Genomic DNA, 115,343 nt, shown 5'->3' on the forward strand with positions numbered 1-115,343 from the left:
CAGCCGCGACCTGCTCGAGCTGGTCGACGTGCTCGTGCTGAACGAGACCGAGCTTGGCCTGCTCGCCGACGTGGCGTTGTCCGACAGCGATGACGTTGCGCGGATCCTCGATGCGGCGCGGCGGCTTCAAGCGAGCCCGGATCAGACCATCTGCGTCACGCTCGGCAAGCGCGGCGTTGTCGCGCTCGCGGGCCGCGAGGAGCTGATCGTGCCGGGCCGCGTGGTGCAGGCGGTCGACACCACGGGTGCCGGCGATTGCTTCGTCGGCGCGCTGGCCGCGCGGCTCGCCGACGGCGCGCCTCTGCGCGACGCGCTCGCCTTTGCCAACGCCGCCGCCTCGATCTCCGTGCAACGCATGGGCGCCGGCCCCTCGATGCCGACGGCGGAAGAAGTTTCCGCCGTCATCGGAAGCTGATCACGCCAGCGCGCTCTTCAGATCGAAAGTATCGTCAGCGGCCTTCTCGGGCGCGAGCGAGCGGTCCATGCCGAGCAGGCGGCGGCCGAACATGTGATCGCCGGCGCGGTTGATGGACTCGATACCGAGCAGCTTGTCGCCCTTGTAGCAGAAGGCCGAGAACGCCTTCTTCGTGGGATCGCCGCGCAGCACGACGCGGTCGTAGCCCGTCGTCAGCCCGGCAATCTGCAGCTTGTCGTCGCCCTGATCGCTCCAGAACCAGGGCTGGCCGTCATAGACCTTCCTGTCGCCGGTCAGCCGCGCCGCCACGCAGCGGGCATGGTCGGTGGCGTTCTGCACTGACTCCAGCCGCAAAGAGCCCCCGAAGCGCGGGCTCGCAAACAGCGCACAATCGCCGACGGCTGAGATGTTCGGATCGGACGTCAAGAGATATTCGTCGACGATGATACCGGAGGCGACCGGCAGCCCTGCCTCGGCCGCAAGCTCGACATTCGGCAGCACGCCGACGCCGACCACGACGAGATCCGCCGGCAGATGCCGGCCATCGCTCAAGGAGACACCGGTGACCTTGCCGCCCTCCGCCTCGATGCTGGTTGCCTGCACACCGAGATGAATGCGGATGCCCGCCTCGCGATGGCGCTCCTGGAAATACTCAGAGACCTCCGCCGTCACCGCCCGCGCCATCACGCGGGGCGCGAGCTCGAGCACGTCGACCTCGAGCCCCTTGATCCTTGCCGTGGCGGCGAATTCGAGGCCGATGAAGCCGGCGCCGATTACGACGACCCATGTCTTCGACGGCATGATCGCTCGCAACGCCTCGCTCTCATCGAGGATGCGCAGGTATTTGACGTCGGGCAGGTTGGCGTTGGGCAGATCGAGCAGCCGGTTGCGCGCACCCGTCGCCAGCACGAGATGGCCGTAGTCGAGCGTGTCGCCGGAGGCGAGATGAACCTTGCGCCCGGCCCGATCGATCGACGTCGCACGGCCCGCGATCAGCTCGATCTTCTGGTCGGTATAGAATTTCTCCGGCCGGAACATCAGGCTTTCAGGGCCAGCCGAGCCCTTGATATAGGCCTTGGACAAAGGCGGCCGCTGATAGGGCAGATGCGCCTCGTCATTGATAAGGCAGACGCGGCCTGCAAAGCCGGACTGACGCAGCGAGGCGGCCACCTGATAGCCACCATGGCCCGCGCCGACGATGATCACCGAACCGTCCGTCATCGGAACAGCCCAACTTTCTGGACACGAGCGTTACCCATGTCGTCTCCTCTCTCTCACTGATTTTGGCTTGCTGGCCTTGTCGGTCGAGGAGCCGGCGCTCGTGTCCGTCCCTAATCGATGGCACCACCATTTGACCCTATCGTTCCCGGTAAGGCAAGAGCATCCGGCGGTAGGGATTGTCTCCCCTCGCCTTCTGCGATTTAGTTGCGACAAAGACCTCCTGCCGGGGATTTTGCCATGTCCGCATCCGCCGCCTCCCCCTCCGACGCCGCCGCCCTGCTGAGCATCGACGGTCCCGTCGCCACCATCACGCTCAACCGCCCCGCCGCGTTCAATTCGATCAACCTCGCGATCGCGCAGAGGCTCGAACAGCTTGCCGCTGAGATCGAGACCTCCGACGCGATCCGGGTCGTCGTCATCGAAGGCGAAGGCCGCGCCTTTTGCGCCGGCGGCGATTTGCAGACCATCGGTGCCGCAGCCGAAGCCAACACGGTGACGCCGGTCGTGGGCGAACTCCTTAAGCATTATCATGCCTTCATCGAGACACTCAGGCGCATGCCAAAACTCTCGCTGTCGAGTGTGCACGGCTCGGCCGCCGGCGCCGGCATGGGACTCGCCTTCGTCACCGACCTCTGCATCGCCGCGGAAGATGCCAAGTTCACGCCGGCCTATGCCAAGATCGGTGTGTCGCCCGACGGCGGCAGCACGGTCGGCATTGTCGGAACCGTCGGCACACGACGTGCCCTGCAGATCTTCCTCGCCGAGGACAGCTTTACCGCGCAGCAGGCTCATGAGTGGGGCCTCGTCGCCAAGGTCGTTCCGGCGGCTGAGCTCAAGGCCGCCACGCGGCAGCTCGCAGAGCGCCTCGCGCAAAATCCGCCTGCCGCGATCGCGGGAACAAAGTCGCTGGTCTACCAGGCCGCGACGACGCCGGTGAGGCAGCAACTCGATGCCGAAGAGCACAAGATCATCATGGCGATGCACACGGAGGATTTCCGCGTCGCCGTGAAGAAATTCACCAGCAAGTCGAAATGAACGTGCTCACGCCGCCACGCTCGTTCTACGGTCTTCGTCATGGCGCGACCGACTGGAATCGCGAGGGACGTTTCCAGGGACGGACCGACAATCCGCTGAACGCGGATGGCATCACGCAGGCCCATGCAGCGGGAGATCTGCTACGCGGCTCCGCCATCAGCCGCATCGTGACCAGCCCTCTGGTGCGCGCGGCGAGAACGGCCGAGATCATTGCAGCCACGATCTCGGTACCTCTGGCGACCGACCATGGCATCATCGAGTGCGATTTCGGCAGCTTCGAGGGACTATCCGTCCGCGCCGCCATGGAGAAGCACGGCGTCAAATCGGCAGAAGGCCTCATCTCCATTCTGCCGGCCGATGGCGAAGCCTGGGACGTCGTCACCAAACGGTCGCTGGCCTGCGTGTCTGGGTGGCTGGAACGGCATCCCGACGACCACATCCTGTTCGTCTGCCATGATGCAGTGATGCAGGCGCTTGCGCGGTCGCTGTGCGGCAGCTTTTTCCAGAACCGCCACGGCGCGCCCTTTTGCTACCTGCCCTCACAGCAGGGATGGCGCGTCGAGGAATTTCGCTACTGAGGGCAGATATAGCCCGTGCCCGCCGGCGACTTGAAGCAGCCGACCGACTCGGGAAGCACGTGCCGTGGCAGCCACAAAACCACGCTCGGAAAATAGATCGCAAAGGCGATTGTGGCGAAGAACACGACATAGATCGGCAATGCGGCGCGCAGCGCCCTGGCAAAGCTGATGCCGACGAATTTCGAGGCCATCAGCAGCACGAGGCCATAGGGCGGCGTGATCAGGCCGAAAGCGAGTGTTGCGATCAGCACCACGCCCATATGCACGCCGTTGATGTCGCCGGCTTCCGTCAGCGCGTTCACCAATGGCATGAAGATAATGATGGTCGGCACCGGCTCGATGAAGTCGCCGACCACGGTGAACAGCAGCACCATCAAGAGCATGATCAGGTGCGGATCGTTGCCGGCGATCGAGGTGATCCATTCCGCGATGTAGTTCGCACCGCGCAAATAAGCCAGCATCCAGCCGAACGCGTTGGCGGCGCCGATCGTGATCAGCGGCAGCGAGAAGATCAGCCCGGCGAGGCAGAAGTCGTACGGAATCTTCCTTAAGTGGCCGCGGTTCAGTGCGGGGATCACGACAAGGATGATCCAGGCCACGGCAACCACGCCGGCTTCCGTCGGCGTGAACCAGCCGGTCAAGATGCCGCCAAGCAGGATCACCGGGATCATCAGCGGCAAGGCCGCATCGCCTGCGGCAAACACCACCTGCCGCAGCGGCGCGCGCGGCTTGCGCAGGCCGGACGGGCCGAAGAAATAACAATAGATCATCAGGCCGAAGCCGATCATCAGGCCCGGCACGACACCGGCCATGAACAGGCCCGCGATCGAGACGTTGCCGACCGCGCCATAGACCACCGCGGTGATGCTCGGCGGCACCAGCGCCGCGATGGTCGAGGCCGATGCAATGATCGCGGCGATGAACGCGGGCTCGTAGCCCTCCCGCTTCATCGGGCCGCCGAGCGCGCGGCTCATCACGGCAACGTCGGCCGTCGTCGAGCCCGACATTTCCGAGAAGAACATGCTGAAGACGACGACGACCTGCGACAGCCCGCCCCTGATATGCCCGACCAGCGACACCGAGAGGTTCGCGATTCTTACCACCACATTCGCCGAGCTCATGAGCTCGCCGACCAGCAGGAAGAACGGGATTGCGAGCAGCGCCTCGGAATCCACGCCGTCAAAGATCTTCTGGATGATGGCGGCGAGCGAGACGTCGGACAGGATCGCGCCGATGAAGACACCGGCCATCAGCGAGAACGGCACGGGCACGCCGAGATAGCCGAAGAACAGGAAGCAAGACGACATCAACACCAGGACGACCGGTGCGCTCACGGCTGCACCCTCGTCTCGCGGACTGCGGGAGGCGCGGCATCCTCGTCCTGCGGTTCGGGATGATCAAAACCGTTGCGCAGGCCGTTGACGAGCTGCTCGATCGTGAAAAGGCCGATCAGGACGCCTGACACCGGAATGATGGCATAGAGCGAGGCAATCGGCGTGCCCGACGGCAGGCGAAAGCTGCCGAAGCCGCGAAGATAGTTGAGATAGCCGTACCAGATCAGGCAGGCGGCAACGCCGAGCACGACGATACGGATGACGACCTCGACGATCAGCCGCGGCGTGCCGTGCATCGCCTCCGAGATCGCGGTGAGATAGAGATGATCGTTGCGCCGGGTCGCGGCCGCCGTTCCGATGAAGATCGCGTAGATGAACAGCGTCGAGGTGACCTCCTGGAGCCACAGCCAGGGATGACCGATGGTACGGGTGACGATGTCGGCGGTCACCGACAGCGAGAAGCCGAAGCAAAGCACGCCGCAAAGCATCATCAGCGCCAACTCGAGCCAGTCGAGCGAGCGCCACTTCAGGTGACGCTGCCGCGTCAGGACGAGCTTGTCGGCAATGGGCATCAACGACTCCGTCGTCCCGGCGAAGGCCGGGACCCATAACCCCAGCTGCGCGTTGTTGAAAGAAGCAGACTGCCACCGTGCCACAAGCTCCGCCGCGGAGTATGGGTCCCGGCCTTCGCCGGGACGACTCGTGGAGGCAGTGGCATCTGCGGCCTAATTGATCGACCGGATCAGGTTCTTGATCTTCTCGGCGTGCGGGCCGAGATCCTTGGCGAGCTTGTCGAGATAGGGATCAGCAATCGTGATGAAGCCGGACTTGTCAACGTCGGTCACAACCTTGACGCCGATCGATTTCAGCTTGACTTGCGATTGATGCTCAAGCTCGATCGCCTTGGCCGGCTGGGTCTTGTTGACCTCGTCGGCGGCGGCCTGGACCCAACCCTGCTGCTCGGGAGTGAGGCTGTTCCAAAGCTTGTCACTGACCCAGACCAAACTGTTGTTGGCCTCATGCTCGGTCATCGAGAGCACCGGCGCCACCTCGTAGTGCTTGTTGGCGAGATAGACGTTGACGCCGTTCTCGGCGACATCGACCACGCCGGTTTGCAGAGAGGTGTAGACGCTACCGAACGGCATATGCACGATCTGCGCGCCATAGGCCGGAAACATGGTGTCCTCGGTTGGCGTCGCCTGTACCCGCACCTTCAGGCCCTTCATGTCGTCGACCTTTTTGATCTCCCGCTTGGAATACATGTTGCGCAAACCAAGAGTCGCGAGCGCAATGACGTGGGCGCCCTGAACCGTATCCGAAATCATCGCCTTGACGGCCGCTGCGACAGCGGGGTCCGCCATCGCCTTGATGAGATGGTCCTCCGAGCGGAACAAGTAGTGCATCGACATCACGCCGGCCTGCGGCGAGAGCGTCGCGGCATTTGCGGATGAGGAGATACAGAATTCGACGTCGCCTGCCTTGACAAGTTGCAAGACTTGCGGCTCCTGCCCGAGCTGCGCACCGGGATACTGTTCGATGAGCATCGTGCCCTTGCTCAGCGCCTTCAGCTTCTCGCTGAAGATGTCACCGAGGATTCCATACCCCGTGGTCTTGGGCTGGTCGTAGGCGAAGCGATAATGCTTCACCTCCTGTGCCGATGCGCCCGTGACGAACAGGATCGCGGCCGTTGCCGCCAGCCCAAGCATGGATCGTGCAATCATCGTCTCCCCCTGTTTTATGGTTCGCCGCTTTTGCGGCTGAACAGTTTTGCGGGTGGTCGCTCACCCCTTCTCAGTCTTTTGCCCGGTCTTTGGTCCAGTCCTCTGCATGAAATCGAAGTCGCAGCCCTCGTCGGCCTGCAAGATGGTCTCGTTGAACAGCCAGGCATAGCCACGCCTGGCCTCGTCCGACGTCGCCGGGAGCTTCAAGACGGTGCGCCGGCGCGCCAGCTCCGCATCGTCAACCAGAAGCTCGATGCTGCGCTTGGCAACATCCAGCCGGATCATGTCGCCGTTCTTCACCAGCGCAAGCGGTCCGCCGACCGCGGATTCCGGCGTGATGTGCAGCACGATGGTGCCGAACGCCGTGCCGCTCATGCGCGCGTCCGAGATGCGCACCATGTCCTTGGTGCCACCACGCGCCAGCTTCTTCGGGATCGGCAAGTAACCTGCCTCGGGCATGCCCGGCGCGCCCTTCGGCCCCGCATTGCGCAGCACCAGCACGTCATCGGCAGTGACGTCGAGATCGGGATCGTCGACCCGCAAGGTCATATCCTCGACGGATTCGAATACCACCGCACGCCCGGTGTGCTGCAATAGCTTGGGGCTTGCAGCGGATTGCTTGATGACGGCACCGCGCGGCGCGAGATTGCCGTGCAGGACGGCAAGACCGCCTTCCGGCTTGATCGGATTGTCGCGCGGACGGATGGCGTCCTGTCCGGGCACGTCTTCCGCATTGGCAACGACGTCTCGGAGGGTCTGTCCAGAAATCGTCTTGGCGTCGAGATCGATGAGATCGCCAAGCTGCGCCAGGAGTTTCGGCACGCCGCCGGCGTGATGGAAATGCTCCATATAATGCTCGCCAGACGGTTTCAGGTCGACCAGCACCGGCACTTCGCGGCCGAGCTTGTCGAAGGCATCGAGATCCAGCCGGTGTGGCGAACGATGCGCCATCGCCGTCAGATGGATCAGGCCGTTGGTCGAGCCGCCGATCGCTTGCAGCACGACCTGCGCATTTTTGAAAGACGCCGGCGTCAGCAATTCGCTCGGCTTCGGCCCCTTGGTCTTGGCCATCTCGGCGGCGACCTTGCCGCTCGCTTCAGCCAGACGGAAACGCTCGGCATGCGGTGCCGGGATCGTCGCGCTCATCGGCAACGAAAGGCCGAGCGCCTCGATCATGCAGGCCATGGTCGAGGCCGTGCCCATCACCATGCAGGTGCCGACCGATGGTGCGAGCCGGCCGTTGACCGCCTCGATCTCGGCATCGTCGATATCGCCCGCGCGATATTTCGCCCAAAGCCGCCGACAATCGGTGCAGGCCCCCAGCACCTCGCCCTTGTGATGGCCGACCACCATCGGCCCCACGGGGATGACCACGGTCGGCAGGTCGGCGCTGATCGCGGCCATCACCTGCGCGGGCAGCGTCTTGTCGCAGCCGCCGATCACGATCACCGCATCCATTGGCTGGGCGCGGATCATCTCCTCGGTGTCCATTGCCATCAGGTTGCGCAGGTACATCGAGGTCGGATGCGCAAAACTCTCGGCGATCGAGATGGTCGGGAACACGAACGGCATCGCGCCCGACAGCATCACGCCACGCTTCGCGGCCTCGATAATCTGCGGCACGTTGCCGTGGCAGGGATTGTAATCACTGTAGGTGTTGGTGATGCCGACGATCGGGCGCTCGAGCGCATCGTCGGAATAGCCCATCGCCTTGATGAAGGCCTTGCGCAGGAACAGCGAGAAGCCGGCATCGCCATAGCTCGTCAGCCCTTTGCGCAAGCCACTCGTCATGATGCTACTCCCTTCCGCAACTGCCATTGTCGTACAGGCTGCCTCCTGATTGTCAATAACAGAGGTCGCATTTCGACTTTTTTCCGATCATTGCAGCGCCACAGCGGGCAGATTATTGACAATCCGTCCCCTCCTGCTCCACAAGGCGAGCGAACCACTGGGCCCGGCCTCGGGAGGCCAACGGATGACGGAGACGGCAAGCGAGAGCCCGGCGGCACTTCGGCGCGAGGACCCGGACGACGTGGTCGCGCGGCTCGAGGAGGACATCATCTTCGGCCGCTTCGCGCCGGCGGCGCGCCTGACCGAGGACGCGCTGATGTCGCGCTACGGCACCTCGCGGCACTTCGTTCGGCAGGCTCTCGTCGAGGCCGAGCGGCGCGGCATCGTCCGGCGCGAGAAGAACATCGGCGCCACCGTGCGCTTCTATTCGGCCGAGGAGGTCCGGCAGATCTACGAGGTCCGGGAGATGCTGACGCGGCAAGCCGCGCTGATGATCCCCCTGCCCGCGCCGCAAGGCCTGATCGACGAACTCACCGAGTTGCAGCGGCACTATTGCGCCAAGGCCGAGATGCAGGACCTGCGCGGCATCCACGAGGCCAACGACGCCTTCCATGTCGCGCTGTTCTCCGCCTGCGGCAATCCCTATTTGGTGCGCTCGCTCCAGGACTACATGAACCTGACGCTGCCGATGCGCGCGAAGAATCTCGCCGACCGCGAGGGACTGGCACTATCCCGGCGCCAACACGAATTGATGATCGAGCTTCTGAAGGGCCGCGATAGCTGGGCACTGGCGCAGCTCTGCGTCGATCACATGCAGTTCAGCAAGTCGGATTATCTGAAGCGGATTGCGGGCGAAGCGCCCGCGCGTTAGCGCTTGCTCCAGTCGATGATCCGGCTCGGATCAGCATCGAACTCGACGCTGCAGAACGCGCCGCCCTGGTAGTAGTCGCCGACCGGATCGGGCTTGAGCTTGGCCTGCTCCGCCATCGCGTGCTGCACATGGTCCTCTGCGCGGCCGGTCGGGCGGTAGCCGAACTCGTAGGCGCGACTGTTGTCCCACCAGGCGCGCTCGTTGAGCGAGGCACCGTAGAAGATCTCGAAATGGATGTCGGGGTGCTCCAGGCCAATGCGGCAGAGCTGGACGAGATCCTCAGGCTTCAGCCAGATCGCGAGCCGGCGCTGATCGAGCGGCTTCTCGCCGAAATTGCCGATGCGGAGGCAGGTGACCTTCAGCCCGTGCTTGTCGGCATAGAGCGCACCGACGGCTTCGCCGAACACCTTGCTGACGCCATAGCGGCCGTCCGGGCGCGGGGTGACGTCGGCGCCGATCTTGTGGTGACGCGGATAGAAACCGACGGCGTGGTTCGAGGACGCGAAGACCACGCGCTTGACGCCCTTCTTGCGCGCCGCCTCGAACAGATTGTAGCCGCCGATGATGTTGGCCTGGAGAATGTCGTCCCAGGATCCCTCGACCGAATAGCCGCCGAAATGCAGGATGCCGTCGACGCCCTCGCAGATCGCCTCGCATTGCGCGAGATCGGACAGGTCGGCCGCCTTGAATTTCTCGTTAGGCCCGAGATCGGCGGGCGGCTTGATGTCAGAGAGCAGGAGATCCGGATAGATCGGCGGCAGCAATTTGCGCATCGCGCTGCCGATTCCGCCCGAAGCTCCCGTCATCAAAATACGCGGCATTTCTTCCCTCGCAGGTAGCGACCGGTTTGCGGTCGTTGGGCTCTAATGATAGCAGACCTGACCAGAGGGGACGCAACAACGAGAACTGCACATGTCCGATGCATCGTCACATTCCCAAGGATCGTCCCAAGGCTGGTCCCAAGGCTGGCGGCCGGCGACCTATTACCCTGATCCGGCGATAAGTGCACTAGACCCAAGGTTTGAGAAATACTGGCTGAAGCTCTCGGCTGTGGAACGCCTCACCACCGGCCTGCGCTGGGCCGAGGGTCCGGTGTGGTTCGGAGATGGACGGTATCTGTTGTGCAGCGATATCCCCAACCAGCGCATCATCAAATGGGACGAGGAAACCGGGGCGGTTTCCGTTTTCCGAAAGCCCTCCAACTTCGCCAACGGCAACACGAGGGATCGCCAGGGCCGGCTGATCACCTGCGAGCATGGCGGCCGCCGGGTGGTGCGCACCGAATATGACGGCGCGATCACGGTGCTGATGGATTCGTTTGGCGGCAAGCGGCTGAACTCGCCGAACGACGTCGTCGTGAAGTCCGACGGCTCGATCTGGTTCACCGATCCCGTGTTCGGTCTGCTCGGCAATTATGAGGGCTACAAGGCGGAATCCGAGATCGATCCGAACGTCTACCGGCTCGATCCCGTGAGCCGCAAGGCGACGATCGTGGCCGAGGGCGTGCTCGGCCCGAACGGGCTGTGTTTCTCGCCGGACGAGAAGATCCTCTACGTCGTGGAATCGCGCGGGCAGCCGAACCGCAAGATCCTCGCCTATGACGTCTCGCCGGACGGCACGACGATCTCCAACAAGCGCGTCTTCATCGATGCTGGACCAGGGACGCCGGACGGCATGCGCTGCGACATCGACGGCAATCTCTGGTGCGGCTGGGGCATGGGCGATCCCGAGCTCGACGGCGTCGTGGTGTTCGCGCCCGACGGCGTCATGATCGGCCGCATCGCGCTGCCCGAGCGCTGCGCCAACCTCTGCTTCGGAGGCGTCATGCGCAACCGCCTGTTCATGGCGGCGAGCCAGTCGATTTACGCACTGTACGTGAACACGCAGGGTGCACTCGGGGGATAGACGAAACCGCCTGCACTACATCGCCCTGCAAAGGAGTGGGCCAACGATTGAAGTCATGTCAAATCGGCGGCGCCTGGCCCGACCCGCTGTTCATAGGAATACCACCGATCGACGTGCCCTGGATCGGGCAAGTCAGCACAACGCCTGCCCCGATCGCGAGGAGTGCGGAGAATAAGGACTACCAGAATCCGGCCAATCAGAATCGCGATGGCGGCCACAATAGATGGAACGATGATCGCACGGAACCCGCTCATCCGGAAAATGAAGCCAGGCTGACCTTTCGTGTTGAGGGGAACTTCCTTCGCAATTCAGCGTCAGATGGAGCTTTGTCAGAATTCGACTGGGGTTCGATTCCCATGTTGTGAGTGGACAGTTGGAAGATTTCGCCGGACATTCCGTCGATCGGGAGGAACCCGCCGGCTAATTTCCAACGCCAAACCATCAGCCCGAAATTTCCCAAGAGAAATTTCCCAAGACAAGGCAGTTGCGAGATCGTGCGACGGCGTCGTCCACCCGCAGATCAGGAGCTACCCCAGCAAAGCAACATTGCAACAATCAATGCGGAGAGAACGCCATGGCCGCCAATCTCACGTCCGTTGTGATGCAATTCCTGACTCCCGAAGTTCTGGCGCAAATCGCTTCATTTCTTGGAATCGATCGAACCACAGCCCAGAAGGCAACAGCCGGAGCTGTCCCGTCACTGCTAGCCGGGCTGGCAGACCTTGTCGGTACTCCCGCTGGAAGCAATCAATTATCAAAGCTGCTGTCCCAACAGCAAGCCGGCTCTCCTGCAGATATTTTGCGCGGCGCGAGTCCTGAGCGACTGGCTGAGACCGGGACGGGCATGCTGTCCGGATTGTTCGGCGCCGGAACAATGGGGACCATGGCCCAGGCTATCGGAAAGTTTGCCGGCGTGGGCGACGGCGGCGGATCGTCGCTGCTCGGCATCCTCGGCCCGATCGTGCTGGGCGCGCTGGGGCAGCACCAGCGCGAGACTGGTCTCGATGCAAACGGTTTGGCATCGCTGCTGCGCTCGCAGAAGGACCAGATTTCCGCGGCCATCCCGGCAGGTCTTGCCAGTCAGCTCAGCGCTGCGGGTCTGATCGACCAGGCGGGTACCGGAGTACGCAGCGGGATGGCCGCTGCCTCCGCCGCGGGAAGTCGAATCGCGAGCGCAAGCGAACGTGCGAGTTCCGCTTACGCAACAGCCACCAAGACCACTCAATGGCCGTATTGGCTCGCCGCCCTGGTCGTCCTGGGTGGTCTTGCATGGTACGCATTCGACCGTCCTGGCCAGCAGACGGTCGCTGAGCAGACCGCTCCCGCGCGGCCCGCCACCACCGTGGGCATGGCACCTACGAACTTGACTGTCGACGGTGTGAACCTGGCCAGCCAGGTCAACACGACGATCGACTCCTTGAAGTCAGCGCTTCCGAGCATCACCGATGCCACCGGGGCGCAGGCGGCTCTACCAAAAATCAACGCGGCAATATCGCAGCTCGACGACGTCGGCACACGCGCGGCAAAGCTCACGCCCGAAGGACGAACTGCGCTCGCCAAACTGATCGCCGCCGCGATGCCGGCCATCAACCAGATGTGCGACAAGGTCATGGCGGCTCCCGGCGTCGGGCCGATCGCGAAACCGGCGATCGACGATCTCAGGGCAAAGCTCGATTCGCTGGCCCGAGTTTGAAATTTCTGAGTGCGGCGACCCAGGACTGTCGCCGTACTCAGATCGGTTTTCACACGGCGGATTGTGCCAGGGAGTGGATCTATGGCTGACAAAGCAAGTTTTACGAAGGACGAATGGGCCTTGCTCTTGAGAAGTCCAATGAATGCAGGGATCGCCATCACAGCGGCTGAACCGAGCGGCTTGTGGGGCCTGCTCAAGGAGTCGTTTGCGAGTGGCGCAGCGCTGAGCCAGGCGGCCACAGACCCCAGCGCCAACGCATTGGTCAAGGCAGTGGTTGCCGATTTCACGACCGGCGACGGCCGAAGCGTGGCTCGCGATGGATTGAAAGCCGAACTCGCGAACAGCAAGCCCGCGGAGGTCAAGACCAAAGCCATCGACTCGCTGCGGCAAGTCTCGACCATCCTCGCAGCCAAGGCGCCCGGTGATGCCGCGGCGTTCAAGGATTGGCTCCGCCAGATCAGCCAGAAAACGGCCGAGGCTGCATCTGAGGGTGGAGGCCTGTTTGGCGGCGGCGTCCTGGTCAGTGACGCCGAGAAGGCAACGCTTGGCGAAATCTCGGCCGCGCTCGGCGCCTGATCGGGGCCGACACCGAAGCTTGCCTGCCTGCTGATGCGAAACGCCGGAGCGGTCACCCGCTCCGACGCTGCAACTGTGATGTGAAGTGCTTAGGCGGCGTTGAAGCCGGCGACTGCCTTCACTTCGAGGAAGTCCTCAAGACCGTACTTGCCCCACTCGCGGCCGTTGCCTGACTGCTTGTAGCCGCCGAACGGCGCCGAGCGATCGTTGGGCACGCCCTGGAGGTTGACGTTGCCGGCGCGGATCTGGCGAGCAACGCGCTTGGCGCTCTCCACCGTATCGGCCGAGACGTAGCCCGCCAGGCCATAGGGCGTGTCGTTGGCGATCTGCACGGCGTCGGCTTCGTCCTTGGCGCCGATGATGGTGAGCACGGGTCCGAAAATCTCCTCCTTCGCGATCGTCATATCGCTGGTGACGTCGGCGAAGATGGTCGGACGAACGTAGAAGCCCTTGTTGACGCCCTCGGGCAGGCCCGGGCCGCCGGCGACAAGCGTTGCGCCCTCGTCGATGCCCTTCTTGATCAGCGCCTGGATCTTGTCCCACTGGCCGCGGTTGACGACGGGACCAATGGTGGTGCCTTCGCCGCGCGGATCACCCGCCTTGGTCTTGTCGGCGACCGCCTTCGCGATCGCGGCCACTTCCTTCATCTTGGACAGCGGCACGATCATGCGCGAGGGCGCGTTGCAGGACTGGCCGGAGTTGTTGAACATGTGCATCACGCCGCCGGTCACCGCCTTCGTGAGGTCGGCGCCTTCGAGGATCACGTTCGGCGACTTGCCGCCGAGCTCCTGGCTGACGCGCTTCACGGTGGGAGCTGCGCGCTTGGCCACATCGATGCCGGCGCGGGTCGAGCCGGTGAACGAGATCATGTCGATGTCCGGATGCTCGCTCATGGCGGCGCCGACCTCGGGGCCGAGACCGTTGACGAGATTGAACACACCCTTCGGCACGCCGGCTTCATGGAGGATTTCCGCGAAGATCAGCGCCGAGGTCGGCGTGAACTCCGACGGCTTCAGGATCATGGTGCAGCCGGCGGCGAGCGCGGGCGCCACCTTGCAGGCGATCTGGTTGAGCGGCCAGTTCCAGGGCGTGATCATGCCGACCACGCCGACCGGCTCACGCAGCACCATGGCGGTGCCGACCGGCTCCTCGAAATGATAGTTCTTGAGCACGTCGAGCGTGGTCATGAGGTGGCCGAGGCCGGCGCCGGCCTGGAGCTTCTCCGCCATCGGCAGCGGCGCGCCCATCTCGTCGGAAACCGCGGCGCCGATCTCCTTGAGACGGCCCTTGTAGATCTCGATGACCCTGGAGAGCAGCGCGACGCGCTCCTCGCGGCTGGTCTGGGAATAGGTGACAAAGGCGCGCTTGGCGGCGGCGACGGCCTTGTCAACATCGGCCTTCGAGCCGAGCGCAACCTCGTACATCGCCTCTTCAGTCGCAGGATTGACGACCGGAGTGGACTTCTTGACGGCCGGATCGACCCAGGCACCGTCGATGTAGAATTGCATACGATTGACCATTGTGGACCTCTTCTTGGGGAGCATTGGAGGGGGCGTTTCGGCGGCTATCCTTGCACGAAAGCCGGGGGAGTTGAACCCGCCCCCATGCTTGACCTGCGATGCGGCGGACGCGGTGGAATATGATCGCGTGCCGGGGAACTGGCAAGCACCCCCACGTCATTCCGGGGCGGCTCAAAGAGCCGAACCCGGAATCTCGAGATTCCGGGTTCGATGCTTCGCATCGCCGTGGCATGACGTCCCTAGTTACTCCGGAATGTCGACCTTGGTCGGTCGGTTACTTCCATCACACCGCCATCTTCCGATGCAGCACCGGCGCGCCGGTGGTGAGGCTTTCGGCCGCATCGATGATGGCGTTGGCGTCCAGGCCGTGGTGGCGATAGAGGTCGGCGATGGTGCCGGTCTGGCCGAATTGCTCGACGCCGAGCGCCTCGACGCGGTGGCCGCGGACACTGCCGAGCCAGCCAAGCGTTGCCGGATGGCCGTCGATCACGGTCACGAGACCGCAATCGCGCGGCAGCGGCGCAAGCAGCTTTTCGATATGGCTCAAATGCTGCACGCCGCGGCGATCTCGCCGCAATTTCCGCGCGGCGGTCCAGCCTGCATGAAGGCGGTCGGCCGAGGTGATCGCGAGCAGGCCGACGTCGCGGCGGCTCTCGCCGATGAAGCCGGTTGCCTCGATCGCCTCCGGCGCCACCGCGCCGGTATAGGCGATCACGACTTCGGCATTGGGGCCCGGCTTGCGCAGCCAATAGGCGCCGTCGGTGATGCCCTGCTCAAGCTCCGGAGTCATGATCCGCTGCGCCTGTTCGATGGTGCGCGTCGACAGGCGCAAGTAGACCGAGCCACCCTCGCCTGCTTGGCGCTGCATGTGGTCAAAACCCCAGCCCATGATCACCGCAAGTTCGTCAACGAAGGCCGGCTCGAACGATGCGAGCCCGTCCTGGGCCATGCCGATCAAAGGCGTTGCGATCGACTGATGCGCCCCACCTTCGGGTGCGAGCGTGATGCCGGAGGGCGTCGCCGCCACCATGAAGCGGGCATCCTGATAGCAGGCGTAGTTCAGCGCATCGAGGCCGCGTTCGATGAAGGGATCGTAGAGCGTGCCGACCGGCAGCAGCCGCGCGCCATTGATGTGATGCGAGAGTCCCAGCGCCGACATCATGATAAACAGGTTCATCTCGGCGATGCCGAGCTCGAGATGTTGACCCTTGGGCGATGCATCCCAGTTGAAGGTGGATGGAATTTTCTCGCTGCGGAATAAATCCGCCTTCTCGGCGCGGGCAAACAGGCCGCGCCGGTTCACCCAGGGACCGAGATTGGTCGAGACGGTGACGTCGGGCGACGTCGTGACGATGCGCTTTGCAAGCTCGCTGTCGCTGCGCGCGATCTCGTTCAGCACAAGCCCAAAACCCTGCTGGGTCGACATCTGCGCCGACGGCTTGAAGGTGAGCTGCGAGGGCACCTCGACGACGGGCGCGGTCAGCCGGCGGCCGTCCTGATTGAAGGGCACGCGCGCGAGGAAGGCTTCGAGCCCGGCGGTATCCTGCGCCATGCCTTCGAACTTGTCCCACTCGTGGCCGGTGCGGATGTTCTGGCTCTCGCGAAACTTCTCCATCTGCGCGACCGTCATCAGGCCGGCATGGTTGTCCTTGTGGCCCTGGAACGGCAGGCCGACGCCCTTGATGGTGTAGGCGATGAAGCAAACCGGGCGATCGTGATCGATCTTTTCAAACGCCTCCAGCATGCTCGCCATGTCGTGGCCGCCAAGGTTCGACATCAGCGCCAGCAACTCGTCATCGCTGCGCCGGTCGATCAGCTTGGTGATCGGCCCCTGGTCGCCGATCTCGTCATGCAGATGCTTGCGGAAGGCCGCGCCGCCCTGGAAGCACAGCGCCGCATAGAGCGCGTTCGGGCAGTTGTCGATCCATGCTTTAAGCGCTTCGCCGCCCGGCTCGGCAAAAGCCTCGCGCATCAGCCGGCCGTATTTCACGATCACCACGTCCCAGCCGAAATTGCGGAACATGGTCTCGAATTTTTCCCAGAGCCCCTCGCGCACGACGGCGTCGAGCGACTGCCTGTTGTAATCGACCACCCACCAGGTGTTGCGCAGGCCGTGCTTCCACCCCTCGGCCAACGCCTCGAAAATATTCCCCTCGTCCATCTCGGCGTCGCCGACGAGTGCGATCATTCGCCCTTCGCGGCGATCCTTCATCCAGCCATGCGACTTGACGTAGTCCTGCACCAGCGAAGAGAACAGCGTCTGCGCGACGCCGAGGCCGACGGAGCCGGTCGAGAAATCGACGTCGTCGATATCCTTGGTACGCGAGGGATAGGATTGCGCGCCCTTGAAGCCGCGGAAATTCTCCAGCTTCTCGCGGGTCTGGCGGCCGAACAGATACTGGATGGCGTGGAACACCGGGCTCGCATGCGGCTTCACCGCGACGCGATCCTCAGGTCTGAGCACGTGGAAATACAGCGCCGACATGATGGTCGCGAGTGAGGCGGACGAGGCCTGATGGCCGCCGACCTTCAAGCCATCCGCATTGGCGCGGATGTGATTGGCATGATGGATCGTCCAGGACGACAGCCACAGCACCTTGGTTGCGAGCGCGGACAATGTGTCGAGGCGGGCGGAATCGACGGGCATGGCAATGCTCCGGTAAATGATGGCCTATGATACGCCTGCGGGAGCCGGCAAAATTCTCAATTTTTCGCGCCACGCCTGTGAATATTGGGATACTTTACCAATAGATAGCCACTCCACACAGGTTCTATCCCAATGCCCGAGCTCGACGCCATCGACCGAAAGATCCTCGCCCTGCTCCAGACCGACAGCCGGCTGACCATGCAGGAGCTCGCCGACAAGGTCGGGCTGTCGGTCTCGCCCTGCCACCGCCGGGTCAAGCTTCTGGAGGAGCGCGGCGTCATCACGCGCTACATCGCGACCGTGGACCAGAAGGCGCTGGGGCTGCATGTCAGCGTCTTCATCTCGATCAAGCTGGCTCGGCAGAAGGAGGAGGATCTCAACCGCTTCGCACGAGCGATCTCGAAATGGGACGAGGTTTTGGAGTGCTATCTGATGACCGGCAACCGCGACTATCTCTTGCGCGTCGTCGCCGCCGACCTCTCGTCTTATGAAGCATTTCTGAAGAACAAGCTCACGCGCCTCGACGGCATCGCCTCGATCGAGTCGAGCTTTGCTCTAAGCCAGGTGAAATATTCGATCGCGCTGCCGGTGTAGGTGGGGTCACCGCGCTCAGCGCTGCAACTGCGTCAGCGTCGCGAGCATCTCTGCCCGGCCTGGCGAATCCCGATAGGCATCGACCAGTGCAATCGCCTCCTTCAGTTCAGCGTCCGCGGCACAGCCGTGCCCTGCCAGCCAAATCAAGGCCGGCAACGGCGCACTGCCGCCGAGACGCTCGAGCAATTCGGAGTAAAGACGCTTATCGTTCGGGTCAGGCCGGTACACCTGGGTAAACTGGCGGTGCAAATCGCTCAGCGCCGTCGTGCATAATGGCGCCGTCGCCTCGAGATCAAGCTCGCCGAGATACCGGACTAGCCTCCATCGTACGTCCTCGTCGTATTTGCTCGACAGGATTTCAACGGCCTCGTCGGTGCGCCGGTCGAGCTTGCGCGCGCCGGCAAGCGCTTGGTCCCGCAGAGCGTTGTCGTCGGTAAATCTCAGCCAGGCCTTGAGATGCGATCTTGGACCCAGCATCGAGAAACGCGCGGGCCGCTCGCGTAACGTCTGGCCCAACAGGTTGGGATCGCGCAACTTCGCCAGCCGGTAAAGCTCGTAGTTTGGGTCGCGATATCCCTTCGCCATGGTTTCCCAGGCCACGGCCTCCGCGTCGCACGAACATTCATAGCCTACCAGCCAGGTCATCGCATCAATCGCGTCCGACACCGACCGGGCGATATCCGAAGACGGTCTGCTATCGGCGGTCTTGAGCACCAGCGGCGCAACGCGCCTGCGCAGCAGGCTGCGCGCCTTGTCGCAAAGGGCCGGCGTCGGATCGAGATCGAAAGAGCTGAGATCACCGATCGGAAAGTCGCCGCGGTCGAGCATCGTTTCCGCCTGCGCCTGCCGCTGATCGAGGCTTCGGATGCTGTGGACCACCTCCGACCGCTTGTAGCCGTCGGGCGTATAGAGAAACGGCGTCCAGTCCCAGATCGGCGCATTGGCCGGCACCCGCGCGAGATCCGCGTTGAATTTGGCGAGCCGCACGGCCGCCTCCTTCTCCACCGTATTGCGCATCCGCGACAACGGCTCCATCAGCAAGCACACTGCCAGGATCGCGACGGGAAGCGCGCCGACGATGCGCGATATCCCGGACCGTCCTAGCAGGACCAGAAAACACCAGGTCACGGCAAGGGGTGGCACGACGACAAGAATGACGATTGGCCAGAGAAATGGCGACCGATCAGCGTGCCAGAGCAGATCCATTGCCGCCATCGCGACAAAGCCGGATACGGGTACGATCACGAGGGCCAAAACTTTCGTCAAGCGCGGGGCGTTGCCCTTCAGGCTCGCAATCGCAGTCATGATCGTCAGCAAGGACCAGAGCGCAACGACATGGATGGCGGCCAAGCCCCGACCGATCGGATCGCTGTGCAGATCCGCGACGCCGCCCAATACCAGGAGCCAGATCAGGCCGCTGACAAAGCCAAGCGCAATGCTGGCGGACACTTCGCCCCTTAACAGTTCGGTAGCCCGCATTGTTGCTCCACTCCGAGCCATTGGTCGCAGCTACCGTCGTGCAGGTTCGGTGCTCGTCGGGGCTTTGTGCTATCGCCACGGCTCCACGATGATCTTGGTATGCGTCTCGGGATTGGCGAGGTCGGCGAAGGCTTTCGCCACGCCGTCGATGCCTACCGTCGCCGTCACCATTGCCGCCGCGTCCACCTCCCCCTCCGCGATCAGGCGCAGCGAATAGGCGAACTCCTCCGGCGTGTAGCCGAGCACGTACTGGACGTTGAGCTCCTTCATGATGCCGAGCATCGGCTCGCTCTTGTCGCTCTCCATGCAGACGCCGACCACGACGATGCGGGCGTCGCGCGGGGCGCCCTCGAACACCTGCTGGAGCAGTCCGGGCACGCCGACGCATTCGAAGATGAGGGCAGGCTTCAGCGCCGGCAGCATGGCCTGAAGGGGCGGCCGCGCTGCTTTCTCAGCATCCGACATCTGGGCATGCTCGGCCCAGGTGGCATAGGGTTGCGACACCCGGGGATCGACGACGATGTCGGCGCCGAGTTTTGCCGCAAGCGCGCGCCGCGCCGGCGAATAATCCGCGGCGACGATCGGGTGCAGGCCCTTGATTTTCAGCGCCGCAATGACCGCAAGCCCAACCGGGCCGCAGCCAATCACCAGCGGCACCTCGCCGCCGCGCACGTTTGCTTTGGCGACGGCATGGACGCCAACCGCGAGCGGCTCGGTGAGAGCGGCGTGCTCCGCGGCGAGGCCGTTCGGCACTTCGAGCAGCAGCGGTTCGCTCAGCAGCATCGCTTCGGCATAGCCGCCGATATTGTCGTTGGAATAGCCGATGCCCTGGATGCCCGCCGGCGTCAGCAGCGCCGGCAGCGAGCAGACGCGCGTACCGGACTTCAGCTTGCGCTCGGTGCCCGGACCGTAATCGACGATCTCGCAGCAGAACTCATGGCCGAACACGACGTCGCGCGACAGGTCCATCGGCGCACGCCCGGCCTTCTTGGCCATCTCAACCATGCGATGGGCGTGCTGGCGCGCGTGCAGATCGGAACCGCAGATGCCGCAGGCGAGCGTCTTCACCAGTACCTGGCCAGGGCCCGGCTTCGGCTCCGGCATCTTGTCGACGACAATCTCACCGTTCCTGAAAATCGCAGCCCGCATCCGGCTCCTCCCATTCTTGTTGGAGCCGTTGATAGCACAGAGCCAGCCCTGAGATATGGCGTCAGGCGTTCGGCGAACGCTCTTCCAGCACCAAAAGCTGGGCGCGGCGGACACGTTCACGATGGGCGATATAGAGGCCACTCGCGACGATGAACGCGGCGCCCGTGATGGTCCAGACGTCGGGCAGCTCACCGAAGATGAAGAAGCCCAAAATGCTGACCCACAGCAATTGCGTGTAGGAGAACGGCGCCAGCACCGAGGCATCGCCATAACGATAGGCGAGCACGATGATCCACTGCCCCACCGTGGAAGCAATGCCGATGAAGATGCCGAGCCCGATGGCAGTCCAGCTCGGCGTGACCCAGACGAACGGCACCATCGCGGTGAGGATGGCAACGCCGGTCAGCGCGGAATAGGCCATCGTGGTGAGGACGGCTTCCCGCCCGCTGATCATGCGCGTCAGGATCAGCGCAGCAGCCCAGCAGAACGCGGAGACGATCGGGAAGAACGCCGCAACGTGAAACGCGTTCGAGCCCGGCCGCAGGATGATCGTAACGCCGACGAGGCCCAGCGCGGTTGCGAGCCAGCGGCGCAGGCCGACCTTCTCGCTCAGGAAGATAATCGACAGCGCGGTGACGAACAGCGGCGAGACGAAGCCGGTGGCGGAGGCCTCCGCGATGGGGAGAAAGCGCAAGCCGGTGATGAAGAACAGCGAGGAGCCGAGCAGTGCGGCGCCGCGCATCAACTGAAGGCCGAGCCGCTCGGTACGCATCGCATAGAGCGGCGAGGCCGGCAGCATCACCGGCGTGAACATCAGCGCAAAGGTCAGGAATCGGATCCAGGTGATCTCGATCGACGGCAGGCTCGTCGAAAGGTATTTCGCGGTGACGTCGGAGCAGCCGAGGAACACTGTCGACAACAGGACCAGCGCAATGCCTTTGAAGGGATGGTCGACACGCGCAGGTGCGCGGCGTGCGGCCTGCTTCTTCGCTGGCATAGGCACGGAAATACTGTCGAGCCTTGCGGCTGCGGCGGGCGGCGGTGTCACGGCTGGAACTCGGGAAAATGCGAATCGTAAGAGCCTATAAAAACGACAATTGCGACGCGTTCACAACGCCCGAAAACAGGAAGCCGATATGCGCTGATGGGCACGCATGTGAACGCTCCGTTAATAAAATGCGCTTTTTTTTGCACTACAGCATCGGCAGGCTGCGCGGCTTGCTCCCGCGCGGAAACGCCGCGTCCAGCGCGGCGATGTCATCCCTGGTCAACACGAGATCGCCGCTTGCCGCGTTTTCGCCAGCATGCTCGGCGGACGACGCCTTCGGGATCGCGAACACCGTAGTTGCACGGGCGAGGAAGCTGAGCGCAACCTGACGCGGCGTCGCGCCGTGCGCCTCTGCGATGCGCGCGAGCACCGCGCCGCCCTTGCTCGTCGCTGCCGGAAAATCGTCATGGCCGAACGGCGAATAGGCCACCACCGCGACACCGAGCCGCTCGCACCACGGGATCACTGCATGCTCGATCGCGCGCTCCTTGAGATGGTACAGCACCTGATTGCAGGCAATCTTGCCTTCGCCGGCGACGTCGAGGATGTCGTCGAGGTCGTCGGCATCGAAGTTGGAGACGCCCCAGGATTTAATCTTGCCGGCCTTCACCAGCTCCTCGAACGCGGCAACGGTGTCCTCCAGGGCATAGGAGCCGCGCCAGTGCAGCAAATAGCAGTCGAGCCGGTCCGTCTTCAGCCGCTTGAGCGAGCGCTCGCAGGCGGTGATGGTGCCGCGGCGCGAAGCATTGCTCGGCAGCACCTTTGAGACCAGGAACACCTCGTCGCGTCGGCTGGCAATCGCATCCGCAATGACGAGCTCCGCATCGCCATACATCTCGGCGGTGTCGATATGCGTCATCCCGAGATCAAGCCCGCGCTGAAGCGCCGCAATCGCGCGCTTGCGGTCGCCGTGGTCGAGATACCAGGTGCCCTGCCCGATCACGGAAACATTGGCGCCGGTGCGGCCGAAGGGCTTTTTGTTCATGTTTGCTCCGATGTCTATTCTCCCTCTCCCGCACGCGGGGAGAGGCGAACGGGCGCCGCTCGCATTCGTCACATAACAATTATCGAGCGCTAAGAGTTCACTTATATCCGCGACCAGCACGCTGCCAGTGGCCGCAGCGCGCTTCGACGACACTGACCCGGGTATGGGTCCAGCCCTTCATCGGGACGACGCGGGGAGAAATCGCTTATCACGTCTCCACAAAGCCCGTCATTGCGAGCGCAGCGAAGCAATCCAGACTTTCGCCGCGGAGGGATTCTGGATTGCTTCGCTACGCTCGCAATGACGTTGGGACTACGAACTCTTCAACGGCCTTCACCGGTCGCGTAGCACCCGCAGAGCGTTCAGGATCACGACGACGTCGATCACCTCCTGCAAGATCGCGCCCTCGACCGGCGTCAGGTAGCCGAAGGCGGCGGCGATCATGCCGAGCGTCGACAGGCCGATGCCGGCAATGACGCTTTGAAGCGCGATGAAGCGTGCGCGGCGCGCGATCTCGATCGCGGGCACGATGCGGTCGAGCGTGTCGACCAGCAGCACGGCGTCGGCTGCTTCCGCCGACGCGGCAGCACCCGTCGCACCCATGGCGACGCCGACATCGGCAGCCGCAAGCGCGGGGGCGTCGTTAACACCGTCGCCCACCATCGTCACTGGACCCGCCTTGCGCTCGGAGAGCACCACCATGACCTTCTGGTCCGGCGTCAGCTCGGCGCGAACCGCATCGAGGCCGAGACCGGCCGTGACGGCCTCGGCCACGTCGCGGCGGTCGCCAGTCGCGAGCACGATGCGCTCGATGCCAAGGCGCCGCACCTTGGCAAGCAGCCCTTCGATGCCGGCCCGCAACTCGTCGGCGAGCACGATCCGGCCGGCAAGCCGGCCGTCAAGCGCGAGCCAAACGGCGACGGCGCCCGGCGCGGTCAGCGCGGGCTCAGTCGCGCCCTGGCTCGGATCGGGCAGTTGCGATCGCACATAGCGGCGACCGCCGACGGCGACGAAGCGCCCCTGCACGCGTCCCTTGACGCCTTCGCCGGGCGTCTCCGCGACATCGGCCGGAATCGACAGGGCAAGCTTGCGGCGTCGCGCCTCGGCGACCAGCGCCTGCGCGATGACATGCCTGGAGGCCTGATCGAGCGATGCGGCGATCCGGAGCACGTCGTCCTCGCCAAATCCTTCCGCGGCGTGGACCGCAACCACCCTAGCCCTGCCGTCGGTGAGCGTGCCGGTCTTGTCGACCACGAGCGAACAAATGCGCGCCATGGTCTCTAGCGCCTTGCCGCCCTTGATCAGGATACCGTGATGCGCCGCGCGCGACAGGCCGGCGACGATGGCAACCGGCACAGCGAGAATCAGCGGGCATGGCGTCGCCACAACCAGCACCGCCACCATGCGGATCGGATCGCGCGTCCAGGCCCAGGCCGCGCCCGCGATCGCGAGCGTTGCGACCAAGAACACGATCGCATAGCGATCGGCGAGCCGAGCCATCGGCGCCCTGGCGCGCTGCGCGGCCTCGACCAGGCGGACGATACCCGCATAAGTGCTTTGCGCCGCCGGACGCGTGGCGATGATATCGAAGGCTTCGCCGGCATTGGTGGCTCCGCTCATCAGGGCGTCGCCGTCCCTACACTGTACCGGCAGCGATTCCCCCGTCAGCGCAGACTGGTCGAGCACGGCGAGCGGGCTTGCGAGCGTACCGTCGGCCGGCACGATCTCGCCCTGGCGGATCAGCAGGCGGTCGCCCGTCGCGACGAGCTCGACGTCGATCTCCTCGAGCCGATGGTCGCAATGACGCATCGCCTTGCGCGGGGCTCGGGCGAGCAGCGCCGTCATCTCGCGCCGCGCATGGCCCTCGGCAAAGTCCTCGAGGTATTGCCCGCCGGCATACATCAGCGCGACCACGGCGGCCGCAAGCTCCTCGCCGACCACCAGTGCCGACGTCATCGAAAGCGCAGCCACGATATCGAGCCCGACATCGCCGCGCCTCAGGCTCCGCACGATCTCGACCAGGAGTGCAAGCAATACCGGCAGCGTCGCGATCGCCCAGACCAGATCCGCCCACGCCGAAAAGCCGGATGCGCGCAGCACGAAACCGAACACGAGCCCGGCGGCGGGAAAGCCGATCAGAAAGGGCCGAATGGGAACGTCGGACACGGACACGAAAAACGCCGGGCGGGTTGCGCGGGCGGCGAGGATGACAGTGAGTGCGCTGCGGAGCGATGATTTAGATCAAGCTGGTAGATGCTGGAAGGCCGTCGCGACTATCCCCCCTGTCGCCCGGCTTGACCGGGGCGTCCAGTACGCCGCGGCCTATCGATTTATCCCGGACGTCACGGGGTCAAGCCGGGCGATGACGCCGGAGAGTGTGTGGCGCTAACCCGCAGCGCCGGCGAACTTTGCCTCCTTCGCAGCCCCACCCGTCTCGGCAATCAGCCGCTTCAGCTCGGGAATGCAGGAGCCGCAATTGGTGCCGGCCTTGAGTTTTGCGCCGATCTCGGCCGCGCTGCGCGCGCCGGCGGCGATGGTGTCGCAGATGGTAGAGCGCCCGACGCCGAAACAGGCGCAGACCACGGGACCGGTCGAGGCGACGCCTTCGGTCGACTTGCCGGACAGCAACAGGCGGCGCTGCTCGTCGCTGACGCGGTCTGCCGCGAACAGGCTCTTCACCACCTCCCAGTCGCCGGCATCATGGGCAGGCCCGATGAACAGGCAGGTCTCGATGCGATCGCCGACGAAGGATGCGGCGCGATAGACGCCGCCGCCGAAATCGCGGTACTCCGCGATATCCTCACCCGCGATCCCCTGGAGCCAGGCCGGCCAGCGCGACAGATCCGCGTTGTCGGCAAAAAGATAACCATAGCCGCCACCGATCGCGGCACGCGCCCACCACAGATGCTGCGGCAGCGCGAGCTGCTTGCGCGAGAGCGCGAAGCCGCGGAAAACGTACTCGTACGGCGCGATCGCGGCCGGAGTTGCCTTGGTTTCCGGCTGCCCCGAGAACGGATCGTTGAACGACTGCACCAGCGCGCCGATGCGGCCATGCGAGGTATTCATCGCGCTCCAGTGAATCGGCACGAACAGCGTGCCGCGCTGCTGGCGCTCGCTGACGACGGCTTTCAGGATGCACTGGCCGTAGTCGGTGGTGACGCGGGCAAAGCTGTCGTCGACGACGCCGTATTTGCCGGCGTCATCCGGATGGATCTCGACGAACGGCTCTGGCAGATGTGCCCCGAGCCGCTGGCTGAGGCCGGTGCGGGTCATGGTGTGCCACTGGTCGCGGATGCGTCCCGTGTTGAGCCGCAGCGGACGCGCCGAATTGGTCTCGCTGCGCAGCGCCGGCACCTCCGGCGCGACGAAACGGCCCTTGCCGTCATTGGTGAAGAAGCCGCCGCCCGCAAAGAAGCGCGCGCCGGGTCCCTCTTGTCCCTCGCGCGCCGGCCATTGCAGCGGCACCAGCGCATCATAGGCCTCGTCGGAGACCGATTGCAGCGCGCCGATGTCGAAGTCGCGGCTGCCATCGTTCTCGAACGCCGAGAGCGCGGCGTGCTCGCGGAAGATCTCGGCGGCAGATTTGTAGTTGAAGCCTTCGCCGAAGCCGAGCCGCTTTGCGACCTCGCTCAGAATCCACCAGTCCGGCCGCGCCTCGCCTGGCGCCGGCAGGAACGAGCGCTGCCGGGAGATGCGGCGCTCGGAATTGGTCACCGTGCCCGACTTCTCGCCCCATGCGAGCGCAGGCAAAAGCACATGCGGCCCTGCCTCAACCGTGTCGTTGGAGAGTACGTTCTCCGAGACCACGAACAGCTCGAGCTTCTTCAGCGCCTCGCGTACGAGATCGGCATCCGGCAGCGACACCGCAGGATTGGTGCCCATCACCCACAACGCCTTGACCTCGCCGCGGTTGATCGCCTCGAACAGCTGCACCGCCTTGAGCCCCTCATGGGTTGCGATGCGCGGCGCCTTCCAGAACCGGCGGACGCGATCGACCTCGGGCGGCGTAAACATCATGTGCGCGGCGAGCTGGTTGGCGAGCCCGCCGACCTCGCGCCCGCCCATCGCATTGGGCTGTCCCGTGAGCGAGAACGGCGAGGCCCCCGGCTTGCCGATGCGGCCAGTGGCGAGATGGCAGTTGAGGATGGCGTTGACTTTGTCGGTGCCCTGCGCCGACTGGTTGACGCCCTGCGAGTACAGCGTGACGACGCGCTCCGTCTCGCGGAACATCGCAAAGAATACCGCGACGTCCTGCTCCGACAGACCGGTCGCGAGCGCCGTCGCCGAGACGCTGCCGGCGATGCTGCGGGCACGCGCGAGCGCATCGTCGAAGCCCGAGGTGTTGTTCGCGATGTAGTCCTTGTCGAGAGCGCCACTGTCCGCGAGATGGACGAACAGGCCGGAGAACAGCGCGGTGTCGGTGCCTGGCTTCACGCCAAGGAACAGGTCTATGTCGCTCGCAGTATCGGTGCGGCGCGGATCGATGACGATGATGCGGGCGCCGCGCTCCTCCTTGTTCCTGCGCATGCGCTGGAACAGGATCGGATGGCACCAGGCCGCATTGGAGCCGACCAGCACGAGCAGGTCGGCCTGGTCGAGATCCTCGTAGCAGCCGGGGACGGTGTCGGCGCCGAAGGCGCGGCGATGGCCGGCGACCGATGACGACATGCAGAGTCGCGAATTGGTGTCGACATTCGCCGTGCCGACAAAACCTTTCATCAGCTTGTTGGCGACGTAGTAGTCCTCGGTCAGCAACTGGCCGGAAAGATAGAAAGCGACCGCATCCGCGCCGTCGCGCGCCACGATATGCTGCATGCGATGGGCGACATGGTCAAGCGCATCGCCCCAGGCAACACGTTCCAGGACACCTTTGCAGCGGATCATCGGATAGAGCAGACGACCTTCCAGTCCGACGGTCTCGCCGAGCGCCGAACCCTTGGAGCAGAGCCGGCCGAAATTGGCAGGATGCTCGGGGTCGCCGGCGATCGCAGCGCCACCGTCGCCGTCGGGCGTTGCCAGCACGCCGCAGCCGACGCCGCAATAGGGGCACGTCGTTCGGGTAGTGCGGAGCGTCGGATCGATCGCAGTCATTCAGGCGGCATCCATCAAGCAGCTTTGGGCGGAAGCGCGAGCGCGCGGCCGAACATCATGTCGGTGCGGATCGCGGCGACCGCCTCGCGATTGCGGATCAGCTCGAGATACCAGAGCGCGTCCACTGTATCGCCGATCAGCACGGCGCCGGTGAGCCTGCCGTCGGCGATGACCAGCTTCTTGTAGGTGCCGCGCCTGCGATCGGAGAGCACGAGGCTCTCGCTGCCCTCGCCGCCGACGAAATCGCCCGCCGAGAACACGCTGACGCCCGACACCTTCAGATTGGTCGAGACCACGCTGCCCTGATAGGCGGCACTCTTCCCGGCAAGATGCCGCGCCAGCACGCGCGCCTGCTCATAGGCCGGCTCGACGAGCCCGTAAGCGGTGCCGCGATGCTCGGCGCATTCACCGAGCGCGAAGATGTCGGACTCGCTGGTCTGGAGACAATCGTTCACCACGATGCCACGATTGACGGCAAGCCCGGCCTCCTTCGCGATTGCGACGTTCGGCCGGATCCCAGCCGCAAAGATCACGGCATCGGCCTCGATGCGACTGCCGTCGGCAAGCTCGACCGCCTCGACGTGGCCGTCGCCATGAATGCATTTGGTGCTCGCGTTCAGAATGACATGGATGCCCTTGCGCTCGACCAGCGTCTTGAGCAACTCGGCCGCCGGTAGATCGAGCTGGCGCTCCATCAGGCGGTCCATGAGATGCAGCAGCGTCACCGGCGCGCCGGCCTTCGCAAGGCCGTAGGCCGCCTCGAGTCCCAAGAGGCCGCCGCCGACCACGACGACGCGCTTCTTGGCGGCCGCGAGTGTCAGGAGCAGATCGACATCGCGGCTGTCGCGGAAGGTGTGAACGCCTGTGAGGTCGGCGCCCGGCACGTTCAGCCGCAGCGGCGTCGAGCCGGTGGCGAGGACGAGCTTTGAATATTCCATGCTCTCCTCGCCCGCGATCTTCAGCTCGCGGCGGCCGACATCGATCTCGGTGACGCGATAGCCGTAGCGCACGGTGACGCCACGCTGGCGCCACCAGTCGGCCGGCCTGAGCTCGATCTCGTGCGAGCCGGTCTCGCCCGCAAGCACGGAAGAGAGCAGCACGCGGTTGTAAGCGAGCCGAGGCTCCTCGCCGATCACAGCGACTGCGTAACGGCCGAGCGCGGTCTTGGCGAGTTCATCGACCAGACGCGCGGCGGCCATACCGTTACCGACGATGACGAGCGGCTCACTCACTTTGCTCTCCTATTCTGCGGCCTGCGGCCGCGCGCCATAGGCCTCGGAAATCATGAAATTCGACAGCAGCCCGTAGGCTGCGGTCCACGCCGCTGCGACGTCGGGCGTCCAGGCATCGCCGAGACCCTTCTCCAGCGTCCACAACAGGGTCGAGCCGACGACGGGATAGTGTTCGGGCTTGGCGCCGTAAGCGACGTGACGTTGCGCAAGCGCTGACGCCGCCGGCAGGATCGAATCGAGATTGGTCAGACCGTTCACGACGACGGCGAGCGTCGCCATCAGCTTCTTGCGCTGCTCGGTCATGTCAGCAGGAAACATCGCCTTCACCGATGGTGCGACCTCGAACAGGCGATCGTAGAACAACACCGCGGCCGTTTCCGAAATCGGCGCGACCTTGGCGAAGCTCTGCTGGACGAGGTTGATCTGTTCGGGCGTCATAGTTGGTCTCCTTGCTGGTTTGAAGTCTGCCTTTGTCCGCGCCATTGCGGATAAGGTTCATGGGTTCAAACTCTCCGGCAAAACTTCTCCCCGCGTACGGGGAGAAGCGAGATTCGTACCAAGTCTCTATTGTTGGAGCATGATCTTCGCGGAAAACCGCTGCACACTTTTCCGGATCATGCTCTAGACCCGTGCTTCGGCAAGGCTCGGCGCACCTTCGGCCTGCGGGCCGCGACGCAGGTAGAACCACCAGGTCAGCCCGAGGCAGGAGGCGTAGAAGCCAAGGTAGATCGCGAGCGCGAGCTGCGGCCCACCAGTCAGCGCGATCGACTTGCCAAAACCGGTCGGGATCAGATAGCCGCCAACGGCGCCGATCGCGCCGATGAAGCCAACCGCCGCGCCGCTCTCGATGCTCGCCGTCTTCAGCGCCAGCGCGCGCGCTGCATCGCCCTTGCCGCGCACCTTGAACAGATTTTCCTCACGGAAGATCGAGGGGATCATCCGGTAGGTCGAGCCGTTGCCGATGCCCGTCGTGACGAACAGGATCAGGAACATCGCCAGGAAGCCGATGAAGTCCTTCTGGCCAACGAAATAGAGGACGCCGATCGTGGCGGCCGCCATCGCGATGAAGTTCCATAAGGTGATGATGGAGCCGCCGACCTTGTCGGCAAGCCAGCCGCCGAGCGGCCGCGACAGCGAGCCGACCAGCGGACCCAGGAAGGCGATCGCGATCGTGATGTGCGGGAACTGGGTCTTGATCAGCAGCGGAAAGGCCGCCGAGTAGCCGATGAAGGAGCCGAAGGTCCCGATATAGAGGTAGGCCATGATCCAGGTGTGCTTGCGCTTGACGATCGCGAGTTGGTTCTTCACCGACGACTTGGCCGAGGTCAGGTTGTTCATGAAGAACACGGCGCCGAACACGGCGATCGCGATCGGCAGCACCCACATCAGCCCGGCGTTCTGCAGGAAGATGCCGTCGACGGGCGTCGCCTGGAACAGGTTGATGACACCGAGCGTCATCAGGATGGGCGTCAGGAGCTGCACGCTGGAGACGCCGATATTGCCGCCGGCGGCGTTGAGACCGAGCGCCGATCCCTTCATCCGATCAGGGAAGAAGAAGGAGATATTGGTCATGCTGGAGGCGAAATTGCCTCCACCGAGACCCGCGGTCGACGCAACGAGCAGCATCAGCCAGAACGGCGTGTCGGGCTGGCTCACGAAATAGGCAAGCGACAGCGTCGGGATGAAAAGGATCGCCGCGCTGAAGATGGTCCAGTTGCGGCCGCCAAAGGTCGTGACCGCGAAGGTGTAGGGGAAGCGCATCAAGGCGCCGATCAGGCCCGGTACGGCGACAAGCTGGAACAGCTGGTCGGTCGTGTAGTGGAAGCCGGCCTGCGGCAGCTTGGTGGTGACGATGCTCCAGATCAGCCAGACCGAGAAGCCGATATGCTCGGCCACGATCGACCAGATCAGGTTGCGTCGCGCGATAGTCTTGCCAGTCGCATTCCAGAACGCCTCGTCCTCGGGGCGCCAGTCTGAAATCCACGTCGGATTTCGCGTCGGATTCGTCGTCATTGATAATCCCTCTTGGTCTCACCGCTGCGTCGTTGCAGGCTCAGCCTCCAGGCATGGAGGTGCGCTCCGAGGCTCGATCCCCGGTGGCGAGTTCACGATGCTGATTGATGATGTCTGGGGACGTCGTCGTTGGCGTCGCAAAATGACATTTCAAATTCCATGCCAATTGCGCCCGGTCAGGAAATACAGGGATTTCAGCGAGTTATTCGTACGGCCCGAAATCTTCGCAGGCCATTTTCGCATGCAAATTTTGCGATTCGCTCAATCCTTGTGCGACGCACAAAGATTGAGCTAGCTGTCGATTATTTGGGCGCGCCGTGCACAGGTTAACGACGCGTTTACGCGGGCTTCAGCGAAACGATGACGCGCGCATAGGCTCGTATGCCGCACTTCGCGCGAGCCATACGCCCTTTGCCGATGATGCTCCTACTCGGCGGCTTGCGGCCGGCCATAGGCCTCAGTGATCATGAAATTGGAGAGCACGCCGAAGGCCGCGGTCCAGGCGGCAGCGACCTCGGGCGTCCAGGCTTCGCCCAGGCCCTTTTCCAGCGTCCAGAGCAGTGCGGAGCCAACTACCGGATAATGCTCCGCCTTCGCGCCATAAGCGACGTGACGCTTTGCCAAAGCGCTCGCGGCGGGCAGGATCGAGTCAAGATTGGAAAGACCGCCGACGACGATTGCGAGCGTTGCCATCAGCTTCTTGCGCTGATCAGTCATGTCGGCCGGAAACATCGCCTTCACGGAAGGCGCGACCTCGAACAAACGATCATAGAAAATGACAGCGGCCGTATCCGCGATCGGTGCGACCTTGGCAAAACTGTCCTGGACCAATTTGATTTGCGTCGGATTCATCTCAACTTCCTTCATGACGTGGCAAAGAGAAACCCGTTGGTCGCGGCGCCGGCGCTTTGGTTCAACACCAATGCTTCCGGCGTCACTCATCTGGACTACGCTGCCTCGACGAAGCGATGACGCTCGTAAAGGAATTCGAGCACGCGCTGGCGGCACTTCAAGTAAGTGGCATTCGACGCGAGCTCGAGCCGTTTGCGAGGACGTGCGAGCGGCACGTCCAGCACTTCGCCGATGCGCGCACTCGGCCCGTTGGTCATCATCACGATGCGGTCGGACAACAGCACGGCCTCGTCGACGTCGTGGGTGATCATCAGAATGGTGTTGCCGAGCTTCTGATGCAGCGCCATCACCGAGTCCTGTAAATGCGCGCGGGTCAGCGCGTCGAGCGCGCCGAAGGGCTCGTCGAGTAGGAGCACCTTCGGCTCCATCGCGAGCGCGCGGGCAATGCCGACCCGCTGCTTCATGCCGCCGGAGATTTCCGACGGACGCTTGTCCTTGGCATGGGCCATCTGTACGAGGTTGAGATTGTGCATCACCCAGGCCTCGCGCTCGGCCCGCGTCTTGGTCCTGGCAAATACCTTGTCGACGCCAAGCTTGACGTTCTCGAACACGGTCAGCCACGGCAGCAGGCTGTGGTTCTGGAACACCACGGCGCGATCGGGTCCGGGCGAGTTGACCTCGCGGTTCTCCAGCAGCACGCCGCCCGTCGAGGCGCCGGTCAGACCCGCGATGATGTTGAGCAGGGTCGACTTGCCGCAGCCGGAGTGGCCGATGATCGAGACGTACTCGCCCTTCTCGATGGTGAGGTTGATGTCCTTCAGCACCTCGGTCGTGGCAGCACCGCGGGTAAAGATCTTGTCGATGTGATCGAGCTTCAGATAGGCGGTCATGTACCCTCTCCTTCAGTTCTGCGCGGTGCCGTGGGTGACGAACCTGCCGAGGCCCGCGATCAGGCGGTCGAGCACGAAACCGATGATGCCGACATAGAACAGCGCCAAAATGATCTCGCTGATATGCGAGGAGTTCCAGGCGTCCCAGATGAAGAAGCCGATGCCGACGCCGCCGATCAGCATCTCGGCCGCGACGATCGCGAGCCAGGAGAGGCCGATGCCGATGCGCAGGCCGGTGAAGATGTAGGGCGCGGCCGCCGGGATCATGATCTTGCCGAAGAACTCCAGCGGATTGAGCTGCACGACGGCAGCGACGTTGCGGTAGTCCTGCGGGATGTTGCGGATGCCGACCGAGGTGTTGATGATGATCGGCCACACCGAGGTGATGAAGATGACGAAGATCGCCGAGGGCTGGCCGTCGCGGAAGGCGGCGAGCGAGAGAGGCAGCCAGGCGAGCGGCGGGATGGTGCGAAGGACCTGGAACAGCGGATCGAGTCCACGCATCGCCCAGACCGATTGCCCGACCAGCGTGCCGAGCGCGATGCCGACGACGGCTGCGATCGAGTAGCCATAGGCGACGCGCTGGAGGCTGGCGGAGAGATGCCAGAACAGGCCCTTGTCGATGCCGCCATGGTCGAAGAACGGATCGAGGATCAGCTCCTTCGTATCCTTGAACACTTTTGACGGCGGCGGCAGCGTCGAGCCGGCGCGGCGGCAGATGAGCTCCCAGACCAGCATCAACAGCGCGAGCACGACGAGCGGCGGGATGACGCGGACCGCGGTCTCCCTTGCCATCCGCGCAGAGGTCTCGGCGAGCGGCGGCCGCTTCGGCGTCATCGCGACGACCGGCGCGGTGGCGCCGGCGGAAGGCGCAACACCTTCAGCGCCGATCTTCTTCACAGGCATGTTCATCGAAATTTTTCTCCGGCTGCAATGGCAATGCGGCCGCCCATGGGCGGCCGCGGGAGCTATCAGACTTCGACGCGCTTGATCGCGAGCGACTTCAGATAGGCGGCCGGATTTTCCGGATCGAACACCTTGCCGTCGAAGAAGGTCTCCTTGCCGCGCGAGGTGGAGGCCGGGATGTCGGAGCTTGCTACCCCGAGCGTCTTGGCGGCGTCCTTCCAGAGGTCCTCGCGGTTGACCTTGGCGATCAGCGCCTTGGTGTCGAAGCCAGGCTCGTACTTGCCCCAGCGGATATCCTCGGTGAGGAACCAGAGATCGTGGCTCTGGAACGGATAGGACGCGTTGTCCTTCCAGAAACGCATCTGCTGCGGCGAGTTCTCGACGATACGGCCTGTGCCGTAGTCGAACTTGCCCTTCATGCGGTCGGTGACGTCCTCGACCGGGCAGTTGATCCACTGGCGCTTGGCGCAGATCGTCGCTGCTTCCTCGCGGTTCTCGACCTTCTCCGCCCACTGCTGGGCTTCCATGACGGCCATCAACAGCGCCTTCGTCGCCTTCGGATACTTGTCGACGAAAGCGGCGCGCATGCCGAACGATTTTTCCGGATGCTTGTCCCACAGCTCGCCGGTGGTGATGGCGGTGTAGCCGATCTCCTGATGAATGAGCTGGAGATTCCAGGGCTCGCAGACGCAGAAGCAATCCATGGTGCCAACCTTCATGTTGGCGACCATTTGCGGAGGCGGCACGACGATGGTTTCGATGTCCTTGTCGGGATCGATGCCGCCGGCGGCGAGCCAATAGCGGATCCAGAGGTCGTGCGTACCCCCGGGGAAGGTCATCGCGGCCTTCACGGCCTTGCCGGAGGCCTTCTTCTTCTCCAGTGCGACCTTGAACGGCGCAGTGTCGATGCCGACCTTGATGTCGGCATATTCCTTGGCGACCGAGATGCACTGACCGTTCAGATTGAGTCGCGCCAGAATGTACATCGGCGTCGGCTGATTGTTCTGCGTCACCTTGCCGGCGGAGATCAGATAGGGCATCGGCGTGAGGATGTGCGCGCCGTCGATACCGTTACCTTCGGAGCCGAGCACGAGGTTGTCGCGCGTCGTGCCCCAAGAGGCCTGCTTCTGCACCTCGACGTCAGGCATGCCATACTTGGCGAAGATGCCTTTCTCCTTGGCAACGAACAGCGGGGTCGCGTCGGTCAGCGCGATGAAGCCGAGCTTGGCGCCTTTGACCTCGGGGCCTGCATCTTGGGCGAAGGCACCGGCGGGGAAATTCAGCTTGGCGGTGGCGAGAAGTGCGGCGGTGCTGCCGGTCGCCTTCAACAGTTGACGGCGGCTGAGGCCGCTCTCGGAGGGGCGGCGAATGCGCTTGGTCATAGGTCGTGTCGTCCTTTGCGTCGTTGCAGAAGCGGTGCGTCAGTGCACACGAGCCCGTCGGTCCGGTGACGCCGCCATTGGCGCATGCGAACGCATGGCGGGAGAAACCCCCGTCTGGTGGCGTCGGCAAATTCGGATGAACAGTCTCGCGGGACGGCATCGATGGCGTCGACACAAACTATTCAAGCTTTGTGCCAAGCGGAACGAGCCAAATCTGTCTTAAAACTCAAGGCATTAAAGCATGGGAACAGATTGTCGCAGGCCTCTGTTCCGCACGCGGAGTTTGCGGTCTGCACAGCTTTTGTGCGCCGCACATAAACTAGGCAGGCGCTGGAGAGGCCGTGCTCAGGCGTGCTCCGCGGCCTTCACCCCGAGCGGCTTGGGGGCCAAACCGCTACCCGGCTTGAGGCGGAATTCATAGGTCATCAGGTGCCAGGGCGCGGCCGCCTTGCCGCCGTCGGGCATCGCCGGATCAGCGCGTTTCTCGACCTTGGCGATCAGTTCGTCCTTGACCCCGAACACCACGTCGGAATCGAGATATTTGTCGCCGCCGATGAAGACGTGGGTGATCAGGGGCTCATAGCCCTTGGCGTTGACCAGGAAGTGCACGTGCGCGGGCCGCATCGGGTGGCGGTTGGTCTGCACGATCATCTCGCCCACCGGGCCGTCAGTCGGAATCGGATAGCTGCACGGCAGAATGGTGCGGAAGAAGAAGCGACCGTCGGATTCGGTGACGAAGCGCGCCCGCGCCGTGGCGCCGATCTCGTCGTAGTTCGGCTTCTGGGAATCGTAGAAACCATCGTCGTCGGCGTGCCAGACGTCGACGGGAACGTTCGCGAGGGGCTTGCCGTTCAGATCCGTGACGCGGCTCTGAACGAACATCTTCTCGCCGGTCACGTTATGAGGCGAGATGTCGGTGCCATGTGCGGTCACCTTGTGCTCACCGACATAGAAAGGACCGAGCACCGTCGTCTCGGTGGCGCCGTCGCGGTCGCGGTGGTTCACCGCGTCGACCAGCATGGAGACGCCGAGCACGTCGGATAGCAGAATGAACTCCTGGCGGGTATCGGTGCACTTCTGGCCGGTGCGGGTCAGGAAATCGATCGCATAGTCCCATTCCTCGAAGGTGAGACCGGTCTTGCTCACGTAATCGTGCAGCGACTTCACCAATTCCTGGAGCAGGAATTTTGCACGCGGATTGGGCGTGTTGTCGAAGCTATTGACGACGGCTTCCGTGAGCTCGGTCTCGTTGAATTGGGTCATTTCTCTTTCCCGCTGTCCGATTTTCTCGTTATTTGGCCTGACGGCGTTCCGCCGCGGAGCCTACACCAGTCGGGGAGGCCGCGTTAAGCGCGACCGGCTTGGAATAGGGTCCTCATTTCGGCTATCACGTCCTCACAAGAACACTCCGGAGGAACGTTTCCGATGCTCGCCCCCACCCCCGCCTCGCCCGAATCCGTCGGCATGTCCAAGGCCGCGCTCGACCGCGTCGATGCGCATCTGAAGAACCGGTATATCGATGCCGGCCGCTTCCCGGGAACGCAGCTCCTGATCTATCGCCGCGGCAAGATCGCCCACCGCTCGGTGCTTGGCTTTGCCGATGTCGAGCGCGAGGTGCCAGTCAAGGACGACACCATCTACCGCATCTATTCCATGACCAAGCCGCTCACCAGCGTCGCCTTCATGATGCTGGTCGAGGAAGGCCTCGTCGCGATCGACGAGCCCGTCGCCAAATACATTCCGGAATGGAAGGACCTCGGCGTCTTCGTTGCCGGCACGAACCCTGCGTTCCTGACCCGGCCGCCGTCACGGCCGATGCAGATCGTCGACCTCCTGAGGCACACCTCGGGGCTGACCTACGGTTTCCAGCAGCGCTCCAATGTCGATGCCGCCTATCGCGAGCAGAAGATCGGCGAGGTCGAGAAGGCCGGCACGCTGCAGACCATGATCGAGGGGCTGACCAAGATCCCGCTGGAGTTCTCGCCTGGCGATGCCTGGAACTACTCCGTCTCCACCGACGTGATCGGCTATCTCATCGGCAAGATCTCGGGCGTGCCCTTCGAGCAGTTCTTGAAGCAGCGCATCCTCGATCCGCTCGGCATGACCGACACCGATTTCCACGTGCCAGCCTCCAAGGCGCATCGCTTCGCGGCCTGCTATTCCGCTGACCCGCAAGGCGGCATGACCTTCCATGCCGGCCAACGCCGCCAGGGCCTGACGCTCCAGGACGACCCGATGACGAGCTCGTTCCTGTCGCCCCCAGACTTCATCTCCGGCGGCGGCGGATTGTGCTCAACAGTCGCCGACTACCTCACCTTCTGCCGCGCGCTGCTCAATGGCGGCGAACTCGGCGGTGTCAGGCTGATCGGGCCGAAGACGCTGGCGTTGATGACGACCAACCACATTCCGGGCGGACGCACACTGCCCGACGTGTCCCGCTCGCTGTTCTCTGAGGCGACCTACAATGGCATCGGCTTCGGCCTCGGCTTCGCCGTGACCATGCGGCCGGCAGAGACGCTGATCGCCGGCAGCCCTGGCGAGTACAATTGGGGTGGCGCGGCCACGACCTCGTTCTGGATCGACCCCGCCGAGGAGCTGATCACGATCTTCATGACGCAGGTGCTGCCGTCGAGCGCCTATCCGATCCGGCGCGAGCTGCGCAGCATGGTCTACGCGGCGATCACCGAGAGCAATCTGTAACCGCACCATTGGGCGGGTCTCGGCACTTCAACGCGGAGGCCCGTTCGCTCCATCCTCGGCCTTGTCCTCCCAGTCCTCCCACGCCACGTCGTTGATCTCGAGATAATGAGACACCGCGACCCCGATGGTTGGGAAGAAGTATTTCTCGCCTAGCTGCGCGAACAAGCCAAATCGCTTCAGCTTGTCCTTGACAGGGTCCTTGAGCTCGGCAAAGCACAGCTCGATCCCCTGCGTGTGCAGCGCTTCATCGAGTTCGGCGACCACGTCGCAGGCTGTGACGTCTACGCTCGTGACCGGCTCTGCTGCAACGACCAGCCAGCGTACGGGCGTCGGCGATGTCGCTATGGCATGCAGAATGCGTTCCTTGAAGAATTCGGCGTTGGCAAAGAACAGAGGCGCATCCCATCGAAACAGGACAAGCCCGGGGATTCGGCGTGCATCCGGATATCTTGTGATGTCGTGATAGCCTTTGACGCCGTGGGCGCGCCCCAATACGGCAGAATGCGGGCGCCAACCGTCCCAGAGGAACTCGGCAATGGCGATCGCGATTGCCAGCCCTATTCCTGGAATTACCCCGAGCACTGCCACACCGACAAAGCAGACGATCGCCAACCAAAACTCCCACCGCTGAATGCGATAGATTCGCTTCAGATCGGCCACCTCGATCAAGCCGATCGCCGAGGTGATCACCACAGCGGCCAATGCCGCGCTCGGCAAATGCTGAAGGAGGTTTGGCGCCGCCAGCAAGAGCACGACGATGGCAAGCGCGCCAACGACGCTGGTGAGCTGGGTGCGCGCACCGGCGGCTTCCGCAACGGGTGTACGCGAACTGCTGCTGCTAATCGAGAACCCCTGAAAAAAGCCGGTCGCCAGATTGGCGACGCCGAGGCCCACCAACTCCTGGTTAGGGTCAACCGGCGTCCCCAATCGTGCCGCATAGGCCCGTGAAAGCACGCTGGTATCTGCAAATGATATCAGCGCTATTGCGCAACCTCCGACCAGCACAGGGACCATGTCACCGTAGCTGATCCAGGGAACGACGAAGCCGGGCAGCCCCTGAGGAAGGGGACCCAGGACCTTCACGTCATAAGGCGCTGCGAGACCCAGCGCGCCGACGACAACCGTCGCGCCAAGGACCGCTATCAGAATGCCCGGGAGCCGCTTGCTGTTCCTGAGAAGCAGGATCACGATCAACGTGCCGAGCCCGATCCCAAACGCGACCCAGTTTGTCCGCCCTTCGTGAATTGCGCCGCCGATCGCCAACAGACTTCGCAGAGGTCCTTCGCTCTCAATCGAGAAGCCCATGAGCTTCGGCAGCTGGCTGATCAATACGGTCAACGCGATTCCGTTCATGTAACCGTAGCGTATCGGCTTGGAGAGAAGCTCGGTCACAAAGCCCAGGCGCGCGAGACCCGCCAGAATGCAGACCATCCCTGAAACGATCGCCATCATGCCCGCGAGCGTCGCGGCCCGCAGGGGATCACCACCGGACAACGGAGCGACAACGCCCAGGATAACCCCTGCCAGAGCGGAGTCCGGGCCAAGGACGAGAATACGGCTTGGGCCAAACAACGCGTAGACCAGTAGCGGCACGATCGTTGCGTACAGACCATAGATGCCGGGCAACCCCGATGCCGCGGCGTAGGCGATTCCGACCGGGACCAGCATTGTCGCGAGGACAATTCCGGCGAAGATATCGTGCCGAAGCCACGCTGCCTCATATCGACGGAGTGTGTCGAGCCCCGGCAGCCAGTGGATCCAATGCTTCATTGGCGCTCGCTCCCAAACCCGGCCTGGGCTCGTTGGCCGCGATCAGCGAGGTTGGAATCCAGCGCAGGCTAATACGCCCTTGGCAGGCTGAACAGTGGCGCGGTGTCACGCGAGTGACGAAACAGAATGCGGTGCAAAATCCGACGCACCGGCATCCGCCGCTGCGCAATCACCGAGAGCAATCTGCAGAATTGCCTGGTCACGAGAAAAGGGCCTCGGCGAATTCTCGCCGTGGCCCTGACGTGTCGGCCTCAGTGCATGTGACCAATCAGATAAATACCGCCACCGATCACGAGAACAGCGGGCACGGCCCAGAGGATGAAGACTGGTGGCATCGTGACCTCCCTCAGTTCGACGTGCAGACCTTGACGGTCTTCATGCCAGTCTCGGCCTCGGTGCGCGACTTGTAGACAGTGCCGGCCGGACCGACGACGGTCATCGACGATTCCGTCGGTTTCTTGTCGACGACGGTGCATTTCTTCGTCTTGACGTCCTGGACGACGTAGAACCCGTCGGCCGCCAACGCCGGCGCGACGAAGGCAGCGATCATCACCGCCGCGGTTGCGATCCTCAGTTTCATTGTTCCTCTCCTCCAATTGCCGAACCTTTTGGTTTCGGCAATTCGACAACAGGAAAAACTGGCAGATCGTTCCTTTGCCAATGTTTCCCTAGGGATCATTTCGCAATGAACGAACCGTCGTGAACGTTCAGCAGCGCGAAGTTCAATCTCCGATCTGGACGCGGAATGCGGTGCAAAATCGCTCGACCGGGATTTCTCGACAAAATGGAAAACCCGTGGCGTAACGCGGAGGCTGCCCGTATGCTCCTGCATGATCCGGCGGCGTCGCGCCGGAACCAGGGCGCTCGCGTTGTCAAAGTTCACACTGCCCGTACGACTCGCGCTCCTCGTCATGGGGACGATGCTGCCCTTGATCGTCTTCGCCGTCGGCATCGTCTTCTACAACTACGCACAGGACCGCAGCGATGCGAACCGCCGCGTGCTGGAAACGGTGCGCAGCATTCGCCTGGTGCTCGATGCCGAGGTGCAGCGGATGACCGGGGGCCTGCAGGTGCTCGCGCTCACCGACGCGCTGCGTAGCGGCGACTTCCAGGGCTTTCGCCGCATCGCCTCAGGCTTTCTCGACCAGTATGGCAAGGATGGCGTCGTGCTGGTCTCGGACCGCCAGGGACGGCTGTTGTTCTCCTCGGTCACAGAGGACACCGCGGACCTGCCACAGCGCAACAACACCGAAATCGTGGAGAAGGTCTTCGCAACCAGGTTGCCGCAATATTCCGACCTGTTCCGCGGCGCGATCAAGCAGCGCCAGGTCGTCACCGTGGAAGTCCCCGTGCTGCGCGACGGCGAGGTGATCTACGCTCTCACCTTCAGCCCGCCGCTCGACATCTTCCAGACGCTGGTCGAGAAGCAACGGCCCGATGAACACTGGACGGTGTCGCTGCTGGACAGCAAGGGCATCGTGTTCGCACGCGCGCCCAATCCGGGCGACACGTTCGGCAAGCGCGCCACGTCGTCGCTCTATGACGAGATGTTCCGCAAGGGCGAGGCGTCCTTGTCGGCGGTCTCGCTCGACAACGTTGCGCTCAGTGCTGCCTATACGCGGTCGCGGCTGACAGGCTGGACGGTTGCTGCCGGCGTTGCCGAGAACTCGCTGGTCGCGCCGCTCTGGCGCAACATCGCGATCACGAGCCTGATCGGCGGCGTGCTGCTCCTGACGGGGCTTGGCTTTGCCCTGCGGATGGCCGCCACCATCGCGCGCGGCGAAATGTTGCATAATTTGCTCATTGAAGAGCTCAACCATCGCGTCAAGAATACCCTCGCCTTGATGCAGGCGATCGCGGTGCAGTCGTTCCGCAGCGCAAGCCGCGACGAGCGCACCAAGTTCGAGGGGCGCCTCGGCGCGCTTGCGGAAGCGCACAATCTCCTCAGCCAGGAGAAGTGGCAGGGCTCCGATCTGAAGGAGGTCGTTGCCCGCGCACTGGACCCGTTCTTGCTGAACAATCCGGACCGCATCCGGATGAACGGACCAGCGGTGCCGCTGTCGCCGCGCCTCGCCGTCGTGCTGTCGATGATCGTGCACGAGATGGCGACCAATGCCGCCAAGTACGGCGCGCTGTCCAACGAGACCGGAACGGTTGCGCTGGACTGGGAGGTCACCGCGGTTATGCCCAAGCCGCGGCTGCGGCTGATCTGGACCGAGCGCGGCGGTCCGCCTGTGTCGGCTCCCGTGCAACGCGGCTTCGGCTCCCGCCTGATCGAGCGCAGCGCACGCGATCAGCTCGGCGGCGAAGCGACGGTGGACTTCCTGCCGCGCGGCGTCGTCTACACGATTAGCTGCGCGCTGGACGGGCCGCGGTAGCGACCGGTCCTAGCCGATGCTCTGGAGCACCGGAAAGGTCTCGAGCAGCCAGATGCTCATGTTGCTGATCGCTCCGGTGAGAAAGAAAATTCCGGTGATCACCATCAGCACGCCCATGGCACGCTCGACGTTGACGAGATGGCCCTTCAGGCGCGCGAACAGCGCCGAGAACTGCTCGATCAGGAGTGCTGCAATCAGGAAGGGAATGCCGAGCCCCGCGGAATAGACCGCTAGCAGGCCGGCTCCCTTGGTCACCGTCGCCTCCGCAGCGGCGATCGAGAGGATCGCAGCGAGGATCGGCCCGATGCACGGCGTCCAGCCGAAGGCGAAGGCAAGCCCCATGATATAGGCGCCCCACAGGCCGACCGGCTTGGGGATCGGCAGCCGCCCTTCCCGCATCAACAGGCTGATGCGCGTCAAACCGAGGAAGTGCAGGCCCATCACGATGATGACGACGCCGGCGAGGATCGAGAGCTCGGCCGACCAGGCGCGGATCACGCTGCCGATGAGGGAGGCGCTGGCGCCCAGCGCAATGAAGATGGTCGAGAAGCCAAGCACGAACAGCAGCGCCGACATCATGACCGCGCGCCTGGAGGCGGACGGCTGCTCGTTACTCTCGACGTGCTCGATCGTGGCGCCGGTCAGATAGATCAGATAGGGCGGAACCAGGGGCAGAACGCAGGGCGAGAGGAAGCTGACGAGGCCGGCAAGCAGCGCCGCCGTGATCGAAACATTTTGCATGATGCAGTCGGGGCCATCTCAAGGCCCGCACCGCGCGCAAGGGGAAGCGCGCCGGAATTTGGGCCTAACAGCCTTTGGTGTAACCGATGCAGGGCAATGCGCAACAGAGGTGGGGGAAACCAAGGCTCCTCCCGATGCCGCCTGTGATCACAGATGCGGCATCGGGACACGCACAAATCTCGCGGATGCGAGAGATGGCGGCGCGGTTATTTCACCACGCGGAGCAGCGGACGCCGGGGCTGGTCCTGCGTCTGCTTGGAACGGGAGGCGGATTCGCTGGCAGCGCCCCGCAGCATTTCGTCGCACAACGCCCGAAGCTCGGTATTGTCGACGCCTTTGAGTTTCATCCGCAAATCGAGAATTGCGATCGAGAGCAAATCGACCGTCTCGCGGACCTGGTTCTCACCGAGAACCCGACGGCACTCCTCGAGCGTTTCGAGCACCGACTGCAATTGTTCATCTGAATGCGACACCGGAGTTCTTTCGTTAGTTCAACCTGTGAGAATGAATGGCAACGATCCCCGCGGCCCCTAGTTGCGGGCGAAGATAGCACGACGAATCCAAGCCTTCGAACACGATTTCAGCGCGTCCGGGCCCGAAAATCGCAGTTCCCTTGCAAGAAAAGCTATGCGTGACCGCCAGAGCACGGCGCGTCAGCATAATTGGATTTTTCGGCAATGTTGGTTCTGCGAGGGACAATCGAAAGACGGGCGCCAAGCCGGACTTGCGACCCATGCCCTCCGATTTCGGAGAGCCCGATATCCACGCAGTGTTCTCAAGGCTCGCAACTGAACGCACGCGACACCCCTCATCCGGACGATCGACTGCCCGATTCCCAGCCCCTGGCGCACTCCAATACCTCCCACGACACGGTAAGTATGGCGTTAAAAACTCGCCACCCCCGCAACCCGCCGTGGTTGTGGTTTGCCCAAGATTCTGCCAGTTTAGCCAGCTGAAAGGACTTGTATGCACCTCATGGCGGAAAGGGGCGTTCCTCTGGAAGAACGCCAGAAAGCACTCCTCGGCGGCCTCTCGGATTGGGATGCGGCCAGGATATTCCTTGAGGTCGTACGTTGCGGCAGCTTCCGCTCAGCGGCCGAGCGCCTTTCGCTCTCCATCAATGCCGTCCGTCGGAAGATCGACGATTTCGAGCGCCAGATCGGCGCCACCCTGTTCACCCGGGACGTGCACGGCACCCGTTTGACCGACGAAGGAGCGATGGTGGTCTCGGCCGTAGAGCGGATGGAGGCCGCGACCTTCGACGTGCTGCGCGCCAGCGACACGCTCGCCGGCACGTCCGGCGAGGTTCGGGTCGCGGTCACCGAGGGACTCGGCACCTTCTGGCTGGCGCCGCGGCTGGTCGAATTCCAGCAGAGCTATCCCAACATCCTCGTCGACCTGCACTGCGCGATGCGCTCGGCCGATGTCTCCCGGCACGAGGCCGACGTCGCCATCCATCTGTCGCGCCCCTCAGCGCTCGACATCAAGCTGGTGCGGCTCGGCCGCATGCACCTGATGTTCTGGGCGGCCGAAAGATACATTCAGAAACATGGCGCGCCGCGCACGGCTCACGAATTGATCAAGCACCGCCTGGTGCTGCAATTCGCCGACCAGATCGCGGCCAAGGAAACATTCGAGAGCTTCTTCCCGGGCGTTGCGGAGCGTGACCTTCTGGTCATGAAGACCAACGTCTCAAGCGCCAACTACTGGGCTGTCGCGAACGGTGCCGGAATCGGCGTATTCCCGAGCTATGCCATCGCGCTCGGCGGGAAGTTGATACCACTGGAGGTCGCGTTGAACCGACCGCTGGATATCTGGTTGTCCTACCATCCAGGTAGCGGCCGGATTCCAAGGGTGCGGCACATGATTGACTGGCTGATCGAAGCCTTCAATCCGGCTCGCTTCCCGTGGTTCAAGGATGAATTCGTGCATCCGCGCGAATTCAAGGAAGTGTACATGGGCGAACCCCTGACCCAACTCTTCGGGGGATTTTCAACCGAAGAACGGTGAGAAAAAGTATGAAAACAGCGGCGAAGAGAATGAAGCAGCGCAGTGCCGGCAAGCCGGACATTGAGCTTGGCAAACGGATCAGGTTGCGGCGCGTCGAGATGAAAATCTCGCAGGCTGAGCTTGGCGAGAAGCTGGGCGTCAGCTTCCAGCAGGTCCAGAAGTATGAAAAGGGCGTCAATCGTGTCGGCGCGGCCCGTCTGCAGCAGATCGCTTCGGCGCTCGACGTGCCCGTCACCTTCTTCTATGACGGCGACAACAAGGCGCGCGAAGTCGAGAGCCTTCTGTTCCTCGACAGCGCCTTCAGCCTCCGGCTGCTGCGCGCCTACAGCAAGATCAAGGACCAGACGGTGCAGCGTCAGCTCGTCTCGCTGATGGAATCGATCGCGGCGAACGAAAGCTGAGCGATCGACGGCTGGGCAGTCGGCCGTCCATCGGACTTGATGTTCAATCCGCCGCGTCGCGGGGGCGCGGCTGGATTGGACGGGACTTCGCCGCGCGCCGGACGCGCGGCTTTTGCTTTTTTGGGGCCTCCTTCTGAACGGGTCCCCTTGCTGCTTTTCGTCCGTTTCCGGCGCGTTTTTCACGAACCGATCCGAGCCGTCGAACGACCAAATCGAAGGGGGATGGGCCGGGACGCCTGCGTTTAATCGGACCGCAATCCCCATGCCCTAGCCTGCCGCCGCCTCGCGAATCGCCGAAAGCCGCGCCCGCGGCACTATTGCAAGACCATCACGCGAGCGCCCGTCCGGGCCTCGACTTTCCAAGGGGAAGATCAGAGACATGTTGAAGCGCCAAGCGATGATCGTTGCGGTTGGCCTGTTCGCGAGCGCGTCGGCTCTTGCGCAAACCGAAACCACCGGCCAGGCCGGCCCCGCAAGGCCCGCTGCCGGAGCGCCGGCCGGCACGACGCCCGCGACGGCCAATCCGGCCCACACGGCGGCGCCGAAGGCCGCTACAACGCCTGCCTCGACCCCGGAGTCACGCTCAGCCGCCGCGCTTGCGCTGTCGCATGAGCCGACCTTCGACGAAGGTTCGGCCCAGCGGATCAAGGACGCCGCGCTGAGCTACTCCGACCTCGCCGTGCGCGGCGGCTGGCCGACGCTTCCAGCGGATGCGAAGTTCGCAGCTGGCACGCAGGGGCCCAATGACGAGCTGCTGCGCAAGCGCCTGATCGCCTCCGGCGACCTCGCCGACGACAAGGCAAGCGGCGCCTTCGACCAGGATCTGACTGAGGCCGTGAAGCGCTTCCAGGCGCGCCATGGTCTGGCATCGACCGGCACGATGACACCGCGCACGATCGCGGCCATGAACGTCTCGGTGCAAAAGCGCATCCGGCAGCTCGAGGCGTCGCTGGAGCGGCTCCAGAACACCAACTTCGGCTTCGGGCAACGCTATGTCGTGGTCAACATCCCCGCGGCCTTTGCCGAGGCAGTCGAGAACGACGTCGTGGTGCGGCGCTATCGTGTGATCGTCGGCAAGACCGAGAAGCCGTCGCCGACGCTGACGGCCGAGATCACCGGCGTCGTCCTCAATCCGACCTGGACCGTGCCCTCCTCGATCGCCAAGACCGAAATCTCCGCGCATATGCGGAAAGATCCGACCTATTTGTCGCGCATGCATATGGAGGTGCTCGACGGCCACGACAATCCGATCGATCCGCATTCGGTCGACTGGTCGGGCACGCACACGCCGAACTTCACCGTGCGCCAGCAGAACGGCACGTTCAACGCGCTCGGCGCGGTCAAGATCGACATGCCGAACTCCTATTCGGTCTACATGCACGACACCAACCAGCGCAATCTGTTCAGCGACGACTATCGCTTCGATTCCCACGGTTGCTCGCGCGTCGACAATGTCCGCGATCTCGCGGCCTGGCTGCTCAAGGACCAGCCGAAGTGGAACCGCGCCGCGATCGACGCCGAGATTGCCACCGGGCAACACCTGGAAGTCACAATGGCCAAGAAGGTGCCAGTGGCCTGGATCTATCTCACGGCATGGATGACCAAGGACCAGACCATCCAGTTCCGCAACGACGTCTATAACCAGGACGAGCAATTGCTGGAGGCGACCGCCGAGGAGGCTGCGTTCTTCGGCATTGCCGCCAACCACCCGCTGACCGCGCATATGGCGCAGTAGGCGCGGTATGGCCGCTCGAACCAAAATCTGAAAAACAACCCCATGCAAAGTAGCCGAGACGACTGCCGATCGACTACGGATTTAGCGAAATGCGCTTGACACGTCGGGCAAGTCAGGGGCAATAGTCGATCATCGCGCAATCCACGAAAAGACAACCGTGGCCTGTCCAAGACTGGGCCCGCGACGGTTGACCTTGCCACAGCGCCTGCCGCACATTGCTCCCGCCAACGACAAGCGGGTGAGCGATGCCGGATACGTCCAACACGACTGACACGTCCTACGCCGACGGCAAGATCCTAAAATCGTCCACCGACGGCGTCGGCGTGATCATCTTCAACAATCCCGACAAGCGCAATGCGATGTCGCTCGAGATGTGGGAGGGATTTGGCGAGGCGCTGACGAGCTTGCGCGACGATGACGCGGTGCGCGTGGTGATCCTGCGCGGCGCCGGCGGCAAGGCTTTCGTGTCGGGCGCCGATATCAGCCAGTTCGAGAAGCAGCGCCACAACGCGGCAGCCTCCGAAGACTACGCGAAGCGCAGCGCCGCGCAGCGGGCGCTGCTCGCAGACTACCCCAAGCCGACGATCGCCTGCATCCAGGGCTTTTGCCTCGGCGGCGGCATGCAGGTCGCAATGCTCGCCGATATCCGCATCGCCGCAGCGAGCAGCCAGTTCGGAATCCCCGCGGCAAGGCTCGGCATCGCCTATGGCTATGACGGCCTGCGCCACCTGGTCTCGCTAGTCGGACCTTCCTGGGCGCGGCTGCTGATGTACACGGGCATGCGGATCGATGCGGCAGAAGCGCTGCGGATCGGGCTCGTAGAACGCGTGATCCCCGACGATGAGCTCTGGGGCGAGACCATGGCGATCGCCAAGACAATTTCCGAGAATGCGCCGCTCGCAATCAAGGCCGCTAAGATCACCATTTCCCAGGTGCTGAAGGACGAGAGCCAGCGCGACATGGACGCGATCAAGGCCATCGGCACCGCCTGCATGGACAGCGAAGATTTTCGTGAGGGCCGGCAGGCCTTCATGGAAAAGCGCAAGCCGCAGTTCCGGGGGCGGTGACGACTGCCTCTCTGGTCGGAGCCGCCGCCCACCTGGAGCGAGTTGGACTCGCGCTCGCCCTCCAACCTCCGTCATTGCGAGCGCAGCGAAGCAATCCAGGCTGCTTCCGCGGGAAGATTCTGGATTGCTTCGCTACGCTCGCAATGACGATGTGAAGAGCATCGCGATTTGGAACCGCTCGCACGTCAGATGACGTGAACCGATATTCAGGAAGATTAAATTCCTCCCGGACCTGTGCGCACATTGCAACCAACTAATCGCGCGACGGTTCTCTCGGCACCAACGAGGGAGATTGTGATGAAACTCAGATTTGCTGTGCTTGGCCTGGCGGCCATGGGCGGTGTTGCGCTCGCGTCGGGGCAGGCTCTGGCGGCAATGCCAAATGGCATTCCGCCGGCCGATCGTATCGCCAGCGGCCCGGCTGCCAATGTCGATCAGGTGCGCTGGGTCTGTAACCCCTGGGGCCGCTGCTTCTGGCGACCGAACTATTATGGCGCCTACGGCTTCTATGGTCCGCGCCGCTTCGGACCTCGCCCGTGGGGCTGGGGTCACCGTCACTGGCGCCGCTGGTGATCGACAGAGGGGCCTAACGGGCCCCTTTTCCTTGTTGACCCCCGCCTAAGGCGACTGTCCTAGTTCATCTTCTTGCGGAGCCTTTCCGCGATCAGACGTTGCGATTCGGCGTATTCTTCCACGATCTTCCGCGCTTCGTCTGTGCGCTCTGTATTCTCTTGCTCGCTCGGCAGCTTCTTGTCGTCATCCATTGGCACTCCTCCTCGCCGCCGTAACGGCAGAGGAAGAAGATCGTTCCTATTGGGCGCGATAGGGATCAGGTCCCGCCGTCATGAACGTTCTCGATGTTGCTCCAGGAGCCGACGTAGGAAAACGGTCCGTTTGGCCCAATTCTTGAACCTAACCTCAGGCGATGCGGCGCGTGTGCGCCGGCAGCAGCTCAGCGGCTTTTCCGAACCGTGCATTTGACTACGTCGCCGCAGGGCAGTGCTCTCCTGCCAATCGAGATGTGCTATGATCCGGTGAGAAGCCTGGATTACCCGTCGGCGTCCTGCCACGTTATTGTCTGCAACCGGCATGCTCAACAATCCCATCATCGTGCAAAAATTCGGCGGCGTTTGTCTTGAAACACCGGCAAAGATCCGTGCGGTGGCAGGTAGTCTGGCAGATTTGCGCAGCCGTGGTTATCGCGTCGTGGCGATCGTTTCAGCGATGGGTAAGGCCACCGACGACCTGGTCAGGATGGCTTATCAGGTAAGCCCGCATCCCAACCGCCGTGAACTGGATATGTTGCTGACGACCGGCGAGCGCATCAGCATGTCCTTGATGAGCATGGCACTGTCCGACCTTGGTGTGCCGGCCATCAGCTTTACCGGCAGTCAGGCCGGAGTGATGACCGACGACTCCCATTCGTCCGCGCGCATTTTGGATGTGCGGCCCACTCGCGTGCTCGACGAACTTGGTCGCGGACGAATCGTGGTTTTGGCGGGCTTTCAGGGCGTGAACCCGGTGACAAAAGAAATCACCACGTTGGGTCGCGGCGGCAGTGACACCACTGCGGTCGCCATGGCCGCGGCGCTGAAGGCCGAGTGCTGCGAAATCATCAAGGAGGTCGATGGAGTTTGCTCGGCCGATCCGCGCATCGTGCCGAATGCAGAGCCATTGCGTCGGCTGGATTTCGCGTGTCTATCCGAAATGTGCTTTTGGGGCGCCAAAGTTTTGCATTTTCGTAGCGTGGAGCTGGCACAAAGCCAAAACGTGGTCTTGAGTCTCAAGAAATGGGGCGGCGCCGAATACAGCACGCAAGTGATCAAAGAGGTCGTCGGAATGGAAACAGGAAAAGCCCTGGCGGTCAACTCGTTGGCGCGCATTGAACATGTAGAGATCGATTCGACGGATCTCAATCAGGGCTTTGAGAAATTCGCGCAGCATCTCAAAGAACACGACTTGTCCTGGCCACAACTCCTCGCCTCTGCTTTCGCCGCCGGAAAAACGCGCATTATGCTTTCTAGCGATTCGGAGTCTCTCGACACTCTGCTGCGCACGCTCGAGCGGAGCAACGACTTGCGTAAACATCGTGAGACCTTAAGCTCGGTGAGCCTCACTTGCTTCGGCGCCGTTTCTTCAGCCTTGCCATTTAAGGCGATTCAGATTCTGAAACAGCACGGAATCATCGTCGACAAATATGTTCTGTCCCCCCATTCGGTAAATTTGTTTGTTCCTGTGGAGAGCCGCGAGGCCGCAGTCAGAGCTTTGCATTCGCTGATCTAAACGAGCGTCCGCGATGCAGCTCCAGAGGTCGCCTTCTGGGCCCTGACCAAAGCAATGCTGAGGCGTCGGCTCCCGAGAGTAAATCGGAACCAGAATTGAGTGATCCCGGATGTCCGCGCGTGACCCCTTCGGCGACCTCCAGCGACATCGGCTAATAAGCCGCTGTCCGCGAACAAGCGGACATCACAGGACACAATTCTGGATACAAAAGCCTAGAGCGCGGCAAGCACCGCTTTCGCGATGTCTGCGGTGCCGTTGCTGCCGCCAAACTCCATCGGCTCGATGCCGCCGGCATAGACCTGATCCACCGCGCGCTCGATTTGTTCGCCGGCCTCCGCGGCACTTTCCACGCCGTGCTTGTCGGCCAGCCAGTCGAGCATCATCGCGGCCGACAGGATCATGCCGGTGGGATTGGCCTTGCCCTGCCCCATGATATCCGGCGCTGTGCCGTGGCAGGGCTGGAACACGGCGTAGCGATCGCCAATGTCGGCCGACGGCGCCATTCCCATGCCACCGATCAGGCCAGCGGTAAGGTCGGAGAGGATGTCGCCGAACATGTTCTCCATCACCATGACGTCGAAATCCCAGGGTCGCTTCACCAGCATCGCCGAGCAGGCATCGACATAGAGGCGATCCGCCTTCACCGCGGGGTGGTGCTTCGCCGCCTCGTCGAACATGTCGCGGAAGAAGGCAAAGGCCTTGAACACATTCGCCTTGTCGACGCAGGTGAGCGCGCCCGGCTTACCCCGCGACTTGCGCCGCTCGGCCAGACGGAAGGAGAATTCGAACAGACGCTCTGACGTCTTGCGCGTAATGACCAGCGTTTCGCGTGCGTCCTCATGCGTGACGATGCCCTTTCCCATCGACGCAAACAGGCCCTCGGTGGACTCGCGGATCACGACGAGATCGATGCCGCGCGCATCGGCACCGACGATCGGGCTCGGCACGCCCGGGATGAGGCGCGCCGGGCGCACGCCGGCATAGAGATCGAAGTGAAAGCGCAGCTCGACCTGAGGCATGATCTCGGTATTGTCGGGATAGCGCACCGACGGCAGCCCGCAGGCGCCGAGCAGGATCGCATCGGCCTCCTCGCACAGCTTGATCGTGGTATCAGGCATCGACTTGCCGGTGGCGAGATAATTGTTGGCGCCGGCCGGCGCCTCGGTGAAGCGGAAGCCGAGCCCTGCCTTCTCGCCGACCTTGCGCAGCACCTCCAGCGCCGGTGCCATGACTTCGGGACCGATGCCGTCACCGGCGAGCACGGCAATGTGGAACGCGTTATTTGCGGACATGGGATTTCCTGAGCAAAGACCGGAGCCACACTGTCATTGCGAGCGAAGCGAAGCAATCCAGAAATGCATCCGCGGAGGCAGTCTGGATTGCTTCGCGGAGCCTGTCATCGGGCCGCCCTCGACGCGGCTCCGTTGGCTCGCAATGACGAAGGACGAGCGTTCACTACGGCGTCAGCACTGTGCGTCCAACCACCGCGCCCTGCTGCAATTGCACGAGCGCGTCGTTGGCCTTGTTGAGCGGCAATGGCGTCACCGGGATCGGCGGCACCTTCTTTGACCGAACAAGGTCGAGCAATTCCTGGGTCTCGCGCAAATTGCCGACATAGCTGCCCTGAATCGTCACCGCCTTGATCGGGATCAGCGGCAGCGCCCAGGTGGCGCCGCCACCGAACAGGCCGACGATGACGAGCTTGCCGCCCTTGGTCAGGCAGTCAAAGCCGAGCTGCGTTGTCGCCGCGTTGCCGACGAGATCGACCACCGCGCGGATCGGGCCGCCCGCCCTCCTGGCGAGCTGCTCCAGCGCATCCGGCGCTTTGGGATCGACGGTGGCGAGGGCGCCGGCCTTCTCGGCCGCCTCGCGCTTCTTGGCATCGATATCGACCATGATCGCGCCCTTGCCGCCCATGGCCTTGAGCAGCGACAGCGCCATCAGGCCGAGGCCGCCGGCGCCGAACATCACGATCGGCGTGTCGAAATGCTGCTCGACCTTTTTCAGCGCGCTGTAGGTGGTGACGCCGGAGCAGGCGTAGGGCGCAGAGGTGGCAGGATCTAACCCCCTGAGATTGAGCAAATAGCGCGGATGCGGCACCAGCATGTGATCGGAATAGCCGCCGTCGCAATAGACGCCGAGCGAGCGCGGCGTCAGGCACATGTTCTCGTCGCCGGCCAGACACGTCGCGCATTTGCCGCACCCGATCCAGGGATAGACGAGACCAACGTCGCCCTTGTTCAGGTCGCCCTGGTCCGACGGTTTCACGTCGGGACCAAAGGCCAGGATCTCTCCGACCGTCTCATGGCCCATCGTCAGGGGCAGCGCGATGCCGCGGTCCTTCAACGAGAGCGGCTTGCGTCCATGGCCGAGATCATAGCCGCCTTCCCAGATGTGCAGGTCGCTATGGCAGACGCCGGCCGCCTTTACCTTGATCAGCACCTGCGTGCCCGAGGGCTGCGGTGTCGGCTCATCGAATTCCTTCAGCGGCGCTTTGAAATCCGCGACCTTGAAGCTCTTCATGGCGTCTCTCCCGCTCAATTCTTGTTTTCAAGCGCAACCTTGCCACGTCCTGCGGCGCAAAACAAACGGCGCTGTCCCGGGTTACGTCAGCGGATGATGGCAAGCCGCGAGCTGGCCCGGCGCGACTTCGCGCAGCTCTGGCATCTGCGCTGCGCATTGCTGATCCGCGCGTCGACAGCGGGTGCGAAAGCGGCAGCCGGACGGCGGCGCGATCGGCGAAGGGGGCTCGCCCGTGGCGACACTCTCGGCGGGCCGCACGTCGGGATGGGGGACCGGAATGGCCTCGAGCAGCAGCGCCGTGTAGGGATGCGCGGGCTTCGCGAACAATTGCTCTGATGGCCCGACCTCGCAGAGCCGTCCGAGATACATCACTGCGACGCGGTCGCTGACGGCTTTGACCACCGCCAGATCATGCGCGATGAACAGCAGCGTGAGGCCGAACCGCGCCTTCATCTCCTCCAGCAGATTGAGGATCTGCGCGCGGATCGACACGTCGAGCGCCGAGACCGGCTCGTCGCAGACGATGAATTCGGGATTGAGCACCAGCGACCGCGCGATCGAGATGCGCTGGCACTGGCCACCGGAGAACTCATGCGGCAAGCGGCCGACCACGAGATCGGGATCGAGGCCGACCGCGCTCAGGACCTCGTGGACGAGCTGCTTGCGCTTCTCCGCATCCTTGATGCCGGCGATGATCAGGGGCTCTGCGACGATGTCGCCGATGCGCCGGCGCGGATTGAGCGAGGCGATCGGATCCTGGAAGATGAGCTGGACGCGGCGCCGCATTTTGCGCAGCGGCTCGCCCTGCATGGCCGTCAGGTCCTCGCCGTCGAACAGCACACGACCGGACGTTGCGCGGCGCAGTTGCAGCACCGCGCGCCCGAGCGTCGACTTTCCGCAGCCGGACTCGCCGACCAGCCCCAGCGTCTCGCCGCGCGCGACGTCCAGGCTGACGCCAGAGACCGCGTGCACAATCTTGTTGCCGAGGCCATATTCAACGACCAGATTGTCCACCTTCAACAGCGGCTCGTCGGACTTCGCGCGGGCGGCGACCTGCATCATGCGTCAAGACCTTCGGCCATCTGGATCGGATGGAAGCAGGCGTAGAGGTGCCCGGGCACTTCAGCGCCTGTCAGTTCCGGCTTCGCCTGATGGCAGCGGCCGGCGGCATAGCGGCAGCGGGGCGCGAAGGAGCAGCCTTGCAGGGGTCGGGTCGGATCGGGCGGGCGGCCCGAGATCGCCGGAAGCGGCGTATGCGGCGCGGTCTCGAGCTTCGGGATCGCGGCCAGCAGCGCCTCGGTATAGGGCATGTGCATCCGCTTGAAGAGCGCTGGCGTCGGCGCGCGCTCGACCACCCTGCCCGCATACATCACCGCGACCTCGTCGGCGCGGCCGGCGACGACACCGAGATCATGGGTGATCAGGATCATCGCCATGTGGCGACGGCGCTGCTCGCGCGCCAGGAGATCGAGGATCTGCGCCTGGATGGTCACGTCCAGCGCCGTGGTCGGCTCGTCCGCGATCAGGAGTTTTGGCTCGCAGGACAGCGCGATGGCAATCGCGATGCGCTGGCGCATGCCGCCGGAGCATTGATGCGGATACTGCGCAAGGCGCTGCTCCGGCGCGGGGATGCCGACGGCCGCGAGCAGCTCGATGCTGCGCTTTCGCGCGGCCGGCGCGTCGAGCTCGAGGTGCTCCTGGATCGTCTCCATCAATTGCGTGCCGATGGTCAGCACAGGGTTGAGGGAGGTCATCGGATCCTGAAACACGACAGCCAGGTCGCGCCCACGTAGCCGCCGCAGGCTCTCCGCATCAAGCCGCACCAGATCCTGGCCGTCGAACATGACGCGTCCGGTAAGCTTCGCCTTCTTCGGCAGAAGCTGAAGGATGGCGCGCGACAGCATGGTCTTGCCGCAGCCGGACTCGCCAACGATGCCGAGCGTGCGGCCCGCCTCCAGCGCAAGATCGACATGGTCCACCGCACGCAGATTGCCACGCGGTGTAGGCAGCTCGACCGCGACGTCCTCGATGGAAAGCAACGGCGCGCTCATAACGCCCCCTGACGCGGGTCGGTGAGTGCCCGCAAGGTGTCGCCGATCAGGTTGAAGGCCAGCACCGTGAGGAACAGCGCGGTTGCCGGCAGGAAGGCGAGCCGCGGCGCGATATCGAGGCTTTCGCGCCCCTCCCCGATCATGCTGCCCCAGCTCGCCATCGGCGGCGGCACGCCTAATCCCAGAAACGACAGCGCACCCTCGACGACGATGGTTACGGCGACAGCGAGCAGGAAGAACGCGAGCAGCGGCAGAACGACGTTCGGCAACAGCTCGCGCAGCAGGATGCGCGCATGCGTGGCGCCGAGAGCCTCGGCCGCGATCACGAATTCACGCCGCGCCAGCGTCAGCGTGGACGCACGCGCCACCCTCATGAAAGCGGGAATGCCGAGTACACCCAGGATGAAGGTGAGATTGGGGATCGACTGGCCGAGATAGGCGATCACTGCGAGCGCGAAGACCAGCGGCGGAAAGGCGAGCAGCACGTCCATGCTACCGACCACCAGCGTCTCGAAGCGGCCGCGGAAGTAACCGGCGAGCAGGCCGAGCCCGCCGCCGACGGCGAGGCCGACCATCGGCGCAAACAGCCCGACCGTCAGCGATACGCGCGCGCCGAAGACCAGGCGCGCGAGCTCGTCGCGGCCGAGGCCATCGGTGCCGAACCAGTGCTCGGCCGAGAACGCGGCTCTGCGCTCCAGCATGTCCATGTCGGTCGGGCTTTGCAGCGGCAGCAGCGGCGCCAGAATCGCGAGCGCAAAGACCACGGCGAGCCAGGCGATCGCCATCCAGAACAACAGGCCGAGCCGGCGCCTGCGGCGCACCGGCTCCGGCGCCGCCTCTTCCTGAAGCGAGAGCTCAAGCGTGGCCATGGCGGATCCTGGGATCGAGGACGGCATAGAGCATGTCGACGATGAAGTTCACGATGACGAAACCGGACGCGACCAGCAGCACCACGCCCTGGAGGATGATGAGATCGCGGGTATAGATCGCGCCGACCAGGAGCCGGCCGAGGCCCGGCAGCGCAAAGATCGATTCCACGATCAGCGTGCCGCCGATCAGGCGGCCGATATTGATGCCGGTCACGGTCACCAGCGTCAGCGACGAGGGTTTCAGCGCATGCACGAACAGGATGCGCGAGGGCTTCAGGCCTTTGGCCTTGGCTAGCGCGATGTAGTCCTCCTGCAAGGTGGCGATCATGTCGGAGCGCAGCACGCGCATGATGCCCGGCCATTCCGCGAGCGCCAGCGTCAGCGCCGGCAGGACGAAGAAGCGCAGATTGGCGACCGGGTCCTCGGTGAAGGGCACGTAGCCAGTCGCCGGCAGCCAGTGCAGCTCCACCGCGAACAGGTAGATCAGGAGGATCGCCGACAGGAACGACGGCACCGACAGCATAGCGAACGCGCCGCCGGTCATGAAGCGGTCGAACGGGCCGCCGGCGCGCGCGGCGCAGGCGATCGCGAGCGGCACACCGATCAACAGTCCCAGAAATTCGGCGAGCAGCATCAGCTCGATCGACACCGGCACCCGCTCGGCGACCGCCTGCAACACCGTCTGCCCGGTGCGGAAGGAGCGGCCGAGATCGCCCTGGAGTACGTGGCCGAGCCAGCTCAGGTATCGCCACCAGAGTGGCTGATCGAGCCCCATGTCGTGGCGGAGTGCTGCGACCTTCTCCGGCGTCGCCTGGTCACCGAGGATGACGTAGGCGAGATCGCCAGGCAGAAGCGAGGCGATCAGGAAGGTGAGCAGCGAGACGGCAGCCAGCACCGGCAGGAGATGAACGAGGCGCCGAATGACGAAGGCGAGCATTTGCGCTCAGTCCAGCCAGGTGTCGGAGACGTCGATCACTCCATGGTAGATCTTGGGCAGGCCTTTCAGCTTCGCCGTCGATACGGCGTAATAGGTGTTCTGGAACGTCCAGAACCAGATCGCTTCCTTGTTGATCAGACGGGTGATCCCGCAATAGTCCTCGGTACGCTCGGCGACATCGGCGGTCACGCGCGCATGCTCCAGGAGCTTATCGAGCTCCGGGTTTGAATAGTTGGCGAGCGCGACCGGACTGCCGGTGTGGAAATTGGCGAACATCTGCGGGTCGGGATCGGCGAGGTCGATGATGCGCCACGGCGTCAGCTGGAATTGGCGCTGGAACCCACGCGGCGCGATCGTCGCCTGATCGACCTGCTCAAGCTCCATGTTGGCGCCGACATTCTTCCAGAATTGCTGGAGGACTTGGCCGATCGTTCGCCCGCGCGGCGTCGCCGTGACGATCGTCTTGAATTCGACGGGCTTGCCGTAGTCCTGGAGCAACGCCTTGGCCTTCGCAGGGTCGAGCGGCAACGCACCATCGTCCTTGCACTTGACCCATGAGCCTTCGCCGTAGGGATTGGACGCAGGCTTGGCGAGCCCATTGGTGATCGCCTGCGACATCTTCTTGCGGTCGATCGCCATCACGAGGGCCTGCCGCACGCGGACGTCGTCGAATGGCGGCGTCTTGGTGTTGAAGGCATAGACCTGTGCGCCGGAGCCGGTGTAGGCGTGCACGGCGAGCTTCGGGTCCTTCTGCGCCTTCTGGATGTTGTCCGGATCGTACTCGTCATCCCATATGATGTCGGCCTCGCCCGATTGCAGGCTGGCAAAGCGCGACTGCGCATCCGGCAACGGCTTTAAGGTGATGCGGTCGAGATAGGGATGGCCCTTGTTCCAGTAGTCGGGATTCTTCTCCAGCACCATGCGATCGCCGGCGGTCCATGACTTCAGGATGTAGGGGCCGGTGCCGACGGGATTGCGGCTGTAATAGTCGCCCTTGGTTTTCCAGGCGGTCGGCGAATGCACGACATTGTTCGAGCTCTGGACCGCCATCAGCGCCGGCTGATTCACCTGCGGATCGTTGAGATGATAGACGACGGTATATTCGTCCACCGCCTGCACGTCATGGACATAGGCAATGTAGAACGCACACCGGCACTTGTTGGCGGGATCCTTCTGCCGATCGAAATTGGCCTTCACCGCTTCGGCGTTGAACGGCGTGCCATCTTGGAACTTCACACCTTCGCGCAATTTGAAGGTCCACGTCTTGTAGTCGTCGGAATGCGTCCAGGACAATGCGAGCTTCGGCGCCGCCTGCCCCTTGTCGTCGAGAGTAATCAGCGTGTCGAAGATCGCGGCCGCGGCGGTTTCGGCGGAGGTGTCGTAGACACCGACCTTGAGCGGATCGAAGCCGGGAATATCGAGCTCCTGGCCGACGGTGATGCTGCCTCCGGATTTTTGCGCCTGCGCGGGCTGCACCAGCGGAACAATGGCAAATGCCGTGACAAGGAAAATCGGCGCAAGCCTGCGCGCCGCGGCAACTGCGTGCGTCATTGTTCTCTCCCAAAACCTCTCGTCCGGTATGTTCCGGATCCTTGATGACTTCAGGCGAGATTGGCGAGAATCGCTCGCCACGGCAAGAGGAACGCGCGCGAGATCAAACGCCGCAGTGCTTATTGTTGCGCAGCCGTTTTGCCTGACGGAATTAGCGCGTCATCGCCGAGGCCCGCTTCCGCGCAAAGCTCACGCGTGTACTCGCCGAGCGCTGCGATGCGCTTGCCGGGCGTCGTGTCCGCGCCCGACATCCGGAACGGCAGATTGAGCACCTGGAAGGAGCCACCTTCGTCTTCCACGTCCGACAGCGCCTGGCGGTGCGTGAGCTGCGGATCGCACAATGCCTCGGCGACGGTGCGATAGGCCGAAGCCGGCACGCCCTCGGCACCGAGCTCTGCGAGACATTGCTCCGTCGTGATCTGCCGCGACCAGGCTTCGACGCCGTCCATCAGGTCAGCCCAGTTGTTGCGTCGCACGCCATAGGCGCAGAAGCGCGGGTCGGAGATCCAGTCAGGCCGGTCGATCACCTTCATCAGACTCTGAAAGGTCTTCTCGCTCGCGATGGTGATCATGACGTAGCCGTCGGCGGTCTCGGTCGGACCGAACATCGGACGCGGCGGCGGCTTCACCTCGAATTGCGAGTTCTGCAGCTCTATCACCGTGAGCGTCAGCATCGACTCCAGCATGGAGACGTCGATGTGCTGGCCGAGGCCCGTGACTGTGCGCTGGTACAGCGCCGACGCAATCGCTCCGAAACCATAGGTGCCGGTGACGACGTCGGCATGATAGATGCCGCAATAATCGGGACGGTTGCGGCCGGGCTGGTAGGCAAGATGCGCCATGTCGTAGCCGGAGGCCGCGTGGATCACCGGCGCGTAGGCCGGCAACTCCGCTGACGGGCCGGTCTGGCCGTAGCCCGAGATGGAGCAGTAGATCAGCCTCGGATTGAATGGGCGCAGCGTGTCGTAATCGAGCCGCAGGCGGCGCATCACGCCGGGACGGAAATTCTCGACCAGGATGTCGGCGGTGGCGACGAGGCGCCGCACCGCCTCCTTGCCCTCCTCCGACTTCAGGTCGAGCACCATGCTCTTCTTGCCGACATTGAGCTGGCCGAACACGGTGCTGCAGCCGTTGCGCACCGGCGGGCGCGTCCGCATCGTCTCGCCGCCTTCGGTCTCGATCTTGATCACCTCGGCGCCCATGTCGGCGAGCATCCGCGCGCAATGGGGACCGGCGATGGTGGTCGAAAAATCCAGCACCCGCAGACCGGCGAAGGCCTTTGTCGTCGTCCCCTCATGCTTATCTGCTAGCTGCATTCCCGGAGTCTCCCCTTAGGAACCACGCGCGCTCTTGCTTGTTTGATGCGCCGACCCTAGATGGCGGCGGCCTGGTAGGAAAGTCTTTACCCGAACGGCAGCTTCCAGGGGCGGGCTTGGAATTCCGAGGACAATTGGACCCGATCTTGCATAGCAGCAAACGGGCTCGGAAGAGGGCAGCTGTTCTTGAGGGTCTTGTTCGTCACGACAGAGATGGACGATTTTGTCCGCGTCGGCGGACTTGGCGCCGTTTCTGCTGCGCTCCCGAGAGCGCTCCGCCCCTTCGCCGATATCCGGATCATGTTGCCCGGCTATCGCGATATCATCGAACAACTCACGCATATTCAGATCGTTGGCCGCTGTCCGGCGTTTGCGGAGATGCCGGCCTGCACGCTCGGCCGGGCCGCGACGCGCGACGGCCTGCCGGTCTATGTGCTGCTGTGCTCGCAGCTCTACGACCGTCCCGGCAATCCCTATGGCGATGAAGCCGGGCGCGACTGGCCCGACAACGACATCCGCTTCGCGCGCTTGGCATCGGCGGCCGCTGAACTTGCGACGGGCAACCTGGACAAGAATTGGGCAGCCGACCTGATCCATGCCAACGACTGGCAGGCCTCGCTCGTGCCGGCCTACCTCGCCTGGCGCGGCTCGAAGCTGCCATCGGTCCTGACCATCCATAACCTCGCCTATCAGGGCCTCTTCCCGAAAGAGGCGCTGCGGCGGATCGGCGCACCCGAGAGCTCCTTCCACATCGACGGCGTCGAGTTCTACGATCAATTGTCCTTCCTGAAGGCGGGCCTGGTCTACGCCTCGCACCTGACGACCGTGAGTGCGACCTATGCGCGCGAGATCACCACGTCGGAATTCGGTTGCGGCCTGGAGGGCCTGTTGCGCGCCCGCTCGGAGGCGGCCGAGCTCACCGGCATCCTGAACGGGATCGACGAGAGCTGGGACCCCCGCTATTGCGCGCAGCTCGCCCAGCAATTCGGCGCCGGCGACTGGGCCGGCAAGCGGGCCAACGCGGACTATGTGCGCAAGCAATTCGGGCTCGCGGTGTCGCGCGGGCCGATGTTCGGCATCGTGGCGCGGCTCGTGCATCAGAAAGGCATCGACCTCGTGCTGTCGGCGGCCGACGAGATCATCGATGCCGGCGGGCAGATCGTCGTCACCGGCTCCGGCGAGCCGGCGCTCGAACAGGCCCTGATCAACGCCCATCGCAGGCGGCCCGACGCGATCGGCGTCGCCATCGGCTTCAACGACGCGCAGGCGCGGCGCATCTTTGCCGGCAGCGATTTCACCCTGATGCCCTCGCGCTTCGAGCCCTGCGGACTCAGCCAGATGTACGCCCAGCGCTTCGGCTCGCTGCCGATCGGCCACCAGACCGGTGGCCTTGCGGAAACCATCACCGACGGCGAGACCGGCTTCCTGTTCACGCAGCCGTCCTACGAATCCTTCCTCGGTGGCGTTCGTCGGGCCTTCACGACCTTCATGGCCCAGGAGCGTCTCGACTCCATGCGCCGCACCGCCATGTCGCGGTCGTTCAGCTGGAATATTTCCGCCGCCTGCTACAGCGCGCTGTATCGCAAGATCGCGTCGGCTTGAGGCGGCTTCGCATGTCACGACGGGTCATCCGATCGAAGACCGTCCGATCCAGGCCCTGTTGAGACATCGCGTCATCCAGCCGGGCTGTGGCGTCCCGCGCAGTCGCGCTTGAGCTTCCTGATACGGACCGACATAGCGCAGGCGCGCGGGCAGCCGGGGGTAGATGCGTCGTATCCACTTGAGCGCGCGGTCCGCCGCCCTGCCATCGGCTTCATCACAAGCCAACCCAAAACCCGCGCCCAGTTGCTCCGGCAACATGCGAGCCGTCAGCGCCTGGTACCATTTGGGCGGCCGTAACCAGGGTCTTCCGACGCCCCCGAGAATTTGTCCGGCCACCTCGCGCGCTGCGGTGCCGACGGTCAAAACCTCCGAGCGGGCCATGGCTTCAGTGTAGGCGAGAAAGGATTGCCAATCCGCCGGCAGGTCGCCCGGGGTCAGCCCGAACATCGCTGCGAAAAGCCGGCATTCGGCCCAGTATCGCTCGCGCTCGTCGGCCGAGAGCGGCGGAAAGACGAGATCGTGCGCCATGACCGCGCTCTCGACGAGAGTGGCATGAACCCAACGCAGCGCCGAGACTTCATTGGCACAGTAGTGCGAATTCGCTTCAAACGACCCGATGGCATCTGGCAAGCGGCCGACGATCGCGGCGTGACGCCGATGCAGCTTCCGGGAAGCCGTCAGCGCCTGATCGAGCGAGCCGAATACCATCGTAAACATGACATCGAAGGTTCGGTGGAAGCGACCGATCGGATCGGCGAGCGTCGTGGAGTGCTCGGCGATGGCGGCAGCAACCCATGGGTGCGCCAGTTGAAGCAGCAGCGCACGGCCGGCTCCGAGAAAAATCACGGCCTCTCGGTCAATTCGCCAGGTCAGTGAGGCCGGTCCAAAAATGCCCGCCGTCGATCCAGCTGCCTTGCTCTTGATATGATCGAGCGCAAACTCCAGGTCGTTCTCGGAAATCACTTTGCAACATCCGCTTGGGGCCAATTGCGAAGCTCACGCGGATGAGCCGATGTTGGACTCCGCCGCGCTACTCCGCCGCGACCGGCAGGATATCAGGATTATCGTGCAACACCACGCCCGAGAGCGGATCGAACTCGCCGATCCACGGCGCGCGCGCCAGCACCGATCGCGTATGGAGATAACCTGCGTCCCAGCGCCGCATGATGCCGGACGGGCTGAAGTCGATGTCCTTGGTGTGGGTCTCGCGGTCGAGCTGCGGGGCGAGCAGCCGCACCACATGCATCCTCGTCGGACAGCCATAGCTCGTCAGTTCGCGCACCGCAGGATCGCTGCGATCGCTCTCGGGCAACCGCGCGGCAAGCTGGTTGATGACGTGGCGCAGCCGGTGCGCCTGCTGCTGCCGCGCGATGTGGCTTGCGATCCGGCTGGAATATTGCACGTCCTTGTGACGGTTCAGCACCTCCGCCATCGTGGTCGGTTCGGCGCCGACCGGATTCCACAGATGCACGGCGAAGATCAGCGAGTCCTTGCGCGGATTGTCGTCGAACACGGCTTCCGTCGGCGTATTCGAGAGGATGCCGCCATCCCAGTAGAGCTCGCCGTCGATGCGCACGGCCGGAAAGGCTGGCGGCAGCGCACCCGAGGCCATGACGTGCTTCACCGTCAGATCACCGTCGCGGCTGTCAAAGTAGCGCATCTGGCTGGTGCGGACATGCGCGGCACCGACGGTGAGGCGCGGCGTGCAGCGATTGACAAGGTTAAAGTCGACGAGCTCGCAGAGCGTTCTTTCCAGCGGCGCGGTCGAATAGAAGCCGGCGTGATCGGCGCCCAGCGGGAAGGAGTCGCCGGCATGCGCCAGCGGATTGGGCCGGAAGAAGCCGGGTATACCGTTGGTGATAGTCGACCAGTAGGCGAGCTTCTCGTTGAAGCCCGGAAACGCCGTGCGCAGGTTCCAGACCGGATTCTGCTCCATCCGCTTCCAGAACTCCATCAGCCGCGACAACCGCTCCCGCGGCGCATTACCGGCAATCAGGCTGGCGTTGATCGCCCCGATCGAGGTGCCGATGATCCAGTCCGGCTCGATGCCGGCCTCGTGCAGCGCCTGGTAGACGCCGGCCTGGTAGGAGCCGAGCGCGCCGCCGCCCTGGAGCACAAGCACGACCTGACCGGGCAGGTCTCTCGACTTGATGCGCTGCGTCATATCTTGCATGTGTCGCCTCCCATCGTGCTGGCACTGCTCGAATATTCGTCAGGCACGGCGCGATTGTTACGCCATGCCCTTGTGACCAATAGCCGAACACAACGGAAATGCCGGTTGGCTTCCGAAACCATACGCGCGCGCTATCGCCGGCAGGATGTCATTCCCCGCCCTGATCGGCTAGATTCCTGCTCGATCTTGCCGGGGAGCCGATCCATGGAAATGCACCAGGTCCGCTATTTCCTCGCGGTGGCGCAGCTTTTGAATTTCACGCGCGCGGCCGAGGAGTGCAACGTGACGCAGCCCTCGCTGACCCGCGCGATCAAGCAGCTCGAAGCCGAGCTCGGCGGAGATCTGTTCCGGCGCGAACGGCCGGCGGCGCAATTGACCGAGCTCGGCCAGCGCATGCATCCGCTGCTCAAACAGTGCTACGAGGCCGCGGCCGGTGCGCGCTCGCTCGCTTCATCCTTCAAGAGCGGCGAGATCGGCGCTCTGCGCATCGCGCTGACGCATTCGATCGATCTCGCGCTGCTCATTCCGCATCTCAACCAGATCAAGCGGCAGTTCAACCGGCTCGAATTCCGCTTCCTGCGCGGCTCGAACCGCGAGGTCGGCGAATTCCTCAAGAAGGGCGAGGCCGAGCTCGGCATCGCCGCCGAGATCGACGAAGCCTGGGAGCGGCTCGACGTCTGGCCGCTATTCACCGAAAAATTCGAGCTCGTGATCGGCAAGGGCCACCCGCTCGCCGAGCGCAGCACGATCGAGTTCGACGATCTGCGCTCCGAGCAGCTGCTCAGCCGAAGCTACTGCGAGCACGCCACGCGTATCTCGGCAAGCCTGCGCGAGCATGGCGTCGACGTCGATCACAGCCACGAGATTTCGAGCGAGCGCGATCTGATCGAGCTGGTCGAGGCCGATATCGGCCTCGCCATGGTGCCGCACACCTCGCCGGTGCCGGAGAGCCTCAAGCGCACGTCGGTGGCCGGGCTCGATGCACGCCGCACCGTCAACCTCTACGGCGTCGCCGGCCGCCAGCGAACTGCGGTGGCCTCCGCCGTCATGCGCATGCTACGCGGCGCGGATTGGCGGGAGATTGCGGGGTAGCGAATGCATCTCGCGCTCTTACCCTCTCCACTTGTTGTGGAGGGTGGCTCGCCGCGCATGCTCCGCTAGCGCCTTAGGGCCGCAAGGTTTTTTGTGGCCCTTTGCTTTTCCACCAGTCAAGTTACGCGGGCGCCTGCTGCTCGCCCTCGGCTGGTGGCGGCTCGGCCACGGGCTCGGCCGGGGCCTCGACCGGCTCCGAAGAAACGGCGGTCTTCTGCTCGGGCGTGGCCTCGACGGCCGGGCTGGGCATCGGCTCTGGGGTTGGCTCCGCGCTCGGGGTGGTCTGATCGGGCTCGTCTGGTGCCATGGGTATTTACCTCCCTTGGTAGGTGAGCTTTGTTGGACAGTGTTGTGGATTTGGACTTCTCGATTAGTGACGCGCCGCCCAAACGGGTGGCGCGGAAGTGGTCGCGTGCCCACGGAGCAGGCAAGTCCTCAATGTGTCAGCTAAAGCACAATGCGACCCTGCCCGCATTATCGTACGTTTAGCCGCGCTGCGATTTTCGGGGCTCAACGTGAATGCGACTGTCCTGCATCGGCCTTGTGCAACAGTCAGAAGTAGTCGTGGTTACACGTCCGCACATGGTCCATCGCGTACCAAGGTTTCTTAGGAACCTTGCTTGTGGCCTTTTGTTAGCCAGAATGAAGAGACCCCGAGAATATCTCAAGCGGGCTAAGCGCTGCAGAGAGCTAAAAGACCAAGCACAAGACAACGTGTCTCGCAACCAGCTTGCGACCCTTGAATATAGTTACCTTACGTTGGCCGAAAGCTCCCAAGTGCTTCGCCGCGCGGTAAGGCTGCAGAAGGCATTAGAAAGGCACCACCGCAGGTAAGGCCGTCTCAGTTGGCGACCTCTTTCGTTTCGGAACGTCACCTGTCGGCCCAGCACGTCATTTCGCCGCGATGCGGAAGTTGGTCGCTATCGGGACAGAGCGGACTTTGCGGCGCGCTCGTCCCCGCAACTGCAACCACGAATTTTCTCGCGGCAGATTTCCTCGAAGGGCGCGGTCGCGCGTACCCCACTTTTCTCACGCGCCCCAGAGGACCCGGAGCTCATGCGGGGTCCTCCGTCGCGTCCAGCTAGCCTTTGTCTTCCATGTGGTTTTCGTGCGGCTCGTGGTATCGTTCTCGGTACGGACACCTCCACGTGCGGGGGGCAGCCATGGTCGAATATCCTGCCAAACGCATCGACTACCGCGAGCAAGGATCGGGGCCGACCATTCTTTTCGTGCCCGGCTCATGGAGTACGGGAGCGCTGTGGCGTGGTGTGATCGCTCTCTTAGGAGATAGCTTTCGGGCGGTGACAACGAGCCTGCTCGGTTATGGCGACACCGAAGAGCGCCGCAGCCCGGACGACATTTCTATCGAACGGGAGATCGACATCGTCGAGGCCGTCATCCAGCGCACCAACAGCGCTGTCCACCTCGTTGGGCATTCGTGGGGTGCCACGGTATGCTTGGCGACCGTCCTCCGTGACCGGACCAGGGTCGCAAGCATGACCTTGATCGAGGCGACCCCGTTCAATCTGCTTCGCCACTCCGGCGATCTCGCGCTGTACGAGCAAGTGCGCGCGATGGCCGACGCTTATGTCCGCTCGTGTGACAACGGAGAACTGCTGGCTGCGCGGAGCATCATCGACTTCTACGGGGGCGACGGCAGCTTTGACACCCTCCCAGCCCGGACCCGGGACTACATTGCTGCCACCACGCCGACGAACATTCTCGACTGGTCGTCGGCGTGGGATTTCGACGTGCCGCTTGCCGCCTATGCGAGCATCACTGCGCCAAGCCTCTTCGTGCGAGGCGAGCGCGGTCATCCAGTCGTTCAGCGCGTCGCCGAGGTGCTGACTAACGCGGTCTCCAGATCGTCGCTAGTGACCGTACCCGGCGCAAGTCATTTCATGATCGCGACCCATGCGTCGGATATCGCGAGGCTCATTCGTGAGCACGTCGCGACGGTCGAGACGCTGCGCTAATTTAGCGAGCGATCCGTACGGCATCGGCTCGACCTCGACATCCAATCGTCGGAGAGCAGCGGGCGAGGCGTCAGGCATCGGCCGTGGGTCGAGATCGTCGAAATCTAATTTTCCCTGCTCGCCTGCTCCAGCGCCTCAAGCAGATCATCGATCTCCATGCGCTTGCGGAAGTCGGGATCGACGAAGCGCGCCTTGACGATGCCGTGGCGGCCGACGACGAAGACTGCGGGGATCGGCAGGATCCAGCCGTCGTTGCCGTGGAACTTGGCCATGTCCTGGTAGGAGAGAAGCCCCTGGATCTCCGCGCCGAGCCAGATCGCCAGATTGAGCGAGAGCGCATAGCCGTTGTCGAGATCGGTGAGCACCGGGAACGTCGCGCCGGACTCGGCCTTGAACCTCTCCGAATATTCCTGCGTCTCCGGCATGATTGCGACGATCTGCGCGCCCATCGCCTTGATGCGATCATGCGCCTCGGTCACCGCGCGCACATTCAGCCGGCAGTAGGGACACCAATGGCCCCGGAAGAACATGACGGCCGCCGGGCCACGCGCCAGCAGCGAAGGCAGCGCGATCAGCTTGCCGTTCTCGTCGGGCAGGATGAAAGGCGGCATCGCCTCGCCGGAGCGCGGTGCGTTTTCGCCGCCGCCATTCTCGTTCAATCTCACCACGAGACGATCGACCGCCGCGCCATAGGCCGGAAAGATTTCGCGGCCGGCATCGGCGTAGGCGCGAAGCTGCTCGTTCAGCGTTCCTTCCATGTCGCGGCAGCGCTGGAAGGCGAGCCTGAGCCGGTCGGCATCGGCTGGTGAGAGAGACGTCATTTTCCGCTCCGGCGTTTCGGATCGAATACTAGGTTCGTCGCGGTACCGCCCGCAAGGGCCGGTCACGCGAGCTCGGGGTCAGTACACATTGAATGCCGAACCGCACCAAAGCGCAAATGCCGATCCGCGATCGGTTCGATAGCCTCCGCCTATCGATAGCGCAGGGCTATCGCGTCGAGAGCGAGACGGCATTTCATCGGAGCCCTCGCTTCGACCAAGCTGATCCCACAGCCGGCCATCAGCGAGGCCGCGGCCAACAGAGGAGAAGTTCCATGTTCAAGAATCCAATCCTGTCGCGCGCAGTGTGGGCGGGCCTTGCTCTCACCGGCGCAGTCGTGGCGCAACCGGCGTTCGCTGGCGAATGTCCGGCCGACAAGATCAAGCCGAATGCACGCCAGATGGTCGACATCAAGCCGGTCGGCGTCACCGACGTCACGCTCGGCTCGATCGACCTCGAGAAACAGCCCGCCAACATCAGGGAGCGCGAGCTGCGCTTCCGCAAGCTGACGATCGAGCCCGGCGGCATCGTGCCCTGGCACAGCCACGACGACCGCCCTGCCCTGATCTTCGTGCAGCAGGGCGAGATCGTCGAATACGCCTCCAACTGTATCGATCCGATCGTGCACAAGGCCGGCGATCTTCGTCCCGAAGTCTACGGCACCTCGCACTGGTGGAAGAACCTCGGCAAGGAGACCGTCATTCTCTATGTCGGCGACGTCCGCAAGGATCCGCGCGACCACAACATGTGACGAGTGCCTCATCCATCGTCTCGTCATTCCGGGGCGGCTCGAAGAGCCGAACCCGGAATCTCGAGATTCCCCGAAGCGCAATTGCGCTCGGAGGTCTGGTGCTTACGCACCATCCCGGAATGACCGCCCCAGGGTGCCTCATGACCCATTTGTCTGCACGGATCGAACCATCGCGAATCGAGATGCACGGGCATTCGCCGGGCGCGGTCCTGCGCTCCCTCGTGATCGGCCTCACGGCGTTCCTGACCGTCGTCGACCTGTTCGCAACACAGGCGATCCTGCCTTCGCTGACCCGTCATTACGGCGTTACGCCGGCTGCCATGGGTTTTGCCGTCAATGCCAGTACGTTCGGGATGGCGGTCGCTGGCCTCGTGGTCGGCTTCTTCAGTCCGCGCATCGATCGAAGACTGGGCATTCTGTTCAGCCTGACCCTGCTCGCCATCCCCACCAGTCTGCTCGCGTGGGCGCCCAACCTCGCGGTGTTCACCGCCTTGCGCGTCATCCAGGGCCTCTGCATGGCCTCCGCCTTTGCGCTGACCCTCGCCTATCTCGGCGAGCGGTGCAGCGCCGAGGATGCCGGCGGCGCGTTCGCCGCGTACATCACCGGCAACGTCGCGAGCAATCTGATCGGCCGGCTGGTCTCGGCCGCGGTCGCCGACAGCCTCGGCTTGGCCTGGAACTTCTACTTCTTCGCTGCGCTCAATCTGGCGGGCGCCGTGCTCGTCTATTTCACCATCCAGCGCGCCCGGCCGATGCAGACGATGACGCCGGCGGCGTCCCCGCTCAATGCCCTGTCGGCGCATTGGCGCAGTCCGCGGCTGCGCGCCTCTTTCGGTCTCGGCTTCTGCATCCTGTTCGCCTTCATCGGCACGTTCACGTTCGTCAATTTCGTGCTGGTGCGGCCCCCGTTGTCGCTGGGCATGATGGACCTAGGTCTCGTCTACCTGGTCTTCCTTCCCTCGGTCTTCACCACCCTTCTCGCCGGCCGCGCCGTAGCACGCATGGGAACGCGACCGACGATCTGGGCGGCGCTCGGCGTTGCCGCGCTCGGTTTGCCCTTGATGTTGACCGCGCATCTGCTCAACGTGCTGGCCGGCATGGTGTTGGTTGGCGTTGGCACCTTCTTCGCCCAGGCCGCCGCGACCGGCTTCGTCGGACAGGCGGCCACCGAGCACCGCGGCGTCGCCAGCGGGACGTATCTGGCCTGCTATTTCAGCGGCGGTCTCGTCGGCACGGCGGTGCTTGGCCGGCTATTTGATACTTATGGGTGGACGGCCTGTGTCACCGGCGTCGGAGCGGCGCTGGCCGTCGCCGCACTGCTGACGCTTGCACTCAAAAACGATGCCTAGCGCTTCACCGACCGCAGGTCAGGCTGCGTCTCCTGCGGAGGCTCATCGTCGGCGATCGCGCGCCATGCCGCGCCGTCGAGATCGTCATACTGGCCGCTCTTAAGTGACCAGAGGAAGGCGGCGAGGCCGGCAAGGCCGAGCCCCAGCGCCAGGGGAACCAGGATGATCAGGACTTCCATGATGTGATCCCCCGCGAGGCGCTGCGCGCGCGCAGCGCGTTCAGCATGACCAGGATGGACGATCCGCTCATCGCGGCCGCCGCGATCAACGGCGTCACGACGCCGCTGATGGCAATCGGCACCGCCAGGATGTTGTAGCCGATCGCGAGCCAGAGATTTTGCCGCATCAGGTGCAACGCCTTGCGGGCATAATCGACGGCCGTCACGACCGGCGCCAGGGGCTTGCCGAGGAAGACGAGGTCCGCGGTTGCCTGGCTGAGATGCGCGGCCGAGATCGGCGACATCGAGACGTGGGCAGCAGCAAGCGAGGGCGCATCGTTCATGCCGTCGCCGACCATCAGCACGCGCGTGCCGCGCCGCTTCAGCTCTTCGATCCGCGCGATCTTGTCGGCCGGCGTGACACCGGCGCGCCACTCGGGAATACCAAGCGCAGTCGCCGCCGCCCTTACCGCAGGCTCGCGGTCGCCGGAGAGGATCTCGATGCCGACATTGCGCGCCTTCAGCGCAGCGATCACCGTGACTGCGTCCGGACGCAAGGCTTGCCGCACCGTGAAGACGAATTTTTCGGCGCCCCTGCTGAAGGCCACGATCGAAGCTTCGGGGTCGAGATCGACACTGCTCCGGGCAAGATCATCGGCACCGCAGAAGGACGGCCGGCCGAGACGGATCTCGACGCCGTCGACGCTCGCGTGCACGCCCTGCCCGGCCTCCTCCACCGCGCCGACGATCGGCGACTTGGCACGGGCAGCCTGCGCCACCGCGGCTGCGACGGGATGATGGCTCGACAGCGCGAGCTGCCCGGCGAGCGCCAGGATATCGGCAGGGATCGCCGCCGCATTGACTACGTCGAGATCGGGCAGCGTCAGCGTGCCGGTCTTGTCGAAGATGATGTGATCGGCTTCCGCCAGCCGTTCGATCGCGTCGCCGGCGTTGAGCAACACGCCGGACTTGAACATTGCGCCCGAGGCCACCGTCTGCACCGTCGGGATCGCAAGTCCGAGCGCACAGGGACAGGTGATGATCAGCACGGCGACGCCGGTGACGATCGCATCGTGCCAGCCTGCCCCAGCCAATACCCAACCGAGGATGGTGAGGAGCGCGGTCGCATGCACCACCGGCGCATAGAGCCGCGATGCGCGATCCGCGAGCCGCCGATAGCGCGAGCGCGCCTCGAGCGCGTTGTCAAGGAGGCGCGTGATCTCGGCGAGCAGCGTCGCTTCCGAGGCGGCCGAGACCCGCACCCGCAACGTGCCGGAGATATTCATCGAGCCGGCGTAGACCGGCGTGCCCGTGTCAGCCGTGACATAGAGCGTCTCGCCGGTGATCAGGCTCTGGTCGATTTCCGAACGGCCCTCGATCACGGTGCCATCGACCGCGCAGCGTTCGCCGGGCCGCAGCAGCACGATGTCGCCCGGATTGATCGCGGCGACCGGCACCTGCGAGATCTCGTCGGGCCCGACGAACTTTGTCGCCGTCTCGGCCTTCAGCGCCGCCAGATTGCCCGCAACCGCACGCGTCCGCCGTCGCATGTTCTGGTCGAGAACGCGCCCGACCAGGAGAAACGTCAGCAGCATGATCGCGGCATCGAAATAGGCGTGCTCGGCGTGGTGGATGGTCTCGACCACGGACATGCCGAGCGCCAGGATCACCCCGATCGAGATCGGGACGTCCATGTTGGTGGTCTTCGCCGACAGCGCGCGCCAGGCCGAGCGGAAGAACGGCTGGCCGGCATAGGCCGCCGCCGGCAGCCCGATCAGCGCCGAAAGCCAGTGGAAGAAATCGCGCTGCTCGGGCAGCATATCGCTGACATTGCCGGACCACACCGGGATCGACAGCATCATCACGTTCATGGTGGCGAAGGCCGCAACGCCAAGGCAACGGAGCAGGAAGCGCGACTCCGCGACCTCGGTCGCCTCCGCGCTTGCCGTCTCGTAAGGATAGGCCTTGTAGCCGAGCTCTTCGAGCCGATCGATGAAGCGCGCGGGATCGAGCGTGCCTGCCTTCCATTCCAGCGCGACGCGACGGTCGGTGAGGTTGACCCGCGCCAGCGTCACGTCGGGAATGGCGGAAAGACCGCGCTCGATCTTGGCCATGCAGCCGGCGCAGTGCACGCCCTCGACGGCGAGATCGATGTGCTGCAGCCCCTCACCCGCGGCACGGACATAATGGGAGAAGTCGCGCGAGACCTGCATGAGGAATTCCTTCAGTTCAGGATCACGCGATTGCGCGACATGAACATGCGCTCGCCGCGCGCATCGCCCTCGAGCACGAGATCCCACTGGCCGGGCGCCACGGCCGCCGCGTTGCCGCCATAGACCCCGATACCGATCTCGGCGAGATCGACGGACAAGTCCGCGCGCTTGTCGGTGGGCCGCTCCAGCCGTCCTGAGAATTTCAGGCCGGTGACCGGCCGGCCGGTGGCGTCACGGGCCTCGATCCGCACCGTCGCGCCGCCATCGGCGCTGCGCTGGATCTTCGCGTCGACCTGCCACTTCCGCTCCGCCTGCCCCCGCGCCGCCGCGATCTCCTTTTCGTAGGTGAGACCGGCCGCATAGGGACTGTCGACGTCGGTGCCGGGAAGCGTCGCGATCGCAAGCTTCATCATGGTGACGTTGACGCCGATCACGACGCCGAAAAACGCAACCAGAATGATGAGGACCGTGGTGCCGGTCAGGGGCTTCGGTGCGGCGGATGCCATGGCGAACTCCAAACGATGCTCTCAGGGCGCGACGAAATTGTCGGTGGCGGAGGCGACCTCGCCGAGCCCGATATCGGTGACGTGGAAATGGACCGGGATCGATTTCTCCGGATTGAGTTCGGCCGGCGCCGTCACGAGCAGCCGCAATTCCGCGGTCTGGTCGCGACCGATCACGACCATCGGCCGGTCCGGCGTCACGGAATCGACGCCGACGACGTGGACCGTCGCATTCACCGGCCCCTCGACATCGATCGCGATGACGCGGTCGAAACCGCGCTTGTTGAGCAGCCGTACCGTGTAGGCGTTGCGGATCGAACCGTCGCTCAGCTTGACGGCGATCGGGTTGCGGTCGTGCAGCACGTTGACGTCGAGCAGGCTGCGGGTCAGCAGCGCATAGAGCATGATGCCGCCGATGACCGCGATGATCGCGCTGTAGACGATGGTGCGGGGCCGCACGATACGATAGATCGGCGGCTTGCCTTCCTGGCGGCGCTGGATGTTGATGTCGTTGTCATAGGCGATCAGACGGGTTGGCCGACCGATCTTGGCCATCACGGTATCGCAGGCATCGATGCACAGGCCGCACTGGATGCATTCCATCTGCGGCCCGTTGCGGATGTCGATGCCGGTCGGGCAGACCGCGACGCACTGGTAGCAATCGATGCAGTCGCCGACCTGCTCGCCGAGCGCGCGCAGCTCGGCGGCCTTCTTGACCGACGTGCGCTTCTCGCCGCGGTCGTAGCGGTAGGTGACGTTGAGCGCCCATTCGTCGGTGAGCGCGGCCTGGATACGCGGCCACGGGCACATATAGGTGCAGACCTGCTCGCGCATGTAGCCGGCGAGCAGATAGGTCGTCGCGGTGAGGATGCAGATCCAGATATAGGCGATCATCGGCCCCTGGAAGGTGACGAGCTCCTTCACCAGCGTCGGCGCATCATTGAAGTAGAGCACCCAGGCGCCACCGGTCCACCAGGCGATCAGGAGCCAGATCGAATGCTTGAGCACGATCTCGGAGATGCGCTCGAGCTTCATCGGGTCGGACGAGGCGTCCTTCTTCATGCGCTCACGCCGATCACCCTCGATCAGGCGCTCGACGGCGTAGAACAGGTCGGTCCAGACCGTCTGCGGACAGAGATAGCCGCACCAGATGCGGCCGCCGATGGAGTTCATCAGGAACAGCGCCACCGCAGCGACGATCAACAGGCCGGTGAAGTAATAGACCTCCTGCGGCCACAGCTCGATGAAGAAGAAATAGAAGCGGCTGTTGGGCAGATCGATCAGCACCGCCTGGCTGGGGGCGCCCAGGCCACGGTTCCAGCGCACGAACGGCAGAAGATAGTAGACGCCGAGGCAGAAGGCCATCAGCCCCCATTTGGTCCGGCGGAACGTGCCCGAGACGCTTTGGGGGTAGACTTTCTTGCGGGACGCGTAGAGCGGCCCGTAATCATCTTCCAGTTTGAGCTCGTTCACGGCCTTGTTCATCGCTGGGTCCGTTAGCGGGTACGATTGAACCTAGATCGAACTCCGACCGTGCAGTTGATCCAGCTCAAGGGGGCGGGTTTCCCCGCCCCCTCGATTGCATAAGCAGCCTTCGCTTACTTGCCGCCGCCGAGCGAGTGGACGTAGACCGCCATCGCCTTGAGGGTGGCCGGATCAAGCCGTCCCTCCCACGCCGGCATGACACCGGAGCGGCCCTGGCTGATGGTCTCGATCAGGGTCGCCTCGTCCGAGCCGTAGAGCCAGATCTTGTCGGTCAGGTTGGGCGCGCCCATGTCCTGATTGCCCTTGCCGCCGTCGCCATGGCAGGCGACGCAGTTCTCAGTGAAGATCTTTTCGCCCTTGGCGGCATCAAAGCCCTGCCGGGTCGGCAGGCCCGAGAGCGAACGGACGTAGTTGGCGACCGTGACGATCTCGTCGGGCTTCAGCACGCCGTCCTTGCCGAAGGCGAGCATCTGGCCCTCATGGGTCTTGGCATGGCCGGACCGCGCGCCATACTGGATGGTCTGCATGATCTGGTCGAGCGTGCCGCCCCACAGCCAGTCGTCGTCATTGAGGTTCGGGAAGCCCTTTGCGCCGGCGGCACCGCTGCCGTGGCATGGCGCGCAATTGTCGCCGAATACGACCCTGCCCTTGGCACGCGCCAGCGCCAGCAGCGCCGGATCCTTTTCGATGTCGGCGAGCGGGGTGGCAGCCAGCGCCGCCATCTTCTCGCCGCGGGCCGCCTCGAGGTTGGCGAGTTCCACTGCGAGGTTGGCGCGCGTCGAATAGCCGAACAAACCGGGCGTATTGGTTGTGATGAGCGGCCAGGCCGGATAGACGATCCAGTAGCCGATCGCCCAGACGATGGTGAGGTAGAACGTCACCAGCCACCAGCGCGGCAAGGGCGTATTCAGCTCCTTGATACCGTCCCATTCGTGTCCGGTCGTAGTCTTGCCGGAGACGCTGTCGAATTCACCGTGGTCGGTCATGATCCCTTACTCCTCGCGCAACGGCAGTCGCGCCGCTTCGTCGAAAGCGGCCTTGTTGCGCGGCCAGAATGCGTAGGCGACGATCGCGAGAAAGATCGCGACGAAGACCGGCGTCCAGATCGTCGTCACGAGATCGGACGCAAGGTTATGGACTGTCAGAATTGCTTTCATCGTTCATGCCTTCTCAGCGGAGATTGGCTTTCTCGTTGTAGAGCTTGAAGTCGACGAGCGTGCCGAGCATCTGGAGGTAGGCGATCAGCGCGTCCATCTCGGTCGGCGTGCCCGGCTTGCCGTCGAAGTTGCGCACCACCGCCTTGGCGTAGCGCTTGGTGAAGGCATCGCTGCCGGCATTGTCCGGATCGGCCTGCGCCTTCAGGTCATTGGCCGCATTGGCGATCTGGTCGTCGCTGTAGGGCACGCCGACGGCCTTGAGCGTCCGCATGTGATCGGCAATCGTGGCGGGATCGACTTCATTCTCGGCCAGGAACGGATAGCCCGGCATCACCGACTGCGGCACGATGGCGCGCGGGTTGGTCAGATGGGTCACGTGCCAGTCGTCGGAATATTTGGCGCCGACGCGGGCAAGATCCGGACCGGTACGCTTGGAGCCCCACTGGAACGGGTGGTCGTACATGCTCTCGGCAGCGAGCGAAAAGTGACCGTAGCGCTCGACCTCGTCGCGCAAGGGACGGATCATCTGCGAGTGGCAGAGATAGCAGCCCTCGCGGACGTAGATGTTGCGGCCGGCGAGCTCGAGCGGCGTATAGGGCCTGACCCCGTCGACCACCTCGATGGTGCTCTTGAGGTAGAACAGCGGCGCGATTTCGACGAGACCGCCGATCGAGATCACCAGCAGGATGCCGACGACCAGAATGATCGAGTTCTTTTCGAAGATTTGGTGGCGTGACCAGAACGACATTGCTGAGCTCCTCATTCCGCCGGCTGAAGAGCGACGGGCATCTGCACTTCCGCCTCGCCGACGCGCACGGTCATCCAGAGATTGTAGGCCATGATCAGCGCGCCGATCAGGAACAGCCCTCCGCCGGCCGCACGGATGACGTAGAAGGGATGCATCGCCTCGACGGTCTCGATGAAGGAATATTCGAGGAAGCCGAGCGAGGTGTAGGCGCGCCACATCAGGCCCTGGAGGATGCCGGACACCCACATCGCCGAGATGTAGAGGACGATGCCAAGCGTCGCGATCCAGAAGTGCCAGTTGACGAGCTTGAGGCTGTAGAGGCCCTTGCGGTTCCAGGCCCACGGCACGAGGCAATACAGCGCGCCGAAGGAGACGAAGCCCACCCAGCCGAGCGCGCCGGAATGCACGTGGCCGATGGTCCAGTCAGTGTAGTGGCTGAGCGAGTTGACGACCTTGATCGACATCATCGGGCCTTCGAAGGTCGACATGCCGTAGAAGGCGACGGAGACCACGAGCATGCGCAGCACGGGATCGGTGCGCAGCTTGTCCCAGGCGCCCGACAGCGTCATCAGGCCGTTGATCATGCCGCCCCAGGACGGCATCCACAGCATCACCGAGAAGGTCATGCCGAGCGTCTGCGTCCAGTCCGGCAGCGCGGTGTAGTGCAGATGGTGCGGGCCGGCCCAGATGTAGAGGAAGATCAGCGACCAGAAGTGGATGATCGACAGCCGGTAGGAATAGACCGGCCGCTCGGCGCGCTTGGGGATGAAATAGTACATGATGGCAAGGAAGCCGGCCGTCAGGAAGAAGCCGACAGCGTTGTGGCCGTACCACCACTGGAACATCGCATCCTGCACGCCAGCCCAGGCGACGTAGGACTTGGAGCCGAACACCGAGACGGGAAGCGCGGGATTATTGCCGAGATGCAGGACGGCAATGGTCACGATGAAGGCGAGATAGAACCAGTTCGCGACGAAGATGTGCGGTTCCTTGCGCTTAATCACCGTGATGAGGAAGACAAGCAGGTAGACTACCCAGACGATGGTCAGCCAGAGGTCCGCATACCATTCCGGCTCGGCATATTCCTTGGACTGGGTAACCCCGAGCAGATAGCCGGTGCCGGCGACGAGGATGAAGAAGTTGTAGCCGACGACGACGAACCAGGGCGCGAGTTCACCGGCAAGCCGGACACGGCAGGACTTCTGCACGACGTAGAAAGAGGATGCGATCAGCACGTTGCCGCCGAACGCGAAGATCACCGCCGAGGTGTGCAGCGGACGCAGGCGGCCAAAACTCGTCCAGGGCAGATCGAAGTTGAGCGCTGGCCAGGCGAGCTGCGAGGCGATGATCAGGCCGACCAGGAAGCCGGCGATGCCCCAGAACATCGACATGAAGGCGGAGAACTTGATCGGCCCCATATTGTAGTTGGGCCGGCCGTTGATCTCCGCAGGCGGCAGCGCCGCCGGGCGCTCGAAGTAGCGGTTGAGAATGACGAAGACCGCCGCGATGCTCGCCGCAGCGCTCAGCGATGCATGGAAGGCGAAGGGCGCGTCGAGCGCCTTGGCTGCCGCGACCACGCAGAGGAAGGCGGTGACTGCGAACACTACCGCCAGGCCGCTTTCACCGATGGTCATGGATTTGGAAATGGAGGGCTGGCTCATGCGGATTCTCTCTGAAAGAACACGCAGCCAGAAACCATATTCACACTCGCGGGGAATTGATTGAAATCAAGATAGTCGGATTTCCGGCGGCCCCGATCGACAGGACATCGCGAAGCAATATCAGCCGCTTACGTGGGTTTTTCGCGCGCACGACGGACCGCGCCTCCGGCAAATTCACGGAGCCCGGATGTCGCAAAAATGATCCAGCCGAAGTGCTAGTCGCGCGAGGTCGCCTTGAGCGCGGTGATGACGTTCTCCCGCGCAATGATGCCGACGAGCTTCTGCGTTCCGTCGAGCACGATGATGCTCCGAATCCGATGCTCGACCATGAGCTGGAGCACGCGGGTCAACCGCGTATCGGGGTGAACGTAAATGAATTCCGGCGTCATGACGTCGCCGACCTTGCGATTCATCAGGTCGAGATAGCGCGGCACCATCTGGCTCGGCGTGAACGCGAAGCATTTCAGGATGTCGAACTTGGTGACGATGCCGACGACCTGCCCGTCCTCCTCGACCGGATAGCCGTTGAAGTCGTCGCGCTCGAACATCTCGCTGAGCTCGAGCATGTTGAGGTCGCGCACAACCGTCTTGACGTTGCGCGTCATGTAGCCGTCGGTGGTCTGTTCAAGGAATCTGTACACGGCGCGTCCTCTGATTGTCTTTCAGTCAACCGATGTTAGTGCGACAGCAGCACGCAACGGGTTGATTGGGTGAGCAGATATTGCGTGACGCCGCCAAGGACCAATTCGCGGAACCTTGAATGGCCGTAAGCGCCGGCGACGATCAGGCCGGCTCCGACGTCGGCAGCCAACTGATCGAAATGGTCAGCCGCGGTTTCGTTCCGGCCCGCTTCCGACACCCGGGCGGTGGCCGTGATGCCATGGCGGGCGAGCCACGAAACGACGTCGGTGACGGAGGCCAGCACCGCCGGGCGATCGTCATCCGGCTCCGGAACAGCGACGATCGTGACCTCCCTAGCCTTGCGCAGCAGCGGCAGTGAGTCGACGACCGCCCGCCGCGCCTCCGGCGTATCCTTCCAGGCCACCAGCACGCTGCGCAGATCGAGCCAGTTGAAACTGTCGGGCACGACCAGCAGCGGACGGCCGGCCTGCATCACCAGATCCTTGGGGCTCGCAAGCGAGAAGGCGTCCGAGAAGGCCGGGCTTTGCCCGCCGCTGACGATGATGTCGGCACAACGCGCCTGCTGCAGCGCGTAACGCGCCGGGAAATCGACCGCGCCGCGCCACTCGACGTGCCCGCCGCGATTCCTGGTTGCGGCACGGAATTGCCCCTCCAGCTCCGCAAGGCGCTGCCGGACCGAGGTCTCGCCCCGGTCGATCAGACGCTGGGCCTCGGCGCCGTCGGTGAAATAGAGCGGCGGCGCGAACTGCGCCGCAGCAACGCCGACGATCGCCGCCTCGAAGCGCTCCGCGAGCTCGCCCGCGACCTGAAGCCTCGCCTCGTTGGGCTGACCAAGCGCCAGGCTGACCATGACGGTCGCGTATGTCATTCCATGTCTCCCGAACCTGCCGATGTTGGCCATGCTAGGCGTGCCGCGGCGGGCGCGGGATGAGATAGATCAAGCCCGCAGACGGTTCGGACCGCGGCTGGACCGTTCAACCTGTCGCGAGGTAGCCGATCGCCGAACTTGCCTCCGGGGCGGCCATGCGCGAAATTGCAGCCGGAACCGCGCCCCCCGGACCCACGACAGGATGGAAGAAAATTGAGCCCGACCCGCGTAACTCATCCGGCAGATGACGGTCGGGGCGAACATTTCCGGGTCCGGATCGAGGGATTCGGCGTCGGCACCTGGGACCTCGACCTCAAGACGCAGGAATTCGAGTGGTCGGATGCGGCCGGGGCCATGTTCGGCGTCGGCCGCGACCAGCCGGTCACCTACGAGATCTTCCTGTCGCGCCTCGAGCCGAGAGACCGCGAGCGGGTCGAAGCTGCGATCAGGCGCGTCGCCGAGCGCGGCGGCGGATTCGACGTGTCGTTCCGAATCGCCGATTCCGGCAGAGGGCAATGGATCAGGGCCCGCGCCGGCCTGATCCGGGACGAAGCCGGTAGCGCACGCCATCTCAGCGGGATCTTCCTCGACATCGACGAGGAGAAGCAGGTCGAGGAGGCGCTGCGCACGCGCGAGACTCATCTCCGCTCGATCCTGCACACGATCCCCGATGCCATGATCGTCATCGACGGCCATGGCATCATCCAGCTGTTCAGCACGGCCGCCGAGCGCCTGTTCGGCTATTTGGAGCATGAGGCGATCGGCCAGAACGTCAGCATCCTGATGCCCGAGCCCGACCGCTCCCGCCACGACAGCTATATCGCCCGCTATCGCACCACGCGCGATCCCCACATCATCGGCATCGGCCGCATCGTCACCGGCAAGCGGCGCGACGGCACGACGTTTCCGATGCACCTGTCGATCGGCGAGATGCAATCCGGCGGCGAGCCCTATTTCACCGGCTTCGTCCGCGACATGACCGAGCACCAGCACACCCAGGCGCGGCTCCAGGAATTGCAGTCCGAGCTCGTCCATGTCTCGCGCCTGAGCGCGATGGGCGAGATGGCCTCGGCGCTCGCACACGAGCTCAACCAGCCGCTGGCGGCCATCAGCAACTATATGAAGGGTTCGCGCCGGCTGCTGGCGGGCAGCAGCGATCCGAACATCGAAAAGATCGAGAACGCGATGGACCGCGCCGCCGAGCAGGCGCTGCGCGCCGGCCAGATCATCCGCCGCCTGCGCGATTTCGTCTCGCGCGGCGAATCCGAGAAGCGGGTCGAGAGCCTCTCCAAGCTGATCGAAGAAGCCGGCGCCCTCGGCCTTGCCGGCGCGCGCGAGCAGAACGTCCAGCTCCGCTTCAACCTCAATTCGGAAGCCGACCTCGTGCTGGCCGACCGCGTGCAGATCCAGCAGGTGCTGGTCAACCTGTTCCGCAACGCGCTGGAGGCCATGGCGCAATCGCCACGGCGCGAGCTCGTCGTGACCAACACCGAGGTGGCCGACGACATGATCGAAGTCGAGGTCGCCGATACGGGATCCGGCTTCCACGACGACGTGATACCGAACCTGTTCCAGACCTTCTTCACGACCAAGGAGACCGGCATGGGCGTGGGACTCTCCATCAGTCGCTCGATCATCGAGGCTCACGGCGGCCGCATGTGGGCCGCGAGCAACGCATCGGGCGGCGCGACGTTTCGTTTCACCTTGCCGGCAGCCGACGAGAACTGATCAATGACCACCAAAGGACATGTCTACGTCATCGACGACGACGAGGCGATGCGGGATTCGCTGAACTTCCTGCTGGATTCGTCCGGCTTCAGTGTCCGATTGTTCGAGACGGCGCAGAGCTTCCTCGATGCGCTGCCGGGCCTCTCCTTCGGCTGCGTGGTCTCCGACGTGCGCATGCCCGGGCTTGACGGGATCGAGCTCTTGAAGCGTATGAAGGCCACGCAAAGCCCATTCCCGATCCTGATCATGACCGGTCATGGCGACGTTCCGCTGGCGGTCGAAGCCATGAAGCTTGGCGCCGTCGATTTCCTCGAAAAGCCGTTCGATGACGATCGCCTGACCGCGATGATCGAAGCCGCGATCCACCAGGCCGAGCCTGCTGCCAAGAGCGAGGCGATCACGCAGGATATCGCCGCGCGTGTGGCCTCGCTCAGCCCGCGTGAGCGCCAGGTCATGGAAGGGTTGATCGCGGGCCTCTCCAACAAGCTGATTGCCCGCGAATACGACATCAGCCCGCGCACCATCGAAGTGTATCGGGCGAACGTCATGACCAAGATGCAGGCGGGCAGCCTGTCGGAGCTGGTGCGGCTGGCGATGCGCGCCGGCATGCTCAAGGATTGAGGCGGCTTCGACTTGAGGCATGTCAAGTCCGTCCCCTCGCCGCGTGCTAGCAAGGCTGCCATGACCGAGATCAGCCTGCATCATGAGCGGCATCCGATGTCGTCCCCACTCAAGCCTACCGTCTATGTGGTCGACGACGACGATGCCGTCCTGGGATCACTGCGATTCCTGCTGGAAACGGACGGCTTCGCCGTGCGGACCTTCAGGAATGCCACGGCATTGCTGAATGCCCCGAACTCTCCTGGCGCGGACTGCTACGTGATCGACTACAAGATGCCCGATATCAACGGTGTCGAGCTCGCCAGGCGCTTGCGCAAGTCGGAGGGCGACACGCCCGTGATCCTGATCACGGGCTATCCGGACGAGAATATTTCGACCCGGGCCGCCGCGGTCGGGATCAAGGACGTGATCTTGAAGCCGCTTCTCGACGAGAATCTCATCAAGCGCATCCGTGGCGCCATCCAGGGCAAGCCCAAAAGCTGACCTCGAGGGCTGACCTACGGGAATCTACGTAGGTACACCTCCTTAAGATATCGCTCGAAATTTTCACGCCCCGTGACCCGCGGTAACCATCTGCCATCTGAAATGGAGATGGCCAACATGCTCACCCAGTCGCTCAACACCCAGGTTCACGGCAGCAAGATCGCCCCCGCCGCCCATCACGTTTCCGATCAGTTCGGCGCCATCACCGGCCATGTCGGTCTTGTCGCCACCGAGTTTTCCTACCGCAAGGACGAGGAGATCTACGGCGAGGACGAGCCTGCAGAATACGTGTACCAGGTCGTCTCCGGCGCGGTGCGCAGCTACAAGCTCCTCTCCGACGGCCGCCGCCAGATCGGCGCCTTCCATCTCCCCAGCGACGTGTTCGGCCTCGAATCCGGCGCCACACATCGTCTGGCCGCCGAGGCCATCATCGACACCACCGTGCGCCTCGTGAAGCGCTCCAGCCTCGAGAAGGCCGCCGGCACCGACGTGCAGGTCGCCCGCAAGCTCTGGGCGATGACCGCGGGCGAGCTGCGCCACGCCGAGGACCACATGCTGCTGCTTGGCCGCAAGACCGCGATGGAGCGGGTTGCGACCTTCCTGCTCGAAATGGACCGCCGGCTTGCTGTTGCCGGCATGATGGCCTTGCCGATGTGCCGCCGCGACATCGGCGACTATCTCGGCCTGACGCTGGAGACCGTGTCGCGCGCGCTGTCGCAGCTCCATTCCCAGGGCATCCTGGGCTTCTCGGGTGCCCGTCAGATCGTGCTGCGCAACCGTCAGCGCCTGCACAATCTCGACGCCTGACTTCTTCCTCCCTGCCATCTTCCCAACTGGCCGGCCGAATCCGTTTCGGCCGGCCTTTTTCTTATGCTCAACGCGCCCTGCGCCGTGTCTCCGGCATCACCAAGAAAATCAGGACGAGCCCGACTGCCGCGACGCAGGCGAGTCCGACGAAGGCGGTGCTGCTGCCGAACCTGTCGCTGATAAAGCCGCCGAGCACGGTGCTCAGCGACGCACCGATGCCGGTCGCGGTTCCCACGACTCCCTGCGCAAGATTGAAATGGCCGCTGCCGAAGGCGACGTCGGCAACGATCAGCGGAATCATCACCGCGAACACCGCGGCCGTGATGCCATCGAACACCTGCACCAGCACCAAGAGATAGGGATCGCGGACGGTCGCGAACAACAGGCCGCGAATCGCGAGCGCGCCAAATCCGATCAGCAGGAGCGGCCGCCTGCCCCAGGCCTGCGCCTTGCGCCCGACCGACGGCGACATCAGCGCAACGATCGCCTGCGGCACGATGATGCAGCCCGCGATCAGGACGGTCGCCCACTGGCTCGACCGCGTCGTCACCACGCTCGCCATCAAGGGCAGCATCGCCGCGTTCGCGAGCTGTAACAGCAACACGCTGCAGGCGAAGATCAACAGCGGCCGCTGCCTCAGCAGGTGCCACACATTCGTGTCCGCGGCCTCGGTGGCTTCGCGCGGCATCGCGCCGTGTGCGCGCGCCACGTCGACCTCCTCCTCGCGGATCCGCGACAAGGCGATCAGGGTCGGGATCGCGAGCAGGAAAGTGACCAGGAACACCGAGCGGCTCGACAGCAGATAACCGGCGGTGCCCATCACTGCAGCGGCGACGCCATTGCCGAGTGAAGCGAAGCGCGCGTTGCGGCCGAGCCGTTCGCCGATCGCGAACGGGCCGACGAGGCCGAGGCTGATCGCAGCGATCGCAGGCCCCAATACGCAGCTCGCGGCGGCGTGCAGGGTGGCCGCCGTCACCACGACCGGGAAGATCGGCATCGCCGCATAAGCGAGCGCGCAGCAGCCGATGGTCGCGATCGCCAGCCCCGCGACCAGCCGCTCGGATTTCGCAGCATCGATGATCGCGCCGCCCGGCATCTGGCCGATCAGGCCGACGATGCCGCCAATCGACAGCACGAGGCCGATCTCGACCTGCGTCCATTTCTGCGTCGTCAGATAGACCGCGATGAACGGGCCGAAGCCGGTCTGCACGTCGGCCAGGAAGAAGATGAACCAGTCCAGCGCCCGCAGGCTTTGCTTCGACGGGACCGGTTGCGCAGGCGCAGGGACAGCGTTGCGGCTCTCAGCTCGGCCACGTTGATCATCGCTCGGATGGCTCGGCTTCCTGGACAAGCGCACCGGCAGTCTGCCCTCCCTTCCTTACGGAATGAACTGCAGCGGTTGCAGGGTGCCGGAGGCACCCAGCACGACGATCGGTGTGTCCTCCTTGTACTCCGGCGCAGCCGCGACCTGCGCCTTGGTCAGCTCCAGGCTGATGCTGTCTTTCTTGTTGGCGATCTTGCCGAAGTGTAGCGCGTTCCAGTCGACCACGATCTTGCGGCTGCCGACGCCAAGGAAGCCGCCGAAATCAATCACCGCCGCACGCACCTTGCCGGTGCGATCGACGACGACGTCGACGATGCGTCCCATGTCCTCATCGGCGGCGCTGCGCACGTCGCGACCGAGCACGCCATGCGCGTCGCTGGCCCCGATGATGGTGACCGACGGCGGCGGTGGTGCGTCCTTCGGCACCACCGGCACGGCCGGCGTCGGCGACGGCGGCGCGTTCGGCTCGGCTTGCGTCGCAGGCGGCTCCTCTGCCGCGTACGACACGGCGGGCGCGATGCCTCCCGCGATTATTGCGACCAGCATCAACCGCATCATGGCGCGCATGCGACGTCCTCCGGCTGATTGCGCTAATGCGCCAGCACGATCGATACCTGGATCTGGCCGCGCGTTCGCAGCACCTCGAGCGCGACATCGCCGCCGTGGCGGCGGATCCGCAAATCGACGCTCGACGGGCCCAGTTGCAGGTCGCGCAGCACCACCTCGTTCAGGAACGCTGGCAGATGCGGGTTGCGCAGACGGATCTCGCTGCGCGCGACGTCGAACTCGATGCCGAGCGCCGCTTCCAGCAGCGTAAACGGCGTCGCGCTGGCCCAGGCCTGCGGCGCGCAGGCGACCGGATAGAGCGTCGGACCGCGGCGCTTCTCGCGCCGGAAGCCGCAGAACAATTCCGGCAGCCGCCGAAGATCCATATAGGTCGCGGCCTCGAACAGGCCCTTGAAGACATGCGCGACCGAATGCTTCAGGCTGTAGCGCGCGAGCCCGAGCGCGATCAGCGCATTGTCGTGCGGCCAGATCGAGCCGTCATGATAGGACATCGGATTGTAGCGCATTTCGCCGAGCGCCACGGTGCGGATGCCCCAGCCGGAGAAGAAATGCGGCCGCATCAGGTCGGCGGCAACCTTGCGCGCGCGGTCCTCTCTGATCATGCCGCTGAACAGAAGCTGGCCCGCATTCGACGTCCGCACCTTGCAGGGACGCTTGGCGCCGTCGAGCGCGAGCGCGTAGGTGCCGAGCTCCTCGCACCAGAACGCCTCCTCGAAACGCGCGGCGAGCGCCTTTGCCTCAGCCTCGAGCTTCCTCACCTTGTCCGGCTTGCCCAGGCGCAAGGCGCAGCGCGCGGCGAGCTGTTTGGCGGCAAAGACGTAGCCCTGCACCTCGGCGAGGGCGATGTAGCCTTCCGCGAGGGTGCCGTCGGCATGGAAGATAGCATCATAGGAGTCTTTCCAGCCCTGGTTGGCGAGGCCTTGTTCCGAGGCGCGCTGATATTCGACGAAGCCGTCATGGTCGGGATCGCCGGGGCCATCGATCCAGGTCAGCGCGGCCTCGATCGCGGGCCACAATTCCAGCAGCGTTTCGACATCGCCCGTGCGCTCGAAATAGCGGCCGGCGAGCAGCACGAACAGCGCCGTGGAATCGACGCTGCCGTAATATTGCGCGAACGGCACCTCGCGCAGCGCCGCCATCTCGCCGCCGCGCATCTCATGCAGGATCTTGCCGGGCTCCGCGTCGGCGAGCGGATCAGTGGCCTTGGCCTGGAAGTGCGCAAGCCGCCGAAGCACTCCCCTGGCAACCCGCGGATCGATCCACAGCATCTGCAAGGCCGTGATAAGGCCGTCGCGGCCGAACGTCGTCGAGTACCAGGGAATGCCGGCATAGGGATAGCGGCCTTGCGGCGTATCCGTCATCAGCATGTTGAGGTCGGCCATCGCCTGGCACAGCACCTCGTTGAAGATGTTGTTGGAGGTCTCGATACTGGTCGTCCCCGCCGTACAGGAACGCATCTCGCGGCGATGCGCGAGCATGGCTGGAAAGAAGCGCACCGGCTTGAGCGTTTGCGGCCGGTTGCAGGACACCGCCACGAACAACGACTTCGTATGATGCGGCTCGAGCTCGAGCTGCCAGGTGGCGGCATTGACCGAGAGCCGGGTTGGCCTTGGATCGAAATGTAGCCCGGTCGTGCGCTGCTCGTCATCGAGGCCGCGATATTCGAACAGGACGTCGGTCGGGCCGAGCAATTTGCTGGCGCCGGTCCCCCGCCGCGGCCGCTTCTCGCCGCGCACCTCGAACAAATCGGCGAAGTCGCTGTCGAACAGCAGCGTCAGATCGAAGCTCGCCGGCCGGTCACCATGGTTCTGCAGGCCGATGCGCTGATACGCCGTGCCGCGCCACAGGAACACGGTGCGCACAATGTGCAGCAAGTCCTTCTGGAGGATGATGCGGCCATTGCGGTAGATATCGGGATTGGTCAGATCGACGGTCAGGGCCGAGTTGTCGTCCCGCAAGTTCGAGCCGAGCAGCAACGGCTGAAGATCGTCGAGCACGAGCTCAAGCCGCGCAAGATAGCGCGTATCGCAGTTGAACAGGCCGTCCGGACCACCGGCGGAGGCGCCGATATCGCCGTGGCTGTCGAGCACGATGAAGGTGTCGTCGTGCTTGAGCGAACGCCGCGGCCTCGCCGCAGGTCCCGTCATGGGAATGTAGAACGGCTGCTCCTCCACCACTTCCACGGTTCGCGATGCCGCGACGAACTGGGTGACGACTTCGGCTGACATGCGCTATTCCCCTGCGCCGTTATCCAAAACGCAATCGACCTGAACGCGACGACCTGGACGCGACTGACAACTTACGCGGCGAACTTCGAGAGCCGGTTCATCTCCTGCGTCACCAGCTCACGGTAAGGTCCGTGGTTCTGCATCAGGCGGTCGGGCGATCCGTCCTCGATGATCTTGCCGGCCTTCAGCACCACAACGCGGTCGAAATTGCGCAAAGTTGCCAACCGGTGCGCGATCGCAACTACAGTGCGGCCACGCATCAGGCGCGACAGAGCCTCGCGGATCGCCTCCTCCGCCTCGCTGTCAAGCGCTGCGGTGGCCTCGTCGAGCAGCAGGATCGGCGCGTCCTTCAGGAAGGCGCGCGCAATCGCGATGCGCTGGCGCTGGCCGCCGGAGAGCTTTACGCCGCGGTCGCCGACCATGGTGTCGAGCCCTTCGGGCATGCTCTCGACGAAATCGCAGCGCGCCGCGATCGCCGCGCGCAACACCTCGTCGTCGGTCGCATTGGGTCGGCCGTAGCGGATGTTCTCGCGAACCGATCGATGAAACAACGAAATGTCCTGCGGCACCACGGAAATCGCCTCGCGCAGGCTCTGCTGTGTCACCCGCGCGATATCCTGGCCATCGACGGTGATGCTGCCGTCATCGACATCGTAGAACCGCTGCAACAGCGTGAACAACGTCGACTTGCCGCCTCCGGACTGCCCGACCAGGCCGACGCGCTGGCCAGGTTGCAGCCGCAGGCTGAAGCGCTCGAAGATCTTCGAAGCTCCGGGATAGCCGAACGTCACGTTGTTGAAGGCAATTGCGGCGCCGCGCTTGACCAGCGGCTCAGCTTCGGGGTGGTCGCGCAGTTCATGCGGTACCAGAAGCGTTGCGATCGCCTCCGTCAGCCGCGCGACGTGCTGGGTGACGTCGACCAGCGCGACGGCAAGGTCGCGCGTCGCATTGAGAATCGAGAGCCCGAGAGTGCAGACCAGCACGACGTCGCCGGTGGTTGCCTCACCCTTCTGCCAGAGTGTGATCGCCCAGGCGAGCAGTGCGATCGTGAGGACGACGGTCACCGCGGCGTGGGTCAGGCGCAGCTTTTCGAGGTAGCGCAGGCTGCGGCCGCGCGCGGTGAGTTCCCGGTTCACGGTTGCATCGAAGCGCTGATGTTCGTGTGTGATGCCGCAGAACGCCCGTACCAATGGCATGTTGCTGATGACGTCGATCATCTCGCCGTCCACGACGGCAGCCTTGTCGGCGAAATCGTCATGCAGCGGCTTTCCGGCCGCCGCGAGGTGGAACATCGCGATTACCATGCCGCCGGCAATCACGATCAGTCCGGCTGCCATATAAGGACTCACGGTTCCAATCAGCAGGATTGCCGCAACTGTGGCAATGCACGGCGGCAAGACATTCCAGACGAACATGTTCTCGACCGTGAACACGGCGTTGGAGGTCGCGGTGATACGACTTGTCAGCATGCCCGGCATGCGATCCGAGAAGTAGCTGGGCGCATGGCCCGTCAGATGGCGGAAGATGTCGCGACGAAGATCGCCCGTCACGCCAACAAAGGTGAAGCTCGCTGTCCAACTTGCGATACGCCAAAGGAAGTTGTCGGCGGTGATCAGCGACATGAGTAAAACGAATGACAGCCATACGCCTCCGCTATGGGAGGCGCCCGCGGAAAGGCTGTCGACCAGCGATTTGACGCCGTATTGCGTTCCCACGGAGCAGGCAACGGCCGCGACCACGGCGGTCAGGATCACCAGGTGCGACGCGAGCCGCCGGCGAAGATAGCGCAAAACAAAGGCAAACGGCCGCCTCGCGTAGCCCGATAGTTGATCCATGTAGCTGCCACCCCGTCATCAGAATTGTCAGTCGTGCCTGCGCAGCACTGGCTGAGTGAACATCGACCGGTTCGTTCCGGTTCCCTTGCAATGCGATCACGACATGACGATGCGGACGGACTGAGAAACAGTCGTGACATCATCAAGACCAGATTGCGGACGAGTCACGCCGCATTGCGGACGTGTCGAATAAGTAACCTTCACCGGTGGGAACTTCGCAGATGCGGGAACGTTCCCATGGCTGGCATTTGCCGGTGCCGAAGTGAGCTGGGGTTCAACTTTCATGATCGCGACAAGGAGATGGTGAGATGCGCATCGCGCAGGTAGCTCCGTTGACGGAGGCTGTTCCACCCAAGCTTTATGGCGGCACCGAACGGGTGGTGCATTGGTTGACGGAGGAACTGGTGGCGCTCGGACACGATGTGACCCTGTTCGCCAGTGGCGACTCGCATACCTCGGGCAAGCTCGACGCAATGTGGCCGAAGGCGCTGCGCCTCGACGGCGCGGTGCGCGATCCCAACGCTCTGCACATGGTGATGCTGGAGCGGGTGCGGCAGAAATGCGACGACGAGGAATTCGACTTCCTCCACTTCCACCTCGATTACTATCCGTGGTCGCTGTTCTATCGCCAGCCGACGCCGTTCCTGACGACGCTGCACGGCCGGCTCGACCTGCCCGAGCACCAGCCGGTGTTTAATACGTTCTCTGAAATCCCGGTCATCTCGATCTCGAACGCGCAGCGTCGGCCGGTGCCGCAGGCCAATTGGGTGCGCACCATCCATCATGGCCTGCCCGAGAATCTGCTGACGCCTGTCCCTGCGAAGCAGGATTATCTCGCGGTGCTCGGCCGCATCGCGCCGGAAAAGGGCGTCGATCGGGCCATCAGCATCGCAACGCGCTGCGGCATTCCGCTGAAGATCGCGGCCAAGGTCGATCGCGCCGATCAGGATTATTACGACGAGCTGATCCGGCCGCTGATCGAGAACAATCCGCTGGTCGACTATATCGGCGAGATCAGCGACAACGAGAAATCGGAATTTTTGAGCGGGGCGCTCGGCCTTCTGCTGCCGATCGACTGGCCCGAGCCGTTCGGGCTGGTGATGATCGAAGCCATGGCCTGCGGCACGCCGGTGATCGCCTTCAACCGCGGCTCGGCGCCGGAAATCATCGACGAGGGACTGACCGGGTTCGTCGTCGAGGACGAGATCAGCGCGGTCGCGGCCGTCGGCCGCCTGTCGCAGCTGAGCCGCACGGCGATCCGCAAGCAGTTCGAAACGCGCTTCACCGCAAGACGCATGGCGCTGGATTATCTCGCGGCGTATCGCGGCCTGATGGAGGCGACCGCACCGAAGATCAAGCTGGTGAGCAGCGCGGAGTAGCGGTGTGTCGTCATTCCCCGCGAAAGCGGGAATCCAGTACGCCGCGTCCTCTCCGTATCCTCGCACTGCCTCTGGAATACTGGATCGCCCGCCCCAGTGCGCAATTGCGCACAAGGCGGGCGATGACACCGAAAGTGTGGCCGCTACGTCACCACCGCCCGCTTCGGCTCGACGATCTCGAACATGCGCGGGAATTCGTCCATCAGGGCCATCAGCTCGGCAAGGCGCAGCGCGTTGCCCGACAGCTTGATCTTGCCGGCGGCAACCGCCTCCGGGAAGGTCGTGAGCTTGGCGATCACCTCGTCGAGCGTGGCGCGGGCGAGCGTGAAGCTGGCGTCGGCTTTCTCCGCCTGTGCGCTTTCGGTGTAAGTGAGCGCTGAATTCTCCAGGTTGAGCACGAAGGTCTCGCCGGTGTCGGAAAAGCTCCAGTTCAGCACGATGTGCTTGCCCTCCGCCTTCGGGCCGTTGAGACGGATACCAAGCACGTCCCAGAGCTGCGAGGTGCGAAGCGCGGCCAGCGTCTCTCGCGGCATCGGCGGGCGCGGCGGCGTCTTCGGCATGCCCTGGCGCAATTCCTGTGCACCGAACAGATAGGCGTTGCGCCAGGTCGCGCTTTCGGCGGCATAGCCGAGCTGCTCCAACGTGTCGGCGAGCAGGCTACGCGCCGCCACATGATCCGGCTCGGCGAAGACGAGATGGCTCAGCGCCTGCGCCACGAAGCGAAATTCACCCTTGTCAAAATCCTTGCGCGCCCGTGCGAGGATCGCGTCCGCACCACCCATATACTCGACGTACTTCTTGCCGGATTCGACCGGCGGCAGCGGATCGAGATTGACGGGGTTCGCATCGTACCAGCCGAGATATTTCTGATAGATCGCCTTCACATTGTGACGGATATGGCCGTAGTAACCGCGGCCGTGCCAGGCGCCTTCGAGACTCTTCGGCAGTTGGATGGTCTCGGCGATTTCGCTGGCGGTCAGACCATGATTCATCAGGCGGATGGTCTGGTCATGCGCGAATTTATAGAGGTCGCGCTGCTGGCGGATCATGGTGTCGATGCGCTCGCGCCCCCACACCGGCCAGTGATGCTGGCCGCACATCGCCTCTGCTTTGCCGCCCCATAGAGCCAGCGCTTCGTTCAGGTATTTCGACCACGCCAGCGCATCGCGCACGTCGGCGCCGCGGAACGGCAGCAGATTGTGGAAATTATGCGTGCAGTTCTCGGCTAAGTTCAAAATCTTGTAGCGCGGGATGAAGAAGTGCATCTCGGCCGGCGCCTCGCTGTTCGGCGCCATCTGGAATTCGAATTCGACGCCGTCGATCACCCGCGTGTCGCCGGTCGCCATGATCAGGTCGGTCGGACGCAGCAACGCAACCGAACCGGCCGCCATCGACTTGCCGAGACCGCAATCGACCTGGCCGCGCGGCCCCTTGGCGAGGAACGGGCCGAACTGATACTGCGCGCGGCGCAGCATCGCCGGTCCCGCGATGATGTTCTCGGAGACCGCGTGCTCCATGAACAGGTTGGGCGCGATGATCGGCACGCGATCCGTGGCGAGCGCGTCCTCCTCCAGAACGCCGCGCACACCGCCCCAGTGATCGGTATGGGTGTGGGTGAAGATGACGGCCGCAACCGGCCGTAGGCCGCGATGCCTGAAATAGAGATCGAGCGCGGCGCGGGCGCCCTCGATCGAGGTCAAGGTGTCGACCACGATAACGCCGCTGTCGCCTTCGATCAGCGTCATGTTGGCGATGTCGAGCCCGCGCACCTGGTAGACACCGGGCACCACCTCGAACAGGCCGTGATGCATGTTGAGGCGCGACTGTCGCCACAGGCTCGGATTGACGGTCGGCGGCGTCTGCTCGGCCGACAGGAAGCCATAGGGCTCGAGGCTCCAGACCGTCCGGCCTTGCGGATGATTGATTCTGGCGTTCTCGATCGTGCCGAGGAAGCCGCGGGCAGCATCCTCGAAATCCCGCGTGTCGGAAAACGGCAATGCGCTCAGCATCGCCTCGTGCTGCGCGACGACGGACGACATTGCATCTTTCGGCTCGCTGCTGGCGACCTCGGCCATCGGACCGGCTCCCTTCCTGATCTGGTGGGGCGCCATCTAAGCGCATTCGCGCGCCGGTTCCAACAGCCCGCGCGACCGGCAAGGCCGGTCGCTACGTATGCGAAGCCTGATCCTAGTGCATCCCGAGCAGTCTCGGCAGGAACAGCGTCAACTCGGGCCAGTAGGTCACGACGACCAGGAAGGCGAGCATCGTGAGCAGCCACGGCATGACGGCCACCGCGAGCTCGGTGATGCGCATTCGCGCGATCATCGAAGCAACGTAGAGATTCAACCCTACAGGCGGATGGCAGAGGCCGACCTCCATGTTGACGTCGATGACGATGCCGAAATGCACGAGGTCGATGCCGAGCTTTTTCGCCGCCGGCGCGAGGATCGGCGCCATGATCAGGATGATCGAGTTCGGCTCCATGAAATTGCCGGCGAGCAGCAACAGCACGTTGACGACCAGGAGGAAACCGACCCAGCCGAGATTTTGCGCCGCGATCCAGTCGGCGAGCGTTGCCGGCAGGTTCTCGTTGGAGAGCACGAAGGAAAACAGCACCGCATTGGTGACGATGTAGAGCAGCATCGCGCTGGTGTTGGCGGCGCGGAGCAGCACGCGCGGCACGTCCTTCATCCCGATCGCCTTGTAGACGAACACCGAGATGAAGAAGGAATAGACCGCCGCCATCGCGGCCGCCTCAGTCGCGGTGAACAGGCCGCTATAGATGCCGCCGATGATGATGACGACCAGCATCAATCCCCAGATGCTCTCGCGGAACGTGCGCACCGTCTCGCCCCAGCTCGCTTTGGGCAGGCGCGGATAGTCGCGCTTCTTCGCGAGCCACCAGGTGACGATGCACAGCATCGTGGTCAGCATCATGCCGGGCAAAAGGCCGGCAACGAACAGCGCGCCGATCGAGGTGTTGGTCGAGACCGCGTAAACGATCTTCGGAATCGAAGGCAGCATCAGGATGCCGAGCGAGCCGGCGACCGTGATGATGCCGGCACCGAAGCGCATGGGATAGCCGTGGCGGACCATCTCGGGCAGCACGATGGCGCCGATCGCGGCCACCGTGGCGACGCTCGAGCCGCACACCAGCGCGAACATCGCGCAGGCGACGATGCCGGCAAGACCGAGGCCGCCGTGCCAGTGGCCGATCAGCGAGGTCGCGAAATTGATCATGCGCCGCGCCACGCCGCCATGGGTCAGGAAATTTCCCGCCAGGATGAAGAACGGGATCGCCATGATCTCAAAACTCTCGATGCCCGTGAAGAGCTTCATCGAGACCGCCTCGATCGGCACCGTCGTCAGCGTGAACAGGAACGTCATCACGGTGAGGCCGAGCGCGATCGAGACCGGGATGCCCGTAAGCATCAGCGCGATCAGCAGCGCAAACACGGTCGCGGCGCGCATCCAGTGCGGCAGCACGATGACGCCGGACTTTTCGGCAAGGCACAGCGCGAAGATCAGGATCGGCGCCAGAATCAGGATTAGGCCGAGCGGCGAGATTTTTCGCGCAGCTGCCTTTGTCGCGGCACCCGCCGGCTGCGGATGCAGCGCGGGCGAAGCGTCGGCCTGCACGCCCTCGACATGGGTCTCGTCGTGATGCGGCAGCTCGCCGGTCCAGAAATAGAACCAGGCGACCTGGAGGAAGCGGAAGCACATCAGGCCGGAGCCGAGCGGGATCGCCAGATAGACGATCCACATCGGCGCTTCCAGATCGTTCGACTGCTGTCCGGTGTGGAACATCTCGCCGACGAAGGAGGCGCCGAAGGCCGCGATCATGCCGGTGAAGATCGCGCCGCAGAGCAGCGCGAACAGGATCACGTGCTTGCGGGAATGTTCGGGCAGGCGGTTGACGAGCAGGTCGACGCCGACATGGATGCCGGTGCGCACGCCATAGGCCGCGCCGAACTTCGCCATCCAGATGAACATGTAGATGCAGAGCTCCTGCGCCCATGACAGGTCGAGCTCGGACAGGAAGGTGAATGCAGCCTTCGACAACGCCGCGAGCCAGGTCAGACCGTGCGCCGTGGCCCATCTGGAGAGCGCGATCGACTCGCCGGCGCCGTAACGATGCAGCACGGCGATGAAGATCAGGCCCGTTGCAGCCGCAATGAGCGTCGCGATCAGCCATTCCTCAAGGTGATCGAGCGCACGATTTAGCACGCGTAGCAAATCAAGTCCCCCCTCTCAGACCGAAACGGCCGGGAGTGCGTTCACTCCCGACCGTTCTTGTTGTTGTTCTACGCCAGGCCGCGTCAGTTCATCTTGACGTCGAGTTCCTTGGCGACGAGATCGAGCACCTCCTGCCCGACCCGGCCCTTGGCCCATTTATACGTCGGCTGCATCGCTTCCTGCCATGCCTTGCGGTCGGCATCGGAGAGATAATGCAGCGTGGTCTTGCCCGACTTCTTGATCTCGGCGAGCGCGTCCTCGTTCTCCTGGCGCGCGATCGAGTTGGTGTAGTCGGTCGCCTCCGCCATCGCCTTCTCGAGCTGGGCACGGATATCCGGCGGCAGGCCGGACCAGAACTTCGAATTGACGATCACGGCATATTGCAGATGCGCATGATAGGACACGGTGATGTCCTTCTGCACCTCGTAGAACTTCTGCGTCAGGTAGTTCGACGCCGTGTTCTCGCAGCCGTCGACGACGCCGGTCTGCAAGGCCTGATAGACTTCGGAGAACGCCATGATCTGCGGGATCGAGCCGACGAGGCGGAAATACTGGTCGGCGATTTTCGAGCCGGAGATGCGGAACTTCAGCCCCTGGAAGTCGGCGGGCTTCATCAGCGGACGGTTGGAGGACACCATGTGGAAGCCGTTGTCCCAGTAGGCGAGACCCGTGATTCCCTTTGCCTCCAGTTTCTGGAACAGCCACTTGCCGATGGTACCCTTCATGGCGGCGGCGTAGGTCTCGTCGTCCTTGAACAGCCAGGGCAGGTCGAGCGCCTCGAACTCCTTCACCCCGAGCGGCGCGAATTTCGCGGTCGAGGGCGCGAGCATCTGTACGGAACCAAGCTGGAGCGCCTCGATCTCCTCCTTGTCCTTGTAGAGCGAGGAGTTCGGATAGACCTCGATCTTGACCTTGCCGTCGGTGTATTTCTCTGCGAGCTCCTTGAACTTGAGCGCGCCCTTGCCCTTGGGCGTATCGTTGGCGACGACGTGGCTGAACTTGATGACGATCGGGCTCTGGGCCGCGGCAGGGGCCAATGTGAACGTGGAGACGAGCGCAGCCATAGCGGCCGCAAGCAGCAGTTTGCGCATTAAGTACCTCCCAACAACCTCTGAAACCGGTTCTTTTTGGTTTTTCCGGTCTCTTTAGTGGCAGCAAACCACCAGGCGAACAACTAGACCTAAGCCCAACTTGCCGCAGCCAAATCGCCTTGACGGCTTTTGTATACGCAAGTTTGCGCCCGCTCCAGCCCCGACGGGCGAGCGCTTATGTCGCATCAGCGAACGAAGTTAACCCTTGCGCTGGGCGACCATGAACAGCCGCCGGAACGGGAACAGCGTCTGCCCCGCCGCGTTCTTCGGGTAGGCCTTGGCGACGCGCATCCCATAGGCGGCCTCGAAGGCAGCCTTCTCCTCGCCCTGCAAGACGTCGAGATAGCGCGTCAGCCAAGTGCCCTTGGTCCACTCCTTCACAGGATTGTCGCCTTCCAGGACCTGGAGATATTCGGTCTCCCAGATGTCGATGTTCTGCGACAGGGGCGCAAGAAGATCGTGATAGAAGGCCGGCCCCTCGACCGGCGGCGGGGTGACGAGATGCTCGACCTTGGCCCGCCACGGTCCGTCAAGAGCGGTCTCGCCGATCAGAACATGGGACGGCGCGGTGAAATTGCGCGGCATCTGCACCGCCAGCATGCCGCCCGGCGAGACCTTCTCCATCACCGCGGGGAAGAGTGCCGCATGATTGGGCAGCCAGTGCAGTGCGGCATTGGAATAGATCAGGTCATATTGCTTCGCCGGGCGCCAATGGCCGAGATCCTCATGTGACCATTCCACCTCCGGCGCCGCCTTGCGGCCTGCGGCGACCATCTCGGCCGAACCCTCGACACCGGTGACGGCAGCCTTCGGCCAGCGCTCCTTGATCAGTTTCGTGACGTTGCCGGCACCGGCGCCGAGATCGGCAATATCAGAGATGGCAAAATCCGGAATCCGCATCAACAGATCAACCGCCGGTCTCAAGCGGTGGCCGGAGAATTTCAGATATTGCTGCGGATCCCACACCATCTTCGCGAACCTGTTTTTCGTGTTTCCTTCACTGTCGCTCTTCGTTACCACTGCTCGTCCCGGTCGGGCAAATCGCTCCCGGGACGGGTTGGAAACGATCAGCAAACACAACAAAAGCAAACAAGAGAGCGTGTGACCATGGACCTCGGGCTCAAGTCGAAAACCGCAGTCGTCACCGGAGCGAGCATCGGCATCGGTCGCGCCATCGCCAAGGGGCTTGCCACTGAGGGTGTGCGCGTGGTGGCGGTGGCGCGGCGCAAGGACCTGCTCGACCAACTCGTGCAGGAGACAGGCGCGGGACTGATCACGCCGTTCGAGCAGGATGTGATGGCGGCGGACGCCGCCGAGCGGCTGGCGGCCTTTGCGCTCGGGGAGTTCGGCCATGTCGACATCCTTGTCAACAATGCCGGCGGCAGCCGTCCGCTGCCGGTCGATGCGCCCGACAGCAAATGGGACGAGGCGATCGCGCTGAATTTCACCAGCTACCGCCGCATCGCGCATGCGCTCTTGCCGCAGATGATGGAGCGCAACTGGGGCCGCATCATCAACATCACCGGCAAGTCCGAGCCGGAAGGGCTCAACGCCGCCTTCGCCGCCAAGGCCGCCGTGCACGCCTGGGCCAAGGGCCTGTCACGCGAGATCGGCAAGCACGGCATCACCATCAACTGCATCCCGCCCGGCCGCATCATGAGCGAGCAGATCCGTCGCAATTATGCACCCGATTATCGCGAGCGCTTTGCCGAGGAAGAAATCCCGGTCGGCTATTGGGGCGAGCCGGAGGACCTCGCCGCCCTCGCCGTATTCCTGGCCTCACCGGTTGCGCGCTACATCACGGGCACGGTGATCCCGGTCGATGGCGGGTTGCGGCGGTATCAGTTCTGAGGCGGGGCCGGCCCTAGGGGCTTGCTTCGGAGCCCGACAGCAGCGACCGAATTTTAGCGAGGATTTGCGGAGCCCGGGTCGAGGCGGATCTTGTAACGATGCAGCTTCGCATAGACGGTGCTTTTGGCGAGACCGAGCGCGGACGCGGTCGCCGTCACGTTGCCGCTGCACGACCGCAGCGTACGCGATATCAAGTCACGTTCGGCTGACTCGGCCAGAGACAAGCCCGGTTCGCGCGCATCGTCCGTCCGCCGGATGGTATCGGGCAGATCCGACGGCTCGATCTGGTCCCCGCTACTGGTCAGCATCAGGCTCTCGATCAAGTTGCGCAGTTCGCGGACGTTGCCGGGCCAATCATGGCGACGCAGGCATTCGAACACTTCCGGCGCAAAACGGCGATCGGCAAGGCCATAGCGCGACTTTGCCTGGGCAACGAAATGATCGACCAGCAGCGGAATGTCATCGCAGCGCTCCCGCAGCGGCGGTATGACGACGGGCACGACGGCCAGCCGGTAGTACAGATCCTTGCGGAAGCGCTGTGCATCGACCTCGGCTTGCAGATCGCGGTTGGTCGCGGCGACAAGGCGGAAGTCCACCTTGCGCGCCACGGTGTCGCCGACCCTGCTGATCTCGCCATTCTCCAGAGCCCGCAGCAACATTGGCTGGAGATCGAGCGGCAGTTCACCGATTTCATCGAGGAAAAGCGTGCCGCGGGACGCGGCCTCGATCTTTCCGGACATGCCGCCGCGCCGCGCACCAGTGAAGGCGCCGTCGACATAGCCGAAGAGTTCGCTCGCCAGCAGCTCGCGCGAGACGGAGCCACAGTTCACGACGACCAATGGGCCGCTCCGGCGCGGGGACGCAGAATGAATGGCTTGAGCGAAAACCTCCTTGCCGACGCCGGTCTCACCAAGCAGCAGGACAGGAGCCGCGGTCGTGCCGACACGACGGCATTTTTCGACGACGGCGTGCATCCTGGGATCCGTAAAAATGATGTTGGCGAAGGCCCTGGCGTCACCCTGCGCGGGTGGCAAAACGGACCTGCTCGAGACCGCTGGCTTCGGCGCCACCATGACGGTTCCCAGATGCTCCCCCTGATACGCCACTGGTCGCAGCCATTCCTCCTTGATCCAGGCTGGGCGCGAATTGCTCCATGGCCGATCATCGCTGCTCACAAGGTGGGGAAAATTCGACTGGCTGTGCGGCGCGCCGAGGTCGCGCAAGATCTGCGCCATTTCGCCGTTCGCCTTGAAGGGCCGCCCGGCGCTATCGAACAGCACGGCGTGATGGCGGTCCGAAGGAGGCAGCATCCAGAAGCATTGGTCGAGAAGCCTGTAACGGGCATCCATCTCCATCTGGAGCAGATGTGCCTCGATGCGCGCGGCTGCCGAAATCGCCAGCGCGAGTGCCTGCCGTCCGTAGGAATCCGACAGCCCGGAAATATCGATGGCTCCGATCACGGCGCCATCGATGGGATCGCGGATGACGGAGGCCGAGCAGGTCCAACGCTGGATCCCTGAGCAGAAATGCTCGGTGGCATGAACCTGGATGGCCTGACCGGTTTCCAGCGCCGTGCCGATCGCGTTGGTGCCGCAGGTCGCTTCGCTCCAATTGCTGCCGGGCAACAGGTGAGTCTTCTCCACCGCATTGCGCAATGCGATCCTGGTGTCGCCTTCCAGGCGCAACACGATGCCATCGACATCGGTCAGAACCATCACCGTGCCGGTTTCGAGCATGTAGTCGCGCGCCAGTACCATGGTCGACGCGCCGGCGTGGACCAGGCGGGTGCGATTGTCGAGCAGGCGCCGCAGCCGCTCGTCGTTCATCGGCAGCGGAGCCTGGCTGCGCCGGTAGTCCACGGCCGATTTCTGGCTCCGCCGCCAGGAATCGTTGATCGCGGGCCGAACGACCTGCCCGCCAGCGCCGGTCCCGGACAGGAAGTGCTCCCAGCTTGTCAGGACGTCGCGCTCAATACCTGGATTCGCAAAAGCTTCCTCTGGCGTCTGACCCAACACGCTTCCTCCTTTGACGCGCTGAGTGGTCCAGGATCTTATTGTTGTTGGCGGACCCCGAGCTTTATCGACCGATTTTGAGACCATTCCATTCCAATGCGCAACTGATTACGGGATCACGGCGCAACTTTGACGCGCCTCCGACCGCACTGCGAAAGCGTGAGGCCGGAGGCGCAACCAATGATTGTGGCCTGACAAGACCCCTAAAGCGGGATGAGATCGGGATGAATCGTTATCGCGCTTGAGGTTATTGTTTGAGCAATATCTCCGCGCAAACGCGTTCCGCGTTTATCGCGAGGGAAAGCCGCTTCAAACTTTGCGCCAACGCGGCCCTCCGGGTCCGGACCATGCTCAGGCTGCCTTGCGCCGGTGCAAGGTGTCATAGAAGGCCGTCTCGAAGCGCATGTATCCGGTGAACGAAGCCGGATCGCCAAACGGCAGGATCTGGGTCGCCCAATAGCCGCCGAAGCCATTCTTCCGGTCGATCCAGTAGAACAAGTTCGCCAGGCCAGCCCAGCCGAGCGCGCCTGCGGGGCGGCCCGTCGGGGCCTCCTCGTCATTGACCATGAACGTGAACGACCAGGATTTCGACTGGCCCGGGAAGAACTCGGCATCGTTGGAGAGCGACTTGATCACCCCCGGCAGTGCGGTGACCTTGAGATCGCCGAGGTGGTTCTTTTCCGCCATCGTCACGGTCTCCGCTTTGAGCACCCGGCCGTGCGGGCCGTTCCCGTCGTTCAACCACATCCGAATGAAGCGCATGTAGTCGCCGACCGTGCTGTAGAGGCCGTGCCCGCCCATATGGACCTCGGGCTTCGCCGGCAATTCGAAGTCCATCGGCGTGAGCGAGCCATCGGCGTTGCGGGCATGCATCCCGGCGAGCTTGCTGCGCACCGTGTCATTGATCTCGAACGTCGTGTTCGCCATTCCGAGGGGCTTGAAGATGCGCTCGGCGAAGACCTCGCCGAGCCGCTTGCCGGTGATGCCCTCGACGACCTGCCCGACCCAATCGATGTTCGTGCCGTACTCCCATTTCGAACCGGGATCGAACAGAAGCGGCGTCATGATCGCAGCCTTCGACGAGGTGATCACGCTCGGCTGTCCGTGGTCGGTCGCCAGGCGCAGATAGTTCTCGTTGAAGAAGTCGTAGCCGAAGCCACCGGTGTGCAGCAGCAGCATGCGCGTGGTCACGTCGCGCTTCGGCGCGCGAAGCCTGGGCTGGCCCTTGGCATCGAAGCCCTCGATCACCTGCAGCTTGCCGATGTCGGGCGCATATCTCTTCGCGGGAGCATCAAGGTCAAGCCGGCCCTCTTCGATCAGTTGAAGAGCGGCGGTGCCGGTGATCGCCTTGGTGGTCGAGAAGATCGCAAAGCTCGTGTCCGTCGTCATCGCCTCCGGCTTGTCGGTCCGACGCCTGCCTGCGGCGCCTTCGTAGATATTGCCGTTGCGATCCGTCACCATGGCGACGACGCCCGGCACACCCGGCCCCGTCGTAACCGTCTCATTGAGGATTGCGTCGGCGTCTACAGCAAATTCTCTGCACATGTGTTTCCTCCATTGAATTTTGGGAGAGATGCGAAAAGAAGGGCCGCGCTCGCGGGGAGCGCTCGCGCGACCCTGCGTCGATCACTGCTTGGCAAAGCCGAGATAGGCCGAGGAGGCGACTTCATCGCACTTCTGGCGGTAGGTCCCGACGCCGCCGATATAGGAGAGCAGACGGCGCGGCTTGCCCTCGACATTCGAGCCCATGTACCAGGAGTGCGTCTTGGTCACGAGGGTCGTGTTCGCGATCTCATCGTGATGCGCGACCCAGGCGTCCTGCGTCTCCTTCGTCGGCTCGATGACGCTCAAATGGTTCTTCTTGAGATAGGCGATGCAATCGCTGATCCACTCGACCTGTTGCTGAAGGCACGTCGTCATGTTGCAGAGGGCCGTCGAGGGCGCCAGCGGCGCGCCGGTCGTGAACATATTGGGATAGCCGTGAACCTGAAGCCCCATCGTGGTCCTGATGTCGCGGCTCCACTCGTCCTTCAGCGAGCGGCCGCCGCGGCCACGGATGTCGATGCGCGTCAACGCACCGGAGCCGGCGTCGAAGCCGGTCGCGAGGATGATCACATCCAGCCCATACGACGTTCCATCGGTGAGCTCGATACCATGGGGCGTGATCCGCTTGATCGGGTTGTTCCTGACGCTGACCAGTTCGACATTCGGCTGGTGAAAAGCCTCCAGGTAGTTGGTCTCGAGCGGGACCCGATGCGTGCCGAAGCCATAATCGGTCGGGATCAGCGCCTCGCAGAGTTTGGGGTCCTTCAGGCGCGCGCGCATCTTCTTGCGGACGAACTCGGAGATCTCCTCGCTGACATCCTCCTCGAAGAACATCTCGACAAATGAGGCGAGCCACAGCCGTAGCGAGCCTTCATCCCAGATCTTCTCCAGAACGGCGTGACGCTGGTCCGCCGTGAGATCCTTCCAATTGCCGTTGGTGAAGTCGTACTCGAACCCGGTGAACGAGTGCGGCAGGGTTTTGCGGAATTCCTCGAACCGCGCCTTGTAGGCCTCGACCTCCTTCGGCCCGTATTTCGGGTTCTTCATCGGAATGATGTATTGCGGCGTGCGCACGAACACCTTCAGGCTACCGACCTCGCCGGCGATGGTCTGGATCACCTGAATGCCCGTGGCACCATTGCCGACCACGGCAACGCGCTTGCCCGCGAGATCGAGCTTCTGCTTCGGATAGCGGCCGGTATGGACGAGCGTGCCCTTGAACGTGTCCTGTCCGGGAAACACCGACGTCAGCGGCGCAGACAGCATGCCGCAGCAGGTGATCAGGAACTGCGCGTCGATGGTGCCGCCCTTGTCGGTCGTGAGCGTCCATCGCTGCGTCGCCTCGTTGAAGACGGCGCTCGTGATCGTCGTTGAGAATCGGATATCTTTGCGCAGATCGAGCTTGTCGGCGACGTAGTTGAGCCACTTTTCGATCTCCGGCTGACCGGGGAAACGCTCGCTCCAGCTCCAGCCTTTGTAGAGTTCCTCCGAAAAGAGATACTGGTAGATATAAGCCTCGGAGTCGAAACGTGCTCCCGGATAGCGATTCCAGTACCAGGTGCCGCCGACGCCGGTGGCCGTATCGACGGCCTTGACCTTCAGGCCTTGTTCGTCGCGCAGCTTGTGGAGCTGGTAGAGACCGGCAACGCCCGTGCCGATCACCACTGCGTCCAGGCTTTCGTGCCTGCCCGCGCCATTACTCTTGGACTCACTCATGCATTTCCTCCCAATTGTTCTGCTCCCCGCCGTAAGGCGCGTGGGAGACGCGGGGAGAAACGCAGATTGCGTGCCAGATCAGATTTGTGGATTTAAGCGCTTGCAGTCATTGAGGTGTTGGCCGCGGAAGCCAACCTCTCGTCCGTTCGAAAATCAAACGGTGGACATGCGGCCAGACCGAATTTCGATCGGCCAGGCTGCGAAACCGGAACGCGAACGCAATGTCGCGCCGCGATCAATCCTGGATCTTGCGGTGCAATAGCTCCGCCACCGCGGCGCCCATCGCCGCTGTGCCCAGAATACCGCCGATGTCGCGCGTCGTGCGTCCCTGGGCGATTGCGGTCGCCACCGCGTCCTCGATCGCGCGCGCAGCCTCCTCATAGCGGACCGCGCGGCTCTTTTCCCCGTGCCATGCCAGCAGCAGCGCGGTCGACAGGATCAGCGACACCGGGTTGGCGACGTCCTGCCCCGCGATGTCAGGCGCCGAGCCGTGCGCGGCCGCCGACATTGAGCGAGCCGCCGAGGCCGAGGCTGCCGGACAGTTCCGCGGTGAGGTCGGACAGGATGTCGCCGAACATGTTGGTGGCGACGATGACGTCGAAGCTGGCGGGGTTGCGCACAACATGCGCCATCATGGCGTCGACCAACACGTCGTCGACCGCGAGCCCTGGATAGCTTTTCGCCGCCTCCCGGCAGATGTCCAAAAACATGCCGTCGCCGATCTTGAGCACATTGGCTTTGTGAACGATGGTGAGATGCTTGCGCCGCTTCATCGCCAGCCGGCAGGCCGCATGCGCGATGCGCTCGCAGCACGATCGCGTGATCCGGCGCAGCGAGATCACGACATCAGGCGTGACCAGCAGCTCGCCATTGCCTTCTTCCATGTTGCGGTCGGCATAAAAGCCCTCGGTGTTCTCGCGCACCACCACAAGATCGAAATCGCAGAGCCGGCCGGGCCGGCCGGCATAGGTGCGCGCGGGGCGAACGTTGGCGAACAGATCAAGGTTCTTGCGGAAGTAACGCGACGGATTGATCTCGCCACGCGCCTCATCCTTGAAATCGAAGGTCGCGGTGGGGCCGAGCATCAGGCCGTCCGCCGCGCGAACCATGTCGAGGAGATCGGGCCGCACAGTTGTGCCGAATTGCTTCAGGCTGGCGTGACCGATGGCATGCTCCTCGAGCCGCAGATTGAGCTGGAAGCGTTCGGACGCGGCGCGCAGCACGCCCGTGGTCGCGGCTGTGATCTCCGGCCCGATGCCGTCACCCGGCAGCACGACAATTTGCATCGGTCATTCCTCTCAAGCCAGCTCGGGCCGATCATACGCCATGGCGCGCAATCTCCGCCCGATCTTCGCGCATAGCCGTATGCAAGCATATGCCTGTGGCACGCAGCGCCGCCGTAGTACATCCCGGATAGCAACACTCAACCCACGCTTTCCGGAGACAGCGCAGGCAATGACAATCACGTTACCTGCGCTCGCGAAGGAGCCCGAACGCCCCGTCGCCGACGGCCTGCCCACGATGCGCCGGCGCTGGGCGATCGCCGCGATCTTCACCGCGCTCGCGATGGCCTCGCTCGATACCGCGATCGCCAATATCGCCCTGCCTGCGATTGCGGCCGATCTCCATGTCAGTCCCGAGCAGGTGGTCTGGGTGGTCAACGTCTACCAGATCGCGCTGGTCGCCACGCTGTTGCCGCTGGGAGCGCTCGGCGAGATCGTCGGTCACCAGCGCATCTATCTCGGCGGTCTCCTGCTCTTCACCATCGCCTCGCTGCTCTGCGCGGTGGCGTGGTCGCTGCCGAGCCTGCTCGTGGCGCGCACGCTCCAAGGCCTCGGCGCCAGCGGCATCATGAGCGTGAACACGGCCCTCGTGCGCTTCGTCTATCCCGGGCGGATGCAGGGCCGCGGCTTCGGCCACAATGCGCTGGTGGTCGCCACCGCCTTCACCTTCGGGCCGTCGATCGCGTCCGCGATCCTCGCGCTCGGGCCGTGGCCATGGCTGTTTGCGGTGAACATTCCCTTCGGCCTCATCGCCATGGGCATCGGCTTCGCGATGCTGCCGAAGACGCCGCGCGCCGATCACGGCTTTGATTTCGCAGGCGCCGTGCTGGCGGCGATCTGCCTCGGCCTGTTCATCACCGGCATCGGCAGCGCGGCGCATAATCTCTCCCCTCGCCTCGTCGCGGTCGAGCTGGTCGCAGCACTCGTGATCGGCTTGATCCTGACGCGCCGGCATGCCGATCATCCCGCACCCATGCTGCCGATCGACCTGTTTAGCCGTCCCATGTTTGCGCTGTCGGCGGCAACTGCGGTCTGCTCCTTCGCCGTGCAGGGCCTCGCCTTCGTCTCGCTGCCGTTCTATTTCGAGGACGTGCTCGGGCGCTCCCAGGTCGAGACCGGCTTCTTCATGACGCCGTGGCCGCTGGTCGTCGCCATCATGGCGCCGATCGCCGGCCGCCTGTCCGACCGTCACGCGGTCGGACTTCTCGGCGGCATCGGGCTCGTGCTGCTCGGCATCGGCATGGCGCTTTTGGCGATGCTTCCGGCCAATCCGTACATCCCTGACATCATCTGGCGCATGGTGATCTGCGGTATGGGCTTTGGTTTCTTCCAGGCGCCAAACATGAAGGCGGTGATGTCAAGCGCGCCGCCACATCGCAGCGGCAGCGCAAGCGGCATCGTCGCCACCGCGCGGCTGACGGGACAGACGACCGGCGCGGCGCTCGCCGCGCTCTGCTTTGCGCTTGCGGGACATGACGGCGCGACCGGCGCGCTGGCACTCGGCGCCGGCTTCGCCGCGCTCGGCAGCGTGATGAGCTTCCTCAGGCTGGCGGTGAAGTAGAGCGTGACGCGGACGCGACCGCCGCCGGGATCGGCATTTGCTCGTCCAAGGCAGCGAGACGCGCATCGATGGCTTCGATGACCCGGCGCGAGAACGGTCCGAGATGCGCATAGGCCGCGATCATCGCGACCGCGATGCGCGCCGAGGACGTGTCGCGCTTGGCGCAGCTGAGGAAGGTTTTCCAGAGCGGACCGTGCGCTTCGGGAATGCTTGACGTGACGCGATGCACGGTTTCCAGCGCGCGCACCTTGTTGCGAATGTCGCCCTCGGGCAGCTCCGGCCGCTGCCGCGAGCGGTCGAGCATCGTCATCAACCGGTCGACACGGCTCGCATAAGCGACGGGATGATAGATGCTCTCCAGGACCTGCTTGTAGTCCGTCAGGATATCCCGCAGCGGGCGTACCGGATCAAAATTGATCCCGCCAGTGCACTGATCGCCCTCCGTGGTCGAGGCAAGATCGTGGTCCGCGTGCAGCCGGCCTTCGCGAGCCAGACGGCGGGTGAGCTGCGTGTTCGGCAAGGCATAGAGCAGGCCGACCATGCAGACCGGAATGGCTGCCTCCTCGATGAAGCCGATCATGGCATCCGCCATCGAGACCTTCTCGCTGTCGAAGCCCACGATGAAGCCTGCGGTGACGAGCATCCCGGCGCCGTAAATCCTGTGAATGCTCTCGGCGATGTTGCGCCGCGTGTTCTGCTTCTTTCGCATCGCAACCAGCGTCGCCGGGTCCGGACTTTCGATACCGACGAAGATGCCGAAGAAGTTGGCTGCGGCCATCAGGTCCAGGAGTTCCGGATCATCGGCAAGGTTGACCGAAGCTTCGGTTGAAAATTCGAACGGGTAGTCGTGCGCGCGCTGCCATGCGGCGAGCTCGGGAAGGAACAGCTTGAGCGACTTCTTGTTGCCGATGAAATTGTCGTCGACGAAATCGAGATGGCCGCGATAACCCATCTGGTAGAGCACATCGAGCTCGTTAAGCATCTGGGGCGTCGTCTTGGTGCGCGGCACGCGACCGTAGAGCTCGATGATGTCGCAGAATTCGCAGGTGAAGGGGCAGCCGCGGGAATACTGCACACCGAGATAGAGATAGTCGTCGAACTTCAAGAGGTCGAAACGCGGCACCGGCGTCGTGGTCACGTCGGCCTGGAATTTCGGCGCGGTAAACACGCCCGACCGGGCGCCGCGGTCCCACGCCGCAATGAACTCGTCAATGACGCCTTCGGCTTCGCCCAGCACCTGGAAGTCGGCCCGCGCGTAGACGTGGGGACTCGATGTCGGATCCGGGCCGCCGACGACCACCGGCTTGGCTCTGGCGCGGCAAAGCTCGATCAGCCGCAGCGCGTCGGCCTGTTGCGGCAACATTCCACCCGTGAAGACGACGTCTGCCCAGTCGAGATCGTCATCACCCAGCGCCGTCGTGTTGCAGTCGACGAGGCGTACCGTCCAGTTCTCGGGCAACATCGCCGCGACAGTGATCAACCCCAGGGGAGCCGCGGGGCGCCGGACGCCCATCAATTTGCAGGACTCGCCAAAACTCCAGAACGAGTCCGCCGTGAACAGCGGATAGAGCATGAGCACGTTGCAAGGGCGCGGCAGTTTCATGGAACCCCCTTTAAGGCTTGGTGCCGAGTGTATCAAAGCGCGCCAGTCTTGCATCCTTACAAGCGGGACGAGCGGTCACTTTCTGTTCCAGTGAGGGCCAGTCGTGAGCCGGCGTCGTAACAGGCCGTCTTGCTGACGTTCGGGGCGAAGCGATGGCTCACTGATGCCTGTGTCCTGGCGGAACTCCCCACGACCAAAGTCTATTCCTGCAGCGCCCGTTCATCGGGAACCGGGCGACGGCCGAAGCTTTTCTTCAGATATCCTCACGCGCAGGAGGTGCGTCATGAGCAAGTGGCAAGAGCGCGAAACGGTACCCGATCTCTACAACCTGTTTCTCGCCGCCGTGTTGTTCTTATCGCCATGGCTGTTCAGGCTGACCAACGAGCAAGGCAAGGTTGACCTCTGGATCACGGGCGCGGTCATCGGCATCGCCTCGCTGGCCGCCATCATCGCCTATCGCGACTGGGAGGAGTGGGTGAACGTCCTGATGGGCGTCTGGCTCGTCGCGTCGCCCTGGCTGCTTGGCTTCCCGCATACGAGGGCGATGCATATCAGCATCGGAATGGGCGCCGTCATCACGCTTCTGGCCTTCCTCGATCTCTTCCTTCACTACGAGAAGAGGCACCCGGAGGAATTTGCTTCGCCAGGCGGACAGGAAGGACCTCATCCGTGAGATGCGACGCATAGGCGCCGCCACTCAGCCCGCCCATTCCTCGCCCCAGACCTGGACGACGTGGCCCGGCGAGACCTCGCGATACTCACGCGCAGGTGGCTGATAGTCAGGCGCCCGCACCGGACTTTTGATCTCGTCGTTCGACACACCGCGCGTCTCGCCCCGGCGCGCAGGATCGGGGACCGGCACGGCCGCCATGAGCTTCCTCGTATAGGGATGCTGGGGATTGCCGAACACCGCCGCGCGGGGGCCGATCTCGACGATCTCGCCGAGATACATCACCGCGACGCGATGGCTCATCCGCTCGACGACCGCGATGTCGTGCGAGATGAAGAGATAGGCAAGGCCCATGCTGGCCTGAAGGTCGAGCATCAGGTTGACGACCTGCGCCTTGACCGAGACGTCGAGCGCCGAGACCGCCTCATCCGCGATGATCAGCTTGGGCCCGAGCGCGAGCGCACGCGCAATGCAGATGCGCTGGCGCTGGCCGCCGGAGAATTCGTGCGGAAAGCGTGCGGCCATGTCAGCGGTCAGACCGACGCGAACGAGCAGATCGGCAACCTTCTCGTGGGCTAGCGAGTTGGAAGCAAGGCCATTGGCCCGCAGCGGCGCGGCGATCGCCGAACCGACCGACATGCGCGGGTTGAGGCTTGCAAACGGGTCCTGGAAGACGATCTGCATCTGCCTGCGAAACACGCGCAAGGTTCGCGCATTCATGCCGAGAACATCCTGGCCATCGAGCCGGACAGTTCCACTGTCAGGCTGAACCAGCTTGAGAATGGATCGGCCCGTTGTCGACTTTCCGCAGCCGGACTCGCCGACCAACGCCAGCGTTTCGCCGGCGCGCAAATCGAACGATATGTTCTCGACCGCGTGGACGCGGCCCGAGACCTTTCCGAACAATCCCGACCGGATCGGAAAGCGCGTGGTGAGGTTGGACACTTCGAGCAGCGGCGGCCCTGAGGTCGCGACTGTATCAGGCGTATCCGCTGGATCGTCCGACGCCCCGGTCATCTTGTCGACGATAGGAAAACGCACCGGCCGCGGCCGTCCGTCCATGGAGCCGAGACGCGGCACAGCGGCAAGCAGCGCACGCGTATAGGAATGCGAGGGAGCGGCGAAGATGCGCGCTGTCGCGTCGGTCTCAACCGCCTGCCCGCCATACATCACCACGGTTCGATCGGCGATCTCGGCGACCACGCCCATGTCGTGGGTGATGAAGAGGATCGACATCCCCTCCTCGTCCTGCAGCTCCTTCAGGAGCGTGAGGATCTGGGCCTGAATGGTGACGTCGAGCGCGGTGGTCGGCTCGTCGGCGATCAGGAGCTTCGGCTTGCAGGCCAGCGCCATCGCGATCATCACGCGCTGGCGCATGCCGCCGGAGAAACGATGCGGATGCTCGTGGAAGCGCGATTTCGCCGCGGGAATGCGGACGCGGTCGAGCAGCCGGACTGTCTCAGCCTCGGCCGCAGCACGTGACAGGCTGCGATGATAGATCAGCGCCTCGGCGATCTGGAAACCGATCGTGAGCACCGGATTGAGGCTCGTCATCGGCTCCTGGAAGATCATGGCAACCTCGTTGCCACGGACGTCCTTCATGCTCGGTTCGGGCAGCGCCAGGAGATCGCGGCCGGCAAGCTTGACGCTGCCCTCGATGCGGCCGCTCTCCGGCGGAACGAGCCGCATAATCGAGAGCGCGGTGACGCTCTTGCCAGAGCCGGACTCGCCGACGATCGCCACGGTTTCCCTGGCGGCGATGTCGAACGAGACGTTGCGGACGACCGGCAGCCATTGCCGCTCGCGCAGGAAGGACGTGGTCAGGCCCGCGACCGACAGCACCGGTGTCCGTGCCTCGGCAACCGCTTGGTCAAGTCCGCTTGCGCCGATGCTCATGCGAAGAACCGAACGCCTGACGCGGAGACGGTGCGCCCCCTCCCCCGCTCGCGGAGGAGGGTTGGGGAGCGGGTGCTGCCATGATCGAGGCCCCCCAAGAGGAGAGAGCCCTCACCCGCGCCTTCGGCACGACCTCTCCCGCAAGCGGGAGAGGTGAACCGAGCTCGTGGCTGCACCGATATCACCATCGCCATCGACCCTCAGTAGCCGCGGTCACGGTCAACGCGCCCAGGCAAGGCCTCGCCGCGGCGGTGGCGTGCGATGACGTCGAGCACGAACTCCACGGCCGTTTCCGGCTTGGTCGTGCTTGCGATATGCGGCGTCAGAAGAATGCGCGGATGGCTCCAGAACGGATGGCCTGCAGGCAGCGGCTCGGGCTCGGCAACATCGAGAACCGCAGCCGACAGCACGCCGCTGTCGAGCGCCGCGATGAGATCGGCTCCGACCAGATGCCCGCCTCGCCCGACATTGAGAAGCCGGGCGCCACGCGGCAGATGCGCGAACAGATTTGCGTTGAGGATTCCGCGCGTCTCCGACGTCAGCGGCAGCAGGCAGACGAGAATGTCGGTTTGCCCGAGAAAATCGGGCAACGCGCCCGCGCCCACAAAGCAGGTCACGCCCGCGATGCTTCGCGGCGAACGATTCCAGCCTAGAAGCGGAAAGCCGAACGACTTGAGTCGCCCGAGCAGGGCCTGACCGAGCAGACCGAGCCCCATCACGCCGACACGCCGCTCGCCGGTCTGGGTGACTGGAAGCTCTCGCCAGACCTGCTCCCGCTGCTGGGCGATGAAGTGCACGAGATCGCGATGCAGCGCCAGCACGGCCATGCTGGCGTATTCGAGCATGCGCTCGGTGATGCCGGGCTCGAGCATGCGGACAAGCGGAATGTGAGGGGGAAGTTTTGTGATATCGAACTGATCGACGCCTGCCCCCACTGAGAAAACGAGTTCGAGATTGGGAAAGGACTTCGCGATGTCGTCCGGCGGCATCCACGCCACCAGATAGCGCACCTCCGTGGGATCGCCGATGTCGGGCCAGAGCCGGAACGGCAGGTCGGGCGCTCGCTCGGCGAAGAGGCGCGCCCACTCCGCGCCGCGAACCATATTGGCCTTGTAGACAACCGTCATGCCACCGAAACTCTCAGAACGGGCTGACCGGCGCGAGCCGCCGACCGTCGATCATGCGCTTGTGGCTGTAGGCGGCGGGATCGACTAGCGGTGTCGAGCCCGTCACGATATCGGCGGCAAGCTTGCCGGCCGCAGGCCCGATGCCAAAGCCGTGGCCGGAAAAGCCGGTCGCGAGGAAGAAGCCCGGCAGCGCATCGACGGGCGAGATCACCGGAATGGTATCGGGCGTGGTGTCGATCGTGCCGCCCCAGGCTTCGGCGATCTCGATGTCCTTCAACTCAGGGTTCGATTTGATCAGCGCTGATAGCGCCGAAGTGACCAGCGACATGTCGGGCTCGGGATCACGCACGCGCTCAGCCTCGAACGGTGACGGCTTGTCAAAACTCCAGCTCGTGCCGCGCATGATCTGGTCGAAGAACGACTTGCCAAACGACAGTTTCAGTCCGTTCTTGCGATGCTGATAGGTCGGCCAGAAGGTCCGCGCGTAACGGAAGAGATCGGGCGACAGTTCCACCGTGCCGCGGTTGCGCACCGCGAGCGTAAAACCGCCGTCAAGACGGCGGCGGATGCAGAAGAAGTCGGTTCCGAGCGCACCCGACGTGATCTCCGGCCCCGGCGTGGTCCGGCACGCGGTGGCATTGACGAGACCGATCGGCAGCTCGATGCCATGGCGCCGGCAGAACAGCGACGACCACGCACCGCCCGCAAGCAGCACGGACTGTGCGCGGACGGTCCCCTTCTCGGTGACGACGGCGCTGACATGTCCGCCTTGGGTCTCGAGCCCGCGCGCGGCGCAGCCTTGATGGATGGTCACGCCGTGCTTGCGCGCGGCGACGGCGAGCGCGGGCACAGCCATCGACGGTTCGGCGCGTCCGTCGCTCGGCGTGTGCAGGCCGCCGACCCATTTGTCGGCATTGCCGGGCAGGCGCTCGGCGATCTCGGACGGCGTCAGGATCGTGGAGTGAACCTGCTGCTCGCGTGCAACGGCGGCCCAACGCTCCCAGCCGGCAAGCTCGTCCTTGCTCTTGGTCAGAAACAAGACGCCGGTGCGCCGGAAGCCGGCATCGACGCCGGCATCGTTCTGCATGTCCTCCCACAGCCGCAGCGCCTCGCGCGCCAGCGGAATCTCCTCGCGGGCGCGGCCCTGCTGGCGGCACCAGCCCCAATTGCGGCTCGACTGCTCGGCGCCGACATGCCCCTTCTCGAGAAGCGCGACGGAATGTCCCTTCCTCGCCAGATGATAGGCCGCGGAGACACCGATGACGCCGCCCCCGATGACGACTATGTCTGCCTGCGCCGGCAGGCGTTCGTCGCTTGCTATACGGTTGAGCGGCGGGGACATGGGACACTCCTGGTGTTCAGTTCGAGCGAAGCGGGTCTGCTCGTCATGGGATGTTCATTCGCGGATCGAGCGCGTCGCGCAAGCCGTCGCCGAGGAAGTTGAAGCTCGTCACAGCAAGCGTGATGGCGACGCCCGGCGCGATCGCGAGCCAGGGCGCGCTGGTGAGATAGATCTGGGCGTTGTTGAGCATGTTGCCCCAGCTCGCTGCCGGCGGCTGGATGCCGTAGCCGAGATAGCTGACATAGGACTCCAGCAGGATCGCCTTGGCGACGTTCAGCGTTGCCGCCACCACGATCGGCGCGATCGCATTGGGCACCAGCTCACGGAACATGATGCGCAAGTTCGAGGAGCCGAAGGCGACGGCGGCAATCGCGAATTCACGCTCGCGCAGCGAACGGACCTGGGCATCGACGACGCGGGCGACCGCCATCCAGGCGGTCGCCGCGATCAGCACGGTGGTGGTGACGAGGCCCGGCTCGGTGAGTGCCGCAAGCGCCAGCAGAAGAAAGATCGCCGGGAAGCACAGCACCGCGTCGACGAGCCGCATCAGCACCGCGCCAATGAGGCCGCCATAGAAGCCGGCGAACGCGCCGACGACGATGCCGACCGCCATTGCGATCACCATCGCAACGATTCCGATCGAGAGCGACACCCGCCCACCCATCATCAACCGCGCCAGCACGTCGCGACCGAGCTCGTCCGTGCCGAGGATATGCGCGCCCGACAGTGGCGGCGCGAACCGTTTCAGCACGTCGATATAGGTGTCGTCGAACGGCAGAAGATAAGGGCCGAATGCCGAGCCGAGGACGAGGATCAGAATGATGATGGCGCCCGCCAGTGCAAGCCGGTGGCGGCGGAAGCGCAGCCAGGCGGCGTGAGCGGGCGCGGGCTGGGCGATCTGCATGGCGGCTGTGCTCATCGCTATCCGACCCGGATGCGCGGATCGACGACGGCATAGAGGATGTCGGCGATGAGAGAGCCGATCAACACCATCGTCGCAGAGAACATCAAGATGCCCATCACCACCGGATAGTCGCGATAGCCGATGGAATCGAGGAACAGGCGGCCCATGCCGGGCCAGGTGAACACGGTCTCGGCGACCAGCGCGCCGCCGAGCAGAGTCGGAAACTGAAGGCCGGCTACCGTGATCATCGGCAGCAGCGCGTTGCGCAAGGCGTGCAGCGTCAGGATGCGCCATTCGGGCATGCCCTTGGCACGCGCGGTGCGGATGTAGTCCTGATTGATCACCTCGAGCATGGAGGAGCGCATGAAGCGTCCCCACATCGCGGTCTCGACCAGCGCCAGCACCATGGCCGGAGCGATCAGGTGATGCAGAAGATCGAGGAAGGAGCCGTCGCCGATGGTCTGCCGATCGCCGGAGGGAAGCCAGCCGAGGTTGACAGAGAAAACATAGATGGTGACGAGCCCGAACCAGAAGGTCGGGATCGACAGCGCGACCATGGCGCCGACGGTTGCGAGCGTATCGAACAGCGAATAGCGGCGCAGCGCGCCAAGTACACCGATCCAGCAGCCGAGCAGAACGGCGATGATGGTTGCGGTCGCCATCAGCTCGAAGGTGGCACCAAGATGCGAGCCGATGACTGATAGCACCACCTCGCCGTCGCGATAGGAGCGCCCCCAATCGCCTTTCAGCATGCGGCCGAACCAGTCGAGATACTGTATCGGCAGCGGACGATCGAGCCCTAGCTGGCGAGTGACGCGGTCGAGGTCCTCCTGCGTCATTTGCGCGGAGGCCGCAAATTGCGAGAGCGGGCCGCCTGGCGCCAGATGCAGCATCGCAAAGCCGAGCGCGGAGACGATCACCAGCAGCATCATCGCCTGCGCCAGGCGATTGGCGACGTAACGGGCCATCTCAGGCGATCCCGCAGGCCGGATCCATCACGCCCAGTACCATTCGCGGATATTCCAGCAGTTGATCGAGGTGTTGATGTTGGGACGGAAGCCCTGCAGCCCCTCCTTGACGCCCTCGGCAATGAACCCCTGGAACAGCGGCAGGATGGCGAGATCGTTGCGGATGAGCTTTTGCAGATCGCCGTAGGTGGTCTTGCGCTGCGCCAGATCGAACTGCTTGGCGCCCTCGGCAAGGAGACGGTCGGCCTCCGCGCTCTGGTACTGATAGGTATTGTAACCGCGGCCGCCCTTGGCGGGAATGGCGCCGGACCCGAAGCGCGGCGTCACGTCGGGATCGCTGCCCAGCATGAAGTTAACGGACACCAGCACCGAATTGAATTTCGACTGCTGCCAGTAATCACCCCAGATCACCGCAGCCGGCATGTTGTTCACGCGCATGGCGGCGCCGATCGCCCGCCAATCCTGGATCAGGAGCTGCTGGGTCTGCTCGCGCACGGCATTGCCAGATGTCGTCGAGTTGGTGAATTCGAGCTTGACGCCGCCCTTCTCGCGAACGCCACCGGAGCCGCGGACCCATCCGGCGGCATCGAGCAGCGCATTGGCCTTGGCCGGATCGTAGCTGTGCTGCGGCAGGCCTTGCTGGAACGACCAGGCCTGCTGCGGCACGAAGCTTTCGGTCAGCGTCGGCAGGCCGTAGTTGAGCGCTTCGATGATCGCCTTCTTGTTGATCGCGAGGTAAAGCGCCTCGCGCACCGTGCGATCGGCGAACGGGCCGAATTCCAGGTTGGGCGCAATATGCTCCACCGAGGACGTCGAGGAGACGAAGATCTTCCGCCCCTTCAGCGTCTTCGCCTCCTGCACGAAGTTCGGCTGGATGCCCTGCAGGCCGGTGTAGTCGACCTGACCAGTGCGGAATTGCGTGTAGAGAACGGTGAGGTCGGGGATGTATTTGAAGACCACACGTTCGAGGTACGGCCCCTTGCCGTGGTAGCCGGCATAGGCATTGAGCAGAATATGGTCGCCCGGCACGCGCTCGCCCCAGCGGAACGGTCCGGTTCCGACCGGCGCATTGTGGAACGGCGAGGCGTTCGGATCGGACACTTTCTCCAGGATGTGCTTGGGCACGATGAAAGTCAGCGATCCCAGGATCGACATGTAGGGCGAATACGGCCGCTCCATGCGCCAGTGAATCTCGTCGGGCGCGACGACCGTGATGTCCTTCACCAGGCTGTGGCCAACGCGGCTGCGCGCACGAAAGTCCGGATTGTTGTTCAGCTCAAGCGAGAACTTCACATCCTCCGCCGTGAACGGCGTGCCGTCGTGCCACTTCACGTCGTTGCGCAGCTTGACCTTCCAGGTCAGCCCGTCGGCCGACAGCCCGCCATTCTCGATTGAAGGGACTTCGCGAGCGAGATCGGGAACGAATTTGCTGTCGGGATCGATGAACCAGAGCGGCGAGAACACTTGCCACCAAACGCCCTGATCGACCTCGATGCTGGGCATCAGGGGATGAAAGACGGTCGGCTCCTGCGACAGTGCCGCGATCACCTGCCCGCGCGGCTTGTCCGGCGGATTGGTCGGACGTTCGGTTTGCGCGAAAGCCGTGCCTGAAAGGCCCCATCCGGCGGCTGCGCTCGCGCCAAGCTGGATGAACTGGCGGCGGTTCGGGATGCCGGGACGCAGTGCTGGAACGCCGAACTTGCCGGTCTCGCCTGCCATGACCACTCTCCGATTCTCGCGCACGGCACCCTCTCCCGCGCCCCGTGACCCGGCAAAGGGACAGGAGTGGGCTTTAGTGCTTCTAAATTTTTCGAACGAAATTTCATCACGGCTAAATACACCTGTCAATCGCATTGCTAGTATGCGTCACATTTTCAATCCGACTGAACTGCGCCTGATGATGCGGCGAGATGATGCAGGAGAGCAATAATGGCTGGGCGCGGCGAGACGAGCATTCCGAACAACGCCCCGATCGACAGCGACGAGGCGGTCGACCAGCGTCTCGGCGAGACCGTGCGCCTGCTTCGTCAGCGCGCCGGCCTCTCGATCCAGGACGTCGCCAATCGCACGGGCCTCTCCACCGGCATGATCAGCCAGCTCGAACGCGCG

At 63.9% G+C, this 115,343-nt stretch carries 97 protein-coding genes and 2 pseudogenes (2 of these 99 cut by a window edge); 30 read left to right on the forward strand and 69 right to left on the reverse strand.

Annotated features, from left to right (window positions below; all coding sequences use genetic code 11):
- Positions 1-415, forward strand: partial view of a ribokinase gene (gene rbsK, locus NLN62_RS01020; RefSeq protein ID WP_254107048.1) — the 3' end only. Its footprint begins 500 nt before the window's first position; the window shows 415 of its 915 coding nt (coding positions 501-915); its start codon lies beyond the left edge, outside the window; the stop codon is at positions 413-415.
- Here the strand turns inward: rbsK and NLN62_RS01025 are convergent, their stop codons facing one another.
- On the reverse strand, positions 416-1,636 hold the full coding sequence (locus tag NLN62_RS01025) for an NAD(P)/FAD-dependent oxidoreductase (RefSeq protein ID WP_254107049.1): 1,221 nt from the start codon (positions 1,634-1,636) through the stop codon (positions 416-418).
- A 237-nt stretch (positions 1,637-1,873) separates the two neighbouring features.
- On the opposite strand from NLN62_RS01025, the gene NLN62_RS01030 reads away from it, so the two are divergent.
- Positions 1,874-2,671, forward strand: coding sequence for an enoyl-CoA hydratase/isomerase family protein (locus tag NLN62_RS01030; RefSeq protein WP_254107050.1), 798 nt, complete (start codon positions 1,874-1,876; stop codon positions 2,669-2,671).
- Entirely contained in the window at positions 2,668-3,249 is a 582-nt protein-coding gene (locus tag NLN62_RS01035) for a histidine phosphatase family protein (protein ID WP_254107051.1), read from the forward strand. Before NLN62_RS01030 ends, NLN62_RS01035 begins: the two co-directional genes overlap by 4 nt.
- Here NLN62_RS01035 and NLN62_RS01040 read toward each other — a convergent pair.
- The 4 genes from NLN62_RS01040 to NLN62_RS01055 form a co-directional block, all read right to left on the reverse strand.
- Positions 3,243-4,583 (reverse strand): TRAP transporter large permease, encoded by a 1,341-nt coding sequence (locus NLN62_RS01040; protein ID WP_254107052.1) that lies wholly within the window; start codon positions 4,581-4,583, stop codon positions 3,243-3,245. The two genes, NLN62_RS01035 and NLN62_RS01040, sit on opposite strands and share 7 nt — an antisense overlap.
- On the reverse strand, positions 4,580-5,155 hold the full coding sequence (locus tag NLN62_RS01045) for a TRAP transporter small permease (RefSeq protein ID WP_254107053.1): 576 nt from the start codon (positions 5,153-5,155) through the stop codon (positions 4,580-4,582). Before NLN62_RS01045 ends, NLN62_RS01040 begins: the two co-directional genes overlap by 4 nt.
- A gap of 153 nt (positions 5,156-5,308) precedes the next feature.
- Entirely contained in the window at positions 5,309-6,304 is a 996-nt protein-coding gene (locus NLN62_RS01050) for a TRAP transporter substrate-binding protein (RefSeq protein ID WP_254107054.1), read from the reverse strand.
- Positions 6,305-6,364: 60 nt separating this feature from the next.
- Entirely contained in the window at positions 6,365-8,095 is a 1,731-nt protein-coding gene (locus NLN62_RS01055; protein ID WP_254107055.1) for an IlvD/Edd family dehydratase, read from the reverse strand.
- A gap of 184 nt (positions 8,096-8,279) precedes the next feature.
- On the opposite strand from NLN62_RS01055, the gene NLN62_RS01060 reads away from it, so the two are divergent.
- Positions 8,280-8,966 carry a GntR family transcriptional regulator gene (locus tag NLN62_RS01060; RefSeq protein ID WP_254107056.1) on the forward strand — a complete coding sequence of 229 codons (687 nt, stop codon included), beginning with the start codon at positions 8,280-8,282 and terminating at the stop codon, positions 8,964-8,966.
- Here NLN62_RS01060 and NLN62_RS01065 read toward each other — a convergent pair.
- Positions 8,963-9,787, reverse strand: coding sequence for an NAD(P)-dependent oxidoreductase (locus tag NLN62_RS01065; protein WP_254107057.1), 825 nt, complete (start codon positions 9,785-9,787; stop codon positions 8,963-8,965). The two genes, NLN62_RS01060 and NLN62_RS01065, sit on opposite strands and share 4 nt — an antisense overlap.
- Positions 9,788-9,878: 91 nt before the next feature.
- On the opposite strand from NLN62_RS01065, the gene NLN62_RS01070 reads away from it, so the two are divergent.
- From NLN62_RS01070 to NLN62_RS01080, 3 genes are all read left to right on the forward strand, one after another.
- Entirely contained in the window at positions 9,879-10,871 is a 993-nt protein-coding gene (locus tag NLN62_RS01070; protein WP_027525531.1) for an SMP-30/gluconolactonase/LRE family protein, read from the forward strand.
- Positions 10,872-11,472: 601 nt separating this feature from the next.
- Positions 11,473-12,564: a DUF937 domain-containing protein gene (locus NLN62_RS01075; protein WP_254113312.1), complete on the forward strand. Its 1,092-nt coding sequence runs from the start codon at positions 11,473-11,475 to the stop codon at positions 12,562-12,564.
- An 81-nt stretch (positions 12,565-12,645) separates the two neighbouring features.
- On the forward strand, positions 12,646-13,140 hold the full coding sequence (locus NLN62_RS01080; RefSeq protein ID WP_254107058.1) for a hypothetical protein: 495 nt from the start codon (positions 12,646-12,648) through the stop codon (positions 13,138-13,140).
- A gap of 89 nt (positions 13,141-13,229) precedes the next feature.
- On the opposite strand, the gene NLN62_RS01085 is transcribed toward NLN62_RS01080, so the two are convergent.
- Together NLN62_RS01085 and NLN62_RS01090 are read right to left on the reverse strand one after the other, a co-directional pair.
- Positions 13,230-14,660: an aldehyde dehydrogenase family protein gene (locus NLN62_RS01085; protein WP_254107059.1), complete on the reverse strand. Its 1,431-nt coding sequence runs from the start codon at positions 14,658-14,660 to the stop codon at positions 13,230-13,232.
- A gap of 283 nt (positions 14,661-14,943) precedes the next feature.
- Positions 14,944-17,307 (reverse strand): transketolase, encoded by a 2,364-nt coding sequence (locus tag NLN62_RS01090; RefSeq protein WP_254107060.1) that lies wholly within the window; start codon positions 17,305-17,307, stop codon positions 14,944-14,946.
- A 132-nt stretch (positions 17,308-17,439) separates the two neighbouring features.
- On the opposite strand from NLN62_RS01090, the gene NLN62_RS01095 reads away from it, so the two are divergent.
- The gene (locus tag NLN62_RS01095; RefSeq protein WP_027525536.1) at positions 17,440-17,901 is read left to right on the forward strand and encodes an Lrp/AsnC family transcriptional regulator; all 462 of its coding nucleotides are present in this window, start codon (positions 17,440-17,442) and stop codon (positions 17,899-17,901) included.
- A 15-nt stretch (positions 17,902-17,916) separates the two neighbouring features.
- On the opposite strand, the gene NLN62_RS01100 is transcribed toward NLN62_RS01095, so the two are convergent.
- The 14 genes from NLN62_RS01100 to NLN62_RS01165 form a co-directional block, all read right to left on the reverse strand.
- On the reverse strand, positions 17,917-19,380 hold the full coding sequence (locus tag NLN62_RS01100; protein WP_254107061.1) for a hypothetical protein: 1,464 nt from the start codon (positions 19,378-19,380) through the stop codon (positions 17,917-17,919).
- Positions 19,381-19,449: 69 nt separating this feature from the next.
- Positions 19,450-20,529, reverse strand: a complete 1,080-nt coding sequence (locus NLN62_RS01105) for a zinc-binding dehydrogenase (protein WP_254107062.1) — start codon at positions 20,527-20,529, stop codon at positions 19,450-19,452.
- A 61-nt stretch (positions 20,530-20,590) separates the two neighbouring features.
- Positions 20,591-21,532, reverse strand: coding sequence for a DMT family transporter (locus NLN62_RS01110; RefSeq protein WP_027525539.1), 942 nt, complete (start codon positions 21,530-21,532; stop codon positions 20,591-20,593).
- Between the two features lie 190 nt (positions 21,533-21,722).
- Positions 21,723-22,562: an aldo/keto reductase gene (locus tag NLN62_RS01115; RefSeq protein WP_254107063.1), complete on the reverse strand. Its 840-nt coding sequence runs from the start codon at positions 22,560-22,562 to the stop codon at positions 21,723-21,725.
- A 333-nt stretch (positions 22,563-22,895) separates the two neighbouring features.
- A complete protein-coding gene (locus NLN62_RS01120; protein WP_254107064.1) occupies positions 22,896-24,734 on the reverse strand; it encodes a heavy metal translocating P-type ATPase in 1,839 nt (612 codons plus the stop codon).
- 213 nt (positions 24,735-24,947) lie between these two features.
- The gene (locus tag NLN62_RS01125; RefSeq protein ID WP_254107065.1) at positions 24,948-27,653 is read right to left on the reverse strand and encodes a nitrate reductase; all 2,706 of its coding nucleotides are present in this window, start codon (positions 27,651-27,653) and stop codon (positions 24,948-24,950) included.
- 14 nt (positions 27,654-27,667) lie between these two features.
- On the reverse strand, positions 27,668-28,885 hold the full coding sequence (locus NLN62_RS01130) for an NAD(P)/FAD-dependent oxidoreductase (RefSeq protein WP_254107066.1): 1,218 nt from the start codon (positions 28,883-28,885) through the stop codon (positions 27,668-27,670).
- A gap of 9 nt (positions 28,886-28,894) precedes the next feature.
- Positions 28,895-29,323 (reverse strand): globin family protein, encoded by a 429-nt coding sequence (locus tag NLN62_RS01135; RefSeq protein ID WP_027525543.1) that lies wholly within the window; start codon positions 29,321-29,323, stop codon positions 28,895-28,897.
- A 183-nt stretch (positions 29,324-29,506) separates the two neighbouring features.
- On the reverse strand, positions 29,507-30,898 hold the full coding sequence (locus NLN62_RS01140) for an MFS transporter (RefSeq protein WP_254107067.1): 1,392 nt from the start codon (positions 30,896-30,898) through the stop codon (positions 29,507-29,509).
- A gap of 426 nt (positions 30,899-31,324) precedes the next feature.
- Complete coding sequence (locus NLN62_RS01145) at positions 31,325-31,750, reverse strand: globin family protein (RefSeq protein ID WP_027525545.1); 426 nt, start codon at positions 31,748-31,750, stop codon at positions 31,325-31,327.
- Positions 31,751-31,845: 95 nt separating this feature from the next.
- Entirely contained in the window at positions 31,846-32,640 is a 795-nt protein-coding gene (locus tag NLN62_RS01150) for an ABC transporter ATP-binding protein (protein ID WP_254107068.1), read from the reverse strand.
- Between the two features lie 12 nt (positions 32,641-32,652).
- Positions 32,653-33,552: a nitrate ABC transporter permease gene (ntrB, locus tag NLN62_RS01155; RefSeq protein ID WP_254107069.1), complete on the reverse strand. Its 900-nt coding sequence runs from the start codon at positions 33,550-33,552 to the stop codon at positions 32,653-32,655.
- Positions 33,553-33,611: 59 nt separating this feature from the next.
- Positions 33,612-34,928: a CmpA/NrtA family ABC transporter substrate-binding protein gene (locus NLN62_RS01160; RefSeq protein ID WP_254107070.1), complete on the reverse strand. Its 1,317-nt coding sequence runs from the start codon at positions 34,926-34,928 to the stop codon at positions 33,612-33,614.
- A gap of 345 nt (positions 34,929-35,273) precedes the next feature.
- Positions 35,274-36,191 carry an intradiol ring-cleavage dioxygenase gene (locus NLN62_RS01165; RefSeq protein WP_254107071.1) on the reverse strand — a complete coding sequence of 306 codons (918 nt, stop codon included), beginning with the start codon at positions 36,189-36,191 and terminating at the stop codon, positions 35,274-35,276.
- 162 nt (positions 36,192-36,353) lie between these two features.
- Here NLN62_RS01165 and NLN62_RS01170 point away from each other — a divergent pair, with 162 nt between their 5' ends.
- Complete coding sequence (locus NLN62_RS01170) at positions 36,354-37,628, forward strand: serine hydrolase (protein ID WP_254107072.1); 1,275 nt, start codon at positions 36,354-36,356, stop codon at positions 37,626-37,628.
- A gap of 27 nt (positions 37,629-37,655) precedes the next feature.
- Here the strand turns inward: NLN62_RS01170 and NLN62_RS01175 are convergent, their stop codons facing one another.
- Complete coding sequence (locus NLN62_RS01175) at positions 37,656-39,398, reverse strand: SulP family inorganic anion transporter (protein WP_254107073.1); 1,743 nt, start codon at positions 39,396-39,398, stop codon at positions 37,656-37,658.
- Positions 39,399-39,744: 346 nt separating this feature from the next.
- On the reverse strand, positions 39,745-39,978 hold the full coding sequence (locus NLN62_RS01180; protein ID WP_254107074.1) for a hypothetical protein: 234 nt from the start codon (positions 39,976-39,978) through the stop codon (positions 39,745-39,747).
- Between the two features lie 340 nt (positions 39,979-40,318).
- Here NLN62_RS01180 and NLN62_RS01185 point away from each other — a divergent pair, with 340 nt between their 5' ends.
- Positions 40,319-41,776, forward strand: a complete 1,458-nt coding sequence (locus NLN62_RS01185) for a sensor histidine kinase (RefSeq protein WP_254113313.1) — start codon at positions 40,319-40,321, stop codon at positions 41,774-41,776.
- Positions 41,777-41,785: 9 nt separating this feature from the next.
- On the opposite strand, the gene NLN62_RS01190 is transcribed toward NLN62_RS01185, so the two are convergent.
- Complete coding sequence (locus tag NLN62_RS01190; protein WP_254107075.1) at positions 41,786-42,517, reverse strand: cytochrome c biogenesis CcdA family protein; 732 nt, start codon at positions 42,515-42,517, stop codon at positions 41,786-41,788.
- A gap of 206 nt (positions 42,518-42,723) precedes the next feature.
- Positions 42,724-42,960 (reverse strand): hypothetical protein, encoded by a 237-nt coding sequence (locus tag NLN62_RS01195; protein ID WP_254113314.1) that lies wholly within the window; start codon positions 42,958-42,960, stop codon positions 42,724-42,726.
- A 523-nt stretch (positions 42,961-43,483) separates the two neighbouring features.
- Here NLN62_RS01195 and NLN62_RS01200 point away from each other — a divergent pair.
- The 5 genes from NLN62_RS01200 to NLN62_RS01220 all read left to right on the forward strand — a co-directional run bounded on the left by NLN62_RS01200 (position 43,484) and on the right by NLN62_RS01220 (position 48,303).
- Positions 43,484-44,527, forward strand: coding sequence for a LysR family transcriptional regulator (locus tag NLN62_RS01200; protein WP_027525556.1), 1,044 nt, complete (start codon positions 43,484-43,486; stop codon positions 44,525-44,527).
- Positions 44,528-44,556: 29 nt separating this feature from the next.
- The gene (locus NLN62_RS01205) at positions 44,557-44,928 is read left to right on the forward strand and encodes a helix-turn-helix domain-containing protein (protein ID WP_020608151.1); all 372 of its coding nucleotides are present in this window, start codon (positions 44,557-44,559) and stop codon (positions 44,926-44,928) included.
- A gap of 379 nt (positions 44,929-45,307) precedes the next feature.
- Entirely contained in the window at positions 45,308-46,663 is a 1,356-nt protein-coding gene (locus tag NLN62_RS01210; RefSeq protein WP_027525557.1) for a murein L,D-transpeptidase, read from the forward strand.
- A gap of 245 nt (positions 46,664-46,908) precedes the next feature.
- The gene (locus tag NLN62_RS01215) at positions 46,909-47,730 is read left to right on the forward strand and encodes an enoyl-CoA hydratase (protein ID WP_027525558.1); all 822 of its coding nucleotides are present in this window, start codon (positions 46,909-46,911) and stop codon (positions 47,728-47,730) included.
- Positions 47,731-48,027: 297 nt separating this feature from the next.
- On the forward strand, positions 48,028-48,303 hold the full coding sequence (locus NLN62_RS01220; RefSeq protein WP_027525559.1) for a hypothetical protein: 276 nt from the start codon (positions 48,028-48,030) through the stop codon (positions 48,301-48,303).
- Between the two features lie 59 nt (positions 48,304-48,362).
- Here NLN62_RS01220 and NLN62_RS52865 read toward each other — a convergent pair whose 3' ends face one another.
- On the reverse strand, positions 48,363-48,494 hold the full coding sequence (locus tag NLN62_RS52865) for a hypothetical protein (protein WP_256375313.1): 132 nt from the start codon (positions 48,492-48,494) through the stop codon (positions 48,363-48,365).
- 325 nt (positions 48,495-48,819) lie between these two features.
- Between NLN62_RS52865 and NLN62_RS01225 the strand changes: the two genes are divergently transcribed.
- Positions 48,820-50,013, forward strand: coding sequence for an aspartate kinase (locus NLN62_RS01225; RefSeq protein WP_027525560.1), 1,194 nt, complete (start codon positions 48,820-48,822; stop codon positions 50,011-50,013).
- 212 nt (positions 50,014-50,225) lie between these two features.
- Here NLN62_RS01225 and NLN62_RS01230 read toward each other — a convergent pair whose 3' ends face one another.
- From NLN62_RS01230 to NLN62_RS01265, 8 genes are all read right to left on the reverse strand, one after another.
- Positions 50,226-51,305, reverse strand: coding sequence for an isocitrate/isopropylmalate dehydrogenase family protein (locus NLN62_RS01230; RefSeq protein WP_254107076.1), 1,080 nt, complete (start codon positions 51,303-51,305; stop codon positions 50,226-50,228).
- A gap of 163 nt (positions 51,306-51,468) precedes the next feature.
- On the reverse strand, positions 51,469-52,536 hold the full coding sequence (locus tag NLN62_RS01235; protein ID WP_254107077.1) for an alcohol dehydrogenase: 1,068 nt from the start codon (positions 52,534-52,536) through the stop codon (positions 51,469-51,471).
- 81 nt (positions 52,537-52,617) lie between these two features.
- The gene (locus NLN62_RS01240; protein WP_254107078.1) at positions 52,618-53,598 is read right to left on the reverse strand and encodes an ABC transporter ATP-binding protein; all 981 of its coding nucleotides are present in this window, start codon (positions 53,596-53,598) and stop codon (positions 52,618-52,620) included.
- On the reverse strand, positions 53,595-54,587 hold the full coding sequence (locus tag NLN62_RS01245) for an ABC transporter ATP-binding protein (RefSeq protein WP_254107079.1): 993 nt from the start codon (positions 54,585-54,587) through the stop codon (positions 53,595-53,597). Before NLN62_RS01245 ends, NLN62_RS01240 begins: the two co-directional genes overlap by 4 nt.
- Complete coding sequence (locus tag NLN62_RS01250) at positions 54,584-55,456, reverse strand: ABC transporter permease (RefSeq protein WP_254107080.1); 873 nt, start codon at positions 55,454-55,456, stop codon at positions 54,584-54,586. Before NLN62_RS01250 ends, NLN62_RS01245 begins: the two co-directional genes overlap by 4 nt.
- Positions 55,443-56,393 carry an ABC transporter permease gene (locus NLN62_RS01255; protein WP_027527989.1) on the reverse strand — a complete coding sequence of 317 codons (951 nt, stop codon included), beginning with the start codon at positions 56,391-56,393 and terminating at the stop codon, positions 55,443-55,445. The genes NLN62_RS01250 and NLN62_RS01255 overlap by 14 nt, the downstream gene beginning before the upstream one ends.
- A 6-nt stretch (positions 56,394-56,399) precedes the next feature.
- Positions 56,400-57,944 (reverse strand): ABC transporter substrate-binding protein, encoded by a 1,545-nt coding sequence (locus tag NLN62_RS01260; RefSeq protein WP_254107081.1) that lies wholly within the window; start codon positions 57,942-57,944, stop codon positions 56,400-56,402.
- Positions 57,945-58,063: 119 nt separating this feature from the next.
- The gene (locus NLN62_RS01265; RefSeq protein ID WP_254107082.1) at positions 58,064-59,260 is read right to left on the reverse strand and encodes a CaiB/BaiF CoA-transferase family protein; all 1,197 of its coding nucleotides are present in this window, start codon (positions 59,258-59,260) and stop codon (positions 58,064-58,066) included.
- A 186-nt stretch (positions 59,261-59,446) separates the two neighbouring features.
- Here NLN62_RS01265 and glgA point away from each other — a divergent pair, with 186 nt between their 5' ends.
- Positions 59,447-60,862 carry a glycogen synthase GlgA gene (glgA, locus tag NLN62_RS01270; RefSeq protein ID WP_254107083.1) on the forward strand — a complete coding sequence of 472 codons (1,416 nt, stop codon included), beginning with the start codon at positions 59,447-59,449 and terminating at the stop codon, positions 60,860-60,862.
- 24 nt (positions 60,863-60,886) lie between these two features.
- Here the strand turns inward: glgA and NLN62_RS01275 are convergent, their stop codons facing one another.
- Positions 60,887-61,825: an oxygenase MpaB family protein gene (locus tag NLN62_RS01275; protein ID WP_027527993.1), complete on the reverse strand. Its 939-nt coding sequence runs from the start codon at positions 61,823-61,825 to the stop codon at positions 60,887-60,889.
- A gap of 67 nt (positions 61,826-61,892) precedes the next feature.
- Entirely contained in the window at positions 61,893-63,035 is a 1,143-nt protein-coding gene (locus tag NLN62_RS01280) for a patatin-like phospholipase family protein (protein WP_254107084.1), read from the reverse strand.
- Between the two features lie 204 nt (positions 63,036-63,239).
- Between NLN62_RS01280 and NLN62_RS01285 the strand changes: the two genes are divergently transcribed.
- The gene (locus NLN62_RS01285; RefSeq protein WP_254107085.1) at positions 63,240-64,127 is read left to right on the forward strand and encodes a LysR family transcriptional regulator; all 888 of its coding nucleotides are present in this window, start codon (positions 63,240-63,242) and stop codon (positions 64,125-64,127) included.
- A gap of 121 nt (positions 64,128-64,248) precedes the next feature.
- On the opposite strand, the gene NLN62_RS01290 is transcribed toward NLN62_RS01285, so the two are convergent.
- Positions 64,249-64,434 carry a hypothetical protein gene (locus tag NLN62_RS01290; RefSeq protein ID WP_156944924.1) on the reverse strand — a complete coding sequence of 62 codons (186 nt, stop codon included), beginning with the start codon at positions 64,432-64,434 and terminating at the stop codon, positions 64,249-64,251.
- Between the two features lie 856 nt (positions 64,435-65,290).
- On the opposite strand from NLN62_RS01290, the gene NLN62_RS01295 reads away from it, so the two are divergent.
- Complete coding sequence (locus NLN62_RS01295; protein WP_027526006.1) at positions 65,291-66,103, forward strand: alpha/beta fold hydrolase; 813 nt, start codon at positions 65,291-65,293, stop codon at positions 66,101-66,103.
- A gap of 104 nt (positions 66,104-66,207) precedes the next feature.
- Here NLN62_RS01295 and NLN62_RS01300 read toward each other — a convergent pair whose 3' ends face one another.
- Complete coding sequence (locus NLN62_RS01300) at positions 66,208-66,924, reverse strand: peroxiredoxin-like family protein (protein ID WP_027526007.1); 717 nt, start codon at positions 66,922-66,924, stop codon at positions 66,208-66,210.
- A 272-nt stretch (positions 66,925-67,196) separates the two neighbouring features.
- On the opposite strand from NLN62_RS01300, the gene NLN62_RS01305 reads away from it, so the two are divergent.
- Together NLN62_RS01305 and NLN62_RS01310 are read left to right on the forward strand one after the other, a co-directional pair.
- Positions 67,197-67,673 carry a cupin domain-containing protein gene (locus NLN62_RS01305; RefSeq protein ID WP_027526008.1) on the forward strand — a complete coding sequence of 159 codons (477 nt, stop codon included), beginning with the start codon at positions 67,197-67,199 and terminating at the stop codon, positions 67,671-67,673.
- 140 nt (positions 67,674-67,813) lie between these two features.
- Positions 67,814-69,022: an MFS transporter gene (locus NLN62_RS01310; protein ID WP_254107086.1), complete on the forward strand. Its 1,209-nt coding sequence runs from the start codon at positions 67,814-67,816 to the stop codon at positions 69,020-69,022.
- Here NLN62_RS01310 and ccoS read toward each other — a convergent pair.
- The 10 genes from ccoS to NLN62_RS01360 form a co-directional block, all read right to left on the reverse strand.
- Positions 69,019-69,201, reverse strand: coding sequence for a cbb3-type cytochrome oxidase assembly protein CcoS (gene ccoS, locus NLN62_RS01315; protein WP_027526010.1), 183 nt, complete (start codon positions 69,199-69,201; stop codon positions 69,019-69,021). The genes NLN62_RS01310 and ccoS overlap by 4 nt on opposite strands.
- A complete protein-coding gene (locus NLN62_RS01320; RefSeq protein WP_254107087.1) occupies positions 69,189-71,393 on the reverse strand; it encodes a cation-translocating P-type ATPase in 2,205 nt (734 codons plus the stop codon). Before NLN62_RS01320 ends, ccoS begins: the two co-directional genes overlap by 13 nt.
- An 11-nt stretch (positions 71,394-71,404) precedes the next feature.
- Positions 71,405-71,899, reverse strand: coding sequence for a FixH family protein (locus NLN62_RS01325; protein ID WP_035663965.1), 495 nt, complete (start codon positions 71,897-71,899; stop codon positions 71,405-71,407).
- 21 nt (positions 71,900-71,920) lie between these two features.
- Entirely contained in the window at positions 71,921-73,381 is a 1,461-nt protein-coding gene (ccoG, locus tag NLN62_RS01330; protein WP_027526013.1) for a cytochrome c oxidase accessory protein CcoG, read from the reverse strand.
- A 113-nt stretch (positions 73,382-73,494) separates the two neighbouring features.
- Positions 73,495-74,367: a cytochrome-c oxidase, cbb3-type subunit III gene (gene ccoP, locus NLN62_RS01335; protein ID WP_027526014.1), complete on the reverse strand. Its 873-nt coding sequence runs from the start codon at positions 74,365-74,367 to the stop codon at positions 73,495-73,497.
- Positions 74,368-74,373: 6 nt separating this feature from the next.
- Complete coding sequence (locus NLN62_RS01340; protein ID WP_254096654.1) at positions 74,374-74,538, reverse strand: cbb3-type cytochrome c oxidase subunit 3; 165 nt, start codon at positions 74,536-74,538, stop codon at positions 74,374-74,376.
- 13 nt (positions 74,539-74,551) lie between these two features.
- Entirely contained in the window at positions 74,552-75,286 is a 735-nt protein-coding gene (gene ccoO, locus NLN62_RS01345) for a cytochrome-c oxidase, cbb3-type subunit II (RefSeq protein ID WP_027526016.1), read from the reverse strand.
- Between the two features lie 11 nt (positions 75,287-75,297).
- Positions 75,298-76,947, reverse strand: coding sequence for a cytochrome-c oxidase, cbb3-type subunit I (ccoN, locus tag NLN62_RS01350; protein ID WP_027526017.1), 1,650 nt, complete (start codon positions 76,945-76,947; stop codon positions 75,298-75,300).
- 215 nt (positions 76,948-77,162) lie between these two features.
- On the reverse strand, positions 77,163-77,588 hold the full coding sequence (locus NLN62_RS01355; RefSeq protein ID WP_027526018.1) for an HPP family protein: 426 nt from the start codon (positions 77,586-77,588) through the stop codon (positions 77,163-77,165).
- A 35-nt stretch (positions 77,589-77,623) separates the two neighbouring features.
- Positions 77,624-78,457 (reverse strand): universal stress protein, encoded by an 834-nt coding sequence (locus tag NLN62_RS01360; RefSeq protein ID WP_027526019.1) that lies wholly within the window; start codon positions 78,455-78,457, stop codon positions 77,624-77,626.
- Positions 78,458-78,670: 213 nt separating this feature from the next.
- On the opposite strand from NLN62_RS01360, the gene fixL reads away from it, so the two are divergent.
- From fixL to NLN62_RS01380, 4 genes are all read left to right on the forward strand, one after another.
- Positions 78,671-80,185, forward strand: a complete 1,515-nt coding sequence (fixL, locus tag NLN62_RS01365) for a sensor protein FixL (protein ID WP_027526020.1) — start codon at positions 78,671-78,673, stop codon at positions 80,183-80,185.
- Between the two features lie 3 nt (positions 80,186-80,188).
- Positions 80,189-80,806, forward strand: coding sequence for a response regulator FixJ (fixJ, locus tag NLN62_RS01370; RefSeq protein WP_027526021.1), 618 nt, complete (start codon positions 80,189-80,191; stop codon positions 80,804-80,806).
- A gap of 60 nt (positions 80,807-80,866) precedes the next feature.
- The gene (locus NLN62_RS01375) at positions 80,867-81,289 is read left to right on the forward strand and encodes a response regulator (RefSeq protein WP_254107088.1); all 423 of its coding nucleotides are present in this window, start codon (positions 80,867-80,869) and stop codon (positions 81,287-81,289) included.
- Between the two features lie 117 nt (positions 81,290-81,406).
- The gene (locus tag NLN62_RS01380) at positions 81,407-82,096 is read left to right on the forward strand and encodes a helix-turn-helix domain-containing protein (protein WP_027526023.1); all 690 of its coding nucleotides are present in this window, start codon (positions 81,407-81,409) and stop codon (positions 82,094-82,096) included.
- Positions 82,097-82,163: 67 nt separating this feature from the next.
- Here NLN62_RS01380 and NLN62_RS01385 read toward each other — a convergent pair whose 3' ends face one another.
- The 4 genes from NLN62_RS01385 to NLN62_RS01400 form a co-directional block, all read right to left on the reverse strand.
- Positions 82,164-83,453 carry an MFS transporter gene (locus tag NLN62_RS01385; protein ID WP_254107089.1) on the reverse strand — a complete coding sequence of 430 codons (1,290 nt, stop codon included), beginning with the start codon at positions 83,451-83,453 and terminating at the stop codon, positions 82,164-82,166.
- Between the two features lie 21 nt (positions 83,454-83,474).
- Positions 83,475-83,987, reverse strand: a complete 513-nt coding sequence (locus NLN62_RS01390) for a PRC-barrel domain-containing protein (RefSeq protein ID WP_027526025.1) — start codon at positions 83,985-83,987, stop codon at positions 83,475-83,477.
- A 23-nt stretch (positions 83,988-84,010) separates the two neighbouring features.
- Complete coding sequence (locus NLN62_RS01395) at positions 84,011-86,215, reverse strand: amylo-alpha-1,6-glucosidase (RefSeq protein WP_254107090.1); 2,205 nt, start codon at positions 86,213-86,215, stop codon at positions 84,011-84,013.
- Positions 86,216-86,286: 71 nt separating this feature from the next.
- A complete protein-coding gene (locus NLN62_RS01400) occupies positions 86,287-88,050 on the reverse strand; it encodes an ABC transporter ATP-binding protein (RefSeq protein WP_027526027.1) in 1,764 nt (587 codons plus the stop codon).
- A gap of 308 nt (positions 88,051-88,358) precedes the next feature.
- Here NLN62_RS01400 and NLN62_RS01405 point away from each other — a divergent pair, with 308 nt between their 5' ends.
- On the forward strand, positions 88,359-89,429 hold the full coding sequence (locus NLN62_RS01405; RefSeq protein ID WP_027526028.1) for a glycosyltransferase family 4 protein: 1,071 nt from the start codon (positions 88,359-88,361) through the stop codon (positions 89,427-89,429).
- Between the two features lie 143 nt (positions 89,430-89,572).
- On the opposite strand, the gene NLN62_RS01410 is transcribed toward NLN62_RS01405, so the two are convergent.
- The 5 genes and pseudogenes from NLN62_RS01410 to NLN62_RS01425 all read right to left on the reverse strand — a co-directional run bounded on the left by NLN62_RS01410 (position 89,573) and on the right by NLN62_RS01425 (position 95,725).
- Entirely contained in the window at positions 89,573-91,504 is a 1,932-nt protein-coding gene (locus tag NLN62_RS01410; protein ID WP_254107091.1) for an alkyl/aryl-sulfatase, read from the reverse strand.
- Positions 91,505-91,616: 112 nt separating this feature from the next.
- Positions 91,617-92,900 (reverse strand): TRAP transporter large permease subunit, encoded by a 1,284-nt coding sequence (locus NLN62_RS53185; RefSeq protein ID WP_027526030.1) that lies wholly within the window; start codon positions 92,898-92,900, stop codon positions 91,617-91,619.
- Between the two features lie 237 nt (positions 92,901-93,137).
- Positions 93,138-93,656: pseudogene (locus NLN62_RS53190) on the reverse strand (TRAP transporter small permease); the annotation flags it as partial.
- Between the two features lie 92 nt (positions 93,657-93,748).
- Positions 93,749-94,756 carry a DctP family TRAP transporter solute-binding subunit gene (locus NLN62_RS01420; protein ID WP_027526031.1) on the reverse strand — a complete coding sequence of 336 codons (1,008 nt, stop codon included), beginning with the start codon at positions 94,754-94,756 and terminating at the stop codon, positions 93,749-93,751.
- A gap of 198 nt (positions 94,757-94,954) precedes the next feature.
- The gene (locus NLN62_RS01425) at positions 94,955-95,725 is read right to left on the reverse strand and encodes a methyltransferase domain-containing protein (RefSeq protein WP_027526032.1); all 771 of its coding nucleotides are present in this window, start codon (positions 95,723-95,725) and stop codon (positions 94,955-94,957) included.
- A gap of 138 nt (positions 95,726-95,863) precedes the next feature.
- Here NLN62_RS01425 and NLN62_RS01430 point away from each other — a divergent pair, with 138 nt between their 5' ends.
- Positions 95,864-96,607, forward strand: a complete 744-nt coding sequence (locus NLN62_RS01430; protein ID WP_027526033.1) for an SDR family NAD(P)-dependent oxidoreductase — start codon at positions 95,864-95,866, stop codon at positions 96,605-96,607.
- Between the two features lie 53 nt (positions 96,608-96,660).
- Here NLN62_RS01430 and NLN62_RS01435 read toward each other — a convergent pair whose 3' ends face one another.
- From NLN62_RS01435 to NLN62_RS01450, 4 genes and pseudogenes are all read right to left on the reverse strand, one after another.
- A complete protein-coding gene (locus NLN62_RS01435; RefSeq protein ID WP_254107092.1) occupies positions 96,661-98,622 on the reverse strand; it encodes a sigma-54-dependent Fis family transcriptional regulator in 1,962 nt (653 codons plus the stop codon).
- A 348-nt stretch (positions 98,623-98,970) separates the two neighbouring features.
- Positions 98,971-100,164, reverse strand: coding sequence for a serine hydrolase (locus NLN62_RS01440; protein WP_027526035.1), 1,194 nt, complete (start codon positions 100,162-100,164; stop codon positions 98,971-98,973).
- A gap of 81 nt (positions 100,165-100,245) precedes the next feature.
- Positions 100,246-101,880 (reverse strand): NAD(P)/FAD-dependent oxidoreductase, encoded by a 1,635-nt coding sequence (locus tag NLN62_RS01445; RefSeq protein WP_254107093.1) that lies wholly within the window; start codon positions 101,878-101,880, stop codon positions 100,246-100,248.
- 235 nt (positions 101,881-102,115) lie between these two features.
- A pseudogene (locus tag NLN62_RS01450) lies at positions 102,116-103,166 on the reverse strand (isocitrate/isopropylmalate dehydrogenase family protein).
- Between the two features lie 169 nt (positions 103,167-103,335).
- On the opposite strand from NLN62_RS01450, the gene NLN62_RS01455 reads away from it, so the two are divergent.
- Positions 103,336-104,724, forward strand: coding sequence for an MFS transporter (locus tag NLN62_RS01455; RefSeq protein ID WP_254107094.1), 1,389 nt, complete (start codon positions 103,336-103,338; stop codon positions 104,722-104,724).
- Here the strand turns inward: NLN62_RS01455 and NLN62_RS01460 are convergent.
- On the reverse strand, positions 104,705-106,327 hold the full coding sequence (locus NLN62_RS01460) for a B12-binding domain-containing radical SAM protein (protein WP_254107095.1): 1,623 nt from the start codon (positions 106,325-106,327) through the stop codon (positions 104,705-104,707). The genes NLN62_RS01455 and NLN62_RS01460 overlap by 20 nt on opposite strands.
- Positions 106,328-106,610: 283 nt before the next feature.
- Between NLN62_RS01460 and NLN62_RS01465 the strand changes: the two genes are divergently transcribed.
- Positions 106,611-107,000 carry an SPW repeat protein gene (locus tag NLN62_RS01465; protein ID WP_254107096.1) on the forward strand — a complete coding sequence of 130 codons (390 nt, stop codon included), beginning with the start codon at positions 106,611-106,613 and terminating at the stop codon, positions 106,998-107,000.
- 24 nt (positions 107,001-107,024) lie between these two features.
- Here NLN62_RS01465 and NLN62_RS01470 read toward each other — a convergent pair whose 3' ends face one another.
- The 6 genes from NLN62_RS01470 to NLN62_RS01495 form a co-directional block, all read right to left on the reverse strand.
- Positions 107,025-108,893 carry an ABC transporter ATP-binding protein gene (locus NLN62_RS01470; protein ID WP_254107097.1) on the reverse strand — a complete coding sequence of 623 codons (1,869 nt, stop codon included), beginning with the start codon at positions 108,891-108,893 and terminating at the stop codon, positions 107,025-107,027.
- A gap of 200 nt (positions 108,894-109,093) precedes the next feature.
- A complete protein-coding gene (locus NLN62_RS01475) occupies positions 109,094-110,020 on the reverse strand; it encodes a glyoxylate/hydroxypyruvate reductase A (RefSeq protein ID WP_254107098.1) in 927 nt (308 codons plus the stop codon).
- 13 nt (positions 110,021-110,033) lie between these two features.
- Positions 110,034-111,362, reverse strand: coding sequence for an FAD-binding oxidoreductase (locus NLN62_RS01480; protein ID WP_254107099.1), 1,329 nt, complete (start codon positions 111,360-111,362; stop codon positions 110,034-110,036).
- 43 nt (positions 111,363-111,405) lie between these two features.
- Complete coding sequence (locus tag NLN62_RS01485; RefSeq protein ID WP_254107100.1) at positions 111,406-112,281, reverse strand: ABC transporter permease; 876 nt, start codon at positions 112,279-112,281, stop codon at positions 111,406-111,408.
- Positions 112,282-112,283: 2 nt separating this feature from the next.
- Entirely contained in the window at positions 112,284-113,234 is a 951-nt protein-coding gene (locus NLN62_RS01490; protein ID WP_254107101.1) for an ABC transporter permease, read from the reverse strand.
- A 27-nt stretch (positions 113,235-113,261) separates the two neighbouring features.
- Positions 113,262-114,953, reverse strand: a complete 1,692-nt coding sequence (locus tag NLN62_RS01495; protein WP_254107102.1) for a peptide ABC transporter substrate-binding protein — start codon at positions 114,951-114,953, stop codon at positions 113,262-113,264.
- A gap of 210 nt (positions 114,954-115,163) precedes the next feature.
- Here NLN62_RS01495 and NLN62_RS01500 point away from each other — a divergent pair, with 210 nt between their 5' ends.
- Positions 115,164-115,343, forward strand: partial view of a cupin domain-containing protein gene (locus NLN62_RS01500; RefSeq protein WP_254107103.1) — the 5' end (the start) only. The gene runs 450 nt beyond the window's last position; only the first 180 of its 630 coding nucleotides appear in the window; the start codon lies at positions 115,164-115,166; the stop codon falls past the right edge of the window.

Origin of the sequence: Bradyrhizobium sp. CCGUVB23 (assembly GCF_024199885.1) — a bacterium.
GTDB lineage: Bacteria > Pseudomonadota > Alphaproteobacteria > Rhizobiales > Xanthobacteraceae > Bradyrhizobium.

Excerpts from the sequence above, each read along its gene's own strand:
- NLN62_RS01325 (WP_035663965.1), bottom strand. The coding sequence starts at position 71,899 with ATGGCATCCGCCGCACCGAAGCCCCTGACCGGCACCACGGTCCTCATC.
- NLN62_RS01210 (WP_027525557.1), top strand. The coding sequence starts at position 45,308 with ATGTTGAAGCGCCAAGCGATGATCGTTGCGGTTGGCCTGTTCGCGAGC.
- NLN62_RS01025 (WP_254107049.1), bottom strand. The coding sequence starts at position 1,636 with ATGACGGACGGTTCGGTGATCATCGTCGGCGCGGGCCATGGTGGCTAT.
- NLN62_RS01455 (WP_254107094.1), top strand. The coding sequence starts at position 103,336 with ATGACAATCACGTTACCTGCGCTCGCGAAGGAGCCCGAACGCCCCGTC.
- NLN62_RS01310 (WP_254107086.1), top strand. The coding sequence starts at position 67,814 with ATGACCCATTTGTCTGCACGGATCGAACCATCGCGAATCGAGATGCAC.
- NLN62_RS01100 (WP_254107061.1), bottom strand. The coding sequence starts at position 19,380 with ATGCGGGCTACCGAACTGTTAAGGGGCGAAGTGTCCGCCAGCATTGCG.
- NLN62_RS01135 (WP_027525543.1), bottom strand. The coding sequence starts at position 29,323 with ATGACGCCCGAACAGATCAACCTCGTCCAGCAGAGCTTCGCCAAGGTC.
- NLN62_RS01225 (WP_027525560.1), top strand. The coding sequence starts at position 48,820 with ATGCTCAACAATCCCATCATCGTGCAAAAATTCGGCGGCGTTTGTCTT.
- NLN62_RS01070 (WP_027525531.1), top strand. The coding sequence starts at position 9,879 with ATGTCCGATGCATCGTCACATTCCCAAGGATCGTCCCAAGGCTGGTCC.
- NLN62_RS01405 (WP_027526028.1), top strand. The coding sequence starts at position 88,359 with ATGCGCATCGCGCAGGTAGCTCCGTTGACGGAGGCTGTTCCACCCAAG.
- NLN62_RS01375 (WP_254107088.1), top strand. The coding sequence starts at position 80,867 with ATGACCGAGATCAGCCTGCATCATGAGCGGCATCCGATGTCGTCCCCA.
- NLN62_RS01060 (WP_254107056.1), top strand. The coding sequence starts at position 8,280 with ATGACGGAGACGGCAAGCGAGAGCCCGGCGGCACTTCGGCGCGAGGAC.
- ntrB (WP_254107069.1), bottom strand. The coding sequence starts at position 33,552 with ATGAACATGCCTGTGAAGAAGATCGGCGCTGAAGGTGTTGCGCCTTCC.
- NLN62_RS01490 (WP_254107101.1), bottom strand. The coding sequence starts at position 113,234 with ATGGCCCGTTACGTCGCCAATCGCCTGGCGCAGGCGATGATGCTGCTG.
- NLN62_RS01205 (WP_020608151.1), top strand. The coding sequence starts at position 44,557 with ATGAAGCAGCGCAGTGCCGGCAAGCCGGACATTGAGCTTGGCAAACGG.
- NLN62_RS01295 (WP_027526006.1), top strand. The coding sequence starts at position 65,291 with ATGGTCGAATATCCTGCCAAACGCATCGACTACCGCGAGCAAGGATCG.
- NLN62_RS01180 (WP_254107074.1), bottom strand. The coding sequence starts at position 39,978 with ATGAAACTGAGGATCGCAACCGCGGCGGTGATGATCGCTGCCTTCGTC.
- NLN62_RS01390 (WP_027526025.1), bottom strand. The coding sequence starts at position 83,987 with ATGCGCGCCATGATGCGGTTGATGCTGGTCGCAATAATCGCGGGAGGC.
- NLN62_RS01430 (WP_027526033.1), top strand. The coding sequence starts at position 95,864 with ATGGACCTCGGGCTCAAGTCGAAAACCGCAGTCGTCACCGGAGCGAGC.
- NLN62_RS01190 (WP_254107075.1), bottom strand. The coding sequence starts at position 42,517 with ATGCAAAATGTTTCGATCACGGCGGCGCTGCTTGCCGGCCTCGTCAGC.
- NLN62_RS01285 (WP_254107085.1), top strand. The coding sequence starts at position 63,240 with ATGGAAATGCACCAGGTCCGCTATTTCCTCGCGGTGGCGCAGCTTTTG.
- NLN62_RS01495 (WP_254107102.1), bottom strand. The coding sequence starts at position 114,953 with ATGGCAGGCGAGACCGGCAAGTTCGGCGTTCCAGCACTGCGTCCCGGC.
- NLN62_RS01095 (WP_027525536.1), top strand. The coding sequence starts at position 17,440 with ATGCCCGAGCTCGACGCCATCGACCGAAAGATCCTCGCCCTGCTCCAG.
- NLN62_RS01420 (WP_027526031.1), bottom strand. The coding sequence starts at position 94,756 with ATGCGCAAACTGCTGCTTGCGGCCGCTATGGCTGCGCTCGTCTCCACG.
- NLN62_RS01150 (WP_254107068.1), bottom strand. The coding sequence starts at position 32,640 with ATGACCGCCTATCTGAAGCTCGATCACATCGACAAGATCTTTACCCGC.
- NLN62_RS01105 (WP_254107062.1), bottom strand. The coding sequence starts at position 20,529 with ATGCGGGCTGCGATTTTCAGGAACGGTGAGATTGTCGTCGACAAGATG.
- NLN62_RS01245 (WP_254107079.1), bottom strand. The coding sequence starts at position 54,587 with ATGAGCGCGCCGTTGCTTTCCATCGAGGACGTCGCGGTCGAGCTGCCT.
- NLN62_RS01220 (WP_027525559.1), top strand. The coding sequence starts at position 48,028 with ATGAAACTCAGATTTGCTGTGCTTGGCCTGGCGGCCATGGGCGGTGTT.
- NLN62_RS01485 (WP_254107100.1), bottom strand. The coding sequence starts at position 112,281 with ATGAGCACAGCCGCCATGCAGATCGCCCAGCCCGCGCCCGCTCACGCC.
- NLN62_RS01290 (WP_156944924.1), bottom strand. The coding sequence starts at position 64,434 with ATGGCACCAGACGAGCCCGATCAGACCACCCCGAGCGCGGAGCCAACC.
- NLN62_RS01480 (WP_254107099.1), bottom strand. The coding sequence starts at position 111,362 with ATGTCCCCGCCGCTCAACCGTATAGCAAGCGACGAACGCCTGCCGGCG.
- NLN62_RS01160 (WP_254107070.1), bottom strand. The coding sequence starts at position 34,928 with ATGACCAAGCGCATTCGCCGCCCCTCCGAGAGCGGCCTCAGCCGCCGT.
- NLN62_RS01055 (WP_254107055.1), bottom strand. The coding sequence starts at position 8,095 with ATGACGAGTGGCTTGCGCAAAGGGCTGACGAGCTATGGCGATGCCGGC.
- NLN62_RS01080 (WP_254107058.1), top strand. The coding sequence starts at position 12,646 with ATGGCTGACAAAGCAAGTTTTACGAAGGACGAATGGGCCTTGCTCTTG.
- NLN62_RS01465 (WP_254107096.1), top strand. The coding sequence starts at position 106,611 with ATGAGCAAGTGGCAAGAGCGCGAAACGGTACCCGATCTCTACAACCTG.
- NLN62_RS01440 (WP_027526035.1), bottom strand. The coding sequence starts at position 100,164 with ATGTGCAGAGAATTTGCTGTAGACGCCGACGCAATCCTCAATGAGACG.
- NLN62_RS01380 (WP_027526023.1), top strand. The coding sequence starts at position 81,407 with ATGCTCACCCAGTCGCTCAACACCCAGGTTCACGGCAGCAAGATCGCC.
- NLN62_RS01445 (WP_254107093.1), bottom strand. The coding sequence starts at position 101,880 with ATGAGTGAGTCCAAGAGTAATGGCGCGGGCAGGCACGAAAGCCTGGAC.
- NLN62_RS01140 (WP_254107067.1), bottom strand. The coding sequence starts at position 30,898 with ATGACGACGAATCCGACGCGAAATCCGACGTGGATTTCAGACTGGCGC.
- NLN62_RS01395 (WP_254107090.1), bottom strand. The coding sequence starts at position 86,215 with ATGTCAGCCGAAGTCGTCACCCAGTTCGTCGCGGCATCGCGAACCGTG.
- NLN62_RS01215 (WP_027525558.1), top strand. The coding sequence starts at position 46,909 with ATGCCGGATACGTCCAACACGACTGACACGTCCTACGCCGACGGCAAG.
- NLN62_RS01475 (WP_254107098.1), bottom strand. The coding sequence starts at position 110,020 with ATGACGGTTGTCTACAAGGCCAATATGGTTCGCGGCGCGGAGTGGGCG.
- NLN62_RS01200 (WP_027525556.1), top strand. The coding sequence starts at position 43,484 with ATGCACCTCATGGCGGAAAGGGGCGTTCCTCTGGAAGAACGCCAGAAA.
- NLN62_RS01400 (WP_027526027.1), bottom strand. The coding sequence starts at position 88,050 with ATGGATCAACTATCGGGCTACGCGAGGCGGCCGTTTGCCTTTGTTTTG.
- NLN62_RS01250 (WP_254107080.1), bottom strand. The coding sequence starts at position 55,456 with ATGGCCACGCTTGAGCTCTCGCTTCAGGAAGAGGCGGCGCCGGAGCCG.
- NLN62_RS01410 (WP_254107091.1), bottom strand. The coding sequence starts at position 91,504 with ATGGCCGAGGTCGCCAGCAGCGAGCCGAAAGATGCAATGTCGTCCGTC.
- NLN62_RS01240 (WP_254107078.1), bottom strand. The coding sequence starts at position 53,598 with ATGATGCAGGTCGCCGCCCGCGCGAAGTCCGACGAGCCGCTGTTGAAG.
- NLN62_RS01170 (WP_254107072.1), top strand. The coding sequence starts at position 36,354 with ATGCTCGCCCCCACCCCCGCCTCGCCCGAATCCGTCGGCATGTCCAAG.
- NLN62_RS01255 (WP_027527989.1), bottom strand. The coding sequence starts at position 56,393 with ATGCTCGCCTTCGTCATTCGGCGCCTCGTTCATCTCCTGCCGGTGCTG.
- NLN62_RS01085 (WP_254107059.1), bottom strand. The coding sequence starts at position 14,660 with ATGGTCAATCGTATGCAATTCTACATCGACGGTGCCTGGGTCGATCCG.
- NLN62_RS01045 (WP_254107053.1), bottom strand. The coding sequence starts at position 5,155 with ATGCCCATTGCCGACAAGCTCGTCCTGACGCGGCAGCGTCACCTGAAG.
- NLN62_RS52865 (WP_256375313.1), bottom strand. The coding sequence starts at position 48,494 with ATGGATGACGACAAGAAGCTGCCGAGCGAGCAAGAGAATACAGAGCGC.
- NLN62_RS01125 (WP_254107065.1), bottom strand. The coding sequence starts at position 27,653 with ATGACTGCGATCGATCCGACGCTCCGCACTACCCGAACGACGTGCCCC.
- NLN62_RS01075 (WP_254113312.1), top strand. The coding sequence starts at position 11,473 with ATGCAATTCCTGACTCCCGAAGTTCTGGCGCAAATCGCTTCATTTCTT.
- NLN62_RS01035 (WP_254107051.1), top strand. The coding sequence starts at position 2,668 with ATGAACGTGCTCACGCCGCCACGCTCGTTCTACGGTCTTCGTCATGGC.
- NLN62_RS01340 (WP_254096654.1), bottom strand. The coding sequence starts at position 74,538 with ATGAAAGCAATTCTGACAGTCCATAACCTTGCGTCCGATCTCGTGACG.
- NLN62_RS01265 (WP_254107082.1), bottom strand. The coding sequence starts at position 59,260 with ATGCAGCTAGCAGATAAGCATGAGGGGACGACGACAAAGGCCTTCGCC.
- NLN62_RS01030 (WP_254107050.1), top strand. The coding sequence starts at position 1,874 with ATGTCCGCATCCGCCGCCTCCCCCTCCGACGCCGCCGCCCTGCTGAGC.
- NLN62_RS01090 (WP_254107060.1), bottom strand. The coding sequence starts at position 17,307 with ATGCCCGTCGATTCCGCCCGCCTCGACACATTGTCCGCGCTCGCAACC.
- NLN62_RS01360 (WP_027526019.1), bottom strand. The coding sequence starts at position 78,457 with ATGACATACGCGACCGTCATGGTCAGCCTGGCGCTTGGTCAGCCCAAC.
- NLN62_RS01145 (WP_027525545.1), bottom strand. The coding sequence starts at position 31,750 with ATGAATCCGACGCAAATCAAATTGGTCCAGGACAGTTTTGCCAAGGTC.
- NLN62_RS01460 (WP_254107095.1), bottom strand. The coding sequence starts at position 106,327 with ATGAAACTGCCGCGCCCTTGCAACGTGCTCATGCTCTATCCGCTGTTC.
- ccoP (WP_027526014.1), bottom strand. The coding sequence starts at position 74,367 with ATGACCGACCACGGTGAATTCGACAGCGTCTCCGGCAAGACTACGACC.
- NLN62_RS01305 (WP_027526008.1), top strand. The coding sequence starts at position 67,197 with ATGTTCAAGAATCCAATCCTGTCGCGCGCAGTGTGGGCGGGCCTTGCT.
- NLN62_RS01065 (WP_254107057.1), bottom strand. The coding sequence starts at position 9,787 with ATGCCGCGTATTTTGATGACGGGAGCTTCGGGCGGAATCGGCAGCGCG.
- NLN62_RS01230 (WP_254107076.1), bottom strand. The coding sequence starts at position 51,305 with ATGTCCGCAAATAACGCGTTCCACATTGCCGTGCTCGCCGGTGACGGC.
- NLN62_RS01115 (WP_254107063.1), bottom strand. The coding sequence starts at position 22,562 with ATGAACAAAAAGCCCTTCGGCCGCACCGGCGCCAATGTTTCCGTGATC.
- ccoG (WP_027526013.1), bottom strand. The coding sequence starts at position 73,381 with ATGAACAAGGCCGTGAACGAGCTCAAACTGGAAGATGATTACGGGCCG.
- NLN62_RS01050 (WP_254107054.1), bottom strand. The coding sequence starts at position 6,304 with ATGATTGCACGATCCATGCTTGGGCTGGCGGCAACGGCCGCGATCCTG.
- NLN62_RS01300 (WP_027526007.1), bottom strand. The coding sequence starts at position 66,924 with ATGACGTCTCTCTCACCAGCCGATGCCGACCGGCTCAGGCTCGCCTTC.
- NLN62_RS01470 (WP_254107097.1), bottom strand. The coding sequence starts at position 108,893 with ATGAGCATCGGCGCAAGCGGACTTGACCAAGCGGTTGCCGAGGCACGG.
- ccoN (WP_027526017.1), bottom strand. The coding sequence starts at position 76,947 with ATGAGCCAGCCCTCCATTTCCAAATCCATGACCATCGGTGAAAGCGGC.
- NLN62_RS01280 (WP_254107084.1), bottom strand. The coding sequence starts at position 63,035 with ATGCAAGATATGACGCAGCGCATCAAGTCGAGAGACCTGCCCGGTCAG.
- NLN62_RS01320 (WP_254107087.1), bottom strand. The coding sequence starts at position 71,393 with ATGCAGGTCTCGCGCGACTTCTCCCATTATGTCCGTGCCGCGGGTGAG.
- NLN62_RS01425 (WP_027526032.1), bottom strand. The coding sequence starts at position 95,725 with ATGGTGTGGGATCCGCAGCAATATCTGAAATTCTCCGGCCACCGCTTG.
- NLN62_RS01235 (WP_254107077.1), bottom strand. The coding sequence starts at position 52,536 with ATGAAGAGCTTCAAGGTCGCGGATTTCAAAGCGCCGCTGAAGGAATTC.
- ccoO (WP_027526016.1), bottom strand. The coding sequence starts at position 75,286 with ATGTCGTTCTGGTCACGCCACCAAATCTTCGAAAAGAACTCGATCATT.
- NLN62_RS01185 (WP_254113313.1), top strand. The coding sequence starts at position 40,319 with ATGCTGCCCTTGATCGTCTTCGCCGTCGGCATCGTCTTCTACAACTAC.
- NLN62_RS01260 (WP_254107081.1), bottom strand. The coding sequence starts at position 57,944 with ATGACGCACGCAGTTGCCGCGGCGCGCAGGCTTGCGCCGATTTTCCTT.
- fixJ (WP_027526021.1), top strand. The coding sequence starts at position 80,189 with ATGACCACCAAAGGACATGTCTACGTCATCGACGACGACGAGGCGATG.
- ccoS (WP_027526010.1), bottom strand. The coding sequence starts at position 69,201 with ATGGAAGTCCTGATCATCCTGGTTCCCCTGGCGCTGGGGCTCGGCCTT.
- NLN62_RS01175 (WP_254107073.1), bottom strand. The coding sequence starts at position 39,398 with ATGAAGCATTGGATCCACTGGCTGCCGGGGCTCGACACACTCCGTCGA.
- NLN62_RS01165 (WP_254107071.1), bottom strand. The coding sequence starts at position 36,191 with ATGACCCAATTCAACGAGACCGAGCTCACGGAAGCCGTCGTCAATAGC.
- NLN62_RS53185 (WP_027526030.1), bottom strand. The coding sequence starts at position 92,900 with ATGCGCGCCGCGACCGTGTTTGCGCTGCTGATCGCGCTGATGCTTACG.